The organism is Nonomuraea sp. NPDC049646 (assembly GCF_044465525.1).
Lineage (GTDB): Bacteria > Actinomycetota > Actinomycetes > Streptosporangiales > Streptosporangiaceae > Nonomuraea.
In genome coordinates this window covers 53,535-165,298 of the sequence record NZ_JBITLU010000012.1, presented here as the reverse complement: position 1 = coordinate 165,298, position 111,764 = coordinate 53,535, and the positions used below count along the sequence as shown (strand labels likewise).

Annotated in this window: 104 protein-coding genes and 1 pseudogene (2 of these 105 cut by a window edge); 51 read left to right on the top strand and 54 right to left on the bottom strand. The window is 72.6% G+C overall.

From position 1 onward, the window contains the following. The 3 genes from ACIBQ8_RS33050 to ACIBQ8_RS33040 form a co-directional block, all read left to right on the top strand. Positions 1–1,059, top strand: the 3' portion of a protein-coding gene (locus ACIBQ8_RS33050) for an isocitrate/isopropylmalate family dehydrogenase (protein WP_397178313.1). Its footprint begins 12 nt before the window's first position; the window shows 1,059 of its 1,071 coding nt (coding positions 13–1,071); its start codon lies beyond the left edge, outside the window; it ends in the stop codon at positions 1,057–1,059. Between the two features lie 92 nt (positions 1,060–1,151). Further along, positions 1,152–1,961 carry a cysteine hydrolase family protein gene (locus tag ACIBQ8_RS33045; protein WP_397193857.1) on the top strand — a complete coding sequence of 270 codons (810 nt, stop codon included), beginning with the start codon at positions 1,152–1,154 and terminating at the stop codon, positions 1,959–1,961. Next, positions 1,916–2,872, top strand: a complete 957-nt coding sequence (locus tag ACIBQ8_RS33040) for an SAM-dependent methyltransferase (protein ID WP_397178315.1) — start codon at positions 1,916–1,918, stop codon at positions 2,870–2,872. Before ACIBQ8_RS33045 ends, ACIBQ8_RS33040 begins: the two co-directional genes overlap by 46 nt. Before the next feature lie 397 nt (positions 2,873–3,269). On the opposite strand, the gene ACIBQ8_RS33035 is transcribed toward ACIBQ8_RS33040, so the two are convergent. After that, positions 3,270–4,163, bottom strand: a complete 894-nt coding sequence (locus ACIBQ8_RS33035; RefSeq protein WP_397193856.1) for a Gfo/Idh/MocA family protein — start codon at positions 4,161–4,163, stop codon at positions 3,270–3,272. Positions 4,164–4,839: 676 nt separating this feature from the next. Here ACIBQ8_RS33035 and ACIBQ8_RS33030 point away from each other — a divergent pair. The 5 genes from ACIBQ8_RS33030 (at position 4,840) to lgt (ending at position 10,335) form a co-directional block, all read left to right on the top strand. Continuing rightward, a complete protein-coding gene (locus ACIBQ8_RS33030) occupies positions 4,840–6,264 on the top strand; it encodes an amidase (protein ID WP_397193855.1) in 1,425 nt (474 codons plus the stop codon). 309 nt (positions 6,265–6,573) lie between these two features. After that, a complete protein-coding gene (locus ACIBQ8_RS33025; protein ID WP_397178318.1) occupies positions 6,574–7,152 on the top strand; it encodes an RNA polymerase sigma factor in 579 nt (192 codons plus the stop codon). After that, positions 7,149–8,108 carry a CU044_5270 family protein gene (locus tag ACIBQ8_RS33020; protein ID WP_397193854.1) on the top strand — a complete coding sequence of 320 codons (960 nt, stop codon included), beginning with the start codon at positions 7,149–7,151 and terminating at the stop codon, positions 8,106–8,108. The genes ACIBQ8_RS33025 and ACIBQ8_RS33020 overlap by 4 nt, the downstream gene beginning before the upstream one ends. A 127-nt stretch (positions 8,109–8,235) precedes the next feature. Further along, positions 8,236–9,384, top strand: a complete 1,149-nt coding sequence (locus ACIBQ8_RS33015; RefSeq protein ID WP_397178320.1) for a serine hydrolase domain-containing protein — start codon at positions 8,236–8,238, stop codon at positions 9,382–9,384. Positions 9,385–9,498: 114 nt separating this feature from the next. After that, a complete protein-coding gene (gene lgt, locus ACIBQ8_RS33010) occupies positions 9,499–10,335 on the top strand; it encodes a prolipoprotein diacylglyceryl transferase (protein ID WP_397193853.1) in 837 nt (278 codons plus the stop codon). A 15-nt stretch (positions 10,336–10,350) separates the two neighbouring features. Here lgt and ACIBQ8_RS33005 read toward each other — a convergent pair whose 3' ends face one another. From ACIBQ8_RS33005 to ACIBQ8_RS32995, 3 genes are all read right to left on the bottom strand, one after another. Next, positions 10,351–10,971: a DsbA family protein gene (locus ACIBQ8_RS33005; RefSeq protein ID WP_397193852.1), complete on the bottom strand. Its 621-nt coding sequence runs from the start codon at positions 10,969–10,971 to the stop codon at positions 10,351–10,353. 132 nt (positions 10,972–11,103) lie between these two features. Then, the gene (locus ACIBQ8_RS33000; protein ID WP_397193851.1) at positions 11,104–13,089 is read right to left on the bottom strand and encodes a right-handed parallel beta-helix repeat-containing protein; all 1,986 of its coding nucleotides are present in this window, start codon (positions 13,087–13,089) and stop codon (positions 11,104–11,106) included. Between the two features lie 47 nt (positions 13,090–13,136). After that, a complete protein-coding gene (locus ACIBQ8_RS32995) occupies positions 13,137–14,267 on the bottom strand; it encodes an ROK family protein (RefSeq protein WP_397178324.1) in 1,131 nt (376 codons plus the stop codon). Positions 14,268–14,399: 132 nt separating this feature from the next. On the opposite strand from ACIBQ8_RS32995, the gene ACIBQ8_RS32990 reads away from it, so the two are divergent. From ACIBQ8_RS32990 to ACIBQ8_RS32960, 7 genes are read left to right on the top strand one after another with little or no spacing between them, the layout of a single operon-like run. Then, positions 14,400–15,677: a Gfo/Idh/MocA family protein gene (locus ACIBQ8_RS32990; protein ID WP_397193850.1), complete on the top strand. Its 1,278-nt coding sequence runs from the start codon at positions 14,400–14,402 to the stop codon at positions 15,675–15,677. A gap of 5 nt (positions 15,678–15,682) precedes the next feature. Continuing rightward, positions 15,683–16,978: an ABC transporter substrate-binding protein gene (locus ACIBQ8_RS32985; RefSeq protein WP_397178326.1), complete on the top strand. Its 1,296-nt coding sequence runs from the start codon at positions 15,683–15,685 to the stop codon at positions 16,976–16,978. Position 16,979: 1 nt separating this feature from the next. Continuing rightward, entirely contained in the window at positions 16,980–17,930 is a 951-nt protein-coding gene (locus ACIBQ8_RS32980; protein WP_397178327.1) for a carbohydrate ABC transporter permease, read from the top strand. Then, complete coding sequence (locus ACIBQ8_RS32975) at positions 17,927–18,820, top strand: carbohydrate ABC transporter permease (protein ID WP_397178328.1); 894 nt, start codon at positions 17,927–17,929, stop codon at positions 18,818–18,820. Before ACIBQ8_RS32980 ends, ACIBQ8_RS32975 begins: the two co-directional genes overlap by 4 nt. A 20-nt stretch (positions 18,821–18,840) precedes the next feature. Next, positions 18,841–21,195 carry a discoidin domain-containing protein gene (locus ACIBQ8_RS32970; RefSeq protein ID WP_397193849.1) on the top strand — a complete coding sequence of 785 codons (2,355 nt, stop codon included), beginning with the start codon at positions 18,841–18,843 and terminating at the stop codon, positions 21,193–21,195. Positions 21,196–21,216: 21 nt separating this feature from the next. Continuing rightward, positions 21,217–22,917 (top strand): beta-galactosidase family protein, encoded by a 1,701-nt coding sequence (locus tag ACIBQ8_RS32965; protein WP_397193848.1) that lies wholly within the window; start codon positions 21,217–21,219, stop codon positions 22,915–22,917. After that, on the top strand, positions 22,910–24,316 hold the full coding sequence (locus tag ACIBQ8_RS32960) for a family 20 glycosylhydrolase (protein WP_397193847.1): 1,407 nt from the start codon (positions 22,910–22,912) through the stop codon (positions 24,314–24,316). Before ACIBQ8_RS32965 ends, ACIBQ8_RS32960 begins: the two co-directional genes overlap by 8 nt. Before the next feature lie 5 nt (positions 24,317–24,321). Here ACIBQ8_RS32960 and ACIBQ8_RS32955 read toward each other — a convergent pair whose 3' ends face one another. The 3 genes from ACIBQ8_RS32955 to ACIBQ8_RS32945 are packed head-to-tail and all read right to left on the bottom strand — an operon-like array spanning position 24,322 to position 27,137. Next, a complete protein-coding gene (locus tag ACIBQ8_RS32955; protein WP_397193846.1) occupies positions 24,322–24,810 on the bottom strand; it encodes a hypothetical protein in 489 nt (162 codons plus the stop codon). Beyond that, the gene (locus ACIBQ8_RS32950) at positions 24,807–25,652 is read right to left on the bottom strand and encodes an alpha/beta hydrolase (protein WP_397193845.1); all 846 of its coding nucleotides are present in this window, start codon (positions 25,650–25,652) and stop codon (positions 24,807–24,809) included. Before ACIBQ8_RS32950 ends, ACIBQ8_RS32955 begins: the two co-directional genes overlap by 4 nt. A 45-nt stretch (positions 25,653–25,697) precedes the next feature. After that, positions 25,698–27,137: an MFS transporter gene (locus tag ACIBQ8_RS32945; RefSeq protein ID WP_397193844.1), complete on the bottom strand. Its 1,440-nt coding sequence runs from the start codon at positions 27,135–27,137 to the stop codon at positions 25,698–25,700. Between the two features lie 143 nt (positions 27,138–27,280). On the opposite strand from ACIBQ8_RS32945, the gene ACIBQ8_RS32940 reads away from it, so the two are divergent. Beyond that, a complete protein-coding gene (locus ACIBQ8_RS32940; protein ID WP_397178335.1) occupies positions 27,281–27,883 on the top strand; it encodes a TetR/AcrR family transcriptional regulator C-terminal ligand-binding domain-containing protein in 603 nt (200 codons plus the stop codon). An 18-nt stretch (positions 27,884–27,901) separates the two neighbouring features. On the opposite strand, the gene ACIBQ8_RS32935 is transcribed toward ACIBQ8_RS32940, so the two are convergent. Further along, positions 27,902–28,912, bottom strand: coding sequence for a hypothetical protein (locus ACIBQ8_RS32935; RefSeq protein WP_397178336.1), 1,011 nt, complete (start codon positions 28,910–28,912; stop codon positions 27,902–27,904). A gap of 285 nt (positions 28,913–29,197) precedes the next feature. After that, entirely contained in the window at positions 29,198–30,757 is a 1,560-nt protein-coding gene (locus ACIBQ8_RS32930) for a polysaccharide lyase family 1 protein (protein ID WP_397193843.1), read from the bottom strand. A 906-nt stretch (positions 30,758–31,663) separates the two neighbouring features. Between ACIBQ8_RS32930 and ACIBQ8_RS32925 the strand changes: the two genes are divergently transcribed. After that, positions 31,664–31,852 carry a hypothetical protein gene (locus ACIBQ8_RS32925; protein WP_397193842.1) on the top strand — a complete coding sequence of 63 codons (189 nt, stop codon included), beginning with the start codon at positions 31,664–31,666 and terminating at the stop codon, positions 31,850–31,852. Positions 31,853–31,944: 92 nt separating this feature from the next. Here the strand turns inward: ACIBQ8_RS32925 and ACIBQ8_RS32920 are convergent, their stop codons facing one another. Both ACIBQ8_RS32920 and ACIBQ8_RS32915 read right to left on the bottom strand, forming a co-directional pair. Next, positions 31,945–33,003 (bottom strand): cobalamin-independent methionine synthase II family protein, encoded by a 1,059-nt coding sequence (locus ACIBQ8_RS32920; RefSeq protein WP_397193841.1) that lies wholly within the window; start codon positions 33,001–33,003, stop codon positions 31,945–31,947. A 352-nt stretch (positions 33,004–33,355) separates the two neighbouring features. Further along, positions 33,356–34,495 carry a right-handed parallel beta-helix repeat-containing protein gene (locus ACIBQ8_RS32915; protein ID WP_397193840.1) on the bottom strand — a complete coding sequence of 380 codons (1,140 nt, stop codon included), beginning with the start codon at positions 34,493–34,495 and terminating at the stop codon, positions 33,356–33,358. A gap of 291 nt (positions 34,496–34,786) precedes the next feature. Here ACIBQ8_RS32915 and ACIBQ8_RS32910 point away from each other — a divergent pair, with 291 nt between their 5' ends. The 3 genes from ACIBQ8_RS32910 (at position 34,787) to ACIBQ8_RS32900 (ending at position 39,471) form a co-directional block, all read left to right on the top strand. Next, positions 34,787–35,086 carry a hypothetical protein gene (locus ACIBQ8_RS32910; protein WP_397193839.1) on the top strand — a complete coding sequence of 100 codons (300 nt, stop codon included), beginning with the start codon at positions 34,787–34,789 and terminating at the stop codon, positions 35,084–35,086. A 187-nt stretch (positions 35,087–35,273) separates the two neighbouring features. Next, positions 35,274–35,795, top strand: a complete 522-nt coding sequence (locus ACIBQ8_RS32905; RefSeq protein WP_397193838.1) for a hypothetical protein — start codon at positions 35,274–35,276, stop codon at positions 35,793–35,795. A gap of 190 nt (positions 35,796–35,985) precedes the next feature. Beyond that, the gene (locus ACIBQ8_RS32900) at positions 35,986–39,471 is read left to right on the top strand and encodes a S8 family peptidase (protein WP_397193837.1); all 3,486 of its coding nucleotides are present in this window, start codon (positions 35,986–35,988) and stop codon (positions 39,469–39,471) included. 4 nt (positions 39,472–39,475) lie between these two features. Here ACIBQ8_RS32900 and ACIBQ8_RS32895 read toward each other — a convergent pair whose 3' ends face one another. Both ACIBQ8_RS32895 and ACIBQ8_RS32890 read right to left on the bottom strand, forming a co-directional pair. After that, positions 39,476–40,447: a helix-turn-helix domain-containing protein gene (locus ACIBQ8_RS32895; RefSeq protein WP_397178343.1), complete on the bottom strand. Its 972-nt coding sequence runs from the start codon at positions 40,445–40,447 to the stop codon at positions 39,476–39,478. Positions 40,448–40,528: 81 nt separating this feature from the next. Further along, entirely contained in the window at positions 40,529–41,440 is a 912-nt protein-coding gene (locus ACIBQ8_RS32890) for a hypothetical protein (protein ID WP_397193836.1), read from the bottom strand. Positions 41,441–41,674: 234 nt separating this feature from the next. Here ACIBQ8_RS32890 and ACIBQ8_RS32885 point away from each other — a divergent pair, with 234 nt between their 5' ends. After that, positions 41,675–42,364: an NUDIX domain-containing protein gene (locus ACIBQ8_RS32885; protein ID WP_397178345.1), complete on the top strand. Its 690-nt coding sequence runs from the start codon at positions 41,675–41,677 to the stop codon at positions 42,362–42,364. A 65-nt stretch (positions 42,365–42,429) separates the two neighbouring features. On the opposite strand, the gene ACIBQ8_RS32880 is transcribed toward ACIBQ8_RS32885, so the two are convergent. Beyond that, the gene (locus ACIBQ8_RS32880; RefSeq protein WP_397178469.1) at positions 42,430–43,383 is read right to left on the bottom strand and encodes a helix-turn-helix domain-containing protein; all 954 of its coding nucleotides are present in this window, start codon (positions 43,381–43,383) and stop codon (positions 42,430–42,432) included. Between the two features lie 177 nt (positions 43,384–43,560). Between ACIBQ8_RS32880 and ACIBQ8_RS32875 the strand changes: the two genes are divergently transcribed. After that, on the top strand, positions 43,561–43,782 hold the full coding sequence (locus ACIBQ8_RS32875) for a DUF3072 domain-containing protein (protein ID WP_397178346.1): 222 nt from the start codon (positions 43,561–43,563) through the stop codon (positions 43,780–43,782). 87 nt (positions 43,783–43,869) lie between these two features. Then, positions 43,870–44,628, top strand: coding sequence for a hypothetical protein (locus tag ACIBQ8_RS32870; RefSeq protein ID WP_397193835.1), 759 nt, complete (start codon positions 43,870–43,872; stop codon positions 44,626–44,628). Here ACIBQ8_RS32870 and ACIBQ8_RS32865 read toward each other — a convergent pair. Then, entirely contained in the window at positions 44,615–46,072 is a 1,458-nt protein-coding gene (locus ACIBQ8_RS32865; RefSeq protein ID WP_397178348.1) for a multicopper oxidase family protein, read from the bottom strand. The genes ACIBQ8_RS32870 and ACIBQ8_RS32865 overlap by 14 nt on opposite strands. Before the next feature lie 212 nt (positions 46,073–46,284). Here ACIBQ8_RS32865 and ACIBQ8_RS32860 point away from each other — a divergent pair, with 212 nt between their 5' ends. Continuing rightward, on the top strand, positions 46,285–47,397 hold the full coding sequence (locus ACIBQ8_RS32860; RefSeq protein WP_397178349.1) for an ABC transporter substrate-binding protein: 1,113 nt from the start codon (positions 46,285–46,287) through the stop codon (positions 47,395–47,397). 24 nt (positions 47,398–47,421) lie between these two features. Here the strand turns inward: ACIBQ8_RS32860 and ACIBQ8_RS32855 are convergent, their stop codons facing one another. The 5 genes from ACIBQ8_RS32855 to ACIBQ8_RS32835 form a co-directional block, all read right to left on the bottom strand. Continuing rightward, positions 47,422–48,291: a GNAT family N-acetyltransferase gene (locus ACIBQ8_RS32855; protein WP_397193834.1), complete on the bottom strand. Its 870-nt coding sequence runs from the start codon at positions 48,289–48,291 to the stop codon at positions 47,422–47,424. Between the two features lie 64 nt (positions 48,292–48,355). Beyond that, positions 48,356–49,276 (bottom strand): hypothetical protein, encoded by a 921-nt coding sequence (locus ACIBQ8_RS32850; protein WP_397193833.1) that lies wholly within the window; start codon positions 49,274–49,276, stop codon positions 48,356–48,358. Beyond that, the gene (locus tag ACIBQ8_RS32845) at positions 49,273–50,313 is read right to left on the bottom strand and encodes a hypothetical protein (RefSeq protein WP_397193832.1); all 1,041 of its coding nucleotides are present in this window, start codon (positions 50,311–50,313) and stop codon (positions 49,273–49,275) included. The genes ACIBQ8_RS32850 and ACIBQ8_RS32845 overlap by 4 nt, the downstream gene beginning before the upstream one ends. Further along, on the bottom strand, positions 50,306–50,935 hold the full coding sequence (locus ACIBQ8_RS32840; protein ID WP_397193831.1) for an RNA polymerase sigma factor: 630 nt from the start codon (positions 50,933–50,935) through the stop codon (positions 50,306–50,308). Before ACIBQ8_RS32840 ends, ACIBQ8_RS32845 begins: the two co-directional genes overlap by 8 nt. Positions 50,936–51,070: 135 nt before the next feature. Then, complete coding sequence (locus tag ACIBQ8_RS32835; RefSeq protein ID WP_397193830.1) at positions 51,071–53,338, bottom strand: catalase; 2,268 nt, start codon at positions 53,336–53,338, stop codon at positions 51,071–51,073. 264 nt (positions 53,339–53,602) lie between these two features. Between ACIBQ8_RS32835 and ACIBQ8_RS32830 the strand changes: the two genes are divergently transcribed. The 3 genes from ACIBQ8_RS32830 to ACIBQ8_RS32820 are packed head-to-tail and all read left to right on the top strand — an operon-like array spanning position 53,603 to position 55,331. Further along, positions 53,603–54,292 carry a hypothetical protein gene (locus ACIBQ8_RS32830; protein ID WP_397193829.1) on the top strand — a complete coding sequence of 230 codons (690 nt, stop codon included), beginning with the start codon at positions 53,603–53,605 and terminating at the stop codon, positions 54,290–54,292. After that, positions 54,289–54,681 (top strand): phage holin family protein, encoded by a 393-nt coding sequence (locus ACIBQ8_RS32825; RefSeq protein ID WP_397178356.1) that lies wholly within the window; start codon positions 54,289–54,291, stop codon positions 54,679–54,681. Before ACIBQ8_RS32830 ends, ACIBQ8_RS32825 begins: the two co-directional genes overlap by 4 nt. Beyond that, positions 54,657–55,331, top strand: coding sequence for a DUF3618 domain-containing protein (locus ACIBQ8_RS32820; RefSeq protein WP_397178357.1), 675 nt, complete (start codon positions 54,657–54,659; stop codon positions 55,329–55,331). The genes ACIBQ8_RS32825 and ACIBQ8_RS32820 overlap by 25 nt, the downstream gene beginning before the upstream one ends. A gap of 72 nt (positions 55,332–55,403) precedes the next feature. Here ACIBQ8_RS32820 and ACIBQ8_RS32815 read toward each other — a convergent pair whose 3' ends face one another. From ACIBQ8_RS32815 to ACIBQ8_RS32780, 8 genes are all read right to left on the bottom strand, one after another. Continuing rightward, positions 55,404–55,889: a nuclear transport factor 2 family protein gene (locus ACIBQ8_RS32815; RefSeq protein ID WP_397178358.1), complete on the bottom strand. Its 486-nt coding sequence runs from the start codon at positions 55,887–55,889 to the stop codon at positions 55,404–55,406. Between the two features lie 57 nt (positions 55,890–55,946). Then, positions 55,947–56,831 carry a LysR family transcriptional regulator gene (locus ACIBQ8_RS32810; RefSeq protein WP_397193828.1) on the bottom strand — a complete coding sequence of 295 codons (885 nt, stop codon included), beginning with the start codon at positions 56,829–56,831 and terminating at the stop codon, positions 55,947–55,949. 59 nt (positions 56,832–56,890) lie between these two features. Beyond that, positions 56,891–57,622, bottom strand: coding sequence for a class I SAM-dependent methyltransferase (locus ACIBQ8_RS32805; RefSeq protein WP_397193827.1), 732 nt, complete (start codon positions 57,620–57,622; stop codon positions 56,891–56,893). Between the two features lie 322 nt (positions 57,623–57,944). Continuing rightward, on the bottom strand, positions 57,945–59,204 hold the full coding sequence (locus tag ACIBQ8_RS32800; RefSeq protein WP_397178361.1) for an alpha/beta fold hydrolase: 1,260 nt from the start codon (positions 59,202–59,204) through the stop codon (positions 57,945–57,947). Positions 59,205–59,282: 78 nt separating this feature from the next. Next, a complete protein-coding gene (locus ACIBQ8_RS32795) occupies positions 59,283–59,936 on the bottom strand; it encodes a response regulator (protein ID WP_397193826.1) in 654 nt (217 codons plus the stop codon). Further along, complete coding sequence (locus ACIBQ8_RS32790) at positions 59,933–61,876, bottom strand: sensor histidine kinase (RefSeq protein ID WP_397193825.1); 1,944 nt, start codon at positions 61,874–61,876, stop codon at positions 59,933–59,935. The genes ACIBQ8_RS32795 and ACIBQ8_RS32790 overlap by 4 nt, the downstream gene beginning before the upstream one ends. 140 nt (positions 61,877–62,016) lie before the next feature. Further along, on the bottom strand, positions 62,017–62,628 hold the full coding sequence (locus tag ACIBQ8_RS32785; protein ID WP_397178364.1) for a dihydrofolate reductase family protein: 612 nt from the start codon (positions 62,626–62,628) through the stop codon (positions 62,017–62,019). A 74-nt stretch (positions 62,629–62,702) separates the two neighbouring features. Then, entirely contained in the window at positions 62,703–63,536 is an 834-nt protein-coding gene (locus ACIBQ8_RS32780; protein ID WP_397193824.1) for a helix-turn-helix domain-containing protein, read from the bottom strand. A 91-nt stretch (positions 63,537–63,627) separates the two neighbouring features. Here ACIBQ8_RS32780 and ACIBQ8_RS32775 point away from each other — a divergent pair, with 91 nt between their 5' ends. The 5 genes from ACIBQ8_RS32775 to ACIBQ8_RS32755 all read left to right on the top strand — a co-directional run bounded on the left by ACIBQ8_RS32775 (position 63,628) and on the right by ACIBQ8_RS32755 (position 68,678). After that, the gene (locus ACIBQ8_RS32775; RefSeq protein WP_397193823.1) at positions 63,628–64,065 is read left to right on the top strand and encodes a hypothetical protein; all 438 of its coding nucleotides are present in this window, start codon (positions 63,628–63,630) and stop codon (positions 64,063–64,065) included. Positions 64,066–64,119: 54 nt separating this feature from the next. Further along, entirely contained in the window at positions 64,120–66,855 is a 2,736-nt protein-coding gene (locus ACIBQ8_RS32770; RefSeq protein ID WP_397193822.1) for a LuxR C-terminal-related transcriptional regulator, read from the top strand. Positions 66,856–66,858: 3 nt separating this feature from the next. Continuing rightward, the gene (locus tag ACIBQ8_RS32765; RefSeq protein WP_397178368.1) at positions 66,859–67,746 is read left to right on the top strand and encodes an alpha/beta hydrolase; all 888 of its coding nucleotides are present in this window, start codon (positions 66,859–66,861) and stop codon (positions 67,744–67,746) included. A gap of 36 nt (positions 67,747–67,782) precedes the next feature. Beyond that, complete coding sequence (locus ACIBQ8_RS32760) at positions 67,783–68,271, top strand: hypothetical protein (protein ID WP_397178369.1); 489 nt, start codon at positions 67,783–67,785, stop codon at positions 68,269–68,271. A gap of 125 nt (positions 68,272–68,396) precedes the next feature. Next, entirely contained in the window at positions 68,397–68,678 is a 282-nt protein-coding gene (locus ACIBQ8_RS32755; RefSeq protein ID WP_397178370.1) for a hypothetical protein, read from the top strand. A 34-nt stretch (positions 68,679–68,712) separates the two neighbouring features. Here ACIBQ8_RS32755 and ACIBQ8_RS32750 read toward each other — a convergent pair. Beyond that, a pseudogene (locus ACIBQ8_RS32750) lies at positions 68,713–69,682 on the bottom strand (amidohydrolase). Between ACIBQ8_RS32750 and ACIBQ8_RS32745 the strand changes: the two are divergent. Further along, positions 69,591–69,803 (top strand): hypothetical protein, encoded by a 213-nt coding sequence (locus ACIBQ8_RS32745; RefSeq protein WP_397193955.1) that lies wholly within the window; start codon positions 69,591–69,593, stop codon positions 69,801–69,803. The pseudogene ACIBQ8_RS32750 and the gene ACIBQ8_RS32745 overlap by 92 nt on opposite strands. A 147-nt stretch (positions 69,804–69,950) precedes the next feature. Here the strand turns inward: ACIBQ8_RS32745 and ACIBQ8_RS32740 are convergent, their stop codons facing one another. The 4 genes from ACIBQ8_RS32740 to ACIBQ8_RS32725 form a co-directional block, all read right to left on the bottom strand. After that, positions 69,951–71,762: a S9 family peptidase gene (locus ACIBQ8_RS32740; RefSeq protein ID WP_397193821.1), complete on the bottom strand. Its 1,812-nt coding sequence runs from the start codon at positions 71,760–71,762 to the stop codon at positions 69,951–69,953. Then, the gene (locus ACIBQ8_RS32735) at positions 71,762–73,549 is read right to left on the bottom strand and encodes an N-acetylglutaminylglutamine amidotransferase (protein ID WP_397193820.1); all 1,788 of its coding nucleotides are present in this window, start codon (positions 73,547–73,549) and stop codon (positions 71,762–71,764) included. The genes ACIBQ8_RS32740 and ACIBQ8_RS32735 overlap by 1 nt, the downstream gene beginning before the upstream one ends. Positions 73,550–73,580: 31 nt before the next feature. Beyond that, the gene (locus ACIBQ8_RS32730) at positions 73,581–74,747 is read right to left on the bottom strand and encodes a glutamate--cysteine ligase (protein WP_397178374.1); all 1,167 of its coding nucleotides are present in this window, start codon (positions 74,745–74,747) and stop codon (positions 73,581–73,583) included. Positions 74,748–74,850: 103 nt separating this feature from the next. Further along, positions 74,851–75,441 (bottom strand): helix-turn-helix domain-containing protein, encoded by a 591-nt coding sequence (locus tag ACIBQ8_RS32725; RefSeq protein WP_397193819.1) that lies wholly within the window; start codon positions 75,439–75,441, stop codon positions 74,851–74,853. Positions 75,442–75,530: 89 nt separating this feature from the next. Here ACIBQ8_RS32725 and ACIBQ8_RS32720 point away from each other — a divergent pair, with 89 nt between their 5' ends. Together ACIBQ8_RS32720 and ACIBQ8_RS32715 are read left to right on the top strand one after the other, a co-directional pair. Next, positions 75,531–76,010, top strand: coding sequence for a DinB family protein (locus ACIBQ8_RS32720; RefSeq protein ID WP_397178376.1), 480 nt, complete (start codon positions 75,531–75,533; stop codon positions 76,008–76,010). A gap of 29 nt (positions 76,011–76,039) precedes the next feature. Further along, on the top strand, positions 76,040–77,074 hold the full coding sequence (locus tag ACIBQ8_RS32715) for an alpha/beta fold hydrolase (protein ID WP_397193818.1): 1,035 nt from the start codon (positions 76,040–76,042) through the stop codon (positions 77,072–77,074). Here the strand turns inward: ACIBQ8_RS32715 and ACIBQ8_RS32710 are convergent. Next, complete coding sequence (locus ACIBQ8_RS32710) at positions 76,958–77,857, bottom strand: MerR family transcriptional regulator (RefSeq protein WP_397193817.1); 900 nt, start codon at positions 77,855–77,857, stop codon at positions 76,958–76,960. The two genes, ACIBQ8_RS32715 and ACIBQ8_RS32710, sit on opposite strands and share 117 nt — an antisense overlap. A 22-nt stretch (positions 77,858–77,879) precedes the next feature. Continuing rightward, on the bottom strand, positions 77,880–78,689 hold the full coding sequence (locus tag ACIBQ8_RS32705; protein ID WP_397193816.1) for an alpha/beta fold hydrolase: 810 nt from the start codon (positions 78,687–78,689) through the stop codon (positions 77,880–77,882). 199 nt (positions 78,690–78,888) lie between these two features. Here ACIBQ8_RS32705 and ACIBQ8_RS32700 point away from each other — a divergent pair, with 199 nt between their 5' ends. Next, a complete protein-coding gene (locus ACIBQ8_RS32700; protein ID WP_352330818.1) occupies positions 78,889–79,206 on the top strand; it encodes a hypothetical protein in 318 nt (105 codons plus the stop codon). Positions 79,207–79,396: 190 nt separating this feature from the next. Here ACIBQ8_RS32700 and ACIBQ8_RS32695 read toward each other — a convergent pair whose 3' ends face one another. Further along, positions 79,397–79,582 carry a hypothetical protein gene (locus ACIBQ8_RS32695; protein ID WP_397193815.1) on the bottom strand — a complete coding sequence of 62 codons (186 nt, stop codon included), beginning with the start codon at positions 79,580–79,582 and terminating at the stop codon, positions 79,397–79,399. A gap of 357 nt (positions 79,583–79,939) precedes the next feature. Here ACIBQ8_RS32695 and ACIBQ8_RS32690 point away from each other — a divergent pair, with 357 nt between their 5' ends. Beyond that, a complete protein-coding gene (locus ACIBQ8_RS32690; RefSeq protein WP_397178381.1) occupies positions 79,940–80,365 on the top strand; it encodes a nuclear transport factor 2 family protein in 426 nt (141 codons plus the stop codon). Positions 80,366–80,411: 46 nt separating this feature from the next. On the opposite strand, the gene ACIBQ8_RS32685 is transcribed toward ACIBQ8_RS32690, so the two are convergent. Beyond that, a complete protein-coding gene (locus ACIBQ8_RS32685) occupies positions 80,412–81,467 on the bottom strand; it encodes a DUF2867 domain-containing protein (protein ID WP_397193814.1) in 1,056 nt (351 codons plus the stop codon). Between the two features lie 82 nt (positions 81,468–81,549). Between ACIBQ8_RS32685 and ACIBQ8_RS32680 the strand changes: the two genes are divergently transcribed. From ACIBQ8_RS32680 to ACIBQ8_RS32670, 3 genes are all read left to right on the top strand, one after another. Beyond that, on the top strand, positions 81,550–82,128 hold the full coding sequence (locus ACIBQ8_RS32680; RefSeq protein ID WP_397193813.1) for a TetR/AcrR family transcriptional regulator: 579 nt from the start codon (positions 81,550–81,552) through the stop codon (positions 82,126–82,128). A gap of 65 nt (positions 82,129–82,193) precedes the next feature. Beyond that, positions 82,194–82,919 carry a class I SAM-dependent methyltransferase gene (locus tag ACIBQ8_RS32675; protein ID WP_397193812.1) on the top strand — a complete coding sequence of 242 codons (726 nt, stop codon included), beginning with the start codon at positions 82,194–82,196 and terminating at the stop codon, positions 82,917–82,919. Positions 82,920–83,148: 229 nt separating this feature from the next. Beyond that, entirely contained in the window at positions 83,149–84,375 is a 1,227-nt protein-coding gene (locus tag ACIBQ8_RS32670) for a cytochrome P450 (protein ID WP_397193811.1), read from the top strand. Between the two features lie 75 nt (positions 84,376–84,450). Here ACIBQ8_RS32670 and ACIBQ8_RS32665 read toward each other — a convergent pair whose 3' ends face one another. Then, a complete protein-coding gene (locus ACIBQ8_RS32665; RefSeq protein WP_397193810.1) occupies positions 84,451–84,924 on the bottom strand; it encodes a hypothetical protein in 474 nt (157 codons plus the stop codon). A 184-nt stretch (positions 84,925–85,108) separates the two neighbouring features. On the opposite strand from ACIBQ8_RS32665, the gene ACIBQ8_RS32660 reads away from it, so the two are divergent. Further along, positions 85,109–85,738: a hypothetical protein gene (locus ACIBQ8_RS32660; RefSeq protein ID WP_397193809.1), complete on the top strand. Its 630-nt coding sequence runs from the start codon at positions 85,109–85,111 to the stop codon at positions 85,736–85,738. A 190-nt stretch (positions 85,739–85,928) separates the two neighbouring features. Here the strand turns inward: ACIBQ8_RS32660 and ACIBQ8_RS32655 are convergent, their stop codons facing one another. The 3 genes from ACIBQ8_RS32655 to ACIBQ8_RS32645 all read right to left on the bottom strand — a co-directional run bounded on the left by ACIBQ8_RS32655 (position 85,929) and on the right by ACIBQ8_RS32645 (position 88,183). Beyond that, on the bottom strand, positions 85,929–86,261 hold the full coding sequence (locus ACIBQ8_RS32655) for a transposase (protein ID WP_397193808.1): 333 nt from the start codon (positions 86,259–86,261) through the stop codon (positions 85,929–85,931). 95 nt (positions 86,262–86,356) lie between these two features. After that, a complete protein-coding gene (locus tag ACIBQ8_RS32650) occupies positions 86,357–87,481 on the bottom strand; it encodes a hypothetical protein (RefSeq protein WP_397193807.1) in 1,125 nt (374 codons plus the stop codon). Positions 87,482–87,739: 258 nt separating this feature from the next. Continuing rightward, the gene (locus ACIBQ8_RS32645) at positions 87,740–88,183 is read right to left on the bottom strand and encodes an SRPBCC family protein (RefSeq protein ID WP_397193806.1); all 444 of its coding nucleotides are present in this window, start codon (positions 88,181–88,183) and stop codon (positions 87,740–87,742) included. A gap of 468 nt (positions 88,184–88,651) precedes the next feature. Here ACIBQ8_RS32645 and ACIBQ8_RS32640 point away from each other — a divergent pair, with 468 nt between their 5' ends. The 6 genes from ACIBQ8_RS32640 (at position 88,652) to ACIBQ8_RS32615 (ending at position 93,735) form a co-directional block, all read left to right on the top strand. Continuing rightward, complete coding sequence (locus tag ACIBQ8_RS32640; RefSeq protein WP_397193805.1) at positions 88,652–89,281, top strand: TetR/AcrR family transcriptional regulator; 630 nt, start codon at positions 88,652–88,654, stop codon at positions 89,279–89,281. Between the two features lie 12 nt (positions 89,282–89,293). Next, complete coding sequence (locus ACIBQ8_RS32635) at positions 89,294–89,554, top strand: hypothetical protein (RefSeq protein ID WP_397193804.1); 261 nt, start codon at positions 89,294–89,296, stop codon at positions 89,552–89,554. 227 nt (positions 89,555–89,781) lie between these two features. Next, positions 89,782–90,147 carry a hypothetical protein gene (locus ACIBQ8_RS32630; RefSeq protein ID WP_397193803.1) on the top strand — a complete coding sequence of 122 codons (366 nt, stop codon included), beginning with the start codon at positions 89,782–89,784 and terminating at the stop codon, positions 90,145–90,147. Positions 90,148–90,486: 339 nt separating this feature from the next. Continuing rightward, positions 90,487–92,334, top strand: a complete 1,848-nt coding sequence (locus ACIBQ8_RS32625) for an ABC transporter ATP-binding protein (protein WP_397193802.1) — start codon at positions 90,487–90,489, stop codon at positions 92,332–92,334. Positions 92,335–92,552: 218 nt separating this feature from the next. Further along, positions 92,553–92,804 carry an NUDIX domain-containing protein gene (locus ACIBQ8_RS32620; protein WP_397193801.1) on the top strand — a complete coding sequence of 84 codons (252 nt, stop codon included), beginning with the start codon at positions 92,553–92,555 and terminating at the stop codon, positions 92,802–92,804. A 109-nt stretch (positions 92,805–92,913) separates the two neighbouring features. Then, on the top strand, positions 92,914–93,735 hold the full coding sequence (locus ACIBQ8_RS32615; RefSeq protein WP_397193800.1) for a hypothetical protein: 822 nt from the start codon (positions 92,914–92,916) through the stop codon (positions 93,733–93,735). 875 nt (positions 93,736–94,610) lie between these two features. On the opposite strand, the gene ACIBQ8_RS32610 is transcribed toward ACIBQ8_RS32615, so the two are convergent. From ACIBQ8_RS32610 to ACIBQ8_RS32580, 7 genes are all read right to left on the bottom strand, one after another. Then, positions 94,611–95,870, bottom strand: coding sequence for an MFS transporter (locus ACIBQ8_RS32610; protein WP_397193799.1), 1,260 nt, complete (start codon positions 95,868–95,870; stop codon positions 94,611–94,613). A gap of 46 nt (positions 95,871–95,916) precedes the next feature. Then, complete coding sequence (locus ACIBQ8_RS32605; RefSeq protein ID WP_397193798.1) at positions 95,917–97,044, bottom strand: hypothetical protein; 1,128 nt, start codon at positions 97,042–97,044, stop codon at positions 95,917–95,919. A 690-nt stretch (positions 97,045–97,734) separates the two neighbouring features. Continuing rightward, positions 97,735–98,181 (bottom strand): S26 family signal peptidase, encoded by a 447-nt coding sequence (locus ACIBQ8_RS32600; RefSeq protein ID WP_397193797.1) that lies wholly within the window; start codon positions 98,179–98,181, stop codon positions 97,735–97,737. Then, entirely contained in the window at positions 98,178–99,992 is a 1,815-nt protein-coding gene (locus tag ACIBQ8_RS32595; RefSeq protein WP_397193796.1) for an ABC transporter ATP-binding protein, read from the bottom strand. Before ACIBQ8_RS32595 ends, ACIBQ8_RS32600 begins: the two co-directional genes overlap by 4 nt. Before the next feature lie 4 nt (positions 99,993–99,996). Then, positions 99,997–100,491 carry a thioredoxin family protein gene (locus tag ACIBQ8_RS32590; protein WP_397193795.1) on the bottom strand — a complete coding sequence of 165 codons (495 nt, stop codon included), beginning with the start codon at positions 100,489–100,491 and terminating at the stop codon, positions 99,997–99,999. A gap of 162 nt (positions 100,492–100,653) precedes the next feature. Next, positions 100,654–100,839 carry a hypothetical protein gene (locus ACIBQ8_RS32585; protein WP_397193794.1) on the bottom strand — a complete coding sequence of 62 codons (186 nt, stop codon included), beginning with the start codon at positions 100,837–100,839 and terminating at the stop codon, positions 100,654–100,656. Positions 100,840–101,144: 305 nt separating this feature from the next. Beyond that, positions 101,145–101,987: a helix-turn-helix domain-containing protein gene (locus tag ACIBQ8_RS32580; protein WP_397193793.1), complete on the bottom strand. Its 843-nt coding sequence runs from the start codon at positions 101,985–101,987 to the stop codon at positions 101,145–101,147. Between the two features lie 525 nt (positions 101,988–102,512). Between ACIBQ8_RS32580 and ACIBQ8_RS32575 the strand changes: the two genes are divergently transcribed. Continuing rightward, complete coding sequence (locus tag ACIBQ8_RS32575; protein WP_397193792.1) at positions 102,513–103,805, top strand: SigE family RNA polymerase sigma factor; 1,293 nt, start codon at positions 102,513–102,515, stop codon at positions 103,803–103,805. A 139-nt stretch (positions 103,806–103,944) separates the two neighbouring features. On the opposite strand, the gene ACIBQ8_RS32570 is transcribed toward ACIBQ8_RS32575, so the two are convergent. From ACIBQ8_RS32570 to ACIBQ8_RS32560, 3 genes are read right to left on the bottom strand one after another with little or no spacing between them, the layout of a single operon-like run. After that, positions 103,945–104,709 carry an ABC transporter permease gene (locus ACIBQ8_RS32570; RefSeq protein ID WP_397193791.1) on the bottom strand — a complete coding sequence of 255 codons (765 nt, stop codon included), beginning with the start codon at positions 104,707–104,709 and terminating at the stop codon, positions 103,945–103,947. Then, positions 104,706–106,283, bottom strand: coding sequence for a hypothetical protein (locus tag ACIBQ8_RS32565; RefSeq protein WP_397193790.1), 1,578 nt, complete (start codon positions 106,281–106,283; stop codon positions 104,706–104,708). The genes ACIBQ8_RS32570 and ACIBQ8_RS32565 overlap by 4 nt, the downstream gene beginning before the upstream one ends. Next, positions 106,280–107,197, bottom strand: a complete 918-nt coding sequence (locus ACIBQ8_RS32560) for an ATP-binding cassette domain-containing protein (RefSeq protein ID WP_397193789.1) — start codon at positions 107,195–107,197, stop codon at positions 106,280–106,282. Before ACIBQ8_RS32560 ends, ACIBQ8_RS32565 begins: the two co-directional genes overlap by 4 nt. 777 nt (positions 107,198–107,974) lie before the next feature. On the opposite strand from ACIBQ8_RS32560, the gene ACIBQ8_RS32555 reads away from it, so the two are divergent. The 3 genes from ACIBQ8_RS32555 (at position 107,975) to ACIBQ8_RS32545 (ending at position 110,666) form a co-directional block, all read left to right on the top strand. Further along, entirely contained in the window at positions 107,975–108,121 is a 147-nt protein-coding gene (locus ACIBQ8_RS32555; protein ID WP_397193788.1) for a hypothetical protein, read from the top strand. A 54-nt stretch (positions 108,122–108,175) separates the two neighbouring features. Beyond that, positions 108,176–109,309, top strand: coding sequence for a hypothetical protein (locus tag ACIBQ8_RS32550; protein WP_397193787.1), 1,134 nt, complete (start codon positions 108,176–108,178; stop codon positions 109,307–109,309). Between the two features lie 808 nt (positions 109,310–110,117). Further along, positions 110,118–110,666, top strand: coding sequence for a hypothetical protein (locus tag ACIBQ8_RS32545; RefSeq protein WP_397193786.1), 549 nt, complete (start codon positions 110,118–110,120; stop codon positions 110,664–110,666). A 72-nt stretch (positions 110,667–110,738) separates the two neighbouring features. Here ACIBQ8_RS32545 and ACIBQ8_RS32540 read toward each other — a convergent pair whose 3' ends face one another. From ACIBQ8_RS32540 to ACIBQ8_RS32530, 3 genes are all read right to left on the bottom strand, one after another. Further along, the gene (locus ACIBQ8_RS32540; RefSeq protein ID WP_397178412.1) at positions 110,739–110,978 is read right to left on the bottom strand and encodes a hypothetical protein; all 240 of its coding nucleotides are present in this window, start codon (positions 110,976–110,978) and stop codon (positions 110,739–110,741) included. A gap of 14 nt (positions 110,979–110,992) precedes the next feature. Further along, positions 110,993–111,145, bottom strand: coding sequence for a hypothetical protein (locus tag ACIBQ8_RS32535; protein WP_397178413.1), 153 nt, complete (start codon positions 111,143–111,145; stop codon positions 110,993–110,995). 316 nt (positions 111,146–111,461) lie between these two features. Next, on the bottom strand, positions 111,462–111,764 hold the end of the coding sequence (locus ACIBQ8_RS32530; protein WP_397193785.1) for an FAD-dependent oxidoreductase. 786 nt of this gene lie beyond the right edge of the window; 303 of the gene's 1,089 nt are visible here — the last part of the coding sequence; its start codon lies off the right edge, out of view; the stop codon is at positions 111,462–111,464.

The window sequence follows — 111,764 nt, the reverse complement described above, 5'->3', positions numbered from 1 at the left end:
ATCGGACTTGCCATCGGCCGGGGAACGGGCCCCGAGCTCGCGGCCGTCTTCGAGCGGGTGCTGGCCGGGATCGCCGACGCCTGCGGCACGAAGGTGGCCCTCACCCGCTCTGAGCGGATCTATCACTCCTACGTGTCCTTGAAGGCCGGCGCGGAGGCCGAGGAGATCCGCGAGAGCACGCGGCAGGACGCCGACCACTACACGCGCTTCTGCCGCTCGCTGGCGGCCGCCGGCGTCCCTGCCGTCTTCCGTACGGCGATCAACGCCCAGTCGCTCTACCTGGTCCGCCAGCGCCTCCAGGCGGTGAAGATCGACGCCATCACCACGGCGGGGGCGTCGCTGCTGCTGGTCAGAGACCAGGCCCAGGGCTTCTACACCGGCGAGAACGTGCACCTTCCCGGCGCGCTCGTCCGCACGATGACCTTCAGCAGGGAGATCACCGAGAAGGTCATCGCGCTGGCCGTGCGCCGGGCGCGCGAGGAGTGGCCCGACGGCCGCATCGACGAGATCGTCATGGCCTACAAGTTCCACCTGCTCGACGGGGCGCTCGACGAGTGGGTGGCCGAGAGCGCCGCCCGCCACGGCGTGCAGATCGGCCTGTTCCAGCCCGACACCGTCAACCGCAACCTCATCGAACGCGGCCCCCGCCCCCGCACGGTGATCATCGCGGGCAACGAGTGGGCCGACATCATGCACGTGGTGCTGCTCGACCGCTTCGGCTCCGAGCGGCAGGAGAACCGCTGCACCGAGAACGTCTACCTCCATCCCGACGCGTGCGGCCTGGTCGAGTACCAGACCGTGCACGGCTCCGCCGACGACCTGGCGGGCACCGGGAGGGTCAACCCGGTGGCCACCGTACGGGCCGCGGCGGCCATCGCCGAGCGGCACGCGGGGTGCGCCGGAGCGGTGCGGATGGTCGAACGCGCCCTGATGGCGCTCGACCGTCACGGCGTCGCCACCCCTGACGCCGGCGGACACCACTCCACCACCGGCGTGGTCGACGCCCTCCTCGACGCCCTGGAGCCCGTGGCCCGGCCGGTACTGATGGCGGACTCATGACCGACGAGCAACCACCGCCTCACAAGGAACGTTCCATAAACGGGGAACCCCAGGAACGCGCCGTCGTCCCGGCCGCTGGGGAGCACCGGCCGGTGCAGGAACGTGCTGGCCTGGGCGGCGAGGAGCGCCCGCCCGTCGAGGATCACGGCGGCCTGGCCGCCGAGGAGCGGCCGCCCGTGCAGCAGCGTGCCGGTCTGGGCGACGACGGCCAGGACTTCGCCGAGCGTGCGGCTCTGGTCGTCGTTGACCTGCAGAACGACTTCTGTACCGGCGCGACCGCCCGTGCCCGTTATGCCGGTGACCCGGCGGCTCTGGAAACGGCCGCGGCCAACACGGCCAGAGCCCTGGCGTCGGCGCGAGCCCGCGGCATGGACGTGGTGTTCGTCCGTTTCGTCGGTGACGCCGAGCATCAGGGGCCGAGCTGGCGGCGGCGCGACCTTGCTCAAGGCAAGCCCCTCAAATGCCTCGAAGGCACCTGGGGCGCGCAGTTCCACAAGGTCGAGCCCGCGCCCGGGGAGCCGGTCTTCACCAAGTGGGCCTGCTTCGACGCCTTCCTCAGCGAGGGCTTCGAGCGGCACCTGCGCGGGCGTGGCATCGTCCGCCTGGTGTTCGCCGGTTTGTACACCGACGTCTGCGTGGACAGCACCGCCCGCACCGCGTTCCAGAAGGGCTTCCACATCACGGTGCTGACCGACTGCACCGCCAGCCGCTACCTGCCCGACTCGGAGATCCTGCGCTTCATGGCCGCCCTCTACGGCGCCCATCTCACCTCCCACGACGACCCCGGCTCGTGGATCCCGGAACAGGAGACCGCCGCGGTGTCAGCGGCCGGTCGAGCGGCCCGAGAGGAGAGCACGTGCCGGACAACCGACAGCTCGAGATCGACAGCGGCGTCGGCCTGACCGCGCTCATGGTCGCCGCCGCGCGGGCGATCGAGACCCACCGTCCCGACTCCCTGGCCGCCGACCCCTACGCCGAGCACTTCGTCCGCGCCTCCGCCGCCTCGGCCGCCTGGCCGACCCGCCCGCAGGACGTGCCCGGCGGCGACGCCAACCCTCTGTGGGGCAGGCTCGGGCGCTACTTCGGTCTGCGCACCCGGGTGCTCGACGACTTCCTGCTGCGCGCGGCCAGGGCGGGCATCTGGCAGACGGTCCTGCTCGGTGCGGGGCTCGACAGCCGGGCGCTGCGGCTCGGCTGGCCCCGAGGGCAGGTCGTGTACGAGATCGACCGGCCGGGCGTGCTGGCGTTCAAGGAGCACGTGCTCGCCTCGCTGGCCGACGAGCCGGCTGCGCCGGTCCGGGTCGTCCCGGCGGCACGGCGGCGGGTGGTCGCGGCCGACGTGGGCGACGACTGGGCCGGCGCGCTGCTGGCCGAGGGCTTCGACGCGAACGCGCCGACCGCTTGGCTGGCCGAGGGGCTTCTGCTCTACCTGGACCCGGAGGTCGAACGGCGGCTCCAGCGGACCATCGACGTGCTGAGCGGCGAGGGGAGCGTCCTGGCGTTCGAGGCGAAGCTCGGGCTGGGGTCGTCGGCGGTTCGCGCCAATCCGGTCTACGCGGCGACCAAGACACAGATCGGCGTGGATCTGCTCGCGTTGTTCGACAGGAAGCCGCGTCCCGACTCCATCGGGCTGCTGAGGGGGCGGGGCTGGTCGACCACCGTCCGTACGCCCTTCGACTTCACCCGCGAGCACGGTCGAGGCCCCCTCCCCGAACCGGACGACGCCTTGGCCACCAACCGCTGGGTGTTCGCCGACAAACCGCGACAAAGCCACGTGTTGGGCGTCTCCGTGCCCACGTTCCGCGACTGCTGACGACCGCCGGCTCCCGGGCCGGTCACGCGCAGACGGCGACGCCCGGGATCCCGCCCAACCAGACGGCGAGACCCCACTTGGCGGGCGTCCCGACAACCAAACGGCGACGCCCCCATCCCGCGGGCGTCCCAACCAACCAAGCGGTGGCCCCCTCCGCCGTGGATGTCCCGGCCAACCAAACGGTGGTACCCCCTCCCCCACGGGAGTCCCGGCCAATCAGACGCCGAGGCCCCCACTCCGCGGGGGTTCCGGACCAGTGACGACTGCGAACGGTCGGGAGCCGGGCGGTCCGGGCGCGGTTGAGGATGGCGCCATGTGTGGCCGTCGAGTGCGGGGTCGGTGCGTGGGGAGGGCTTGGTGGCCGGTGTCCGGGGGCGGGTGATGGGGGTGGTGGTTTTCAGGTGGTGGGGGCGTGTTCTCGTGCCGAGATCAGGATGTCCAGGGTTGCGAGGGTTTCGGACCAGGGCACCGGGTTGGGGGCGCCGTTCACCATGCTGAGGAAGGCCTCCATCGTCCGGACAAAGCCCAGGTTGCGTACCGGGTCGGGGCCGCTTTCGATCACGATCGACTCGCTGCCGTGCCGGCCGTGGAGGGTCAGCGTGTAGGCGTTTTCGTCAGAGACGCCCAGGATTTCGACCGTTCCGACTATCCCGTTCGCCCACTGCAGTGCCAGGACGCCGGTGTCCTCGGACCTGAGTGTCCGGTAGTGGCGTCTGGTTCCGGCTGCCCCTACCAGGCGCACGTCCGGGCCCAGCAGGGCGACCAGCGGCTCGACGCCGTGGATGCCCATGGTCACCATCGTCCCGCCGCCCTCGCCGGGCGTGTCCTGCCAGGCGTTGTAGCCGTCGGCCCACTGGCCCACGTCGTGCCGGACCGTCGCCCGTACCGACAGCACGTCCTGCACGTCGGCGAGGACCTGGGCGAAGGCGGGCGCGAAACGCAGCACCGAGCCCGACATCACCCGATCGTGCACCGGTAGCCGGCGCAGGGCGTCGAGCTGCTCCCTGGTCGCGGCGGCGGGCTTGTTCACGAAACACGCCGCGCCGGTCTCCAGGACCCGGCCGAGGGCGGCGGGCACGTGCGGGTTGGGGAGCGTCAGCACGACGCCGTCCGGGGTTCCGGCCAGCAGTTCGTCGAGGTCGCCCGCCACCTTCGCCTCGGGATGCTCGTCGGTGAAGCGCCGCAGCCGCTCGGCGTCAGGCTCCCAGACGGCCAGCTCGGCATGGTGGGCCAGGGTACGGGCGTCGGTGTACGGATGGCTGGTGGCGAGCCCGGCGAGCGCGATGCGCACAGTTCCTCCAAAGGGGCAATATTTCCGCAAATGATCCACATCATGTCAGGACCACGGGAACCACTCCGGGCCCCTCAGGGGCGAACCCATTCCTGGGACACAAGGACAACCACTGCCCTGGTCCCAGGAGCTGAGCCGGGCCGGCCGCTGGGGCTGAGCCGGGCCGGCCGCTGCGGCTGGACGCGGTGACGCAGCACTGCTTCCCGTGTTCTCGGGAAGACTGCGTGGCCCTGGTCGACACTGACCTCGGTCTCCGCTGCGGGAGGACGGCCGGCCGGGGGCGTGCGGCGGGGCCCGTAGTTTGTGGTTGCCGGTCGCAGTCCACGCAGGGCCATGGAAACAGCTCCGTGCCCATCACGGGTCAACCCAGTCCTGAGACGCAAGGGCAACCCACTCGCGGCTTCCCGAAACTGAGCCACGGCTCGGTCTCCGGTTCAGTGGTGACGGCGGGCCGGGGGCGTGCGTGTCGGTCGTGAGGGCCGTGGTCGCCGGAAACTCGGTGGACCGTACGGCTGGTCGCTGCGAGTATGGCCGGTGATGTACCGAGCGTAGGAACACGTCGATCACCGGCAGGGGGACGGCCCAGGAGCCGTCGCTCCCTTGTCGGCAGCTCTCTGACTCTTCCCTCAGACGATCGACGAACGGGCGCCCGAGCGCGCCCGGAGAAGGACATTCCATGGACATCCATGAGTACGCCAGGTACGACGCCACCGGCCTCCGCGACCTGATCAGGACGGGCAAGGCCGACGCCGGAGAGGTCGAGGCGGCAGCCCGCCAGGCGCTGGCGCAGGTCGACGAGCACGTGAACGGGCTGGCGCTGCCGGTGTTCTCGCCGGCGCTCGACCACGCCGCCGACGGACCCTTCGCGGGGGTGCCGTTCCTCATCAAGGATCACGGGCCGGTGGCCGAGGGGGTGCCGTTCACGCTGGGCAGCCGGGCCTATCCCGGCGTCCTCGCCCGGCGCGACACCGACCTGATGGCCCGGTTCCGTGCCGCCGGACTGGTCACGCTGGGCCTGACCACGGTGCCCGAGCTCTGTGTCAGTTTCACCACCGAGCCCGTGCGCTACGGGCCCGTACGCAACCCCTGGGACCTCGGCCGCACCGCGGGCGGGTCGAGCGGCGGCGCCGCGGCGCTGGTGGCGGCCGGGGCCGTGCCGGTCGCGCACGCCAGCGACGGCGCCGGCTCTACCCGGATCCCGGCCGCCTGCTGCGGGCTGGTCGGGCTCAAGCTGAGCCGTGGGCGCGGCCCCTGCGGCCCGGACGCCGGCGAGCTGGTCCTCGGCATGGCGGACGAGTTCGTCCTCACGCGTACGGTCCGCGACGCCGCGGGCCTGCTGGACGCGGTCCACGGGCCGGGGATCGGCGACAAGTACACCGCGCCTCCGCCGCGCGGGTCGTACGCGCGGGAGCTCGCGACGGATCCGGGCCGGTTGCGGGTCGCGCTGACCACCACCTCCTGGATGGGCACGGACGTGGACCCGGAGGTCGCCGCGGCGGCGGTGGCGACGGCCCGCGTGCTGGAGCAGGCGGGGCACGTCGTGGAGGAGGCGAGCCCGGCGATCGACCGGGAGGACGCCATGAGGGCCTGGATCATCGAGGCCGTCGGGGTCGCCTCCCCGTGCCTGCTCGCGCCGCGGCAGCCCGACGAGGCCAGGATGGAGGCGGTCTCGCGGGAGTTCCTGAAGGCGGCCAGGCAGGCCACCGCGCTGGACATGCTGGCCGCCTTCGACGCCCAGAACCGGATCACCCGTTCGGCGGCGGCCTTCTTCGCCGGGTACGACCTGCTCGTCACGCCCACCCTCGGCCGTCTGCCGGTGCCGCACGGCACGTTGCGGTACGACGACCCCGGCCAGACGCTGCGGGGATGGCTGGAGACGTTGTCCGGGTTCGGGCCGTTCACGCAGGTGTTCAACACCACCGGGCAGCCGGCGATCAGCCTGCCGCTGGGTCAGAGCGCGGGCGGGCTGCCCGTCGGCGTGCAGCTCGCCGCCGCGTACGGGCGCGAGGACCTGCTGATCCAGGTCGCCGCGTACCTGGAACGGGCGATGCCGTGGCGGGACCGGATTCCGCCGCTCTTCGCGGGCGACCTCTCCGGGTGATGGGCAGGCCGCCGCTCTTGGCGGGCGACCTCTCAGGGTGATGGGCAGGCCGCCGCTCTTCGCGGGCGGCCTGTCAGGGTGACGGGGAGGCCGCCGCTCTGATGCGGTGGGTGAGGGCGGCTCGGCTTCGAGCGGGGGCATGTCATCCCCGGTCGAGGCCGTGGCCGCCCTTGCGGCTGGTTCAAGGCCCGTTGCGCCGACGCTCTGCCGTGGGCCGGCACTGCGGGGTCCTGTGCTGCGTCGCGTGAACCCGATCGCCGGCTCGTGTGAAAGACGGGCGACACTACTTCCTTGCAAAGGCTCAACCACATGCCGCCCAGCACAACCCTGTCCGACGCCGCCCTGATCGAACGGTCGTGGCGAGATCCCGAGGACTTCGCCCTGCTGTTCGACCGGCACGCAGGACACATCCACCGTTACGTGGCCCGCCGGCTCGGCGACGACACGGCCGACGACGTCGTCTCCGAGACGTTCCTGGCGGCGTTCCGGCAGCGCCGGGACTACGACACGGCGCGCCCGGAGGCTCTTCCCTGGCTGTACGGCTTCGCGACCAACTTCATCCGCCGGCACCAGCGCGCCGAGATCAACCGCTACAAGGCGTACGCGAAGGTGGGCGCGCTGCCCGACGCGGACGACGCCGCCGAACAGGCGCTTGAGCGGGCGAGCGCGCAGGCCGCACGCCGGCCGCTCGCCCGGGCGCTGGCCTCGCTGAAGGCCCGCGACCGTGACGTCCTCTTACTCGTGGCCTGGGCCGACCTCACCTACGAGGAGGTGGCCGACGCCCTGTCCGTGCCGATCGGAACGGTTCGTTCCCGGCTCAATCGCGCGCGGGCCATCGTCCGCGACGTCCTCGGCAGCATCGACCCCACGATGGAGCAGACCTCATGAACGACCTGTCCGACCTGACCGAGTTGCGTGACCTGTTCGCCGGCAAGCCGTACCCGACGGCGGATCGCCTCGCCCCCGCCCGTGCCGCGCTCCTGGCCGAAGCCCGTGCCAAGCGCCGGTTCCGGCTCCGGGCGGCCGGGCTGTGGCGGCTGGCGCCGGCGGGGGGCCTGGTCGCGGCGATGGCCGCGGGGGTCATCGTCGTCCAGACGGTCAACTCCTCCGCGCCCGCGAACGCCGCCGAGGTCCTGCGGCTGGCGGCCGAGGCCGCGGCCGCCGCGCCCTGGCCGCAACCCCGCGACGACCAGTACCTCCACTACGAGCGCATCGCGGAGTCGCACAGCGAGAAGGGGGTCCGCAACGTCGTTCCGCGGCACAACACGGGCGAGGTCTGGGAGTCCGTGGACGGCTCCCGCACAGGGCTCCACTGGCACAAGCCGGCGAGGACCGTCCCCCGGGGCGGCGAGTACAAGGAGCTCCTGGTCCGGTGCCCCGAACGCGGCGCCGGGCGTCCCACCTACGCCGACCTCCGGAAGTGGCCGGTCGAGCGGGAGCAGCTCCGGCGCAAGCTGGCCGAGCTCGGCAACGAGACGGTCTCCGGCCAGGACACGGCGACCCGGACCTGGTACGGCGTCCGCAGCGTCCTCGGCAGCCCGGTCCCGCCCAGGCAGCAGGCGGCCATCTTCGAGATCGCCGCGACCCTGCCGGGCATCGAGATGGAGGAGCTCAAGGACGCCACCGGCAAGGCGGGCATCGCGGTGACCCGGGTGGACAATCTGGGGCCCGGGGGTACCGTCTCCCGGGAATCGCTCATCTTCGACAAGACCTCCTACGTGCTTCTGGGCGGGCAGGACCTCGTGCCGGGGCAGGGGCGTGAGGTGTGGTCCGTCACCCGTCCGCAGCTCATCGACGCGCTCCCGGCCTGGTCCACGTCGGTGAAGCGGAAGGGCTGCGCCTGAGCCGAGCGGACCGGTCCCGGACTACTCCCGGGGGCGTAGCCGGCCGCGCACCGGTCCCCCGGCGGTAGCGGCAGGTCACTCCGCCGGCAGGACGCCACCGGACGGCGGCGCGACCATCATGGCGGGCATGAGATCAGCAGTGAATGACCGGAACAGGTCGGAGGTCCTGAGTTCCGCCCTGGACGGCGTGCGGCGCGCCGGCGTGCCGGGCGTGTACGCCGAGGTGCGCGACGCCGGCCAGGTGTGGCGGGGCGCCGCCGGGGTCGCCGACGTGGAGACCGGCCGTCCCGTCGAGCCCGGGATGGTGCAGCGTGTGGGCAGCATCACCAAGACCTTCGTCGCGGCCGCCGTCCTGCAGCGGGCCGAGCGGGGCGACCTCCAGCTCGACGCGCCGATCGGCCGCTACCTGCCCCGGCTGGTGCCGGGCGGGCGCGGGCAGCGGATCACCGTCCGGATGCTGCTCAACCACACCAGCGGCATCGCCGAGTATCTTCCCGCCGCGTTCCCGTCGCTGCGCGGGTTCCCCTCCCTGCCGGACGTCTCGCCGGAGAGCCTGGACGGCAACCGGTTCACGTACTTCCCCCCGGCCGAGCTGATCAGGATGGGGCTCGCGGCGCCCCCGACCGGCGAGCCCGGCGCCACTCCCGGCGTCTACTCCAACACCAACTACATGATCCTCGGCCGGCTGCTGGAGCACGTGACCGGCGCCACGGCCGAGGGGTACGTCACCCGCCACGTCATCGAACGCGCCGGGCTGCGCAACACCGCCTTCCCCGGCGGGCCGCGGATCGAGGAACCGCACCCGCGGATCTACGAGTCGTTCTTCGGCATGATCGACCCGCCCCGCGACTACAGCGTGTACGACATGTCCTGGGTGCGGACGGCGGCCTCCCTGGTGTCCACCATGGAGGACCTCAACACCTTCTACGGCCTGCTGCTCTGCGGCGAGATCGTCGGCCTGTCCGTGCTGGCGGAGATGCACCGCACGGTCCCGGTCCGCGCCCACACCGGGGAGATGATCGACTACGGCCTCGGCCTGCAGAGGGTCGAGATCCCGGGCGGCGGCACCTGCTGGGGCCACGGCGGCACGGTGTGGGGAGCCACGACGATGTCGCTGACCCGCGACGACGGCAGGCGGCAACTGTCCATCACGACGAACCTCGCGCGATGGAACAGGCCGGACGCCTCGGGCAGGCCCCGCCCCCATCCGATCGACACCGCCCTGGCCGCCTTCAGCCGGCACGTCATGGGTCCTCGCGCCAGGGCACGCGGCTGACGCCTTTACAATGTAGATTCGTTACCGGCCCGGCAACTCACCGGGACTGATCGCGGCTTGCGATCAGGTCACGGGCAGGGACCCGCGAGCCGTTCGTCGGCTAGCGTCACCGGCATGCCCCTCGCCTCGATTCCCAGCCCTTCCCAAGGGGTCTGGCATCTCGGGTTCGTCCCGATCCGGGCCTACGCGTTGTGCTTCATCGTCGCCATCGGGTTCGGCATCTGGCTGAGCGAGCGCCGCTGGCGCGCCCGTGGCGGCGAGCCGGGCACGATCGGCGACATCGCGATGCCCGCGGTGATCTTCGGGCTGGTCGGCGGCCGGCTCTACCACGTCATCACCGACTGGCAGACCTACTTCGGCCCGCGCGCGATCAAGGAGCCGTACCGGGCGCTGTTCGTCTGGGAGGGCGGGCTCGGGATCTGGGGCGCGGTCGCCCTGGGCGGCGTGGGCGTGTGGCTGGCCTGCCGCCGCCGGGGGCTGCTGCTCGGGCCGGTGGCCGACACGATCGCGCCCGGCATCGCGTTCGGGCAGGCCATCGCCCGCTGGGGCAACTGGTTCAACCAGGAGCTGTACGGCAGCCCGACCACGCTGCCGTGGGGCCTGGAGATCGACCAGGCGCACGGCGGCCTGCCGGGCACGCTCTACCACCCGGCGTTCCTGTACGAGTCCCTGTGGGACGCGGCCCTCGGCTTCGCGCTGATCCTGGCCGGCCGGCGGCTGAGGCCGGACCGCGGCCGGCTGTTCGCCCTCTACGTCGCCGGTTACACCGCCGGACGGTTCTGGATCGAGGGGCTGCGGATCGACCCGGTCGGCGGCGTGGACCACGCGGTGACGCTCCTGGGCCTGCGGATCAACCAGTGGACCTCGATCGTGCTGTTCGCCGGAGCGCTGATCTTCCTGTGGGCGACTCGCCGCAAGGAGGACGAACCGGCCCTCGATCACAGTCGCTGACCGGCCGGGACGGCCTCAGCCGGTCGGGGCCCCGAGCAGCCGTCGCAGGTCGGCGACTGGCTGGACCCCGGAGACCGGCGGGCGGCCGTCGATCACCAGGCTGGGCACGCCGGTGACGCCGTGCCCGGCCGCGCGACGCCGGTCGGCGCGCACCTGCTCGGCGTACTCGTCGCCGGCCAGGACGGCGCGCGCCTCCGCGCCGTCCAGCCCGGCCTGTGCGGCCAGGTCCCGCAGGACCTCGGCGTCGGCCACGTTGAGCCCTTCGGTGTGGTACGCGTACAGCAGCGCCTCCATCATCTCCTCGGCCCGGCCGCGGACGGCGGCCAGCTTGACCAGCCGGTGGGCGTCGAAGGTGTTCACCGGCCTGGCCAGGTGCAGGTTCAGCGCCAGGCCCTCGGCCGCGCCCACCTCCCGGATGTGGGCGACGCGGGCGGGAGCCTGCTCCCCCCACCAGCCCGCCATGGCCTCGGCGGCGGTCGGGCCTGGGGTCCGGCCCTCGTCGGGCGCGAGCTCGTGGCTGCGCCAGACGACCTCGACGGCGTCGCGGGCGGGGTGCCCGGCCAGCGCGCGGGACAGGCGCCGCTTGCCGATGTAGCACCAGGGGCACAGCACGTCGGCGTAGATCTCCAGCTTCATGAACGTCCTGTCCTGATCGGGAATGCGGTCAAGGGGGCCAGGACATCGTGCAATCTCAACCGCGCTTGAGGTCAACCCGGCGGCGGGGAGGCCGCGCCGGGAGTCCCGGCGCGGCCTTGAGGGGGGACGGGCTCAGCGGGTCGTGATCTCGCTGACGGACAGGTTGCCCCAGGTGTGGTTGGCGGCCTTGACGACCAGGCGCACCTGGGTGGTCGTGACCGGCGCGGGCAGCGGCACCGACCGGCGCTCGACCGTGGCGGTGTTGCTCGCCCAGCTGATCGCCGCGCCGGCCGTCTGGGTCACCCAGGCCGAGCCGTTCCAGGTCTGGACGTCGAGGGAGGTGATGCCCTGGCCCTGGCCGAAGTGGGTGGCCAGCACGACCTCGCCGACCGTCCTGGGGCTGGGGAAGGTGAGGGTGACGGTGCCCGGATAGGTGACGCCGGAGGACGGGCTGGCCCAGGTCGTGTAGTCCCAGCCGTCGGTGAGGGCGGCGGGGGTGGTGCTCTGGCCGTTGCCGAAGGAGGTGGTCACGGTCGCGGCGGGCTCGGACAGGCCGGCGCCCGCCGTCCGCTGGAGGGCGCCGAGGTCGGGCATGCCCGAGGGCAGGGCCGTGCCGGAGACGTCGCGGCCGCCGTCGGAGGCGATCTCCAGCCCCTGCCGCAGGACGGGGGACGACGCCGTCGGGAGGTATCCGGACAGGTCGCCGAGGGTGGTGGCGCTTCCGGGCGCGGTCAGCAGCGGGTTGCCGGACAGGGCCGCCCTGTCGCCGCCGGGGATCGGGCCGGAGTGGTAGAGGTTGCGGTCGTACTGGACGGCGCCGCCGTCGTTGTAGGGCAGGTTGGCGCCGTTGTGGATGACGTTGTTGCGCAGCCGGATGTTGCTCACCGAGCTGCTCCACACCTTGACCAGGCTGAAGGCGGCCCGGTCCGGATGGTTCTGGATGAACGGCGTCAGCGGGACCCAGACGGTGTTGTTGTAGGCGTCGATGTTCCTGGAGTTGGTGGAGAAGGCGAAGACCTGGTTGGCGTCGTTCTGGCTGACGTTGTAGCGGATGGTCGCCTCGGCCGGTCCGGTGCCGGTCGAGACGGCGATGAAGAACCCGCCCTCGTTGTCGTGGCTGAAGTTGTACTGGACCAGGCTGCGGTGGACGGAGGCGTCGGCGTCGAAGGCGTTGCCGTCGCTGGCCAGGCCCCAGTACTTCGTCCCGGACACCTCGTTGAACTGGACCACGGTGTCGTCGGCCCCGGCCCACCAGATGCCGACGTTGCCGTGGTTCTGGGCGGTCCTGGCGACCCGGTTGCGTTCGATGAGCGCGCCCTGGGCCTGCATGACGGTGATGCCGCCCGCCGAGATGTCGTGCACGTCGTTGCCGCGGACGACCACGCCCGTGCTCGGCGTCCAGGGCCGGTAGTCGGCGGCGGGGATGCCCATGAGGTCGCTCCACAGGGACGTCCAGCCTTCGCGCTGCATCCACTGCGACCAGGTGACGATCCCGTACGAACGGGAGTCGGCGACCTCGTTGTCCTCGATGAGCAGGTCCTGGTAGTAGGTGGCGGTGTTCTTGCCCAGCGCGCTGACGATGATCCCGCCCGCCGACGGGTTGGACGACTGCGATCCGGAGGCTGCGCCCTGGATGGCGTGCACGTGGTTGCCGCGCACGGTGACCCGGGGGACGGCGCCGAGGTCGGTGGCGGTGACCGCGATGCCGATGCGCGGCGTGCTGCCCGACCCGGTGTTGGTCACCTCGAACCCGTCCAGGACGACGTCGTGCAGGTCGGCGAGCTTGACGGCCGCGTCCACGACGCCGCCGCCGGCGATGGACGGCCGGGCGCCGGCGCCGTAGGAGGTGAAGGTGACCGGGCTGCCGGCCGAGCCCGAGCCGCGCGGCGCGAGCCGCCCGGTCCACTGCCCGCCGGCCTTGAAGCGGACGGTGTCGCCGGGCTGGAACGTCTGGGCGTTGACCTTGTCGAGGGTCCGCCACGCGGTGGACGGGGAGTGCCCGTCGGCCGCGTCGTTGCCCGCGGGGTCGACGTAGTAGGAGGTGGCGGCATAGGCCGGGGCGGGCGCGGCCACGAAGGTCAGGACCAGCGCGGCGCACGGTAAGAGAACTCGGAACACGGCAACTCCTTGGGAGGTGACGGTCGGGCGCCCGAGTTACTAATTAATCAAGCTTTAATATCTTGCCTGAAGAGGGTCAGGTCAAGAGGGAGATCCACGTCGTAGAGAAGCTCGTCCACGTGGTTGAGCGCGTGCCGGACGGCGCCGAGCACGACGGCCTGGTCGGCGAGGGTGGAGATCTCCAGCGCGGGCGGTTCGAGGCAGAGCGGGTCCAGGTGCCGGCGCAGCGGCTCCATGAGCACGTCGCCCGAGCGCGAGACGCCGCCGCCGACCACCACCAGGTCGGGGTCCACGGTGAGCACGATGGCGGCGATGCCCTCGGCCAGGTCGTGCGCGTACTGCTCGACCGCCCACCGGGCGGCGGGGTCGCCCTCCCTGGCCGCGGCGAAGACCAGCCCGGCCACCTCCTCCGGCGCGGCGCCGGGGGCGAAGCGCGCCAGGTGGTCGGGGGCGCGGTGCCAGCCGACCAGGTGCAGCGCGCCGATCTCGCCCGCCATGCCGCGCCCGCCGCGGTGCAGCTCGCCGCGTACGAGGATGCCGGCGCCGGTGCGCACGCCCGACAGCACGAACACCACGTCGTCCACCTCGCGGGCCACTCCGGCCCACCGTTCGGCCAGGGCGGCCAGGTTGCAGTCGTTCTCCACCAGGACCCGGCAGGGGTAGTCGCGGCCCACCTCGGCCGCCAGGTCCAGGCCCGTCCACTCGGGCAGCCCCACGCACAGGCGGACCGTCCCGGACGGGCTCACCACGCCGGTGGTGCCCACGGCCACCGACAGCACCTGGTCGGCGGTGACGCCGGCCTCCGCCAGCGCGGCCGCCATCGTCGCGCGGACGGCCGCCAGCCGCTCGGCCCGGCCGTAGTCGGCCTGCACGCGGGTGAAGCCGAGGCCGACGGGGTCGCCCTCCAGGTCGGTCACCTGGGCGCGGACGCTGGATGAGCCGATGTCGACGCCGACGACGTAGCCGGTGGTGGCCCGGAACCGGTAGAGGCGGGCCGGCCTGCCCATCTGGCCGGCCTCGGGGGCGACCTCCTCCAGCCATCCGTGCCCGTGCAGCTCCTCGACCAGGCCCTCCACGGTCGGCCTGGACAGCCCGGCACGGCGGGCCAGGTCGGTGAGCGGGACGACGCCCGCCGCGCGGATCGCCCGCAGCGTCGCGATCATGTTGATCCGCCGCAAGCGATGTGCGTCGCTTCCTTGGAGCGCGACCTTCCGCATGGACCCCCCTTGACAGTGCTGCCTGGCGACCAATACAAACAGGGACTAATAAAAACAGCTTTAATTACTAAGTGGCAAACCGGAAGGACATCGATGTCGGAACCCGTCGTCACGCTCGCCGTCGCGGGCGCGGGGCTGCGGAGCACGCTGTACGCCCGCCGGGCCCTGACGACCGGCCGCGCGAGGGTCGTGGCGGTCGCCGAGCCTGATCCGCGACGCCGCGCCGCCTTCGCCGCCGAGCACGGCATCGCGCCGGGCAACGTCTTCGCCGACTGGGCCGACCTCGTCGCGGCCGGCAGGCTGGCCGACGCCATGATCATCGGCACCCAGGACCGGATGCACGCCGAGCCCGCGGTCGCCGCGGCCGACCTCGGCTACCACATCCTGCTGGAGAAGCCGATGGCCCCGACCGAGGAGGAGGCCGCGCGCATCGCCGAGGCCGCCGAGCGCAACGGGGTCATGCTGGCCGTCTGCCACGTCATGCGGTACACCGACTACACGCGGGCCCTCAAGTCGCTCCTCGACCGGGGCGCCGTCGGCCAGATCATGAACATCCAGCACCTGGAGCAGGTCGGCTGGTGGCACCAGGCGCACTCCTTCGTCCGCGGGAACTGGCGCAACGAGGCGGAGTCGGCTCCGCTGCTGCTGGCCAAGGCCTGCCACGACCTCGACTGGATGGCCTACGTCAAGGGCAGTCTGCCGCACCGGGTGTCCTCCTTCGGCGATCTCGTCTATTTCCGCGAGGAGCAGGCCCCGGCCGGCGCCACGGCCAACTGCCTCGACTGCCCGGTGGAGGCCACCTGCCCGTACTCGGCCAAGCGGCTCTACCTCGGCTGCCTGGGCGACCCGGACAAGGAGTGGTGGCCGCTGTCGGCGGTCACCGCCGACCACACGGAGCAGGGCGTGCTGACCGCGCTGCGCGAGGGCCCGTACGGCAGGTGCGTGTTCGCCTGCGACAACGACGTGGTCGACAGCCAGGTGGTGAACCTGGAGTTCGCCGACGGCGCCACCGCCTCGCTCACCGTCACCGCCTTCGCCGCCCTGGAGCACCGCAAGACCCGGATCTTCGGCACGCACGGCTCCATCGACGGCGACGGCGTGCGCCTGCGCCTGCACGACTTCCTCACCGACCGGATCACCGAGATCGACACCAGGACCGGCGCCGGGGCCTCGATGGCCGGCGGCCACGGAGGCGGCGACGACGGCCTGATGGACGCCTTCCTCGACGCCGTGACCAGCGGCGACCCGGCGCTGATCCGGTCCAGCGGCCACGAGAGCCTGGCCACGCACCGCGTGGTCTGGGCGGCCGAGCGCGCCCGCCTGTCCGGCACGGTGATCACTCTCGCCGAGCCCTCCCCCCTTGAAAGGTGACAACCATGACCAACGTCCTCTCCCGGACGGCCGCACTGGTGGCGGTCGGCGCGCTCGCGTTCGGTGTGACCGCGTGCGGCAACAAGAACAGCGGCGCCCCGGCCGGGCAGGCCGAGCAGAAGTCCCTCGTCTACCGCTCCTCCTGGGGCGAGCAGGAGCCGCAGGCCAAGATCTTCAAGGCGATTCTGGACGACTTCGCCAAGCAGAACAACGTCAAGGTGGACGCGAAGTTCGTCGGCCGCAAGGGCACCGAGAACCTGCCCACCGAGATGGCCGCCGGCCAGGGCCCCGACCTGTTCGACGCCGCGACCGACAACCTGCCCGGCTGGCGGGCCCAGAACCTGGCCGCCCCGCTGGACGACCTGCTCACCAAGCAGGTGCCCGGCGAGGGCAAGACCGTCGGCGACGTGCTGCCCGACTCGGTCAGGCAGGCCGCCTCCGACGACAAGGGGATGGGCCTCCTCCCGCACACCGTGATCTCCACCGCCGTCTGGTACGACGCCGCCAAGCGCCCCGAGCTGGCCGCCAACCCGCCGCGCAGCTGGGCGGACCTGATCGCCTTCCTCGACAAGGAGAAGGCCGCCGGCCGGACCGGCATCGGCCAGGACGGCACGATCCCCTTCTACAACGTCTACTGGTTCTACTCGGCCCTGGTCCGCGCCAACGGCGCCGGCAGCCTGCTGGCGCTGTCGAAGGACGCCGCCGCCTGGGACAGGCCCGAGGTGCTGGCCGCCGCCAAGCAGGTCGAGCAGCTCACCAAGGGCGGCTACTTCCAGAAGGACCACATGGCCACGAAGTACCCGGCCGCGCAGGACGACTGGGCGCAGGGCAACTCCGCCCTCAACATCAACGGCACCTGGCTGGCCAGCGAGGTCAAGGCGAAGACCCCGCCCGGCGCCAAGATCCGCTCCTTCCAGCTCCCGGTCGGCGGCAAGGACTCCGTCGAGGTCGGCGCGCTCGGCTGGGGCGTCAACGCCAAGGGCAAGAACGTCGAGACGGCCAAGGAGTTCCTGGCCTTCGCGCTGCAGAGCAAGTACCTGAGCCGCATCTCCACCGAGGCGCTCAACATCCCCTCGCGGCCCGACATCCCCGCCCCCGACTTCCTCGCCGACGTGCAGAAGGCGATCGCCGAGGCGCCCGCCGTGCACAAGACCTACGACACCCTGGCCGCCGACAAGGCGTACTGGGTCGACCTCCTGCTGCCCCTGGACGACCAGCTCCTGGCGGGCAAGATCGACGCCGCCGAGTTCGTCGCGCAGGGCAAGAAGAAGACCGCCGACCACCTCGCGAACAAGGGCTGACATGGCATACGGCTCCCTCGTTGCGGAGACGGCGCTCCCGTCGCGGGATCCGTACCGCGGCAAGATCCTGCGGCCGGCGCGGGAACGGGCCTTCTGGCCCTTCCTGCTGCCCGCGCTCGCGCTCTACACGCTGCTGTTCGTGCTGCCCTCCTTCTACGGCGTGTGGGTCAGCCTGTACCGCTGGGCCGGGCCGGGCGCCGAGATGGAGTGGCGCGGCCTGCGCAACTACCAGGCGCTGCTGCGCAACGACGCGTTCCTGCAGTCGTTCGGCAACACGTTCCTCCTGGCGATCGCGGGCGGCGCGCTGGTCTTCGGGATCACGTTCCTGTCGATGATGGCGCTGCGCCACCTGAAGGGACGGGCCTTCATCCGGTCCGTCGTCTTCCTCCCGATGATCATCTCGGCGATCGCGGTGGGCGCCGCGGTCGGGTTCCTGCTCAACCCCGGCGGCGTCGTCAACCAGGTGCTGGGCTGGGCGGGCATCGACGGGCTGCCCTGGCTCGGCCCCGACCTGGTCTTCCGGTGCGTCATCGGCGGGCTGGTCTGGTCCTCCACCGGCTTCTACATCGCCCTGATGATGTCGGCCGTGGACGGCATCCCGCCCCACCTGTACGAGGACGCGGTGCTCGGCGGCGCGACCAAGTGGGAGCAGTTCCGCCACATCACGCTGCCGCTCACCTGGGACGTGTTCGCGGTCGCCGCCGTGTTGTGGGTGGTCAACAGCCTCAAGGTGTTCGAGATCGTGATCGCCTTCACCACCGGCGGCACGCCCGGCGCCCCGCCGTTGCAGGCCAGGACCGTGGCCGTGCAGCAGTACACGGTGATCACCGGGGGCGGCGTGCCCGAGCTGGGGTCGGGCGCCGCGATGGGCGTCGTGGTGACCCTGATCACCATCGTGCTGATCGTCCTGGTGCGCCGCATCACCCGCCGAGAGAGCGTGGAGCTGTCATGACGACCGTCCCGGTGAGGCGTCCGCTGGCCCGGCTGCTGGGCGATCTGCTGCTGCCCCGGCTGACCGCCGTCGCCCTGTGGGCGTGGGTGGCCTTCAACCTGGCCCTGGTCGCCTGGGTCGGCCTGCAGTCGCTGAAGTCCTCCGGCGAGGTGTGGCTGCACCCGTTCGCGCTGCCCGACTCCCCCGCCTGGGAGAACTACGACTCGGCCTGGCAGGCCGGCCAGTTCTCGATCGCCGCGCTCAACAGCGTCGTGCTGACCGCGCTCGGCTCGTTCCTCATCGTCGCGATCGCGGCGCCCGCCGCCTACGCGCTGTCGCGGTCGTCGCGGCGGATCGCCGGGCCGATCACCGGGTTCTTCGCCGTCGGGCTGAGCATCCCGCTGCAGACCATGGCGATCCCGATCGTGGTGGCCAAGCTGTCGGTCTACACGTTCATGGAGGACTGGGTCACCGGCTGGTGGGACAACCGCATCACGCTGCTGGTGTTCGAGGTCGTCCTGTCGCTGCCGTTCGCGGTGTTCGTCCTGACCGGCTACTTCCGGTCGCTGCCCAGGGAGGTCGAGGAGGCCGCCGAGCTCGACGGCGCCGGGCCGCTGACGGCGTTCGTCCGCGTGATCGCGCCGCTGGCCCGGCCGGGCCTGACCACCGTGCTCGTGCTCAACGTGATCGGCCTGTGGAACTCCACCCTGCTGGTCCTGATCATCACCCCGCTGCCCGAGGAGCGCACGCTGCCGGCGGCCCTGCTCAACCTGTACTCGACCATGCAGTACAGCTCCGACTGGGGCGGCCTGTTCGCCGGGATCGTGATCCTCATCTATCCGATGGTCATCCTCTACATCTGGCTCGGCCGGCGGGTCGTCGAAGGCATGACGGCCGGTATCGGCAAATGACCTGGAAAGGACGCCCGCTCTTGCGCGTCATCGTCACCGCTTTAACGCTGTTCGCCGGACTTCTGGCCGCCACCCCCGCGCAGGCCGCGACCGGCACCACCTACTACGTCGACGCCTCGGCCGGCGACGACGCCGCCGACGGCTCGACCCCGGCCACCGCCTGGCGCAGCCTGGACAAGGCCGGCGAGCTGAGGCTCGGCCCCGGCGACCGGCTGCTGTTCCGGGCCGGGCAGCGCTGGACCGGCAGGCTCACCCTGAGGGGCGCCGGCGCGCCCGGCGCCCCGGCGACGGTCGGCTCCTACGGCCAGGGCGCCAAGCCGCTGATCGAGGGCGGCGGGCTGGACGGCGCCGCCGTCACGATCGCCGACGTGCACGACTTCGTCGTGGACGGCCTCCAGGTGACCAACGGCGACGGCCGGGCCGTCTACCGCACCGGCGTCAACCTGTACGCCAAGGACTCCGGCAGGCTGGCGAACGTCACCCTGCGCAACCTCGACATCCACGACGTGGACGGCGCCGGCGGCCACAGCGTCGCCACCGCCGGGCTGCTGATCTCGATCAGGGGCAACCGGACGCCGACCTGGTTCGACCGGCTGGTCATCGAGGACAACGAGATCTCGAAGATCGGCTCCTACGGGATCATCATGTGGTCCACCTGGTCCCGCCGCAACGGCATGACCAGCCTCTACCCGGTCGAGACCGGCATCCCCGACAGCGAGGTGGTCGCCTGGACGCCCAGCACGGGCGTCGCCATCCGCGGCAACCACGTCCATGACGTGACCGGCGGCGGCATCACCCCGATGCACACCAAGGGCGCGCTGGTCGAGGGCAACAAGGTCGAGCGGGCGGTGACCGGCCGGACCAAGCCGACCGGCGGCAACGTCGGCATCTGGTGGCAGGGCAACGACGACCTCGTCGTCCAGCGCAACGAGGTCAGCGGCACCGGGTTCAACGGGCCGGGCTCCGACGGGCACGGCTTCGACTCCGACGCCGACAACAACCGCAGCATCGTGCAGTACAACTACAGCCACCACAACGACGGCGGGTTCTTCATCGCGGTGTCCTTCGCCGGCGCGCCCACCCGCGACACCGTGGTCCGCTACAACGTCAGCGAGAGCGACGGCTATGAGGTGTTCGGGCTGTCCACCGCCACCCACGGCACCGACATCCACAACAACACCGTCTACGCCGACGGCCGGGTGGTGGAGGTCAAGCCGCCGCTGGCCGGGGCCGGCAGGTACCCGCTGGGCAAGGTCGTGCGGATCTACAACGACGCCGCGGGCGTCACGGTGCGCGACAACGTGTTCCTCAACGCGGCCGGCGCCGGGTTCGACGGCAAGAACGGCGCGATCTACGACCACAACCTGTACTGGGGCACGCCGCAGCCGCCGACGGGGCCCGACCACGAGGCGATCGTGGCCGACCCCCGGCTGGCCTCGCCCGGCTCCGGCGGCCTGGACGGCTACCGCCCGCTCGACGGCTCGCCGGTGTTCGACGCGGGCGTGACCCTGCCCGCCCACGGACAGGTGACCGACCTGGCCGGCACGCCCGTCCCGGACGCGGCGCCCGACCTCGGGGCCTACCAGCGGGCCGTCCCGCTCCCCCGGGTGAGCAGCACGTTCACGCCCAAGGGCCATCTGGAGCGGCTGGCCGACCGTGACCCGGACACCTTCTGGCAGAGCGTGCCCAGGCCGCGCTTCCCCGGCGCCGTCGACCTGACCTACGCCGTGCCCCGCACCTTCGGCCGGGTCGAGGTGAGCGGGTCGCCGGACTTCGCGTTCGACGTCCAGACCTCCGAGGACGGCCGCACCTGGCGGACCAGGGCGAGCGGCGCGAAGCAGGCGGTGACGCTGCCCGAGCAGGTCACCACACGCCGGATGCGGCTGGTCGTCACCGGCGAGGGCCGCTTCCGGATCGGCGAGGTGCGGCTGAGCGTGCCCGCCGCCGCGGAGCCGTACCTGCCGCCCGGCGGCGTGCCGGTGGCCACCTCGTCGTTCGTGTCGGCGTCCGCGCTGGAGAACCTGATCGACGGCGACCCCGGCACGCCGTGGGCCTCGGCCTCGACCGGGGTGACCTTCCCCGGCGACATCACCGTCGACTACCGCGCGCCGCGGACCGTCGCCGAGGTCACCCTGCACACCGCCTGGGCCAAGGGCCAGGGCGTCACGGACGTCTCGCTCCAGACCTGGGACGGCGACTCCTGGGTCACCCGGGTCGACCACCACCTCATCGACTGGCCCTCCAGCAGCGCCACCGTCGAGACCAGCACGATGCGGCTGCCCGCGCCGGTGTCCACCCAGAAGATCCGGCTGATCGTCCACAAGGCGAACCTCGACTGGGGCAACCTCGCCCTCTACGAGATCGTCACCCGCTGACCAGATCAGGAGAATGAAGGCATGACTCAGGTGCTGTCGGGAGCGATGCATTACTTCCGGGTCCTTCCGGAGCAGTGGCGGCAGCGCCTGGCCATGCTGCGGGCCATGGGCCTGGACACCGTCGAGACGTACGTGGCCTGGAACCTGCACGAGCCGCGGCCCGGCCGCTTCGACTTCACCGGCCGGGCCGACCTGGGCCGCTTCCTGGACCTGGCGGCCGAGGAGGGGCTGCGGGCGATCGTGCGGCCCGGGCCCTACATCTGCGCGGAGTGGGACAACGGCGGCCTGCCCTGGTGGCTGCTGGCCGACCGGGACGCCCGGCTGCGCTGCCACGACGAGACCTTCCTCGGCCACGTCGGTCGCTTCTTCGACGAGGTGATCCCGATCGTCGCCGCCCGGCAGGTCACCCGCGGCGGCAACGTGAGCATGGTCCAGGTCGAGAACGAGTACGGCTCCTACGGCTCCGACCGGCGCTACCTGGCCTGGCTGGCCGACGGGCTGCGGGAGCGCGGCCTGGACGTCCCGCTGTTCACCTCCGACGGCGCGATCGACCACATGCTCTCCGGCGGCACCCTGCCGGGCGTGCGGGCGACGGTGAACTTCGGCTCCGACCCCGAAGGCTCCTTCGCCGAGCTGGCCCGCTTCCGGCCCGAGGACCCGCCGGCGTGCATGGAGTTCTGGAACGGCTGGTTCGACCACTGGGGCGACACCCACACCACCCGGGACGCCGCCGAGGTGGCCGGCATCCTGGAACGCATGCTCGCCGCGGGCGCGTCGGTCAACCTCTACATGGCCCACGGCGGCACCAACTTCGGCACCTGGGCCGGCGCCAACCTGGGCGGCGACCTGCAGGACGGGGAGTACCAGCCGACCGTCACCTCCTACGACTACGACGCCCCGATCGACGAGCGGGGCGCCCCGACCGAGAAGTTCTGGGCCTTCAGGAAGGTGCTGGCCGCCCACCGGGAGGGCCAGGTGCCCGAGCCGGAGCCGCTGCCGCCGACGCTGCCGCCCGGCGCCGTCGAGCTGACGCAGTCGTTGCGGCTGTTCGACGCGCTGCCGCCGGTCGCGGGCCGCTCGGCGCGCCCGCCGACGTTCGAGGAGCTCGGGCTGGCCCACGGCCTGGTGCTGTACCGGGCCACCGTGCACGGGCCGCGGGGTCCGTACGAGCTGCACGTCGACGGCCTGGCCGACCGGGCCCACCTGTTCGTGGACGGAGAGCCGGTGGCGGTGCTCGAACGCGACCGGCTGACCGGCGTGCCCGTCGCGGTGCCCGGCCCGTCGGCGGTGGTGGAGCTGCTGGTCGAGTCGATGGGCCGGGTCAACTACGGCCCCCGGCTGGGCGACCGCAAGGGCATCGTCGGCGGCGTGCGGCACGAGCGGCAGTACGTGCACGACTGGGAGGCCGTGCCCATCCCGCTGGACGACGTGTCCGGGCTGCCGTGGGGCCGTACGGGCGCGACGACCGGGCCGGTCTTCCACCGCGGCACGCTCACCGTGGCCGAGCCGCGCGACGCCTACCTGGCCCTGCCCGGCTGGACCAAGGGGTACGTCTGGGTCAACGGGTTCTGCCTGGGCCGCTACTGGGACCGGGGCCCCCAGCGCACCCTCTACCTGCCCTGGCCGCTGCTGCGCGCGGGCGGCAACGAGCTCGTCGTCCTCGAACTGGACGGCTGCCATGAGCCGGTCGTGGAGATCCGGGAGGAGGCCGGCCTTGGGTAACCCGTGCCCGGTCGTCGTGCCGCGCCTGCAGCAGTGGGACGGCGGCGCCGGCGTGCTCCCCCGGGCCGCGCTGGCCAGGGTCGTGAGCGACGAGGCCGCCCTGCGTGACCGGCTCGTCCGGGAGATCGGGCAGGTCGCCGGCCTGACCCTGACCGCGGCCCGCGGGCCGGCGGGCGCCGGTGACGTCGTCCTGACCCTCGACCCGGCGCTCACGTGCGAGGCGGGCGGCGCCCGCTTCGCCGAGGAGGGCTACCTGCTCGCCGTCACCGGCGAGCAGGTGCGGATCTCCGCGCCCACGCCCACCGGCCTGTTCTACGGCACGCGCAGCCTGCTGCAGATCCTGCGCACCACCGCCGGCCTGCCGGTGGGCGCCGCCGCCGACTGGCCCGACTACCCGGTGCGCGGCTTCATGCTGGACGTGGGCCGCCGCTTCTTCACGCCGGGCTTCATCCGCGAGCAGCTGGCCGTCATGGGCTGGTTCAAGCTCAACGAGCTGCAGCTGCACCTCAACGACAACGGCTTCCTGGCCCCGGACGGAACCTGGTCGCAGGTGCAGGCGGGCTTCCGCCTGGTGCCGGAGGATCCCGCGCTGGCCGGGCTGGCCTCGGCCGACGGCGCCTACGACCGGGCCGACTGGGACTCCTTCGAGGAGGCGGCGGCGGCCGAAGGCGTCACCCTCGTGCCCGAGATCGACGCGCCCGCCCACTCGCTGGCGTTCGTCCGGTTCCGTCCCTCGCTGGGGCTGGGGGACGACCATCTGGACCTGTCGAAGCCGGAGTCCACGCAGTTCGTCAAGGACGTGTTCACCGAGTTCGTCCCCTGGTTCCGCGGCCCGCACGCGCACTTCGGGGCCGACGAGTACCTGGCCGACGAGCCGCGCTACCGGGAGTTCTTCAACGCGATGGCGGCCCACCTGCGGGCGCTGGGCAAACGTCCGCGCGCGTGGGGCAGCCTGACCAGGATGGCGGGCGGCGTCCCCGAGGGCTACGACCGGGACGTGGTGATCAACTGCTGGGCCACCGTCTGGTACGGCCCGCACGAGGCCGCGCGGGACGGCTACTCCTTCGTCAACACCAGCGACTCCCTGCTCTACATCGTCCCGGCCGCCACCTACTACCACCCCGACGGCCTGGACGGCGAGTACCTGTACGACCACTGGGCGCCGCACGTCTTCCCCGACGGCCAGAGCGTGGCCCCCGGCGATCCGCAGCTGCTGGGCGCCATGTCGGCGGTGTGGAACGACATCACCGCGGCTCCCTACACCGAGGACGACGTGCGCGACCTGGTCGAGCCCACCTTCGCCGTGCTGGCCCAGAAGATGTGGAGCGGCGCGGGCGGCCTGCCGTACCGCGCCTTCATGGACGCCGTGCGGGAGGCCGGCGGGCCGGTGGGCGCGTAGTTCCGTCATTGGCGGAGGGCGGGCACGATGCGCCAGTCGCGCTGGAAGACCAGGTTGTGCAGGTCGGCGGCGGCGATGGCGCGCAGGACGGGGACGAGCTCCGCGGCCTGCTCGGCGTCCGTGACGTTGAGCGGCCACTCCCCCACGGTGGCGCCCCGCAGGTGCGGATGGTGGAACCCGGCGCCGTAGTGGGCGGTCAGGGCGATCGGCGCGAGGCCCGCCGCCCGCTGCGCCGGCCACGACAGCGTCCAGGCGGCGAAGCTGCCGCCAGCGGCGTCGGCCCGCGTGCCGGTGGCCTCGACGGCGCCGGTGCCCAGCAGGAGGTGCCGGTCGAACTCGGCCAGCACCCGGCGGGCCGGCGCGTCGAGGAGTTCGACGGCCCGCCGGAAGGCGTCCTGCTTGCCCCGGCGGGTGACGTGCCCGGCGTGGGTGCCGTCGCGCAGGTCGGCGAAGTGGCGGACGAGCGCCTCAAGGGGGGCGGGGGGAACGTTCATCGGTGGTCCTCTCGATGGTGGGACGGGCCCGGCCCGCGCAGGGCCCGCGCGAGCAGCCGGAGAAGGGGACGGCCGGGACGCAGCACGTCGCCGTGCACGGCGCCCGGGGGGCGCAGCAGCCGTGCCGGGACGCCGTCGGCGCGCAGCCGTCGCGCGTAGGACTCGACGTCGTCGTGCACGGGGTCGTCGCGGCCGACGGCGAGGACGGCGGGGGCCACCCCGGCCAGGGTGGGCGCCTCCCAGTGCGTGGTGTACAGGCGGGTGCCGTCGGCGTCGCGGACGGCGGCCGGCCGGTCGCCGCGCCAGGCACGCCAGGCCCGGCGCAGCGGCTCGGCCTGCGGGAACGCCGGCGGCGAGCGGTGGTAGGACGCGCCGGCGCAGGCGGGGTCGAACGGCGGGTAGGCCAGCACCTGGGCGGCCAGCGGCAGTCCGCGGTCCCGGGCGGCCAGGGCGGCGACGGCGGCGAGCGTGCCGCCCGCGCTGTCGCCGCCCACCGCGAGCGGGATCCCGGCCGCCCGGCCGTGGGCCCAGCCGAGGGCGGCGAGGACGTCCTGCACGGCGGCGGGGTGGCGGTGGCGCGGCGCGAGCCGGTAGTCGACGCTGATCACCGTCCAGCCGGACCAGTCGGCCAGGGCCGCGGTGGCGTCGTGCCAGCCGGCGGCCGAGCCGCGCTGCCAGCTCCCGCCGTGCGCCCAGACCAGCAGCCCGGCGGGCGGCGGGCCGTGCGGCCGGTGGATGCGGACCGGCACGGGAGGCGAGCCGGGAAGGACGAGAGGTGACCACGACGGCTCCCGGCGTCCGCCGGTCACGGCGATCACCGCGCCACTGGGCTGAGGATCCATGATGTGCTCCGCGACGAGAGAGGGCGGGCGGGTCAGGCGGGCGGGTCAGGCGTGCGCGCGGTCGCGCCGGCCGCGCAGGAAGATCGCCGCGACCAGGACGCCGAGCAGGACGAGTGCCGCGTTGACCGCGATCGCGACGGTGACGCCGTGCAGGACGGCCGCGCCGGTCACGGCCCCGGCCGTGGCGGCGGTGACGATGGCGGACATGATGGGCGTGCCCATGGTGATGCCGATCTGCTGGGACATCGAGGCCAGCCCGGTGGCCAGGCCCTGCTCACGGTCGGGCAGGCCGGTGGTGGCGGTGACCATGAAGCCGACGATGACCAGCATGTTCCCCACGCCGCCCAGGAAGGTGGCGGGCAGCAGCAGCCCCATCGAGCCCGAGGTGCCGCCGAGGAGCAGCAGCGCGCCGGTGCTGACCGCCTGCAGCAGCCCGCCGCCGACCAGGACGGCCACGGTCGAGGTGCGGGCGATCGCCTTCGGGGCGAGCAGGCCGCCGGCCACGGTGCCGAGGCCCAGCACGCCGAACGACAGCCCGGCGGCCAGGGCGGTGAAGCCGAGGGTCTTCTGCAGGTAGAGGGTGAGCAGGTACACCAGGGACGTCTCGGTGACGAAGGCCAGCAGGCCGAGCAGGTTGCCCCAGGCCACGGTCGGCTTGCGCAGGACGTGCAGCGGCACGAGCGGCGCGGCGGCCCGCCGTTCGACCAGGAAGAACAGGCCGAGCAGGACGACGCCGGCCAGCAGCCCGGCCAGGGCGAGCGGGTGGGTCCAGCCGTGCTCGCCGGCCTGCGTCAGGCCGTAGACGACGCCGAGCAGCCCGAGGGTCACGCTGAGCGCGCCGGGCAGGTCGAGCTGGGGACGGCCGGCGGGCCGCGACTCGGCGATGACGGCGGGCGCGACGAGGAGCACGGCGAGGGCGACGGGCACGTTGACGAAGAACGCCCAGCGCCAGGAGAGCAGGTCGGTCAGGACGCCGCCGAGCACGGCCCCCGCGGTGAACCCGGCGGACATGAGGGCTCCGTTGAGGCCGAGCGCCTTCTGCCGCAGCGGCCCTTCGGGGAAGGACGTGGTGAGCAGCGCGAGCCCGGCCGGGGTGGCGGCGGCCGTCGCCAGCCCCTGGGCGATGCGGGCCACGATGAGGACGTCGGGGGTGGGGGCGAGCCCGCCGGCGAGCGAGGCCGCGCCGAGCAGCGCCAGGCTGCCGAGGAAGATGCGCTTGCGGCCGACCAGGTCGCCGATGCGGCCGAAGAAGAGGGTGAAGCCGGCCGCGCACAGGGCGAAGGCGGTGGCGATCCATTGGAGGCCGGACAGGGAGAAGCCGAGGTCGTCGCCGATGGCGGGCAGGGCCACGTTCAGGATCGAGAAGTCGACGGCCAGCATGAACTGGGCGACCAGGAGCACCGCGAGGACGAGGCGCAGGCGGCCGGTCAGGCGCCGGGGCGGAGCCTGGGCGGCGGAGGCGGGCAGGGGTGTGGTGGTGGTCATGGCAGGGCTTTCTCTCGGGCGTGCCGGTCGGCATGCCGCCGCAAACGGGTCTTTAGTTCCGTTAAGATGAGAGAACAGTAGCACCAGGATCGACGTTAAGGGAACTAAGGTTCCGATAAGGGTTCGAACGAGGAGGAGTCCGTATGGCCGCCGTCCCACCGCCGGGTGCCGTCCGTCCTGGTGGGCGTACCGCCCGCGTTCGCGAGGCCGTGCTGCGGGCCGCCGGCGACACCCTGGCCGAGAAGGGCTTCGCCGGGCTCGACCTGGCTGACATCGCCCGCCTCGCGGAGGTCGGCAAGACCACCGTCTACCGCCGCTGGGGCACGCCCGGCGCGCTCGCCGCCGACCTCCTCAAGGACATGGCGGAGACCTCGCTGCCCCGCGCCCGCAACGGCGACGTGCAGGCGGACCTGCGCGACAACGCCCGCCTGGTGGTGAGGACCCTCACCGACCCCCGCCAGGGACGCCTGTTCAAGGCGCTGATCGCCGCCTCGCTCTGCGACGGGGAGGCCGCCCGGGCGCTGCACCGCTTCTACGCCGTCCGCATCGAGGAGTGGGCCGGCTGCGTCACCGACGCGATCGGGCGCGGCGAGCTGCCGCCCGGCACCGACCCGCGCCGGGTGATCGCCGCCGTGTCCGCGCCCCTGTACTACGCCCTGCTCAACACCGGGGAGCCCCTCGACGAGGCCGCCGCCGACCGGGCCGCCGCGGCGGCGCTGGCCGCGGCCCGCGCCGGAGCCCTGTGACGGCGTCCCGGGGGCCCCTCAGATCTTGAGCTCGGCGTAGACGGTGTCGAGGTAGCCGGCGAAGTCCGCGGTGTACTCCCGATACCGCCGCCGCCAGCGCTCCAGGTCGGCGGCCGACACCGAGGAGCCGAGCACGTCCGTCAGGTGGGCGATGAGGAAGGCGTCGTCCTGGCCCGCCTCGAACCGCACCCGGCTCTCGACGATCTCGAACCTGCGCATGAGGTCGAGGCGGAGCAACTGGTAGAGGAAGGACTCGGCGGCGAACCTGAGTGACTCCGGCATCTCCTTGGAGATCGACTGCGGGCCGTGGTACCAGGAGAGGTAGATGGCGTCGTCGAAGATCTCGAACCGGTAGGTCGCGGTGTCCTCGATGTAGGCCAGGTCCACCGGGCAGATGTGGCGGTAGTCGAACAGCGCGACCGTGCTCATGATGAGCTCCTCGCGCAGCTCCTCCGACAGGGTGGAGTTGTCCTTGCCCGCCAGCCTGGTCCAGTTGGTCCGGTCGGTGGCGCGGCGCGAGATGGCCAGCTTGTCGCCGGGGTTGAGCATCGCGACCCGGACCTGCTGGGGGAAGTGGCGGGACCGGGTCAGCCGGGCCGAGACGTAGCGGGCGCTCGGGCCGCAGAAGGCGTAGAACCCGGTGGCCTCCAGGCTCGCCGTCATGTCCTTGTTGAAGGCGTCCCCGTACGTGCCGTCCACCGGGTCGAAGGACGGGTAGACGGCCGTCGGCATGAAGCCCTTGTGCATCGAGGCCACCTCGGTGCGCAGGCCCGTGGCCAGGTCGTCCAGGTGCTGGCCGATGTTCTCCTCCATGCTGCGCTGCTGCACCTGCGAGCTCAGGACGGAGAACACCACGGCGAAGGCCACGGACGCGATCAGGTTGAGACCGATCGAGGAGAGCACCGCCGCCGTGGTGAGTTTCGGGTCGAACCACACCATGAGCACCGCGACCAGCAGCGTCACCGCGCAGGAGAGGCCGAACGCGTACCAGGTCAGGGTGTTGCGAAGCTTGCGCGGGGGCGTAGGCATGCAGAGATCTCGCTTCGTCGCCGAGTGTCGCCACGATCCCCGATCGCCTCCCATGCTAACCGCGCCGACAGCGCGGCGCGGGGCACCCGGAAGGCGCGACGGCCGAATATGATCATCCGCATCGGCCGCGTGCAGAACCCTCGGGGCCGAATGTGCAGATCGTGCTCCTGACGCAGGGGGCGGGCGCCTGTGCGATCCGGGAGTCAGCACGCCGGTTCGCGGTAGCGGGAGCAGTGCAGTTCGAAGCGGCGCCCGTGAGCCCGGCGGACCCACGGGCGGAGGGGGTCAGGCGGCGTACGTCTCGAACTCGGCGACCTTCGGGACGCCGGTCGCGCCGGTGATCCTGAAGGTGATCTTGCTCAGCGAGACCGGGGAGAACGTGATCGCGCCCGCCCCGGTGCCGGACTTCAGCACCGCGCCGGTGCCGCCGTTGACGACCTGCCAGGACCCGATGGTCCCCGCCGAGCCGGACGCCTCGCGGATGACGATCGCGGACACCGTCCTGGCGGAGCTCCACTTGATCGAGATGTCACCGGTCGTGCCGTTCGGCGACCAGTACGTGCTCAGGTCGCCGTCGCGGACGTTGCCGTAGCTCGTGCCGTCGGCCTTGCTGGAGCCGTCGGAGCCGGCGCCGATGCTGAGGTTCGTCCCGCCGGGGGTGGGGCCGGTCGTCGGGGTGGTCGTCGGCGTCGCGGACGGCGTGGGGCCGGTGGGGGTGGCCGTGGGGGTCGTCGGCGTGCAGCTGCCGTCCGACACTTGCAGGCCCTTGCCCGCGCCCGCGGTCCGGCGGACGACGTCCGGCACGCAGTTCGCCGGATCGAGGCTGTAGGAGTAGGGGATGGAGACGGTGGTGGTGGAGCGCGGGTCGGGGCCTGCCGGGTGGTTCTCGGCGCCGGGCGCGGACCAGGTCACGTTGTCGAAGACGTTGCCGGCGACCTGCCAGTAGCCCATCTCGTCGGTGTAGAAGGTGCCGAGGACGTCCTTGGAGTCCTCGAAGTAGTTGTTCTCCACCTTGGCGCGCGCCCCGGCCCGGGAGTTGATGCCGGACTTGTTCAGGCTCGCGTAGTGGTTGTCGAACATGTGCGCGACGCCGCCACGCAGCAGTGGCGCACGGGAGTCGATGTTCTCGTACAGGTTGTGGTGGAAGGTGATGTAGCTGTTCGACAGGTCGCTCTCGCTCGACCCGATCAGCCCGCCGCGCCCCGAGTTGCGCAGGACGCTGTAGGACAGGGTGACGTACTGGGTGTTGTCCTTCATGTCGAACAGGCCGTCGAAGCCCTCGTCCTCGCCGCCCGAGGCCTCCAGGGTGACGTGGTCGACCCAGACGTTGCGCACGTCGCTCTCCATGGAGATGGCGTCGCCGCCGTTGGAGGTGGGGGAGCCCGACTTCTTGACGTTCCGGACGGTCACGTTCTGGACGATGATGTTGCTGGACTCGCGGATGTGGATGCCGAGCTGGTCGAAGACGGCGCCGCCGCCGACCCCGACGATCGTGACGTTGCTGATCTGCTTGAGCTCGATCAGGCCGCTGTTGGTGTTGCAGCTCGGGCCCGACACCTTGGTCGTGTTCCCGTGGTTGATGGTGCCCTCGACCTGGATGACGATCGGGGTGGAGCTGCTGGCCCTGCTGCACAGGGCCTGGTGGATCGCGGTGCCCGTGGTGGCGCGTACCGTGGACCCGCCGGCGCCGCCGGTGGTGCCGCCGTTGCCGGTCGCGAAGCCGGTGGCGCCGCCCGCGGCCGCCGACGCCTGGAACGCCGGTAGCGCCACGCCGACCAGGCCCAGGCCCACGACGGCCGCTGTGGCCAGCGCCGTGTTGAGCCGCCATGCGATCGCTCGTCTCATCGTCATCTCTCCTTCAGGTGCTCGAAGCGGTTGAACGGGCGGGCAAGCGCTTTCCGGAGAGTTGGGCCGAGTCAAGCACGCGCCGCCATGCCTGTAAAGAGGCGACCGCGCGAGCCCGCAGCCGTGAAAGTTACATCAGACAAATCCGACATCCTGGCAAGGGCCTGAAGCCCGGGAAAACGTCCGGACCTGCGCCTCATGTCCGCGCGCCACGTCACACTGCATGCTCTTCTGCGAGATCGCTGCATGCGTTTGCAGCCTTCGAGGTCTCGCGCCTTTTCTCCCCGTCGAAGCGTGTGCTTGACTCGCGGCAAACGGACGGAAAGCGCTTACCGGAGAATTCGCGCCAACCTCCCGAACGGAATTCGACGTGCCCAACGACAACAACCATCTCGGCCGCAGACGGCGGTCGTCCTGGCCGTGCTGACCGTCGGCGGCCTGATGGCCGGGTTCAACACCCCCGGCCGTGGCGGCCCCGTCCACGGGCGACGGCCGCTGGCCCTCCCGCTCCTGAGCGCCTCGCCTCGGAGCCGGCGAAGGTGGCCCCGCTCAAGCACCGTCAGGCTCCCTGCGGCCCGTGCCCCTTCCGGCGCGACGCACCGCCCGGAGCCTTCACAACGGAGCAGTTCGACACCATGCCATGCGTGCCATCTGCCATGGACACGCTGAACTGGACGACCCGCTGCGAGCCGTGGCCCGGGCAGGCATGTCCGCCTGGCGAGCGCCCGCCTCCCCGCCGGCCTGCACCCCTGCACGGGGCGGCCCTGGTACCCGAGGTGCCGGGGGCGGGGATCTCCGACGACGTCGACCGGGCACCCCACCGGGATCGCGGCCAGTGGTGATCGGCTCTCCGAGAGTTTCGGGAGTCGCCCACGCGGCTGCCCGCGGGTGCGTACCTTCAGGGCCGTGACCAGCCTGCCCGCACCCCAGCACGCCCCCGTCAACTCACCGGTCGACCCGGTCGACCCGGTCGCTGACGTCGGTGACGACGTCGACCGGATCGAGCGGCGGTCGACGTCAGCGACCGGGAGAGCGGGCAGGCTGGTCACGGCCAGGATGGCGGTCGGCGCGGTTCAGCACTTGGTAGGCGGGTAACGCTGCGGTCCGTGCGCCGCACCCCGCCCAACTCCTTGCGGGTGACCTGCTCGTCCTTGGGCACCGTTCTCACGGACGGGCAGGCGCAACGATCAGATGCCGAGCTCGGCCGAGGCCAGCTCTGTGCCCTCAAGCCGGGCCCGGATCTTGGCGAACGCCGTCTCCCGGGAGGTGGAGGTGTCGTCGGCGAACGGCGCGAACCCGCAGTCATCACAGGTGCCCAGCCGGTCGGCGGGCAGGTGGCGGGCGGCCCTCAGGACGCGGTCGCGGACCTCCTCGGCGGTCTCGACACGCGGGTCCACCGGGTCGATCACCCCAACGAAGATCCGCGCACCGGCGGGCAGGTGTTCGGCGGCGACCGCCAGGACCTTGTCCGGGTCGGCCTCGCTGGCCAGTTGGAGGTAGAAGTTACCCGCCTTGAGCCGGAACAGCTTGGGCAGCAGGGCCGCGTAGTCGACGTCGAGGCTGTGGGTGGAGTCCTGGTCGCCGCCGGGGCAGGTGTGCACCCCGATGCGCGCGCGTTCTGCGTCGGTGAAGCGCTCCAGCACGCTGTTGTTGAACGCGACGAACTCGTCCAGCACCCCGCCGCTCGGGTCGAGCTTGAGCGAGAGCCGGCCTTCGGTGAAGTCGAGTTGCACCACGTGCGCCCCGGCCTCCAGGCAGCCGCGGATGTCGGCCTCGGCCTGGTCGGCCAGGTCGGCCAGGAACGCCTCGCGCGGGTAGCCGTCGATGCCCTCGGCCGGGTAGAGCAGGCTCAGCGCCGACGGCGCGATGACGGCCTGCTTGACCGGCACGCTCGCGTGGCGCTGGGCGGCGCGCAGGTAGCGCTCGGCGTGGACCTGGTAGCGGAACGGTCCGGCCGTCAGCCGGGGCAACTGCCGCTGGTGCCCGTCGGCGAAGGGGATCACCACGCCGTCCGGGACGAGCCCGTCGAGCCCGGCGATCGGGTAGGTGGCGAAGCTGGGCTTGGCCTGCTCGCCGTCGGTGACCACCGGCGAACCCAGCTCCTGGAGACGGTGGACGGTATCACGGACGGCCTGGTCCTGGGCCTCGGCCAGCGCGGACGCTCCCTCGGCCGGTTGGGAGGCTGCGATGGCCAGCAGGGCAGGCGGGCGGGGGATGCTGCCGATAGGCTCGGTGGGGAGTGACATGACGACAGCGTAGATAACGATGCGTATCTGATCAATCGCTTCCCGTGCGCGTGGTCGCCCGCTCCGCGGCCCGCGGGTTGAGACTGGTAGGAGTCGTTGATCAAGTGGTCTGTATTCGGACCCGTCGGGCTGAGGGTGCCGGATCCAGTTACGACGAACCAGCCCCTCTCTTCCCCGGCTTGGGCTGGGGGGCCAGTTCGGCACGCTGGGTGCTCGCCCGTCGACGACCGGCGCCGCTACGTCGAAGTGCAGGCAGGGCCGGCACAACGACGGTCCACCTGGCCCCGGTCACGACCGTCGACGGCTGGCGACTGGAGCACACCACTTGGCGGCAGGGTCGGCGCCGACTGCCTCACCAGCAGGTCAGAGCAGGGTTGGGAGTGGGTCCGCAGGGTCCTTGGTTGCCGCCGCCGTCGGCGACCGTGCCCGGGGGCGCCCAGATCAGATAACCGGCGTTGCCGGTGCCGACGTTGTTCTTCAAGGTGACCGGCGGGGTGACGGCCAGGCGCGACGTCAGGTGGATGCCGCCCTGGACCACCTGCCCCTGCCGGTCGACGAGACCACTGGGGTTGTGGCCGTTGCCGACGAACACGTTGTCGGAGACGGGATCAGGACCGGCCTTGTTGCTCCCGTACGAGTTCTCCGCGAGGAGGCCGATGGTTTTGTTGCCGTTGAACACGTTCTTGCGAACGATGAGGTGCTTCAGCATGGAGCTGGAGTACAGGCCGATGTCGTTGCCCATGAACACGTTGTACTCGATGGTGTTCGCGTTCTGCGGCAGGAAGGTCTCGTCCGTGCTGAGGCCGGCGGTGGGCGAGTTCTTGAGGACGTTCCCCTGCACGAGGTTGCGGCGGCTGTCGTTGGACAGGCCCATGGGGAAGGCGTCGAAGACGTTGCCGGTGAAGACGCCCCGGTCGGTGGCGCTGACGGTGAGGCTTCCGCCGGTCAGGGCGCTGTTGCGGATCGTCGAGCCGGAGCTGCGCACCAGGACGGTCTGCCCGGTCAACGTGCACCGGTCGACCGTGAGCAGCCCGTCGACCAGCCGCAGACCGGACATCAGGCAGGCGTCCTTGCGGGTGCCGGTGAAGGTGACCGTGCCCGGCCAGGCGTCGACGGGGGCGAGCAGCCGTACGTCGGTGGCGGTGAGGGCGGAGCCGCCGTAGTCGGCGTAGATCCCGTAGGTGAAGCCGGTGATCGTGCCGTTGCGGACGGTGGTACCCCGCCGGCCGGTGACCGACAGCCCCTTGCCGGTGCCCGAGCCGGTGATCGTGTGGCCGTCGAGGTCGAGGTCGACGTTGTCGGCCCCGATGGTCAGGGCGCCGCCCGGACAGGTCAGGTCGGCGGTGAGCGTGGCGTTGGTGGTCAGGACGTCACCGCAGGCCACCGCAGAGGTGGTCGCCTCCGCGGGGTTCGCCGACAGCAGGGTGGCCGATAAGAGGAGCAGGCACGCGGCCGCCCCGCGCGCGATCGCCACCTTGGGTGCTCCGGGCATGATGATCTCCTGTCAGTCCATGGAACAGGGAGTCGTGATCAGAAGCATGCGCGAGATGATCCATGCGGAGGAGTCACTCGATCGCGACCGGCGAGTGGGAAAAGTGTGACCGCCGCAGATGTAACGAAGGGGCGCTGTGCGCCGTGAGCCGTCGCAAGACAACAGTTCCGTCGCCCTCAGCTGACGGCCGCCCAGTCCGTTGACCGCGACCTGGCGTCCCCGAGCTCTCCAGGCCTGGAGCTGCCCGAGCCGCCGGCCCCGACGCCCTCGCCGCACCTGCTCGGGCACCTGGTGGCCCAGGCCGCCCACCAGGCCCAGCAGCTCCTGGCCGAGGACATTCCGCTTGAGCTGGACCCGGTCGCCGACACCATACGCCTGGCCGCTTCCCTGCCAACCGCCGACCGCGCCGAAATCGTTGCCCACCGGCTCGACATGGAACCACAAGCCTTCCGCCGCCTGCTGAACACCTACACGCTGGCCGGCGCCGAGGGGGTGGACGTCACCCTGCATCCGCACCCCGGCGCCCCGAGGTCCTCCAGCAGGCCACCGCAGCGATCACGTCGCTGCGCCCCGACTCGGGCGCTGCGCTGACCGTCGCCGACAACCGCGTCACCGACCCCGCGGCCGACATCGAGATCCGCCGCGGGAGCAACGGCCGCTGGTACCCCTTCGCTTCGTCCGGGCACGAACGACAGCTCACCGCTCTCCACGCCCGCGCCCGTCCACGACGATGACGGCCCCGGCCGGCCGGGCCTGCACATCCAGCCTGCCGGCCATCGTGTACCTCAGCCACTCCGGACTCGGTCCCGACCTGGAGCAAGGCATCGCCGCGTACATGTTGTTCGAGGGCGGCGGCTACGCCGTCTTCGACGACCGCGACGAGAGCGCGAGCGAGGAGGCCGACGTCCTCGGCGCCGTCGAGGACGGGTTCATCGACGCCGCGGGCAGCGGCGCCGCCATCGTGACCGCCGAGAAGAACGCGCCGATGTGCCTGACGGTCAAGGCGTTCGACCGTGCCCCGCCGCTGCGGCTCGCCGGCTGGGACCGGGTGGTCGAGGTGGGCATCGTCAGCCGCAGCGGCCGCCTGGTGGTGCCGGCCTGTCCCAAGGGCGGCGACAGCGGGGCGACCGGGCCGCTGCCGAACCTGGCCGTCGCCGGTCCTGGCCGCTACCGCCTGCGCGTCCACGCCCGCACGGCGTCCTGGGACGAGGACGATCCCGACACGTCGCTGGAGGAGCACCTGATCGTGGTCTGTCCCGGCCGCTCGACGGAGAAGGTCGTCCACCGCCCGCGCGGCTGAACCCGGGACGTCTACGCCCCCGTCACTGTGTCGCAATCGCGACATGGCAGACAAACGGCACGGGTGACACCTGGCGCGCCGTGTGTCCGATCACCCACTCTCGTACGCACTAGTTGTTGCTACGAGAGGTTTCACCCCCATGCACTGGTCCGCCCATGTGACGGTGGCAGGAGTCACCACCGCCGCCCTGTTGAGCTCCCCGTTATCGTCGGCCTCGGCCGCGGCCGAGCCCGCCGGCGGGAGCGTCCACCGCGTCACGCTGATCACCGGGGACGTGGTGACCGTCAGGCAGGCCGAGCCGGGCAGGCAGGCGGTGGAGGTGAAGCCGGGGCCGGGCCGGGCGCGGATGGCGTTCAGCACCACCGAGGAGAACGGCGAGCTGCGCGTCCTGCCCAAGGACGTCGTGCCCCTCCTGGCGGCCAAGCGGCTGGACCCGGCCCTGTTCTCGGTCACCCGGCTGATCGCCCAGGGGTACGACGACGCCAGGACGGACAAGCTGCCGCTGCTGTTCCTCTACGACGGCGCCGCGCCGAAGAGCGCGTCCGCGCCCGAGCTGGAGAGCGTCAACGGCCGGGTGGTCGCCGCCGACAAACGCACGATCGGCGGGTTGTGGAAGTCGCTCGACGGGCAGCGGGCCACGCTGTCGCAGGGCGTGTCGAAGATCTGGCTGGACGCCAAGGTCAAGGCCACCCTCGACCACAGCGTGCCGCAGGTGGGCGCGCCGGAGGCGTGGCAGGCCGGGTTCGACGGCAAGGGCGTCAAGGTCGCCGTGCTGGACACCGGCGTCGACGCCACCCACCCCGACCTGGCCGGACGCGTCAAGCAGAGCAAGGTGTTCACCGGCGAGCCGAGCGTCCGGGACGGCAACGGGCACGGCACCCACGTCGCCGCCACCATCGCCGGCGGCGACGGCAGGAAGGGCGTGGCCCCCGGCGCCGAGCTGCTGGTCGGCAAGGTGCTCGGCGACGACGGCTCGGGCACCCTGTCCGGCGTCATCGAGGGCATGGAGTGGGCCGCCGCCGAAGGCGCGTCGGTGATCAGCATGAGCCTCGGCGGCGGCGCGACCGACGGCACCGACCCGCTCAGCGAGGCCGTGAACACCCTCACCGAGCGCACCGGCGCCCTGTTCGTGGTCGCGGCGGGCAACGACGGCGGGACGTACTCGATCAACACGCCCGGCGCGGCGACCTCGGCGCTGACCGTCGGCGCGGTCGACGGCAAGGACGCGCTCGCGGAGTTCTCCAGCCGCGGCCCGCGCCTGGACGACGCCCCCAAGCCCGACCTGACCGCCCCCGGCGTGGCCATCGTCGCGGCCCGCGCGGCGGGCACCAGCATGGGCGAGCCGGTGGACGAGCGCTACACGGCCGCGTCCGGCACCTCGATGGCCACGCCGCACGTGGCCGGGGCCGCCGCGATCGTCAAGCAGCGCCACCCCTCCTGGACGGCCAGGCAGATCAAGGACGCGCTGATCGGCTCGGCCAAGCCCATCCCCGGCCAGCAGATCGACGACGCCGGCGCCGGCCGCCTGGACGTGGCCCGCGCGGTGCGCCAGGGCGTGACCGCGACCGGCGTGGTCGACCTCGGCAAGCACCAGCAGGACCAGGGCCAGACCACGGCCGAGGGGACCATCACCTACGCCAACGGCACGGCCGCCCCCGTCACGCTGGAGCTGGCCGCCACCCTCGACAAGGCCGAGCTCAGCGCCCGGTCCGTGACGGTCCCGGCGGGCGGCACCGCCGACGTCAAGGTCACGGTGGACCTGGCGGGGCTCTCCTTCGGCCGGTACGGCGGGCTGGTCACCGCCACCGCGGGCACGGAGCAGGTGCACACCACGCTGGCGCTGACCTGGAAGGGACCGCAGCACAAGGTCCACTTCACCGCCGTGGACGCCGCGGGCCGGCCGACCGGCGCCGACACGCTGTCGATGTTCGGCGCGTCGCAGCAGGACGACCTGTTCACCTGGCTGCCCCCGGAAGGGCTGACCGTGGAGGTGTCCGAGGGCACCTACATGACGCAGTCGCTCAACCTGGGCGGCGGCTGGGGCCGCATGCACCCGCGGGACGGCATGGTCGTCATCCCCGAGCTCAAGGTCGACCGCGACCTGGACGTGGTGCTCGACTTCCGCAGGACCACCCCGGTGACCATCAGGACCAGGGAACCCGCCGAGCAGGTGGGCATCTACACCTACTTCACCCATCGCGCGTTCGGCTCGCGCAAGATCTCCCAGGGCGTCATGAACTTCGACGTCATCGAGGGGCTCAACGTCTCGCCGACCGAGCCCGTGCGGGACGGCTCGTTCGAGTTCGCCTCGCGCTGGCAGCTCGTCGCGCCGAAGCTCACCGTCCGCGTGCCGGGCTCGGGCGAGCCGTACCGGATGGGGTTCCTGGGCGGGTCGCCGGGCGTGGACGGGCGGCACCTGTGGCGGCTCGCCGAAGGCGCGGCCGGGGCCAAGGGCAAGGCCGCGGTCATCCGCAGCGAGGACGTCGACTGGTCCGACCCGTCCGGGGCGGCGATCAAGGCGGGCGCGGTCGCCGTGATCCTGGTGCTGGCCCCCGACGAGGCGTTCGACCACGGCTGGCGGCCGGTCGGCGCCAACCTGCCGATCCCGGCGCTGGTGGTCGCCGGCGACGACGGGCAGCGGATGCTGGAGCGCATGCGGAAGGGCAACGCCAAACTGGAGGTCACGGGCCAGATGGACTCGCCCTACCTCTACGACGTCATGCAGGTCTCCGACGGCCGGGTGCCGGACAAGATCGTGCACGAGGTGACCGACGGCAACACCGCCCGGGTCACCACGTCCTATGCCGACAACGGCGGCTTCGGCTGGGCCAAGGAGCAGCGCTTCGGCTGGCGTCCCTGGCAGTCGTACGCGCTGGGCCAGCAGATGGAGACCCAGCGGATCGTCAGGACCCCGCTGCGCCGCACCGAGTACGTCAGCGCCAACGGCTCCTACTGGCAGCACCTCGTCAACCACCAGTACGTCTGGGACGAGATGGGCCGGCTGCTCGACGGTATGACCGAGCTGCCGCGCACCTACCAGCCCGGCACGCGGATCAGCGAGAGCTGGCACGCCCCGGTGGTCCGTCCGGCGATCCCCGGCTGGCTCAAGCCGTCCACCCGGGAGGGCGACACGATGGAGATCCGCGTCCCGGAGTTCGTGGACTCCTCCGGGCACGTCTCCCGCGCGGGCGTCGACAACGACGCCGTTTCGGCCCGGTTCTTCCGCGACGGCACGCTGGTGGCCGAGCGCGACGCCGCCTGGGGCGCGTTCCCCGCGGCGCCGCAGGAGGCCGCCTACCGGCTGGAGCTGTCCACCAGGCGCACCTCGGAGGAGTGGACCACGGCCACCGCGACCGAGACGGCCTGGACGTTCCGCTCCAAGCCGGGCGACCGGGTGCTGCCGCTGTTGCAGGTCGACTATGACGTACGCCCGGAGCGTCCCGGTCTGGTGGGCTTCGCCGTACGGCATCAGGAGGGCGTGACCGGGGCCCGCGCGAAGGACCTGAAGCTGGAGCTGTCCTACGACGACGGCGCGACGTGGCGGCGGCAGCCGGTGATCCCGCTCGGCGGCGGCCGCTACGACGCGATCGTCCTGCGCCCGCACCCGTCGCTGCGGGTCACCGCCACCGACTCGGCCGGCAACGCCGTCCAGCAGACGGTGATCAGGGCCTACTGACCGGTCAGAGCCAGTTCTCGCGGGCGGCGTGCCAGGCCAGCTGCATCCGGGTCTGCGCACCCGCCCGCTCCATCAGGTAGGCGATCCTGCGCTGCACCGTCCGCTGGGAGATCCTGAGCTGGGTGGCGATCGACTTGTCCGGGACGCCGGCGACCAGCAGCGACAGCAGGTAGAGGTGGTCGGCGTCGAGCGGGCTGCCCGGGTTGGTGAGGCTGACCGGGGTGGCCCGCTCCCACAGGCTCTCGAACAGGGCCTTGAGGGCGTCGAGCAGGCTGCTGGGGCGGATCAGCGCGGCGGTGAGCTGGGTCAGGCCGTCGGTGTGCTGGATGAGCGGGAGCACCCCGAGCTCGCCGTCCGCGATGATCATCCGTACCGGCAGGACGGGCAGCGCGCGGGCCTGCTCCCCCAGCGTGATGCCGTCGGCGAGGTTGACCAGCATGCCGGGTTCCTCCAGCAACGCCCCTTCGTAGATGACGCGGTAGCCGACGCCGCGCCGCAGCGCCGCGAGCTCCTCGCTGTTCTCCTGCGAGCTCATCGCCACGTGCCCGGCCCGGCACAGGCTGAGCACCTCGTGCCGGGCGCCGTCCTGGAGCAGCCGGAGCTGCTCGCGCAGCGCCGCCCGGCTGGTGATCACCTCGATGAGCTGCGCGGCCTCGCGCCGCCTGGCGTGCGCCAGGTACTCCCCCGTGAGCTGCTCCATGGCATGCCGCGCCCGGTCGACCTCGGCCTGCCGCCGGTGCAGCCGGGCCGCGAGCGCGACGTCGGGGGCGACCGCCGTGAACCGGCCGGGCTCGCCCGGGACGGCTCGCGCCAGGCCCTTGGCCAGCAGCGAGCCGAGCGCCTGCCGCGCCACCTCGGCCGGCACGCCCAGCTCCTCGGCCAGCGCGCCGGGCTCCACCTCGGTGGTCCTGACCAGCAGCCGGTAGGCGGCCTCCTCCTCCGCGCCCAGCCCCGCCGCGCTCAGCACGTGCCGCACACGGCCCGATCCAGATTCACCCGGCCATTGTAGAGAGCGGCCGCCGGGGCGACGGCCGGGCCAGCAACGGGGCCGGCCCTGTCACGTCACCAGTTCCGTGCGCAGTTCGTGGCTGTCGTCGGGGAGCCGGGCCTCGTAGAAGATCCGGTGGGTGCCGTCGGGGAGCGGGAGCACGTCGAGGTAGCGGACGTCGGCCACCGGCGGCCCGTCCACCGGCGCCAGCAGCGGCGCGCCGCCGGACCCGGTCGCGCCGGTCTCGCCGGCCGGCGTGGCGAGGCCGGTGCGTTCACGCCAGTTCTCCGCCGCCGAGGCCCGGCCGTCATAGCTGGCCCGGCCGTCGGGCAGGACGCTGGTCAGCCGGGCGCCGCGGGCGTCCCACGAGCCGGGGCGGCCGGTGAGGACGGTGCCGTGCCACCGCCAGCTCAGTCCGTCGCGGCTGGTGGCGTACGCGGTGCTCATCCGGTCCTCCGCGCCGGGCGTCTCCAGCGGGTGGCAGCAGATCCAGGCCCGCCATCCGGCCTCGTCGTGGCGGATGACCGGGTCCTTGACGCCGGTCCGGGCGTCGCCGGTGAGCACCGGCCGGACCTCCGCCTCGGCCAGCCCTTCGGGGGACGCGGCCTCCGCGACGCCGATCCACCAGTGCCTGGTCCCCGGCGTGGCGCAGCTGACGTACAACCGCCACAGTCCGGAGGGCAGGCGTACCAGGGCGGGGCGCTCCACCATCGCGGCGCCGCCGCGCGGCAGGACGGCGACCGTGGTGAACCGCTCGCCGTCCGTGGAGCGGGCCACCGCGTTGTGGTCCTCGCCGCCGGCGCGTACGCGGTAGGCCAGGACGTACGTGCCGTCGGCGTCGAGCGCGGCGCTCGGCGCGCCGGCCCACTGCTGCGGCCCGCGGCCGGGCGCCGCGACGGCGACGGCGTGACGCTCCTTCCCCGGGTCGGGCAGCGGGAAGGAGGGGACGAGCGGGGAACGGGGGTACGCGCTTGCGGTCATGGCCCGAGTCTGCGCGGGAGCGGGACCGCGAGGCAGTGGCAGAACTGCTCATATACGGGAATTTCCTGCCATACTCGATGACCGGGCTCCGGCCCCACGACGAAAGGGCGACATGACGGCACGATCGGCGCGACAGCCCGCCCCCGCCCGCGCGGGCGCAGCGGCGGAGAGGCCGGTCCCGCCCGGCCGCCCCATCCCTGCGGCGGGCGCGTCCGCCGGGCGTGGACGGTCGTGGTGACCGCGGGCCTCGACGTGCCCGACCGGCGCGGCCGTACTGGCCTGGACCAGGCGGGACGCGACCTGACCGGCAACCCGCGGGTGCGCGTGCGCGACGTGCGGCTGCTGGCCTGCAACTGGTACGTGCTGCGCACCACCACCTTCGACTACCAGCACGCCGACGGCCGCTGGAGCACCCAGCAGCGGGAGACCTACGACCGCGGCAACGGCGCCACCGTGCTGCTGTACGACCCCGCCCGCCGCACCGTCCTGCTGACCCGGCAGTTCCGCTACCCCGCCTACGTCAACGGGCACCCCGACGGGATGCTCCTGGAGACCGCTGCCGGGCTGCTGGACGACGACGCGCCGGAGGAGGCGATCCGGCGCGAGGCCGCCGAGGAGACCGGCCACACCGTCGGCGAGGTCGAGCGGGTCTTCTCCGTCTACATGAGCCCGGGGTCGGTGACCGAACGCCTGCACTTCTACGCCGCGCCGTACAGCGCCGCGACCCGCACCTCGGCGGGCGGCGGCGTCGCGGAGGAGGGCGAGGACATCGAGGTCGTGGAGCTCGGCTTCGACCACGCACTCGACCTGATCGAGCAGGGTGAGATCGCCGACGCCAAAACGATCATGCTGCTCCAGTGGGCGGCGTTGAGCGGCCCCTTCTCCCCCGCCCGCACGCCGGACCGGCCCGCGACGCGGCCGTAGGGGCCGTCGCCGAGGCGCGCGGCCCGGCCATCACGGAAGACGGCGGAAGGCTCGCGGCCCGGCCATCACGGAAGGCGGCGGAAGGCGCGGCGGTAGGCGGCCGGGGCCACGCCGCGCCGGGCGGCGAAGTGGTGGCGCAGGGTGTCGGCGCCGCCGAACCCGGCCCGGACGGCCACGGCGTCCACGCTCAGCTCGGTGGTCTCCAGCAGCTCCTCGGCGAGCTGAAGGCGGCGTTCGAGCAGCCAGCGGTGCGGGGTGGTGCCCGTCAGGTCCTTGAACCGGCGGGCGAACGTGCGCGGCGACATGGCCGCGCGCGCCGCGAGCGCCGCCACCGTCAGTGGCCGGTCGAGGTGCTGCTGGATCCAGTCGAGCAGCTCCGCCAGCTCGTACGGGGTGCGCTGCGGCGGCATGGGCGCCTCGACGTACTGGGCTTGCCCGCCGGCGCGGTGGGCCGGTACGACCAGCCGCCGGGCCAGGGCGTTGGCCGTGGCGGCCCCGTACTCCAGCCGGATGAGGTGCAGGCAGGCGTCGATCCCGGCCGCGGCCCCGGCGCTGCTGAGCACGGGGCCGTCCTCGACGTACAGGACGCCGGGCTCGACCGTGATCCTGGGATGACGGCGGGCCAGCAGGCCGGCGAACTGCCAGTGGGTGGTGGCGCGCCGGCCGTCGAGCAGCCCGGCGGCGGCCGGCAGGAACGCGCCGGTGCAGACGGTCAGCACCCGGGCGCCGCGCCCGACCGCGTCCCGCAGCGCCGCCAGCAGCGCGGCGGGGACGGGCGCGTCGAGCCGCGGCCAGGCCGGGACGGCCACCAGATCCGCCTCGGCGAGCCGGTCGAGCCCGTGCTCGACGTGGACGGCGAACCCCGAGGTCGTGGGGATGGCGCCGGGCTCGGCCGCGCAGACCGCGAAGTCGTGGACGGGCAGCCCGTCGTCGGTGCGGTCCAGCCCGAACACCTGGCAGACGATCCCGAGCTCGAACGCGGCGACCAGGTCCCCGACCACGGCCGCGACCCTGCGCATCACGCCCGCCAGTATGGCAGGAACTTCCCGTACCGGGGCGTTCCCGCCGCAGCCGGTACATCCTCCAGGCATCGACCCGCGGGGGCGGCGGCGGGAAACCGCTGACCGGCGTTTGCGGCGCGCCTGTCCGGGCATGGCGTGCTGACCCAGGAGAACGTGAGTTCGAGGAGAGTCAGCATGAGTCACGGACCGGTGGAGAAGGACCCCGAGGAGTGGACGACCGGCGACGAGCCCATGACCGGCCCGCAGGAGTCCTACCTGCACACCCTGGCCAGGGAGGCGGGCAGGGAGGTGCCCGGCGGGCTGAGCAAGGCCGAGGCGTCCCGGTTGATCGACGAGCTCCAGGAGGACAGCGAGCGCCTGCGCGCCTCCGGCCCCCCGCCGGAGGGCACCGGCTGATCCACCGGGCGCCGCCCCGCGAGGGGGAGGCGTCTCCCCCTCGGGAGGGACCTCGCGGGCGGGCCGCCCGGAATACCGTGGGCGGCCATGAGATCACTCACCCGGCCCGCGCTGCTGGCCGCAGGCTGGGCGGCGGCGGCCGTCCTCGTTCTGGTGGCGCCGGGCAACCTGGTCATGCGGCTGGCGTTCGGCAAGCTCGACGACCCCGCGCTGGCCCGGCAGTCGCTGCTCGCCGCGCTCGGGGTGCTGCTGGCGCTGGCGGCCGTCCGCTTCGGGACGCGTACCGCCGCGCGGCCGCACCGGCGGCGGGCCGACGGGACGGTCCGGCCCGCCCGCTGGGCCAGGGCGGCGACCTGGACGGCGGCCGTCCTGCCGGTGCTGGGCTTCTCGGCGCCGCACCTGCTGTGGGGGCTGGGCCTGCCGCTGGGCGTGGCGGAGGGCTCCCGCGCGGGCCTGGCCGAGCTGGGCGGCTCGGCGGTGTTCTGGGTGCTGCTCGTCGCCGGGCCGGTGGGCGGGGGCCTGCTCACCCTGGGGCTGATCGCCCGATGGGGACAGGTCGTCCCGCGGTGGGTGCCCCTGGCGGGGGGACGGCGGGTGCCGCGCGCGCTCGCGGCGGTCCCGGCGGCGGCCGTGGGCATGCTGGTCGGCCAGTACGGCGCGATGATGACGAGCTGCCTCGCGTTCGGCGTCACCCGCAGGTGCGCGCCCGGCGGCGGCGCCGGCGTCCTGGACGGGAGCTGGGGCTTCGCCGGGACCTACCCGGTCTTCCTGCTCTGGGGGACGTCGCTGCTGGCCGCCGCCGGTTACCTGGACACGACCGCGCGGGCGCAGGTCAGTGGGTCATGACGTGCCGGCGCTTCGGGGGCTTGCCGTAGCCGAGCAGGCCCATCATGCCCTGCTCCTGGTGGTAGAGGTTGTGGCAGTGGAACATCCACTCGCCGGGGTTGTCGGCGTGCACGTCGATGCTGATCCGCTTGTACGGCATGACGTTCACGGTGTCCTTCCTCGGCCCGCCGCGCTCGGTCGTCCGGACCTGGAAGGTGTGGCCGTGCAGGTGCATCGGGTGCCACATGTGCGTGTCGTTGTGCATGACGATCCTGATCGTCTCGCCCCGGTCGACCCGCAGGCGCAGCGGGTCGTCGGCGAGGTGCCCGTTGAGCGGCCACTCGCTGCCTGAGGTGCCCTGGCGCCAGCCGAGCGTGACGGTGACGGTCCTGGACGGCGGGCGCAACTGGTCGCGGCGGCGCGCCTGGAGGTCCTGGTAGGCGAGCTGCCGCCGCTGGAGCTCCGGCACCGCGCCGTCCGGTGACGGCGTGCGGGCGCCGGGCGTGGTGCGCACCACCGCGAACGCCCGCCCGGCCTTGCCCTCCGCCATCGCGATCAGCGGGAACGCCCCCGCGTCGAGCGTGACGACGAAGTCGTAGCGCTCCCCCATGCCGATCACGACCGTGTCCACGGTGACCGGCTTGCACGGGAAACCGTCGGTGTGGGTGATGGTCAGGCGGTGGCCGCCGAGCGCCATCCGGAAGGCGGTGTCGGCGGCCGCGTTGATCACCCGGAACCTGGCGCGCACCCGGGGACGGCTCATGAAGATGGTGGGCTCGTCGGCGGTGCGGCCGTTGACCAGGTAGTACGGGTAGCGCGCGTGCCCGGACGTGCCGCCGAGGACGTGGCTGCTCAGGGTGTCGTCGTGCGGGGTGGTGCTCAGGGCGCGCAGCGTGTCGTCGGGCGTGCCGTTGACGCCGTCCTGCCAGTCGTCGAGGACGACCGTGAACTCCTGGTCGTACCCGAGCGGCTCGTACGGGTCCTCCACGATCAGCGGGCCGTACAGGCCGCGGTCGCTCTGCATCCCCACGTGGGAGTGGTAGAAGTAGGTGCCCGGGTCGGGGACGGTGAACACGTAGTCGAACGTCCCGCCGGGCCTGGTCGGCCGCTGCGAGAGGCCGGGCGCGCCGTCCATGTCGGCGGCGATCCTGATGCCGTGCCAGTGCACGGTGGTCGGCGCGGGCAGGTCGTTGACGAGCCTGGCCCGTACCGTGCCGCCGGCGGTGGCCCGGATGGTCGGGCCGGGCAGCAGGCCGTCGTAGGCCCAGGTGGACACGGTCCGCCCGCCGAGGGACACGGTGGCGGGCGCGGCCCGCAGCACCCTCCTACCGGCCGTCTCGGCGGCCCTCCCCGCCGACGCTCCGGCGAACGGCCCGGCGAACGGCCCGGCGGACGCTCCGGCGGCTGCCGACGGAACGGCGCCCAGGGCGGCGAACATGCCGCTGACGAACAACCTGCGGGACACGGTCCCACGCGAATCAGTCACTACGGATCCCCCTCATCCATCTCGCAAAATAACGGAGAGTCACCGCGGGACGACGACGCCACGCGCGTCGGGCGGTTCAAGATCGCCGTACTCCGGCGGGGGACGGCTAGCGCCCCGGCCCCGGCGCCGTCGCGACGCCGCGATCCCGGCATACTGGGCCACCGGATCATCGTCTGAGGGAGATCATGCGCATGAGCACGCCGTCGTCGCAGCCGGGGGCCGAGCGGGGCGGCGGGCCGTCCGTCCGGATCGGCGCGCTCGTCCCGCTCACCCCGCCCGGCTGGGTCGAGGCGGGCCGCCACCTGCTCGCCGGGCTGGAGCTGGCCGTGCGGGACGTCAACGACGCCGGCGGCATCGGCGGGCGGCCGCTGGAGCTGGTGGTCCGCGACACCGCGGCCGACCCGCGCCAGGCCGAGGCGGCCGTGGACGAGCTGGCCGGGCTCGGGGTGACCGCGCTGGCCGGCGAGTACCACAGCGTGGTCGCCCGCGCCGCCGCCGCCCGCGCCGAGGCCGCCGGCCTGCCGTTCCTGTGCTCCTCGGCGGTCCTCGACGCGCTCACCGACGAGCCCGCGAAGTGGGTCGCGCGCCTGGCCCCTGCACAGTCGCGCGGCTGGCGGATCTTCGCGGACTTCCTGCTCGGCGCGGGCCACGACCGCGTCGCGGTGGCCACGCAGCCGAGCCTCTACTGGGCGTCGGGGCTCGGCGTCCTGCGCGGCCACCTCGCCGCCCGCGGCGGCACGGTCACCGAGCTCGACATGACCGCGCTCACCCCCGCGGCCGTGTGCGACGAACTCGCCCGCGGCGGCGCGACGGCGCTGCTGCTCCTGGTCGGCCAGCCGGAGCCGGCGGTGCCGATCGTGCGGGCCGTGCGCCGCGACCGGCGCCTGGCCGGAACCCTGATCGGCGCGCCGGCCGGCCAGCCGGAGCTCCCCGGCTGGGCCGAGGCTCTGGGCGACGACGGCGCCGCGATCCCGTTCCTGCGCTACCTGCCCGAGAGCCTGAGCCCGCTCGGCGTCCGGGTGGCGACGGCTCTTCGCGAGCGGCTGGCCGCGACGCCGTCGTTCGTCGCCTTCGAGGGCTACGACACGGTCACCGTGGTGGCCGAGGCGCTGCGTTCGCACGGCGTGGACCGGGCGGCCGTCGCCGGGGCCTGGCCGCACGTCGCGGTCGAGGGCACCCGGGGGCCGATCCGGTTCTCCCGCGCGCCGGGCATCGGTGTCTGGCAGTGGGCCTGGCCTCCGATCCAGGTCGCCGACCGCGACCCGGCGGACCCGGAGCGCTTCCGCACCCTGCGCACCGGCTGACCGCCGTCCGGCGCGCGGGACGCCTCAGGCGGGATGGCGGGACACGTCGTGTCTTTCCGTCAGCCGTTCGAGGCCGGCCGACCGGTAGGTGGCCACGCCGCCGGTGTTGGCGCTCGGGCAGCACACGAGCACGCTGGACGAGCCGGCCTCCCGCAGCGCGCGGGCCGCGGCGACCGTGATCGCCCGGCCGTGCCCGCGCCCCCGGTGGGCCCGGTGCACCCCCATCGGCTCGATCAGCCCCGGCCTGCCCGCGCCGGCCGACCACACCGCCACGGCCGCCACCGCCGTGCCCCGGTCGTCGCGGGCCAGCAGGCACCGCGCGCCGGTGTACGGGACGCCCGCCGCCATCGCGTGCCAGCGCTCCTCGGTGAAGGTCGAGCCGTCGAACGACGCCCGGACGACGGCGGCCCACTCGTGCGCCTGCTCCGGCCCGACCGTCTCGACGGGCACGCCGGGATCGGGGACGGGCGCGCCGAGGTCGCGCGCGAGCACCGTCCACGGCTCGCCGGTCGCCCAGCCGTCCTTGAGCAGCAGCTCCCGGACCAGCGCGCCCGGCGGGGCCTCGACGTGCGCCTGGCCCTCGGGCAGCACGCCGCGTGCGGGCGCCGACACGTCGCGGGCCACCCGGCCGGCCAGCTCCTCGTCCTGCGACGCCCCCGGCGCGAACGCCAGCCGCAGCAGGTCGGCGCCGTCGAGCAGCCCGGCCGCGACGATCTCCCCGGACCGGCTCCAGGTCAGGGTGGCCGCCGCGGTGCGCCGCGCGCCGAACCGCCAGAACCATCCCACGTCGCCCGGATGCAGTTGCACGGGCTCCCCGTCGCGCTGCCACTCCCCCAGCAGCCGCACCACGTCGCCGAGCCCGTCGATCCCCGGCCTGCCCGTCTCGATCGTCATCCCCCGATCACACACCACCCCGCCCGCCGCCCGCACCTGGATTTCCCGCGGGCCGGGAGGGCGGTCAGGGCACCCGCGGGGGCGCGAGCCGGTCGTCGGTCCAGGCGGCCGTGATCGTCGTGACGCCGGACCTGCCGAGCGCGGGCTTGCCGCCGTCCTCCAGGTCGGTGTACTCGGCCAGGACCGTCATGGCCGTGGTGTCCACGACGTACTGCTGCCGCAGCACCGCGCCCTTGCGCGCGAAGACCGGCAGCGCCAGCTTCCGGCCGGGGCGGCCGAGCGGGTCCTTGGCGTCGCCGAGGTCGTTCACCCCCTTGGTGGTCCTGAGCACCTGGTAGGCGGCGGCCCTGACCTTGTCCGGCGCGGGGACCGCGTACAGCAGGGTGACGGCCTCGGCGGCGACGTACCGGTCGCGGTGGTCCAGCCAGTCCTGCTTGCGCGCCTTGGGGTCGGTGGTCTCGGCCTCCTGCGACGCCTTGTCGATCCAGGCGTCGACGTCGGCGGTGAGGTACGTCCGCAGCCCTTCGGCGTCCGCGGGCAGGGACCGGAGCTGCTGGGGGGTCAGGTACTTCTCGTCACCCAGCCGGAAGCCGGGCGGACGCTTCTCGGCCCTCAGCGTGCCCTTGCCGGGGCGGGTGGACAGGCGGATCTTCATGCCCTCCGTCCGGTACGCCCAGCTCGACGGCGAGCCGTCGGCGCGCCAGGCCGCCTCGTCCTTCGCGGTGGCGGGCCTGGCCCCCAGGTCGCGGGAGCCGTTCCAGCTCTTGCCCTCGGGCGACGTCCACTGGGTGGTGACGTTGCGCTGGGTCACGTGATAGCCGCTGCCGACCGGGCGCGGATGGACGCTGGTGCGGATCGCCTCGACCCGCCAGTACGCCCCCTCGGGCGCGTCCGCCGAGGCGGGGACGGCGGCGACGGCGGCGACGGCGACGCCGCCGGCGGCCAGCGCCAGAGCGGCGGCGGCGAGGGCATGGGTGGATCTCATCGGTTCTCCTCCAAGGGGTTGACGTCCGCCCAGCGGCTGTCCTTGATCGCGACGTACGTCAGGAGCAGGCCGTCGGCGGCGGAACGGGTTTCGACGGAAAGCGGGCTGCCGGAGACCGGGTCGATCACCAGCCGGGTTCTGGCAGCGCCCGGGAGGGCGTTCGGGGCGAACTCGCCGGCGTCGTACTCGACCGCCTGACCGGCGCGGCCCAGCACGTCGGTCACCGGCCCGACGGCGGCGACGCCGGGCAGGGAGGCCAGCAGCCGGTACGCCGCGGCCCTGGTCCGGCTCGTCACCGGCGCGAACACCAGCAGCCGCGCCGCCGCGTCGACGGTCGCGCGGTCGTCGGAGCCGAGGTACGCCCTCAGCCCCTCCGGCGTGTCGGGCACCTCGCCGGCCTTGGTCAGCGGCTTGCCCGCGGTCAGCACGCGGAAGTCCCAGTCCTCGGTGGACCAGGTGCGCGGCGGGCCGGGCCGGGCCCGCACGACCCCGGTCCGGCCGTCGGCCGCCGGCTGGTCGAAGGTCCAGGACGTGGGCGAGCCGTCGGCGGCCCAGGCGGCCCGGTCCTGCGGTGTCGCCGGCACGATCCCCTGCGGGACCGTCCGGTGCCAGGTCAGGCCCTCGGGGTCGGCCGGGATCCAGGTCTCGACCGACTCGCTCTCGCGCAGGACGTACCGGCCGCCGGGCTCGCGGAACTGCCGGCCGCGCACCTCCGTGCCGCCCCACCAGGCGCCCGCGTCCGGCAGCGCGGCCACCGAGTCCGCCGCGACCAGCAGGAACCGTTTGGCGTCCGCCTGGGCGAGCGCTGCCGGGCGGGCGGCCCCGTCCGGCGGGGGCATGAGCCGCGGGACGGCGATCGCGGCGGCGGCGGCCGCGGCCAGGAGCACCGCCCACGCGCGCCGCCTCGCGGTCCGGCCGGCCGGCCGGCGGCGTTCCCGGGCGACGGCGGCCTCCAGCCGGGCGCGGCCGGCCCGCTCGATCTCGGGTCGCAGCGGCGGTGCGGGCAGCAGGTCCCGGACCGCCTTGTAGTCATCCATCCGAGCCTCCGTGCAAGGGGTTGACGCCGCCGAGGGCGGTCCGAAGTCTCTTGCGGACCCGCGACAGGCGCGAGCCGACGGTTCCGTACGGGATGTCGAGGGCCTGGGCGACCTCCTCATGGCTCAGCTCGGCCAGCGCGCTGAGCAGCAGCACGTCCCGGTCGCCGTCGGGCAGCGCGCGCAGCTCGGCGGCGAGCCGCCCCTGCTCGCTCTGGGCGTCCACGCGGATGACGACGCGCTCCTCGTGGCCGTGCTCGGGCTGCTCGTGCCCGCCGGCGCTGCGTTGCAACGCGGCCAGCCGCCGGGCCTCGCTGCGCCGGTGCAGGGCGATCAGGTTGCCGGCGAAGCCGTACAGCCAGGGGCGGACCGTGCCGCGCCGGGGGTCGAACGTCGCGCGTTTGCTGAAGGCGGCCAGGAAGACCTCGGCGGTCAGGTCGTCGGCGGCCTGCTGGTCGAGCCGGCGGCCCAGGTAGGCGTGGATCTCGCCGGCGTACCGGTCGTAGAGCTCGCCGAACCGCTCGGGGCGGCGGCGCGAGAGCTCCAGCAGAGCCTCGTCGCTGATCGCCGCCGGCGGGCCGGTGCGGTTCCGGACCGTCGGACGGGCCGTCGAATGGGCAGTCACACCCCTTACTCCACCGGTGGGGTGATCTCCTTTCACGGCCGGGGTGGGGGCAGCCGCGCCCGGAGAGGGCCGGGACACGCGTCGCGCGCCGCGACAGGGCGTCGCGGCGCGCGGAGGAAGGGCGTGCTTCTCGGCTCAGGCCACGTCGGGGTGGACGCGGAAGCGGTCCCAGACCCGGTGCAGGGGCAGCAGGGCGAGCACGTCGCGCAGCACCCCCTCGCCGTCCTGGCCGGTGACGACGCCGGGCGCCTGCGCGGGGATCCCGGCGGCCTGCAGCGCCTGCGCGGCCGTGCCCCAGCCGCCCACCGCCTTGGCGTGCCGGTACGCCTCGCCGACCAGGAGCAGCACGCGCGGATCGACCGGGGTGCCGCCGTCGCCGGCCTTGGCGTCGCGGGCGCCGTACGCGTCGTCGCCCGGGGCCGGCGCCCCGGCCAGCAGCACCGCGTCGAACTCGACGGAGCGGGCCGTGGCGAAGGTGCGCTGGACGGCCAGCGTGCCGCCCAGCATGCCGCCCTTGGGCGCGACGACGAGCGGCGTCATCCCGCCGTCGAGCACGGCCTGGCGGACGGCGCCCACGACGCCGAGGTCGCTGGTCTCGTCCGCGACGATGCCGATGATCCGGCCGTCCAGCGGCCACTCCCGGCCGACCTGCGACAGCGCCGGGCTCGGCGCCGGGTCGGCGAGCGCCACGGTGGGCTCGGGGACGGGCAGCCCGAGGCCGTCGGCGACCTCCCTGCACAGGACCGGGTCGATGTTGGCCAGCACCCGGAGCTGGCGTTCCTTGACCGCCTGCTCGTAGCACTTGCCCAGCTCGAAGGTGTAGGCGCTGATGAGGTGCTCGCGCTCGACCGGCGACAGGCTCAGCCAGAACAGCCGCGGCTGGCTGTAGTGGTCGGAGAAGGTCGCGGGCGCCTCGCGCACCTTGCGCCCGGCGACCTCCAGCGGCACCTCGACGTAGGCGCCCTGCTCGGCGCCGGCCTGGAAGGGGCAGCCGCCGTCCAGGGAGTTCGGCCGGTACGGGGCCACCCCGCGGTGGACGGCCGTCTGGTGGAAGCCGTCGCGCAGCATGTCGTTGACCGGCGCGTGCGGCCGGTTGATGGGGATCTGCGCGAAGTTGGGGCCGCCCAGGCGGGTGATCTGCGTGTCGAGGTAGGAGAACAGCCGCGCCGCCAGCAGCGGGTCGTCGGTGATGTCGATGCCCGGCACGAGGTGCCCGACGTGGAAGGCGACCTGCTCGGTCTCGGCGAAGAAGTTCGACGGGTTGGCGTTGAGCGTCATCAGGCCGACCGGGTGGACGGGGGCCAGCTCCTCGGGCACGATCTTCGTCGGGTCCAGCAGGTCGATGCCCTCGAACATCTGCTCGGGCGTGTCCGGGAAGACCTGGATGCCCAGCTCCCACTGCGGGTGCGCGCCGGCCTCGATGGCGTCGGCGAGGTCGCGCCGGTGGAAGTCGGGGTCGACGCCGCCGGCGATCTGGGCCTCCTCCCAGGTCAGGGAGTGCACGCCGAGCTTGGGCTTCCAGTGCCACTTGACCAGCGTCGTCTCCCCCGCCGCGTTGACCAGGCGGAAGGTGTGCACGCCGAAGCCCTCCATCATGCGGAACGAGCGCGGGATGCCGCGGTCGGACATGTTCCACATCGTGTGGAAGGTGGCCTCGGTGTGCAGGGAGACGAAGTCCCAGAACGTGTCGTGCGCGCTCTGGGCCTGCGGGATCTCCCGGTCGGGATGCGGCTTGCCGGCGTGGATGACGTCGGGGAACTTGATGCCGTCCTGGATGAAGAAGACCGGGATGTTGTTGCCGACCAGGTCGAACACGCCCTCGGCGGTGTAGAACTTGGTGGCGAAGCCGCGGGTGTCGCGGACGGTGTCGGCCGAGCCGCGCGAGCCCAGCACGGTGGAGAAGCGGACGAAGACCGGGGTCTCGGCGCCCTCGGCCAGGAAGGCCGCCTTGGTGATGTTCGAGGCGGTGCCGTACGCCTGGAACACGCCGTGGGCGGCGGCGCCGCGGGCGTGCACCACCCGCTCGGGGATGCGCTCGTGGTCGAAGTGCATGACCTTCTCGCGCAGGTGGTGGTCCTGCAGCAGCACCGGGCCGCGCGGGCCGGCCTTCAGCGAGTGGTCGGTGTCGCGCAGCCGCACCCCCTGGGCGGTGGTCAGGTACTCGCCGCCCTGCGCCATCTGGTCCTGCGAGGCGCCGGTGGGCTGCCCGGTGGGCGAGACGGTGTCGGGCCCGGTCTGGTCCGGCTTGGGCGGCAGCGGTTCCCGCGGCTCGGTCGGCTCCTCAAGCTCGGGCGGCAGGCTGTTGGGCACGCCGGGGATCTCGGCCGGTTTCACCGCGTCGTGATCGGTGACGGCGCCGACGACCTTGTCCACGGCGGACTTGAGCGGGTGCGACTCGTTCATGCTTGTTTCCTTAGGAAGGGCCACAACGGTTTGACCAGGTCTGGCGCCTCCCTACCCATGCTCAGCCGTATAACGCGAATAGTCGCACTTCAGGGCGGTTGGCGACCTCGCACGGCCTCGCACGACCACGCTCGGAGCGCTTCCGGAGCAGCGCGTGAAACCGAACCCCTTTTCGCGTTCTTTGCCCTGCGTTGGGGTGTTTTTGGTTTGGCGGGGGCCGTCCGGGTAGCCACAGGCGGCATCAATCCCACGAGGAGGGCACCCATGAGTGAATACCCGACCGGGACCGGACAGCCGGCCCCCGGCCAGGAGGGAACGCTCCATCAGGGCAAGGCCGCCGCGCAGCAGGTCGCCGGGACCGCCAAGGAGGCCGGCGTCCAGGTGGCCGGCGAGGCCAGGGCCCAGGCCAGGAACGCCGTCGACGAGCTGCGCGACCGGGTGCGCGCCCAGTCCGAGCAGCAGAGCCGGCGGGCCGCGCAGAGCCTGCGCGAGTGGTCGGAGGACCTGTCGGCCATGCACGAGCAGGCCAAGCCCGACTCGCCGGTGACCAACGTCGTACGCCAGGCCGCCGACCAGGGCCGGCGCGCGGCCGACTACCTCGACAGGCACGGCCTGGCCGGGGTGGTCGGCGAGGTGCAGAGCTTCGCCCGCCGCCGCCCGGCCGCGTTCCTGGCCGGCGCCCTGGCCGCGGGCTTCCTGGTGGGCCGCGTCATCAAGGCCTCCGGCGACAGCTCCGGGACGGCGTCCCAGCCCGCGACCCCGCCGCCGCCCGCCGACCCCACCCTGCCCAGCGCCGCCCGGCCCGGCACGGCGCCGCCGCAGCCGCTCCACCGGCCGCTCGGCGACCCCCTCGGGCAGGACGACACCCGCCCGGTGCCGCCGCTCACCACGCCGCCGGCCGCCCCCGCCGCTCCCGCGGCGCCCGGCTACGGCGCCGGGAGTGACCTGCCGTGACCGCGCAGCCCGAGGAACCGACGCTCGGCCAGCTGGTCGGCGAGATCGGCGAGGACATCTCCAAACTGTTCCGCCAGGAGGTGGAGCTGGCCAAGATCGAGCTCCGCCAGGAGGCCGTCAAGGCGGGCAAGGCGGCCGGGATGCTCGGCGGCGCCGGCTTCGCCGGCTACATGATCGCGCTGCTGGTGACGCTGGCCGTCATGTTCGGCCTGGGCGAGGTGATGGGCCTCGGCTGGGCCGCGCTCGTCCTCGCGGTCGTCTGGGCGGTCATCGGCGGAGTGCTGTACGTCAACGGCCGCAACCGGCTGCGCGAGATCAACCCCAGACCCGAGCAGACCATCGAGACGCTCAAGGAGGACGCGCAATGGGCACGCGACCTGAGGAAGTGAGACACGAGATCGCCGTCACGAGGGCCGAACTCGCGGCCGACGTGGACCGGCTGGCCGACCGGACGAGCCCGGCGCGGATCGCGCGCCGCCGTACCGAACGGGTGCGGGAGGCGGCGCGGTCGTTGCGGGAGCGGGTGATGGGAACCCCCTCCCATGGCGTCCCCCATGCCGCCGGCCGGGCGCGGCACGGCGTCGCCGCCACCGCCGGCTCAGTGGGCGAGGGGGCGCACCAGGCCGGCCAGGCCGTGCGGGAGGGCGCCCACCAGGCGGCCGACAGCGTGCGGCACGGCGCCCACGTGGCGGCCGAGACCGTACGGGCCGCGCCGGAGCAGGCCAGGCGGGGCACCCAGGGCAACCCGCTGGCGGCCGGTCTGATCGCCTTCGGCGCCGGTCTGCTGGCCGCCACGCTCATCCCCGCCACCGAGGCGGAGGAGCAGGCCGTCGGGCAGCTCCGCGAGCAGGTCGGCGACGTGCTGGAGCCGGTCGTGGAAGCCGGCCGCGAGTCGGTGCAGCAGCTCGGCCAGGACGCCAGGGAGCTGGCGGGGCAGGCCGTCCAGCAGGTCAAGGACAGCGCGTCGGAGGCGGCCGCCGCCACCGCCGACCAGGCCCGCGAGCAGGCCCGCCAGGTGGGCGGTCACCGCTCCGGCTGACGCCCGCCCGCACGTGCGCAGGCCCGCACGGCCGCATCGGGCCGTGCGGGCCTGCGCACGTCGTCCGGCGAGTCACCCGGCGACCCCGGCGGCCCCCGTGTGCCCGGGGTCCGGGGGCTCGAAGGACAGGGGCAGGCACAGGCCGATCTGCGCGTAGATCTCCAGCTGGTCGTAGTAGAGGCGCTGGCTGGCGACGAGCCCGTCGCGCAGGTCCCAGAACCAGCAGGCCCGCACGGTGATCTGGCGGCCGGTCGCGGCCAGCACCTCGCCCCCGACCGTCAGGTAGGGGCCGGAGTGCGTCCCGGTCGCCGTCAGCTCGGTGGCGAGCGTGCCCCCCAGCATGACGGTCTCCCACAGCGTGAAGTGCAGGTCAGGAAAACCGTCCCAGATCTGGGTGAAATAGGAGGCGATCTCCCCGGGACCGCCCGCCTCCATCTCGGGGCTCACCACGACGGCGTCCGGCGCGTAGCACCGCAACATCGCCTCGACGTCGTGCGCGTTGGCCGCGCCGAGCAGCCGGCGCACGATGTCGTTCGTGGGCGGCGGCACCTGTTCCATGCCGGGGACCGTACCCGGAGCAGGGCAGGGCACCGCCAAACGGTCGTCAGCAGCGGCTCATGGATGGGCAGCGCCCGCCGTGGGCGCGCGGAGGGTGCGCAGCTCGCCGAGCAGGTCGCGGATCAGCGCGGAGCCGGCCAGTTCGCGGGTGGTGACGTAGCCGACCCGGCGGCGGGGGGCGCCCTCGCCGAGTTCGGCCGTGGCGACCTTGGCCGGGGCGTCCACCGTGGACAGGCGGGGCACGATCGCCGCGCCGAGCCCGTGCCCGACCATCGACATGACGACGCCGTCGTCCTCGACCGTGATGTCGCCGGGCGGGATCCACTCCTGCGCGGCCAGCCAGCGCCGGGTCTCGCCCGAGCAGTTCTCGTGCCAGTCGATCATGGGGAGCGACCGCGGCTCCGGATGCCCCAGCGGATGGGCCAGCACGTACGGCTCCTCGTACAGCTCCTCGCAGACCAGGCCGTCCACGTGCATCGGCAGGGTCAGGACGCCCACGTCGGCCCGGCCGTCGGCCACCTCGCCGGCGATGCCCCTGCCCAGGTCCGGCACGATGCGCACGTCCACGGTGACCTTGGGATGGCGCCGGCCGAACCGGACCAGCACGCGCGGCAGCAGGTGGAAGGCGGCGCTGCGGAAGGCGGCCAGCCGGATGGTCCCGGTGGCCTCGCCGCGCGCGGCGGCGCGCGTGTCGGCCCGCATGACCTCCAAGAGCCGCAGGATGTGCCGGGCGTGCCCGACCGCGGCCCGCCCCGCCGCGGTGGCCCGCGCGCCGGCGCGGCCCCGCTGGAACAGCACGGCTCCCGTCTTCCGCTCGGCCGCGCGCAGGGCGTGGGAGACGGCCGACTGGGTCAGCCCCAGCCGTACGCCGGCCGCCGTGACGCTGCCCTCGCCGTCGACGGCGACCAGGACGCGGAGTTCCGCGGGGGTGAGATCGTCCACGCGGCGACAACGCATGAAGACCTCTCATGCATTCCGTGCCGGCCTGCCGCCGCCCCGGGCTACGCGATCAGCAGGCGGAGGCCGAGCTCGGCCTCGTCCAGGTCGAGCAGGTCCCGGTTGCACGCGGCCCACCGGCCGGAGGCGAGGTCGTCACGCAGGTCGCGCACCGCGCGCCGCTCGACGTCCGGCCCGAGCCTGGCCCAGACCGACATCCCGCGGCGGACGTCCTCCTCCAGATACGCCTCCGGCCGCCGCCAGAAGGCCTCGAAGAGGCCGTCGGCGCAGTCCCACGGGATGGGCACGGGTTCCAGCCGGGCCCCGATCGCCTCCGCCAGCTCGGTCACCGAGGGCCGGCCGGCCACGAGCCCGGCGACCTCGGGCAGGTAGTCGCGGGACAGCCAGAACCGGTCGCGCCAGCCGGCCGCGCCGGTGTCATGGGTGAACACCACCACGCGCCGGGCGACCCGCCGCAGCTCGCGCAGGCCGCCGAGCACGTCCGGCCAGTGGTGGACGGACGAGACGGCCATCGCGGCGTCGAAGGACCCGTCGTCGAACGGCAGCCGCTCGGCGGACCCCGCCAGGCACGGCGCCGCCCCCGCCGGGCGCTGCGAGCGCATGAGCGCCGACGGCTCCACCGCCAGGACGTAGCGGCCGGGCGGCTCGTAGGACCCGGTGCCCGCGCCGACATTCAGCACGGTCCCGGCGTCGCCGAGCGCGGCCCAGATGCGCGCGGCGAGGCGCGGATCGGTGCGCCGCGTCGTGGTGTAGGCCGCTCCGATGGTGTCGTACAACGGCGCTCCGGACATTCGGCACCGCCTTCCCGGCCGTCACCGTCCGACGGGAGGCCGCTTGATCGTTGTTTTCGGATCGATCGCCAGGTGAAACCCCTTCACGGCCCGGCGCGACCGTGCCCTCACAGCCGCCGGGCATGACCGGCATGCCCGCCCTGTCGCGAGCGTCTCGGCGAGTGAGTCGCCGCCGCGGCTCCGAATGACGAGCTGTGACGCAGCCGTTCGTCCCGCTCCACGCGATCTCCCCTCCCGCCCCGGCCGCCCGGCGGAGCCCGGGTCACCCGCATCCTAAGATCACCGGTCCCGGGACGCGCGGCGGCGTCTAGGACCGGGCGGGATCGGTGCTGCCGGTGTAGGCGGGGACGGGCAGCGGACGGTCGAGGAGGAAGGCGCGGATCAGGTCGCGGTAGAGGTCGGGACGGCCGTTGGCGATCGAGTGGCCGGCGCCCGGGACGTACACCAGGGTCGAGTCCGGCAGGGTGCGCCGGTAGTCGTAGGTGACCTCCCACTTCAGGTAGTCGCACTGCCCGCGCATGATGAGCACCGGCACCCGTACCCCGCGCAACCTGGGCCGCGGGTCGGGGACGGCGGCGGCGTCCTCGGCGGTGACCTGGTTGCTGTAGAAGCCGGGCAGGTTCCCGTGCACGGGGGCGGGTTTCGCGTCCGCGCAGCCCGTGGCGTCCTTGGCCACCAGCAGCAGCGCGCGCATCCGGGCGTCGGCCTCGGCGTCGGGCACCAGCGCCCGTGCCGCGGCCGGGTTCACGCCCAGGAGCAACGACTGGACCAGCATGCGCGGGGAGCTCGTCAGCGCGTCGGCCCTGGCCTGGAGGGGGGCGGGCAGGCCGTCCCACGGGCTGCCGACGCCGCCGGGGAAGGCGGGCTCCCAGATCGCGCCCGGCGAGGTGAGCACGGCCTTGGCCACCCGGTCGGGGTGGGCGGCGAGGTAGGCCGCCGACAGGGTGCCGCCCCACGACCGGCCCACCAGGACGATCTTCGGGGCGCCGATGGCCCGGCGGACGGCCTCCAGGTCGGCGACGTGCCGGGCCACCGTGTACCCGGCCGGGTCGGCCAGCCGGGTCGAGCGGCCTGCGCCGACCTGGTCGTAGGCGTAGACGTCGAACCCGGCGGCGGCCAGCTCCTGGCTGCCCTCCGGCAGCCCCTCCCCCGGCGTGCCCGGCCCGCCGTGCAGGAAGATCACGGGTGGACGGCCGGCCGTGCCGGATCCGGCGAGCTTGACGTAGGCCAGCCGGGAGCCCGTCGGGAGCTGCCAGTACGCGACCCCGGCGGGCGTGGCGGCCGGCGGCGGGACGGGGAAGGGCCGGAAGGCCGCCAGCCCGGCGAGGGCGGCGACCGCCACGGTGTTCACCACCACGTAGGGCGGCACCAGCCGGGGCAGCCCCAGCAGCCGCAGCGCGGGACGCCCGAGCAGCCAGGTGACGGCCGCCACGGCGAGCACCCCCGCCCCCGCGAACAGCGGCACGGCGGCCGTCACGGCCGCCACGAGCAGGAAGACCACAGCCCCGGCGGCGACCGCGGCGATCTCGGCGCCCGCCAGCAGCAGCGCGCCTGACACACGTTTCATGTGCCACAACGTTAGGAACGCGCGCGCCGCGTCTCCTCCTGCCGGCGACCGAACCGGGACCCCGCCACGCGGCGGGGGTCAGCCGGCCCCGGGACGGATCAGGCCGGACTCGTAGGCGTGGATGGTCGCGTGCAGCCGGTCGCGCACGCCCAGCTTGGCCAGGATCGCCGCCACGTGATCCTTGACCGTGGCGGGGCTGAGCGCCAGGACGGCGGCGATCTCGGCGTTGGACAGCCCGCGGGCGACGTGCCCGAGCACCTGGCGCTCGCGGGCGGTGAGCCCGTCGGGCCGGGCGGGCGGGCCGGGGTCGGCGGCGGCGGCGAAGCGTTCGAGCAGCCGCCGGGTGATCACCGGGTCGAGCAGCGCGTCGCCGCGCGCGATCACCCGTACCGCGTCCACGACCCGCGCCGGCTCGGCGTCCTTGAGCAGGAACCCGGACGCGCCCGCGCGCAGCGCGCCGAACACGTACTCCTCCAGGCCGAACGTGGTCAGCACGACGATCCGCGTGCCCGGCGTGCCGGCGGTGATCCGGGCGGTGGCGGCGAGCCCGTCCAGGCCGGGCATCCGGACGTCCATGAGCGCCACGTCCGGGCGCAGCCCGGCGGCCAGCGCCACGGCGGACTCCCCGTCGGCGGCCTGCCCGACCACCTCGAGGTCGGGTTCGGCGGCCAGCACCGCGGCGATCCCGGCCCGGACCACCGCCTGGTCGTCGACGACGATCACCCTGATCATCCGGGCAACCATACCCGCACGTCGTCCGGGCCGCCGGTGCCGAGCGTCCCGCCGTACCCGTCGGCCAGGGCGTGCAGCCGGCGGCGGGCGCGCCGGGCCGCCGTGCCCTCGACGAGCACGCCGTCGGGCAGGTAGGACACGGTGATCCGGTCTCCGGCCAGCTCCTCGACGGCCCTGAACAGGCCCACCTCCAGCTCGGGGGGCAGGCCGTCCGGGTCGCCGACGTGACGCACGCCCGCCTGCCGCCGCGCGGCCAGCAGCTCCAGCCCGGCTAGCGTCGGCGGCGGGCCGTCGGCTCCGGCGGGGCGGCGCAGCTCGTCCAGCAGCCGCCGGAGCGTGTCGATCGCGGCGCGGGCGGCGTCGCGCACCGCCGCCAGGTCGCCCTGCCCGGCCGCCGCGACGACCTCGTCCGCGTGCCGGGCCGCCGTGCCGCGCAGGCCCTCGACGATCCGCTCGCGTTCGCCGCGCGCGACGTCCGCCAGCCGGCCGGCCAGCAGGTCGCGTTCGGCCGTCGCGGCCGCCCGCCGCCGTGCCCGCGCCCGGGCGACCAGGACGCCCGCCGCCCACGCCGGGGCCGACAGCAGCGCCACGGCCGTGGCGAGCACCGCCCAGGCGGCCGTCCGGTCGCCGGTGATGCCCGGTCCGAGGGCCAGCGCGAGGCCGCCCGCCAGGCCGACGGCGAGGATCGCCGGCACGCCCCGGCGCCTGGGGTGGTGGGCGCCGAAGGCGTAGAGCTGGGCCAGCTCCACCCACCAGCCCCAGAGGAACAGGTCGCCCGCGGGGGTCGGGGTCAGGCCCGCCATCGCCACCGGGTGGATCGACAACATCGCGGCGAGGCTCCACGCGGGCCGCCGCGCCCGCCACCACAGAGGCAGGGCGTGCAGGACGAAGAGGGGGCCGAGCACGAGGAACTCGCGCGGCGCCGGAGCGCCTCCGGGCAGCAGGCTCGCCCCCATCGTCCACGCGATGGCGAGCCCGGCCAGCGCCGCGTCCCACGCCCGCCGCCCGCGCCACCACGCCCGTCGGAACGGGGGCGGCCCGGCGGGGGCGGGGAAGGCGGCCCGGACCGTCCAGCCGCCGGCGTCCGGGCCCGCCGTGAACGTGCCGCCGCAGGCCGCCACGGTCGTGGCCAGCCCGGACAGGCCGTGGCCGGTGCCCAGGTCGTCGTGCTCGCGCGCGCCTCCGGTGTCGCGCACCTCGACGGTCAGCCGGCCGGGCTCGCCGAGGACGGCGACGTCCAGCCGGGCTCCGCCCGCGTACCGCGCGGCGTTGGTGAGGCCCTCCCTGACCACCCGGTAGGCGGCCGCCGCGACCTCGGGCGGGGCGGCGGCGGCCGTCCTGCGGTAACCGATCAGGCCGGGGTCGGCGCCGGGCGCGGGCCAGCCGGCGACCAGGGCGTCGATCGCCCGCAGGTCACGGCCGGCGACCAGGGCGTCTGTCGTCGGCAGGTCACGCGCGGCGTCCCGGACGCCTGCGAGTTCGGCGCGGGCCAGCCGGGCGGCGTCCCCGGCGTGGCGCAGGGCGGACTCCCGCATCGCCGGGTCGGCCACGTGCAGCGCGGACGCCGCGGCCACCGCGATGCCGGTGAGCCGGTGGGCGGCGGTGTCGTGCAGCTCGGCGGCCATCCGCAGGCGCACGGCGTCCGCCACGGCCGCGGCCGCCCTCGATCGCGCCGCCCGGTGCGCGGCCAGGGCCGCCCGCCGCGTCCGGCGCCGCCGGTGCGCCCGCCCGAACGCCCAGACGACCGCGCCCACGCCGCCCGCCACCAGCGCCACGCCCGCCAGCGCCTGCGGCGGCCAGCCACGGGCCGCCGCGACGGCCGTCGCCGCCGCCGCCAGGGCCGCCGCGACCGCGATCGTGGTCCCGGCCGTGCCGCGGACGGCCGCGCCGTACAGGAGGACGACGCCGGCGAGCGCGCACCACGGCAGAACGGAGCTCACGGCGTCAGGCTAGCTCCCGCGGATCGGCCGCGCCCATGCCCGCCTTCGTCGACCACCGTCAGGACCTCCCGCGCATCGGCCGCGCCCATGCCCGCGTTCGTCGACCACCGTCGGGTCCTCCCGCGGATCATCGGCCGCGACTAGCGGCGCACCTCGTACCGCAGGTGCAGCACCCCCTCGCCCTGGACGACCACGTGGGGGCCCGCCAGGAGGTGCTGCGCGGCGACGCGGCCGAAGAAGGGCTTGCCCGCGCCGAACACCACCGGCACGACGTCCATCGCCACCTCGTCCACCAGGCCGGCCGCGAGCGCCTGGCCGCCGACGTCGCCGGCGTTCACGCTGACGACCCGGTCCCCGGCCAGCTCCTGGGCCCGGGCGACGGCGGACGGCACGTCGGCGGCGAAATGGTAGGACGCCTCGGGGTGCCAGCCCTCGGGCTTGGGCCGGTGGGACACCACGACCACGTGCTCCCCGGCGGGCGGCCGCCCTTCCCACCCGTTCACCAGGTCGAACAGGGTACGGCCCATGATGATCACGCCGACCGACTCCCAGATCGGCCGGACGTACTCCGCCGACGCCTTGGACAGCTTGAAGCCGCCGCCGGCGCCGGAGTGGTCGTAGTCCTGCTCGTCGCCCGGCGTGAGCGGGGTGTCGCCGTTCCGGTACCAGTCGTGCAGGGGGCCGACGTCGTCGTTGCCGTCGGCGATGAAGCCGTCCACCGACATCGAGCTGTTCATGATCACTGCGCCCACGGGGTCTCCTCGGTCCTCGTCAGAAGTTCGCCTGCGATCCTGCCGTCCCGGAGGGGCGCCGGGCTTGTAGAAAATCAATCGGCGGGCATCGGGCCGTCGAAGTTCGGCTCGGCGGGGAACCGGCGTCGCAGGGCCAGGTACCCGGTCGGGGTATGGCCGGTGAAGTCCTTGAACTCCCTGCTGAAGTGGGCCTGGTCGAAATATCCGGCCGTGTGGGCGAGCGCCGGCCAGTCGACCGGGCGCGACGGGTCCACGGACAGGATCAGCCGGGCGAAGCGGTAGATCCGGGCCACCCGCTTCGGGGTGACGCCGACATGGGACTTGAACTGCGCGGCCAGGTGGTTGCCGCTCACCCCGGCGTCGTCGGCCAGCGCGCCGACCGGGACCGCGCCGTACGTGGCCGCCAGGCGGCCGCCCGCGTGCCGGACCAGGTCGAGGTTGCGCGACGCCGTCCCCGCGAACCGCGCCAGCAGTTCCTCCTCCACCACCCGCAGGACGGCGGCGGCCGAGGCGAGGTCGCCGGCCCGGTCGCGGATCCGGTCCAGGGACCGCTGCCAGAGGGCGTCGGCCGGCACCCACCGGTCGCGCAGCTCGCCCGCCGGAACGCCGACGAACGGCGACATCCCCCACGGCTTGAAGTGCACCCCGACCAGCCGCACCCGCGCGGGGTACTCGTAGCGGAACCGTCTGGTCCACATCCCCATGAACCAGCCGTCGGCGAACACCGCCGGCGGCACGGAAGGGTCGGAGTCCCACAGGCGGGCGGGGTCGCCCAGGTTGACGAACAGGTGTCCCGACGGCATCGGCGGGACGGTCATCAGCCGGTGCCGCGGCGCCCCGGTCAGGCAGTAGATGTCGTCGATGAACCGGTCGAGCGGCGGCGCGGGCGCCCGTCCGACGTATTCCATGGGACCAGTGTGGCCGAGATGATCGCGTCCCTGCACCGAATCTTCACTTCGGGTGCGCATCGGCCGCAAACCGGTCTGCTTCGATGTCGGCGTGATCGATCGGAGCAGACCCGCGGCCGGGGCCGGGGACGTTCGCTGGGCCTTCGGCTGCGCGTTCCCGGCCGTCTCCGCGACGGGATGCGCGACCGCGGGCACCTGGTACGAGATCACCTTGGTGGCGCACGCGCACGTCCACTGCGCGGGCGACCTGAGCGCGGGTGAGGGCTTCGCCGGGGCCGTCTGGGCGTTGAGCAGGTTCGTCCTCTTCCCGGTCGTGTCGGCCGGGTCGGCGCTGATCTCCCTGCCGGTCCAGTTGCTCGCCCGGCTGCCGTGGGCGGCCGGGCGGCTGTGGCCGCAGCTTTTCCTGATGGTGCTCGCCCTCGCCGTCACCCTCGCCGGGCCGGTCGCGCTGACCCTGTACGACCTGGCCACCCAGGGCACCCCCGGCGACTGCGTCCTGCCCTGGTGGCCGGCGTGGCTGCCCTCGTAGGGGCGGTCTCCCCGGGGCTCGGCGGGCCGGGCCGCGCGCCTACAGTAGGGGCTTGTGCTCTACGGCAGATCTGCGGAAATCAGCGTTCTCGACGAGGTGATCGCGCGCGCCCGCGGCGGCGCCGGCGGCGCGGTGGTGCTGCGCGGCGAGGCGGGGGCGGGCAAGACGGCCCTGCTCGACGCGGCGGCCGCGCGCGGCGGCGCGATGCGGGTGTTGCGGCTCACCGGCGTCGAGTCGGAGTCCGACCTGGCGTTCGCGGCGCTGCACCAGCTTCTGTGGCCGGTGGCCGGTTCGCCCGGCGCGCTCGACGCGCTGCCCGAGCCGCAGCGTCTCGCCGTCCGCGCGGCCCTGGGGCTGGCGGCGGGGGGCGCCGGTGACCGGTTCCTGCTGGCGGCCGGCGTGCTCTCGCTGCTGGTGGAGGCCGCCGCGCCGGACGGGCTGGTCTGCGTGGTGGACGACTTCCAGTGGATCGACCGGTCCTCGGCCGACGCGCTGCTGTTCGCCGCCAGGCGGCTGGCGACCGAACGCATCGCGATGCTGCTCGCGGTGCGCGGGGACGCCGCGGTCAAGGGCGTGCCGCTGACGGTGGAGGTGCGCGGCCTGGCCGAGACCGCCGCGGACGAGCTGCTGGCCTCCCGTCACGGGGCGCTGCCCGTCCAGGTGCGGCGCGAGCTCGTCACGCTGACCGGGGCGAACCCGCTCGCCCTGCGCGAGATCGCCGCCCGGCTGACGCCCGCCCAGCTCGCCGGACGCGAGCCGCTGCCCGACCCGCTGCCCGGCGGCGCCCGGCTGTTCGGCGACCGGGTGGCCGCGCTGTCCGCCGCCGCCCGGCTGGCCGCCCTGGTCGCCGCCGTGGAGGGCGACCTCGGCGCGGTCCTGCGCGCCACCGGCCGGCTCCTCACCGACCACGCGGACCAGCCCGGCACGCGAAACGCCCCCTCGACGCCGGCCCCCATGGAGGCGGAGGCCGGGCGGGGGGCGCTGGCCGAGCTGGAGGAGGGCGGGCTGGTGGAGGTGTCGGGCACCGGCGTGCGGTTCCGCCATCCGCTGATCCGTTCGGCGGTGCACGAGGCGGCCTCCGCGGCCGAGGTGCGCCGGGTGCACGCCGTCCTGGCGGAGCTGACCGAAGGCGACCGCCGCGCCTGGCACCTGGCCGGAGCCGCCCTGGGCCAGGACGAGGAGGTGGCCGCCGCGCTGGTGACCGCCGCCGGCCGGGCCCGCGACCGCGGCGGGTACGGCGCCGCCGCCACCGCCCTGGCCAGGGCCGCCGAGCTGACCCCCGAGCCGCGCGAGCGGGCCGTCCGGCTGAAGGACGCCGCCGTCGCGTCCTGGCTCGGCGGCCGTCCGGGCCAGGCGGAGTCGCTGCTGGCCGAGGCGCGCGAACGGGCCGGCGGCGACGTCGCCGTGACCATGGAGATCGCCCAGCTCCGGGGCCGGTTCGAGCTGAACTCCGGCAACGCCGCGGAGGCCGTGCGGATCCTGGCGGCGGGCGACAGCCTGGACATGCTGGCCGACGCCTCGGAGGCGGCCGCGTACGTCGGCGACACCGCGATGATCGTCGAGCTCGGCCGGCGGGCCGCCGCGCACCCGGAGGGTTTCCTGCGCGACACGGTGGCCGGCATCGGCCTGACCATGGGCGGCGACCCCGCCGGGCCCGGCCTGCTGCGCCGGGCGCTGGCGCGGGCCGGCGAGCTGGAGGACCCGGCGGGTCACCTGTGGGCGGCGGCCGCGGCCAGCCAGCTCGGCGAGACGGACCTGGCCGCCGAGCTGAGCGACCGGGCCGGGCAGGTGGCCAGGGTGTCGGGCATGGCGGGGCAGTTGCCGGTCGTGCTGGAGTTCGCGGCGACCGCCGAACGGCTGGCCGGGCGGCTGGCGCGCAGCCAGGCCCTCTCGGAGGAGGGCCTGGAGCTGGCCCGCGAGGCCGGTTACGAGAACACGGTGGCCGCGCACCTGGCCAACCTGGCGGTGGTGGCGGCGCTGCGCGGCGAGGAGGAGGACTGCGAGCGGCTGGCCCGCGCGGCGCTGGCCATCGCCGTCCCCCATCGGGTGGGGCTGCGGGCCGGGGTGGCGGCGTACGCGCGGGCGATGCTCGACCTGTGCCTGGGCCGGCACGCGGCGGCGCGCGACCGGTTCGCGGCCATCGCCGCGGCCGGTCCGGGCACCGGGCATCCGGCGGTCGTCTGGCGGACGATTCCCGACCGCGTCGAGGCCGCCGTCGGGGCGGGCGACGAGGAGGGCGCGCGGGCGGCGCTGGAGGCGTACGAGCGGGGGGCGCGGCACGCGGCGACGCCGGAGTCCCGCGCGCTGCTGGCGCGCTGCCGGGGCCTGGCCGAATCGCGCGAGGACGCCTTCGACGAGGCGCTGCGGCTGCACACCAACCCCTTCGAGGCGGCCAGGACGGCCCTGCTGCTGGGCGAGCGGTTGCGCCGCGGGCAACGTCCGGGCGAGGCGCGGGCGCATCTGCGGATGGCGTGGGAGACGTTCGAGCGGGCGGGCGCGCGGCCGTGGGCGCGGCGGGCGCAGGAGGAGCTGCGGGCGGCGGGCGAGAGCGGGCAGGCGCCGGCCGCGGCCGTGCTCGACGCGCTGACCCCGCAGGAGCTGCGCATCGCGGGCCTGGTCGCCGACGGGTTGTCGAGCAAGCAGATCGCCGCCCGGCTCTTCCTGAGCCCGCGGACGGTCGAGTACCACCTGTACAAGATCTATCCGAAGCTGGGCATCGGCTCCCGTACTGATCTGGCGCGGCTAGTAGTTCTACAGAAGGCGCCCGTAGCGGAGCCGGGCAGGCTGTGAGGCATGCAAAACGTGAACATCTGGAGTGAAGAGTTCGGCGCCGCCACCGACGAGCCGATCCTGCTGATCATGGGTTCGATGTCGCAGGGCGTCCTGTGGCCGGACGAGTTCGTCGGGCTGCTGACCGCGGGCGGCCGCCGGGTGATCCGCTACGACCACCGTGACACCGGCATGTCGGACACGGTCGACTTCGCGGCGCACCCGTACACGTGGGACGACATCAAGGACGACGTCTACCGGGTGATGGACGCGCACGGCCTGGACAGCGCGCACCTGGTCTGCCACTCGGCGGGCGGGCTGCTGGGGCAGTACGTCGCGGTGGAGCGGCCGGAGCGGGTGCGGTCGCTGACGGTCATCGGCTCCTCGCCGCTGGGCGGCGGCGAGGGGAAGGTCATCATGCGGGCGCTGCTGGGGCAGCCGCAGCAGGAGGGCTGCCTGCCGGTGCCGCTGCCGGAGTTCGTGTCCTTCTACCAGGCCGTGATCGCGGCGCCGCCGCCGCAGGACCGGCGGGCGGCGATCGAGGGCATGATCGCCGAGCAGCGGCTGCTGCACGGGACCGGGCTGCCGTTCGACGAGGACGCGGCGCGCCGGTTGCAGGAGCGCATCTACGACCGGGCGCGCGACCTGTCGGCGACGGTCAACCATCGGCTGGCGGCCGGCGCCAACCCCGATTTCGAGCCGGTGGGCGTGCTGCACCAGGTCAAGGCGCCGACGCTGGTCATCGAGGGCACGCACGAGCCGGCCAAGCCGGGTCATGGCGCGCTCATCGCCGAGCAGGTGCCGGGGGCGCGGTTGATGATGGTGGAGGGCCTGGGGCACACGCTGCCGCCGGAGGTGCACGACGAGCTGGCCGCCGCCGTCCTCGCGCACACGGCTCCCCGCGATCGCTGATTGGCCGGCTCGCCGATCATGCCCGATGCTGGGTCGATGATCAGCATCCCGCCGCGTACGGCCACCGACGCCTACTTCGCCGAGAGGAACGGGTCGAGGCGTCTCGACATCGTCTTCGACATCGACCTCGGGGAGCTGCTGGAGGGCCACCACGTGGTGGCCCGCGGGCTGGAGCTGTCGGAGACCGGCGGGGTGCTGCACTACGAGTTCGTCCCGGGGGTCCGGGACGAGGAGACGGACAGCAAGGGGTCGTTCTTCTGGTACTGGATGCTGTCCGCCGAGGACGACCTCGGCACCGACTACTCCAACGAGAACAACGGCGGCTTCGACGGGAAGGGCGGCAGGGCCGCGCACGGGAGCCGCATGCTCGGCGGGGTGGTCCCGGGCTCGGCCCGCCGGCTGAGGATCGGTTTCCAACCCGCCTGGGAGTGGACGCCGCCGGGTCCGTGGTGCCGGCGGCTGGACGTCGAGCTGCCGGACGGCCCGGTCACCGAGGTGTGGACGGGCCCGCGCGAGACCGGCTGACGCCGAGGCTCGTCGAGAGGAAGGCGGAGTCGCGTTGCACGGTACCCGGCAGCTCCTCGATGGGCGGCACGTCTACGGCTGGGTGCTGCCGCCGGAGGCCGACGGCTGATGGGAAGGACGAACAGGTGTCGCTGAAGGACCAGCCCGAGTTCCGGACCGTCTACGCCCCGGACGCCTACCCCCGCACGACGGCGTCCGCGGTCCGCTACGTCCCGGTGCTCAAGGACGGCGCCGTGGCCTGGACCGGGCGGCTGCGCTGGGCCAAGGCCAACGGCGTCACCCCGCTGCGGGCGCTGCGGCACTGGGCGGGCGAGGCCGAGGACGCCCGCGCCGGGCAGGTTCCGGTGCGGCAGCCGTTCGAGCTGCCTTCCCTGAGCGCGCTGGAGGAGCTGGCCGCGGCCGCGTGACGTCCCGCCGCACGGCCCGTCCGCGGGCCGGGCCTCACCGGGCGGGCGCCGCCCCGGGGGCGCCGGCGGCCAGGACGCGGCGCGCCAGCGTGACGTAGAAGTCCGTCCCCGTCCGCAGGACGGCGTCGTTGAAGTCGTACTCCCTGCTGTGCAGCGGGTCGCCGCCCCGGCCGGGTTCGGTGCCGTTGCCGAGGAAGGCGAAGCAGGCCGGCACGGCCCCGGCCAGGACGCCGAAGTCCTCGCTCGGCATGACGGGCGCGCAGCCGGGGTCGACGCGGTCCTCGCCGGCGACCGCGACGGCCGCCTCGACCGCCGCTGCGACGCAGGCGGGGTCGTTGACGGTGGGCGCGAACTCGTGGGTGTAGGTGACGGCGCACGTCGCGCCGTGGGCGGCGGCGATGCCCTCGCAGAGCCGCCGGACGCGGTCCTCCAGGAGCGCGGCGACGGCGGGGTCGAAGCTGCGGGTGTCGCCTCTGATGACGACCTCGCCGGGGATGGCGTTGCGCGCGCCGTCGGTGCTGATGTCGGTGCAGGACACCACGGCGGGCTGCGCGGGGTCGACGTTGCGGGCGACGACCGTCTGCAGGGCCAGGACGATCTCCGCGGCCACCACGACGGGGTCGACGACCATGTGCGGGCGGGCGGCGTGCCCGCCGCGGCCCCGGATGCGGATCTCGAAGTTGTCCTCGCCGGCCATGATGCTCCCGGCCCGGGTCAGGAAGTGGCCGGCGGGGGCGCCGGGCCAGTTGTGCAGGCCGTACATGGCCTGGACGGGGAAGCGGGCGAGCAGGCCGTCGTCGAGCATGGCCCGCGCCACGGCCGGGCTCCTCGGCGGGCTGGAAGACGAACCGGACGGTCCCGTCGAAGCCGCCCTCGGCTGCCAGGACGGCGGCGGCCCCGAGCAGCATCGCCATGTGCCCGTCGTGGCCGCAGGCGTGCATGAAGCCGGGGTTGCGGGAGACGTGGGCGTGCGTGCCCGGCTCGTCGAGCGGCAGGCAGTCCATGTCGGCCCGCAGCCCGACGGCCCGGCCGCTGCCGCCCCTGGTCAGGGAGGCGACGACGCCGGTGCCGCCGACGCCGGTCACGACGTCGAGGCCCGCCGCCTCCAGCGCCTCGGCCAGGTAGGCGCTCGTCGCGTGCTCGGCGAAGGCCGGCTCGGGCCGCCGGTGCAGGTCGTGCCGCCAGGCGCGCAGCCGGGAGTCGAGGTCGGTCACGAGCGGGTCCCTTCCGTGCCGGTGGGAGGCACCATGATGGACGCGTCCGGCCGCCGGATCAATGGGGAGAGCCCCGCAGGTGCTCGTCGAGCCAGTTCAGGACCTTGGAGACGAGGCTGATGCGGTTGGCGCGGTTGCGGATCTCGTGGCCTTCGTCCTCGAAGAGCAGCAGGTCGCAGGGCACCCCGCGGGCGCGGGCCGCCCCGAACGCCTGCCGGGCCTCGTGCACCGGCACGTTGGTGTCCTGCGTCCCGTGCACGACCAGGAGCGGGGCGGCCAGCCGGTCGAAGGAGCGCAGCGGGGACAGGGCGTGCAGCAGGTCGCGGTCCGTCTCCGGGTGCCCGTACTCGGAGACCGCCGCGGCGGCGATCCAGGGTTCGGTACGGGCGTAGAAGGTGGCGAAATCGGCGATGCCGCTCATGTTCACCCCCGCGCGGAACAGGTGCGGATGGGTGACGAGGGCGGCCAGGGTCAGGTAGCCGCCGTACGACCAGCCCATGCAGGCGAGCCTGGACGGGTCCGCCGCGCCGGTCCGCACCAGCGCGGCGGCGCAGTCGGCGACGTCCTCGACCGCGCGGAAGCGCAGCGCCAGGTCGTCGGCCTGGCGGAAGGCCCGCCCGTACCCGCCCGAACCGCGCACGTTGGGCGCCAGCACCCCGATCCCGGCGGCCAGGAGGTTCTGGTAGAGCGGGTTGAAGGTGGGGCGTTCCTGGTCCTCCGGCCCGCCGTGCAGCGACACCACGAACGGCGCGGGCCCGTGGACGTGCGCGGGACGGTAGAGCCAGGCGGCCAGCTCCAGCCCGTCGCGGGCCGGGAAGCGCAGCAGCTCGGCGCCGGTCGCGACGGGGAGCCGCCCGGCCCCGGCGGCGTACCGGTACGTCCCGGAGGTCAGGTCGCACAGCAGCACGTGCGAGGGCTCCTCGGGGCTCTCGGCGGCGAGCACCGCCGTGCCGCCGTCCCAGGCGACGCGGACCGAGGTGATCACGTCGGCCGGTGGCGGCGGAAGCGTCCGGACGTGCGCGGCGGGGAGCTCCACGACGTCCAGGGCCGAGCGGCCGTGCTCGTTCCACAGCAGGACGCCGCGGCGGCCGTCGGCGCTGAGCGCGAACCGGTCCAGCTCGGCGTCCGGCCGCTCGGCCAGCACGACGGGATAGGCGTTGCGCCGCACCGCCAGCAGCGCGGCCCGGTCGCGGCCCGCGTCCGACACCAGGTAGGCGATCTCGCCGTCGGGCGACAGTGCCCCTTGGTCGGTCGAGCCGGGCAGGCCGGGCAGCAGGTCGCGCTCGCCGCCCGGCGGATGGCCGGGGACGGCGTCGGCCGCGTACATCCGGCGCAGGCCGCGCGGCCCGCGGCGGAGCAGCATGCGCGCGTGGTCGCGGCTGACCGCGGCCGGCCACAGCAGCTCGCCCACGGCGATGACCTGGCGCGCGCCGGTGACGGCGTCGGCCAGCTCGGCCCGGGTCAGGCCGGCGGCGGAGGTCTCGGCCACCAGGACCGACTCGCCCCGGCCGGTCCAGCGGACGAGCGCGGCCGACCCGTGCGGCGGGACGGCGAGCGGCCGCAGCTCGCCGCCGTGCGGGCCCACGGTCCACACCTGCGTGTGCTCGCCGCCGCCCGGCGCCACCAGGACCGCCAGATGCTCCCCCGTGGGGCCCCAGCTCACGTCCACGACCGGGTGGTGGCCGGTGTCGACCGGCCACGCGTCCAGATCCTCGCCGAGCGGCTGGACCCACACCCGGGGCACGCCGTCCTGGTCGCTGACGAACGCCACGGCGCTGTTGTCGGGCGCCAGCGCGGGCCGGCGGCAGCTCCAGGCGCGCAGGGCGGCCGCCGACGGCAGGTGCGACAGGTCGCCGAGGATGTCCGGCATCACATCTGGTGGGCCTGGAGCCACAGTTCGAGCAGGCCGATCTGCCAGAGCGTGTTGACGCCGGTCGTCGCCCTGTCGGACTCGGGGTCGGCCAGCAGCCGCCGGACGAACTCCGGCCGGAACAGGCCGCGCGCGCGGGCGGCCCCGCTGGTGAGGGCGTCCCGGACGAGGTCGAGCAGGGCCCCTTCGACGTGCCGGACGGCGGGCACCGGGAAGTAGCCCTTCGGCCGGTCGACGATCTGCGCGGGCAGCAGCCGGCGGGCGGCGTCCTTGAGCACGCCCTTGCCGCCGTGGGCCAGTTTGAGCCCGTCGGGGCAGGCGGCGGCCAGCTCGACCAGGTCGTGGTCGAGGAACGGCGTGCGGGCCTCCAGCCCGTGGGCCATGGTCATGTTGTCGACGCGCTTGACCGGGTCGTCGATCAGCATGGCCGTGGTCTCCAGGCGCAGCACGGCGTCGAGCGCGGTGTCGGCGCCCGGCCGCGCCACGTGCTCCCGGACGAAGTCGCCGCTGACGTCCCGCTCCAGCAGGTAGCCGGGCGACAGGACGCCGGCCAGCTCCTGGTGCGGGCGGTCGGCGAACTCCCTGCGGTAGACCTCGGCCGCCCGCTCGCGCGGCACGCCCGCCAGCGGCGGGAACCAGCTGTAACCGGCGAACACCTCGTCGGCGCCCTGGCCCGACTGAACGACCTTCACGTGCCGGGCGACCTCCTGCGACAGCAGGTAGAAGGCGACGCAGTCGTGGCTGGCCATCGGCTCGCTCATGGCGCCCACCGCCCGTTCCAGCCCGTCGAGCAGGCGCTCGTCGGGGATGCGGATGCGGTGGTGGTCGGTGCCGAAGCGGCCGGCGACCAGGTCGGAGTAGGCGAACTCGTCCCCCTGCTCGCCGCCGGCCGGCTCGAAGCCGATGCTGAACGTGGTCAGGCCGCTCTGCCCCTCCTCGGCCAGCAGCGCCACGATGAGGCTGGAGTCCAGGCCGCCGGACAGCAGCACGCCGACCGGCACGTCGGCGACCATCCGGCGGCGCACCGCCGTGCGCAGGGCGTCCAGGGTGGCCCGGCGCCACTCCTCCTCGCTCAGCCCGGCGTGCTCGGGCAGGGCGGAGCGGGTGTAGGGCGGGTCCCAGTAGCGGTGGTCGGTGCTCGTGCCGTCCGCCTCGACGACCCGGACGGTGGCCGCCGGGAGCTTGCGCACGCCCGCGAGGATCGTGCGCTCGCCGGGCACGAGCGAGTGGAAGGTCATGTAGTGGTGCAGCGCCACCCGGTCGATGCCGGTGTCCAGGCCGCCGCCCGCGGCCAGCGCGGGCAGCGTCGAGGCGAAGCGCAGGCGGCGGGCGTCGTGGCTGACGTACATCGGTTTGACGCCGAGCCGGTCGCGGCCGAGCACCAGCCGGCCGCTGTCCCGCTCGTGGATCACGAAGGCGAACATGCCCTTGAAGTGGCCGACGCAGCCGGCGCCCCACCGGTGGTACGCCTTGAGCAGCACCTCGGTGTCGCTGGTGGAGTAGAACCGGTATCCCGCGCCGCGCAGCTCCTCGCGCAGCTCGCGGTAGTTGTACAGGCAGCCGTTGAACACCACCGCCAGGCCGAGCCCGGCGTCCACCATCGGCTGGGCCGCCTTCTCCGACAGGTCGATGATCTTGAGCCGCCGGTGGCCCATCGCGACGGGCCCCTGCGCCCACAGGCCGGAGCCGTCCGGCCCGCGGTCGTGCATCGCGTCGGTCATCCGGCCCACCGCGCCGATGTCGGCCTCCGCGCCGTCGAACCTGAACTCGCCGCTCAGCCCGCACATGCCGCCACCCCCGTCGCGCAACCGCCGGCCATCAGGCCGCCGGCCGGTACGAAGGGAGGTCGTGGTCCCCCGTCGGCCGGTCCCACTCGCACGTGCGGGTCTCGCTGAGCACCAGGTCGGCCACGTCCGCCAGGCTGCCGCGCTCGGCGTACGCCGCCCGCTGGCGGGCCGCCGACGTGCCCGTCTGCAGGACCTGCCGGGTCAGCCTGGTCACCAGCTCCCAGTCGCCGGCCGCCTCAAGTTGCGGGCGCAGGCCCGCCACCAGGTCCTCGACCACCTCCTTGGCCGGGCGCGGCACGCCCTCCACCGGATCGACCAGGTCGCCCTCCAGCCCCCACCGGGCCGCCTGCCAGGTCGCCGCGCGCGCGGCCTCCACCTGCACGTCCGGCCCAGGGCCGCGGCGCGCCGCCGCCACCTCCCTGGCCACCAGCGCCCGGAACAGCCCGGCGATCAGCACGACGTCCTCCACCCGGGGGCAGGCGTCGCAGATGCGCAGCTCCACCGTCGGCACATGTTGCGAGGGCCGGACGTCGAAATAGAGCATCCCCGCGTCGCTGATCACCCCGGACCTGATCAATCCCTGCACCATCTCCTGGTACTCGGCCGCCGAGCCGAACTTGCCGATCGGGCCCGTGGTCGGCCACCGCTGCCACACCAGCGTGCGATAGCTGGCGTAGCCGGTGTCGGCGCCGTCCCAGAACGGCGAGCTGGCGCTGAGTGCCAGCAGCGGCGCCAGCCAGGGCGTCAGCCGGTGCGCCACCGCGACCGCCAGGTCGGGGTCGGGCACCTCCGCGTGCACGTGCGTGCCGCAGATGAGCTGCTCGCGGGTCAGCACCTGGAAGTCGCTGAGCATCTTCTCGTATCGCTGGTCGGGGAAGACCTTCACCTCGTCGAGGTCGGCCAGCTGCGGCGTGCCGACCGCCGCGATCCCCAGGCCCAGCTCGTCGGCGGCGGCGATCAGCTTGCGCCGCAGGCGGCACACGTCGCGGGCCAGGTCGTCCAGGGCCAGGAACGGCGCGCTGTTGGCCTCGACCATCGACCGCTGCAGCTCGTGCGTGAAGCTCTCCTCGGGCAGCGCGCTCAGCAGCGCCCCCGCCCGCGCGGTCACCCGGCGTGTGGTCGCGTCGAGGATGTGGTACTCCTCCTCCACACCGACCCGGATCGCTCCCCCGGACCCCTCCACGGTCACCACTCCCATCACTAGGCACTCGAAGCCACCCCCTTCTCCCCCGAAAACGGGCTTCAGCACCTCTTGACCTCCACAAATGAAGGTCAGGCCGCAAAAACGGCCCGTCGGATGCTCAGTGAGAGTGCCGGTGGGGGTCGGCGTGGATGTGGGTGCGCATGCCCTGGGGGTCGAACAGGATGAGCAGCTCGACCGTGCCGCCGTCGGCGCTGCCCAGCCAGTGGGGCATGGACGTGTCGAACTCGGCCGCCTCGCCGACCGGCAGGGTCAGGTCGCGGTCGCCGAGGACGAGCCGCAGGCGCCCGGTGAGGACGTAGAGCCATTCGAAGCCGTCGTGGGTCTGCGGGGCCGGTTCGAGCGGTTCCGGTCGCGCGGGAATGATCATCTTGAACGCGTGGACCCCGCCCGGCCGCCGGGACAGCGGCACGAACGTCATCCCGAACCGGTTGATCGGCTTGAGGTGGATCCGGGGGTCGCCGGTGCGCGGGGCGCCGACCAGGTCGTCGAGCGGGACGTCGTAGACGCGGGCCAGCGGCAGCAGCAGCTCCAGCGTGGCCCGGCGCTGCCCGCTCTCCAGCCGCGACAGCGTGCTCTCCGAGACGCCGGTCGTGGTGGCGAGCTCGGCGAGGGTGATGCCGCGGTGACGACGCAGGGCTCGAAGACGCGGCCCGACCGCGCCCAGCACCTCGTCGATGTCGTCCTGCATGAGGGCCATCTTGCCATAACCGCAAGTTTTCGTGCCAGATCGGCGAGCTGCTGGTCGGATTGATCCCACACCCACGGAAGGAGACGCCCGTGCGCCGCCGCGACACCCCGCCGCCCCGCACCGGAGGCAGCGAGATCGAGACCCTGCGCGGCTTCCTCGACTACCTGCGCTCCTCGATCGCCGCGAAGGTCGAGGACGCCCCCGAACCGCAGGTGCGGACCGCCGCCGTGCCCTCGGGCACGAACCTGCTGGGCCTGCTGAACCACGTCACCCACGTCGAGCGCGCGACCTTCCTCGGCGCGCAGGTCGCCGCCTGGCCCGCGACCTTCCACGCGGACCCGGCGGACGGCGTGGCCGAGGTCGTCGCCCGCTACCGGGACGCCGTCGAGCAGGCGAACGCCGTGCTCGACACCTGCTCCGACCCCGGCGCGCCGCTCCCCCGCCGGCGGCCGGGACGGCCCGCCCCCAGCGTGCGCTGGGCGCTCACCCACATGATCGAGGAGACCGGCCGGCACGCGGGCCACGCCGACATCCTCCGCGAACTGATCGACGGCAGCACCGGCCGTTGACCCCGTCACTCTTCTCAGGACAGGACCACATGACCACCGCTCCACGGCCGTCGTCCGGCCGCCGCCTGGCCCGATCCGCGCGCACGGCGGCGTCCGTCGCGCTCGCCCTCCTGCTCGCGCTCGGCGTCACGGCCTGTTCGACGCCGGCCGCCGCTCCCCCGCCCGCCTCCCACACCACCGCCACCCGGGACGACCCGCGCTTCGGCAGGACGTTCCGGCACGAGTTCGCCGACGTGGACGGCGTGCGCATGCACTACGTGAAGGGCGGGACCGGCACGCCGGTGGTGCTGATCCACGGCTGGCCCCAGACCTGGTACGGCTGGTGGCCGATCATGCCGGACCTGGCCCGGCACCACACCGTCTACGCCGTGGACCTGCCGGGGCTGGGCGACAGCGAAGGCTCGCCCACCGGCTACGACAAGGCCACGCTGGCGGGGTACGTGCACAAGCTGATCGCCGGACGGCTCGGCGTCCGGGACGCCGCCGTCGTCGGGCACGACTTCGGCGCCGCGGTGGCGTTCCAGTACGCGAGCCGGTTCCCCGCCGACACCGCCCGCCTGGGCTACCTGGACCTGCCGCTGCCCGGCCCGGCGGTCGACGCGGCCACGTACCGGTCGCTGAGCTGGCACATCGCCTTCCACTCCCAGCGCCGGGTGCCCGAGGCGGTGGTGGGCGACGACGTCCGCGAGTACCTGGCGCTGTTCTACCCCCAGGTCTCCTACGGCGGGCCGGCGTTCGGCGGCACCTCGGAGCGGTCCCCGTTCACCGACGCCGAGATCACCGAGTACGCCCGGACCTACCGCCGGCCGCAGGCCCTGTCGGGCGGCTTCGAGCTCTACCGCGCCCTGGACCAGGACGTGCGCGACGCGACGGCGGCGGCGCCGGTCCGCGTCCCGGCGCTGCTCATGACCGCCCAGGGGCAGCTCGACGCGATCCGGGCCACGGTGTCACCGCGCCTGACCAGGATCGTGCGCGCGGTGGACGTCCCGCGCGCCGGGCACTGGCTCGTCGAGGAGAACCCGGGGTTCGTCACCGCGGAGCTGGAGCGGTTCCTCGACGGCTGACCCGGCCCAGGACGGCGGGTCCACGCGCTCCAGCTTGCTCCAGCCGCTCCAGCCCCGCCGGCGCAGCAGCTCGATCAGGCGGCGGGCGGGCGGGACGGCGTCGAAGGCCAGGGCGTCCATCAACCGGACGAACTGCGGCTCCACGTCGAGGTCGTCGACGTAGCCCGCGGCCCGCTCGCCGGTCAGCCGGGTCAGGCAGGCGGCCAGCTCACCGGCCAGCTCCGCCAGCCGGGGGTCGTCGGCGGACCGCGTGAGGGCCTGGCCCAGGATGCGGAAGAAGCCGACGAAGTCCGGGTCGTCGAGCTGCGCCCGCTTGCGGGCCATCCACTCCGGCACGCGTCCGGGCGAGTGGGCGGCCAGCAGGATCCAGCCGTCGCGTTCGGCCTGGACGATCCGCTCGTCCACGCCGAGGGCCCGCAGCCGGTCGAGGTAGCCGACCACCTCCGGCGGCAGCGCCAGGCCGTCCCCGGCGGCCAGCCGGGCGATCCGCTCCCGGTGGCGCTGCCGCCGCCGGATCTCCTCGCGCAGCCGCCGGTCGACGTCGGCGAGCGCGGCGGCGAACTCCTCCCCGCCGGCCCGCAGCAGCTCCCGCACCCGCGCGAGCGGCACCCCGGCCTCGGCGAGGGTCCGGATCCTGATCAGCTCGACCGCGGCGGCGGCGTCGTACCTGCGGTAGCCGTGGCGGTCGCGCTCGGGCTCGGGCAGCAGGCCCTTGGCGTGGTAGTGCCGCACCGCCCGCACGGTCACCCCCGCGTACGAGGCCAGTTCGCCGATGGTCAGCATGGGACCACCCTTCCAGAGGTCGTCAAGAAGCCGCCTTCCGGATGATCCGGGCGATCTCGGCGGCGTGCGTGAAGACCAGCCCGTGGTCGGCGTCGAGCCAGGTCGTGGCGATGCGCGGCTGTCGCCGGACGAGCCGGTCGATCCCGGCCCGCCAGTTCCGGTTGAACCGCTCGGCGGGCCCGCCGCCCGCTCCCGCCATCGAGGTCGACATGATCATGCTGATCGGCCGGTCGATCAGCGGGTATCGGGACAGGATCCCGGAGCGGACCACGTCGATCTCGACGTTCAGGTCGAGGATCTGCCGGGCGGTGAGCAGCACCTGGCGCGGGGTGCCGCGCCGGCTCCGCTGCTGCGCGGCCAGCTCCTCCCACATCGCGCGGAACTGCGGCAGGACGTCCTCGGTGAGGAACGGCTCGGGCACCGGGTTCGCCCCGTCGATCAGGACGAGCCCGGCGACGCTGCCGGGATGCCGGGCGGCGTGGTGCACGGCCAGGTCGGCCCCCAGCGAGTAGCCGACGAGCACGGGGGCCTCGCCGAGACCGAGGCGGCCCACCCGGTCCATCACGGCGTCCAGGTCGCCGAGGAACGCCTCGAACGAGTACCGGTCGGCGGCCGGGGTGCGGCCGTGGCCGCGCAGGTCGAAGGTCACCACGTCGTGGTCGCGCCGCAGCAGCTCGATCAGCTCGCCGAGGTCGGCCTGGGTCGCGTTCAGCCCGGGGCACAGCACCAGCGGGCGGCCCCGTCCGCCGCGGGACAGCGGGATGGCGAGGCCGTCGTGGTGGGCCGTCAGGTCACCGGACGGCGGGGGGTTCGTACTGGTCGTAGCGGTCATGCCACCATGCTTCGGCATTGACCCTGCGTCAGGGGAAGAGCGCCGGACGCGGCCCGGGGGCGTGCGTTCTCCCGGTTCGGCATGATCCTGCTAGCCTGATCGCCGTTTCTGCCGGAGGGCGGGAGCCGAGACGATCGTGTGCCCCGGCGGCCCCGAGCCGCTCGGCCCGCGCCGCCACGACGTCTGGGGCCGAGTGACGATGAGCGCGGAAGAGGATTTCCTGCAGGTCGGCGCCGAGCTGGCCGACCTGGGGGTGCGGATCTCCAGGATGATGGGCCGCCCGGCGCTGAAGGATCAGGCGGGCAAGGTGTTCGCCAGCCTGCAGCGTGACGGCGCGATGGTGTTCCGGCTGGTCAGGGACACCCCTGAGCACGCGGCCGCGCTGGAGCTGGCCGGGGCGCGCCTGTTCGATCCCTCGGGCGAGGGCAGGGTGGTCAAGGACTGGGTGGTCGTCCCGCACTCCTCGGCCGGGCAGTGGACGGATCTGGCCGAGGCCGCCCTCAGCCGCCCCCGCTGACCGGCCGGCGGGGGCCGCTCGACGGAAGTGATCACGATCAACGGGATCACCTAGTCCGGTCGCCCCGCTCGACGTCGGCCATGGCAGCGCAGGACGGCGACACCGTCGAAGGCGAGCACCACGACGCCGATCCCGGAGAGGAACCCGGTAGCGCCCCCGGCGACCGCGACGGTCGTACCGGTGACCGGCGTCAGAAATCGGGCGCCCCGGCCGCGCAGCAAGGTGGCTCCGCCTGTAGGACGGCGGTCAGCGTCGCCTGCTGGGTGTCGCGGCGGAGCGGCGAGACGCCCTCGACGGCCTGGTAGAGGGTCGCGCCCAGGGAGAACAGGTCACTGGCCGGGAGCCTGAGGGTTCCGCGCAGTCGTTCGGCGGCCATGTACTCGGGTGAGCCGCGGCCCCCCGCGTATCGAGGCGCTCCTTCAGGAACCGGCCGCCGGCCAGCGTCATCACGATCCAGGGCAGGCCGCCGGGGACGACGTCGTGGACCGCGACGACGTTCTCATGCGCCCGCAGCCGGACGGCGTTGCGCGCCTCGCGTGCGCCGCGCTCCAGTTGCTCGGCTGCGGCAGACCGACCGGCAGCCGCAGTTCCTTGCTCGCCACATCGACGTCCAGCAGCTGCTCGTGAGCGCGCCCGCCCTGCCCGAACCCGCCGTCGCCCAGCCCGGCGTCCCGTGGCGCGCGACGCTTCCCGTATGCTGTACGGTACGTTGTACGCCTTGAGGAGGAGCAGCATGTACCAGCCGAGCGCCGAGGAACTGAAGAACATCGATGATTGGTTCGCCGCCTACGACGCCCTGGCCGAGGAGGGCGCGATCGAGCAGCTCGCCGACCTGGCGGTCTTCCCGATGAACGTGGCCACCGACGTGCCCGGCGGCCACGCGAGCGTGCGCCAGTGGACGCGGGCCGAGTACGTCGAGGCCATGAAGCAGTCCATGGGCGGCGGCACCGCCGGGCTCGACCTGCGCTCGACGCGCACCCCGCGCTTCGTCAGCCCGAACCTGGTGGTCGTGGAGACCGAGGCGACGATGACGATCGAGGGCGAGGAGCACCGCATGCACTACGCCGACCTGCTGGTGCGCACCGAGGACGGGTGGGCGTTCCAGACCATGGTCCAGGGCGGCTGGGGGCACGGCTGGCCGGCCGCCAGGCGCGGCTGACCGACGTCGCAGGTCAGGGTGCGCCGCTGGCAGCCCTGCCCTGGCGCTACCGGGCGCCGCCGCGGGCCATCCTCGCGGCGGCGTCCCGGAGCAGCCCGGGAGCCAGCCGGCGATGGATCGCCGACAGCGGCGGCCACACGACGCGCCCGAGCCCTCGGTCATAGCGCAGGAGGGTGGTCAGCGACACCCGCCCGTCCGCCACACGTACGACGAGGTTGGCGGTCAGGAACCAGGACGCGGTCTCCAGCCGGATCCAGCCGTCGCCACGTGCGGTGATCCGCCATCCGGCCACGGTGGCGGGCGATCGGCCGCGGGCCAGCCGGAGCCCCAGGAGACCCCGCCAGATCAGCCGTTCCGCCGCGCTGGGCACGTCGCCGAACATCGCCCGCGCCCACTCCTCCGCCGTCCCCCCGTCGTGGTCGTTCGTGGTGAGGGCGAAGTGGTCGGCGTAGTCGATGACGGGCAAGGAGCTCAGCGCGCGGACGGACGGCGGGATGCCGTCCGTCCCGACGGCCGACTCCAGGGCGCCCGCCTCGCGCTCCAGCCAGGCGCGCTCCAGCCGCCGGACGAAGCCCGGCAGGACGAGGGTCCGGCGGAACGGCGTGATGGCGGCCATGTAGCAACGTCCCAGCAGGCCGTCGGGGCGTACGAGGACGGCCATGCGGAGCTCGTGCCCGCCGCCGGCGGCCGGCGCCCACGCCAGGTGCATCACCGCGTGGACGGTGCGGTTCGCCAGCTCCAGCGCGCATTCGTCGTCCAGCGCGTAGACCGGGGAGAAGGGCGCCAGGCCGGCGTCGGAGCCGCGCGGGGCGCGGCGCAGGTCGGCGGGCAGGCGGTCGCACAACGACGGGACGCGCCTTCCGACGCCCGCCGACGCCCTGTCCCAGCCGAACAGGGCGCCCAGCTTCCAGCGCGCCGCGAGCAGCACCCGCAGCGGCAGGGGGCCGCCGCTGGAGTCGCGCATCGCGGCGAGCGCGGCGGGGAAGTCGTGCGGTCCGGCGCCGGGGGTGCGGATCGCCCAGACGTCCTCCAGCTCGAAACCTTCGGCGATGTCATGGATGCGCCAGGGGCGGCCGGTATGGGCGGCGTTCGCCAGCCTCATGATCCCTCCCTATCTATACGCTGCCGTATATACTGAGGTTAACCACGGTTATACGGTGGCGTATACATATCGTCGGAGTGAGGTGGCACACACTGTGGGCGCGGTCCGTACGACCCGGGAGGGGTGGATCGAGGAGGGGTTGCGGGCGCTGGCCGCCGGCGGCCCGGACGCGGTGCGCGTGGAAGCGCTGGCCAAGCGGCTCGGCGTCACCAAGGGCGGCTTCTACGGCTACTTCGCCGACCGGGAGGCGCTGCTGGAGGCGATGCTGGACACCTGGGAGCGGGAGAGCACCGACGAGGTGATCGAGCGCGTCGAGCGCGAGGGCGGCGACCCGCGGACCAAGATCAGGCGCGCCGGCGTGCTCACCTTCTCCGGTGACCGCCTGCTGCCCATCGACCTCGCCGTCCGCGACTGGGCCAGGCGCGACGAGGCGGTCGCCGAACGCCTGCGGCGGGTGGACAACCGGCGCATGGCGCTGCTGCGCGAGATGATCGGCAGCTTCTGCGCCGACCCCGAGGAGGTCGAGGCCCGCAGCCTCCTCGCCTTCTGCGTGGCGATCGGCGAACACTTCCTGGCCGCCGACCACGGCGGCCGCACCCGGGCGCAGGTGCTCACCCGGGCGGCCGCCCTGCTGCTCGACCTCGACAAGGCGGAGGGCTGACCGGGCCTGGGCGCGCCCGGCCGCCTCTCGGCGCACCTCGTGACGCGGGGGCCAGAATGACCCCTATGACGACGATGCCCGGGAGCAACGCCTACGACGCGATCGCCGAAGGTTACGCGGCCGAGAACGAGACCAGCCTCATGAACGCGTACTACGAGCGGCCCGCGATGCTGGAGCTCGCCGGTGACGTGACCGGCCGGCGCGTCCTCGACGCCGGCTGCGGATCGGGCCCGCTGTTCGCCGAGCTGCGCGCTCGGGGCGCCGTCGTGACCGGGGTCGACGCGAGCGCCGGGATGCTGGAGGTGGCCCGGCGGAGGCTGGGCACCGACGCCGACCTGCGGGTCGCCGACCTGGCCGGCCCGCTGCCCTTCCCCGACGACACCTTCGACGACGTCATCGCGTCGCTGGTGCTGCACTACCTGGAGGACTGGGGGCCGGCGCTGGCCGAGCTGCGACGCGTGCTGCGGCCCGGCGGCCGGCTGCTCGTCTCGGTCGAGCACCCCTTGGCCATCACCCTCATGCAGCACAAGGCCGGGGAGAGGCCCGCCTACTTCGGGACGCGCAACCGGGTCGAGGAGTGGACCATGGGCGGGCAGACCAGCCGGCTCAGTTTCTGGGACCGGCCGCTGCACGCGATGACCGAAGCCTTCACCACGGCGGGCTTCCGCATCGGCGTCATCAGCGAACCGCCGTACGCGCCGGAGGCCCGCGAGCTGTTCCCCGAGGAGCTCCGCGAGATCTCCGGGCCGAGGTTCCTGGGCCTCCTGTTCTTCGTCCTGGAGGCCGGCTGAAGCGCCGGACGCCAGGACGTCACGCGGACGGCGACCAGGTGGGTGGCGCGCGCCGGCTCCACGACCGAGTCGGCGGCGCAGGTCCTGCGGCCCCTCGGGGCCGTCAAAGCAGGCGCTTGACTTAATGGGGTGCGCGGCGGTTACTGGACATGACAAAGGAGCGTGCTGGTGCGTCAGGCGGGGAGTCGATGAGCGCCGTCCGGGGCCGACGAGCGGAAGGAAGACCGTCATGACGGCGATCCCAGATCAGGACATGTCCGGCACGTTGCCCGAGTTTCCCGGTGTCAGGGCCGCGGCGTGCCCGTTCGACCCGCCGCCGGCCCTGCAGGCGCTCCGGCAGGACGCGCCGCTCACCCGGGCACGGCTGCGCGACGGCGGCACCGTATGGCTGGTCACCGGCTACGCCGAGCAGAAGGCGGTGCTGAGCCATCCGCAGGTCAGCTCCGACGTCACCCGGCCCGGCTACCCGCTGCCGATCCTGGCGCCCAACCGGCCCGACAGCGCGATCAGCTTCATCCTCATGGACGACCCCGAGCACCACCGGCTGCGCCGCATGGTGCAAGGGGCGTTCACCGTCAAGCGGGTCGAGACCATGCGCCCGGCCGTCCAGCGCATCGTCGACCGCCTCATCGACGACCTGCTGGCCGGGCCGAGGCCGGTGGACCTGGTGGAGGCGTTCGCGCTGCCGGTGCCGTCGCTGGTGATCTGCGAGCTGCTCGGCGTCCCGTACGCCGACCACGGCTTCTTCCAGGAGAACAGCCAGATCATCGTCAAGCGGGACGTGTCGGTCGAGGACCGGACGGCCGCGGGCGGGCGTCTGCGGCAGTACCTGGACGAGCTCGTCGGCGACAAGCTCGTCCACCCCGGCGACGACCTGCTGTCCCAGGTGGCCGCCCGCGTCACGGCGGGTGAGCTGACCAGGCAGGAGGCCGCCCAGATGGGCGTGCTGCTGCTCGTGGCCGGCCACGAGACCACCGCCAACATGATCGCCCTCGGCACCCTCGCGCTGCTGCGCCATCCCGGCCAGCTCGCCCTGCTGCGCGAGAGCGACGACCCCGCGCTGATCGCGGGCGCGGTGGAGGAGCTGCTGCGCTACCTGAACATCACCCACGGCGGACGCCGCCGGGTGGCCAAGGAGGACATCGAGATCGGCGGCCAGGTCATCCGCGCGGGCGAGGGCATCATCGTGGCCAACGACATCGGCAACCGCGACCCCGCGATCTTCCCCGCCCCGGACGAACTGGACGTGCGCCGCGACGCCCGCCGGCACGTGGCCTTCGGCTTCGGCGTCCACCAGTGCCTGGGCCAGCCCCTGGCCCGGCTGGAGCTGCAGGTCGCCTACGGCACCCTCTACAGGCGCGTCCCCACCCTGGCCCTGGCCACCGAGTTCGAGAAGATCCCCTTCAAGCACGACGGCCAGGTGTACGGGGTGTACGAACTCCCCGTGACCTGGTGACCGCACCGGCCGCTGCACGCCCGCGGCCGCCGGAGGGCCGATGAGGGCGAAGGTCGCGATCAGTTCGGCTGGTCCTCATCGAGTCGGTGCTCGGCTGGTGACGGCCTCCTCGATCCGCTCCACCGCGGTGATGCCGCCGAAGCCGGGCAGGTGCACCAGATCGGTGGCGGAGGTCGTGGTGCGCCATGCGGTGACGTCCGTTTCGGTGATGTCGTGTGGGCTGCGGGCGGCCAGCAGCGCGAGTCCGGCGGCGGGCCGATCGGCTTCGGGAAGCCGGGCCAGCCGTTGCGTCAGCCACGCGCCCTGCGGGAAAGGGCCGGATTCGGCGACCGCGGCCCGGAGAACGTTCCGGCTCGGCTCGCTCAGGAGCGAGGCCAGCACTGCACGACGTGCGGCTACCACCGGGATGAAGCCCCCTTGGACGCGCCGCCCACCGACCACGCCGCCGACGCCCACGAGCGCCAGGCCGACGAAGCAGGGTGCCCTGATGGCCGTTCCTGACGCCCCGGCCGATGCCCTTGAAGTGGCGCGGGCCTGGCTGGAGAACATGGCCCAGCGGCACGCCACCGGCGGAGCCGCCGACCTGGCGCCGCCCCGCGTCCGTGCACTGGGTGAGTATCCGGGGTCGGGGCCCCGGCCAGACACCCCCCAACCGCACACTGCCCCGGCAACGGACTGGTCGCAGCGGGCATTCTCCCGATTGCGAATTCTTCGATCACGCTACGATGACCCCATGGCATTGCTCTACCAGGCAACGCTTTCGCCTACGAAGCTTGAGCTGCTGACCGACTGGTTGCCGGGACGCCCCTGGTACACCGGGCCGGTCGGCGAGATGCGGCAGATGGCCTCCTACCGGTTCGACGACCCGGCCGGCGCGGTCGGGATGGAGACGATACTGGTCCGGGTCGGCGACGGCCCGGTTCATCAGATGCCGCTCACCTACCGCGAGGCGCCATTGCCCGGTGGCGAAGCGTGGCTGCTGGGCACTGCCGAGCACTCGGTGCTGGGTATGCGCTGGGTTTATGACGCGGTCGGCGATCCTGTCTATGCCGCGGCACTGGCGGCTGCGATCATCGGCGGCACGGGCCAGGCCGAGAAGCTGGTGCAGGTCAATGGCCGTTTGGTGCGTCGCGAGCCTGATATGAGCGTCGTCGGCGGTGGAGATGAGGCAGTGGTGCTGCCAGCGGTGGGAGGCATCGAGCGCGTCACCGAGGACGACCCGACGGTGATCGTGACAGACACGATCGAGCTGGTCGTCGCCCGCCGACTCGACGGCGGCGTCGAGCTCGCGGACGTGGTGCTACGCGGTGCCTGGCCAGGTCAAGAGACGCTGGTGCCACTGGCGTCCGCGAGACTTCGCTGACGCCTACGAGACCGCGGCTCGGGTCGCGATGCGAGCTCCGCTGAGCGGACAGGACGTTGAGAAGCTGATTCGGAATGCTGCAACGGGGACACCGCCCCTGGCGTCCGGACACGACGCCTACCATGACCGCATACGCCACGCCTTCGACGAGCCCTATGCGCTCGTTCATGCCTTTACCGGCACGTCGTCATTACAGGAAGCGGCCCCGGTCAGCTTCATGATGTTCGGGTAGGTGCGCACCAGGCGGGGACAGCGGATCCGCCCAGGTGGCCAGCCGTCCGGCGTAGCCGTGGTCGGCCCGGACCAGGCCGATGGTGGAGAGCTTCTCGCGCAGCAGCGCCAGGAGCGGGTGCGCGCCATCGCGGTCCCGCACCGACGCGGCGTTGACGATCGCGCGCAGCGGCAGCCCGAGGGTGTCCACCACGAAGTGCCGCTTCTGCGCCTTGAGCTTCTTGCCCGCGTCGTTCCCGCAGGCCGCCGCGCCAACGGGCTCGGCCGCAAGGGCCGTCTGGGAGTCGTGCACCCCGCCGCCGGCAACTCCGCCCGGCCGGCCGGCAGGCGCAACCGACCACGCAGCCTTCCGGCCGGCCGTTCGGGCGGACCACACCACTATCCACGTCATCCAAGCCGACGCCGCCGTAGATCGGGTAGTTGCTTGGACGTCACCCGGGCAGGTGAAGGCGTGCTGCCACGGTCTCCAGAAACCAGGCTGAACGTTCGTCGGTTGGGTCGAGGTCTGCGCGTGCTGCGGCCGACCAAGCGTCGCAGGATGGTCAGGTACTGGTCGAGCAGGTGTGCTTGGTGGTCGGGTGGCAGGTTCGGGAGGTCGGGGTCGGCTTTGAGGAGGCGGTCGGCGATGTAGGCCGCGGTGTAGTAGCGGCGGGCGGTCGGCTGCTGGTGGGCCAGGTGGGTGACGTGGGCGTCCAGGACCCGGCGGATCGCGTGATAGCCCTTCCAGGTCTGGCCCATACCGTTGTTGTCCGCCATGAGGCTGAGCAGGCGGCCGGTGTGGTCGATGAGGTCATCGTCCGGGTCAGGTGCGGTGATGGCCTCATGGACGTCGGCGGCTTTGGCGACGGCGCCAACGTAGTAGCCGTTGAGGATGTCGCCGTCGATGGCCTCGCGCAACAGCCAGGGCCGGGCGGCGAGTCCGCCGACCTCGCACAGAGCCTCGACGATGTAGACCCGGCCCCACCTCGCGGTGCGCCGGGCGAGCCACAGGAGCGCTCCGGCGCCGCCCATCCGCCGTTTCAGGGCGTGTGCCGCCAGGGGGCCGAAAGTCCCTGACAGCAGGCCGATGTGCTTGATCAGGTCGATGTCCTGCTCGTCCCAGTCGGACGCGAGCACGGCGAGGCCGATGACCGTCGAGCATTCGTCAGCGCTGTTGCGGACCAGCCGGCGACCGGTCTCCTGGACTCGTTCGAGGTCGGCGCGCAGCGCGGCTGCGGTGATGTGCTCGTTGAAATGGATGGGCACGTCGACGTCGTGAAAGGCCCAGGTCAAGTCCCGTGGGGCGGCGCCGGGGCGGGTGAAGAACGCATCCAGGATCGCGGCCGCTCCGGCGCCCTGGCGTCGTCTGTCGTCTTGTGACTCACGGATCCGCCTGCGAGGGGCATCGCTGACCGGGTACGGCCTACCGTCATTCGGGAGCGCGGCATCGGGATACAAGCGGTGGAGCCGTAGAGCGTGGTCGTACAGGCTCGTCTGGTTGCCGAGCGGTCCAGGCTCGGGCGTCTCGCTCACAGGCGGACGGAGGACTCGATTCTCTTGATCATGCGCCCAGCATAGGCCCACGCGACGAGAGAATGTTCAGGAGCCGATCCCCAGGGGGCGGGGACGTCATGCGGTGAGATCAAGAAGGGCAGCCCCGCGCACGCGGGCCTTGCGATGCGCCTCGCCGAAGATCACGTCCAAGGCCAACCAGCATCGGCTCGCCGCACTGTTGGCTACCGACGAGGAACCCCGTGTAGTCCTTCTACGCCGACGCCCTGGACGGCGTCCTCAAGCGGCCCGGCGGCTTAACCCCACGGCCAGCCGGCGGACGTCCGCACGGATCGAGCGCCGCAGCAACCACCTGAGCACCGGCTCCAGGGCCCGCTCGGAGCCGGTGCGCGGCGTGACGCGCACGTGGAAGGTGAACCGGCACCGTTCCTCGCCGAGCGGTTCGACGAACCTGCCGCCCTCGGCGACGATTCCCGAGGTGGTCCGCCAGGCGAACGACCGGCCCGACTCCACGGCCACGACCTCACCGCCGTTGCGATAGGTCCTGCCCGCGAACCGCATGATCTCGGCGGTGGTCGTCCCCACCCGCACGAGTCCCTCGGACGACGGCGCCATCGTCTCGACGCCCTTCCGCCACCGCGGGTCCTGCCCGTAGTCGGCGACCACCGCCCACACCCGCGCGGCGGAGCAGTCGATCACGCCGCCCTCTCGAAGCTCGATCATCCCGCCACGATACTGCCGGCGGTTCTGTCACGGTTCGCGGCGTTCCAGCAGGTCGGCGGAGTGGGCGGGTGGCGCGATCCGGGATGTCGGCAAGACGTGTGTCATCACGTACACGCATTCGCGTTTCGCCTGGTGAGAGTGCACCGGAGTACGGCCGGAACGGACCCGCGTGTGACGATCCGGGCTCGGACATCGTGGGACACTCGTGGACGTCGCGACGGTCGTCCAGGCGGGCCGCCTACGGCGCGTGCCGGTCGTCAGGCCGTCCCGGCTGGTCAGGGTTCTCGCGCCGCGCGTGCAACTCCGCCCGCCGGTGGTGGGGCACGCCGCCCACGTCCACCGCGTAAGGACGACCTCGGGCCCGCCCAGGAGGCTGTTGGGGGCTGACGAACTGCCACGTCGGCCTCTCGCTCTGCTCGCCGATCTTGCGACTGGTTCGCGCAGGGGCCCTTCCACAGAACGAAACGCTTGCGTTCACTTCGCGAATGTGAACGGTACCGTTTCGATGAGGATCGGCCATGCCGACGGGGTGAGATCAGAGAAGAAGCCATCCTGCTCGCAGCCATGAGCCTGCTGAGCGAAGTCGGCTATGACCAGCTGACCATAGAGGCCATCGCGGAACGGGCCCGCGCCAGCAAGGCCACGATCTATCGGCGATGGCCGGGCAAGGCCGACCTGGTGGCGACGGCCATACGGAGGTATGCGGGGACACCGGTGACCGCTCCCCCCGACACGGAAAGCCTGCGTGACGACCTGGTGGCAGTCCTGCTGAGCCTGCGTGCCAGCCTCACCGGTCAAGACAGCGCGCTCATTCTTGGGCTGCTCGTCGCGATGCGCCGTGACCCCGATCTCGCGCAGACCGTACGCCGACACGTTCTCGACCACAAACGCGATGTGTTCGCAGTCGTCATGGGCCGGGCCATCGAACGAGGCGAGATCCCCGCGACGACGGACCACGCGCTCCTCGCCGAGATCAGCTCGGCCGGGCTGCTGTCTCGTCTCCTGGTCACCGGCGAGCCCCTCGACGACCTGTTCCTGCACACGCTCGTAGACGCGGTGCTGCTCCCCATGCTCAGCCATCAACTCGGACGACGATAAGGACCTCTTGCAATGTGGCAGACGATTCTTCTCAGCTTCTCCGGCAGCCTTGTCGCCGGCAATGGACTGCCCCATTTCATCCGCGGCATCACCAGAAGGCGCTACCCGTCTGCCCTGGGTAATGGGCCCGTTCCTAACCTCGTCGCAGGATGGGCCGGGCTCGTGGTGCGATACCCTGCGCTGTCCTTTGCCTCCATCGGTGTGGGCGTCCTGCTCATCGGTCTGTTTCATGCGGGCCCGGGCGCCTTCGGACGCGAGGAGACATCGCAATGAGCGCCCCCATGCTGTGCCCTGCCAAGCGCTCCATACGACGGGTTGCCGTCGCAGACGGGACCGCCGGGCAGGCGAGTTCCGTCAGCCCGCAGCGCGGCATCGCGCCTGAGGCGCGGTCCTCCGCTCCGCCGCCCAGCCGCCGGCGCCGCTCTCGCGCGAAAAGTGTGCCCGCGAGGTTCCGTCACCATCGCCTTCCGCCTGTGGCGCGTGCGTGCTGAGGTGATCGCATGACCCCCATCCACCGGACAGCCGTCGCAGGAATGATCATGCTGACGCTGGCCCTGCCCTGGACCAGCATCGACATGCAGCGCATCGCGACAGACGGGGCCGCACCGCGGACCCGCGAGTGGATCACCGGCCGGCTGACCGGACTCGCGGTATCACTGCTCGTCCTGGCCGTGCTCGGCACCCGCGTCCACCTGTTCGCGCGTGGTCGGCCGACCGGCTCGCCGAAGATCGTCTGGGTCGAGCGGGGATTCCTCGCCGCCATGGTCGTGGTGTGCGGCTGGCCCTACCTCCCCGTTGCCGCCGCCTCTTTCAGCTTCGGGGACCTGGGCTCAACGAAAGCGGCGCGGCCTGACGTACGGCCATGACGCTCTTGGGGGCTGTTCCGGGCCCGCCCGAATGCGCATCTGCCCGCCGGCCCTCGGCCATGAGCCAGCGAACGCGTCTCTCTGCGAGATCCTCCAGCAGCCGGGTCCAGGACAACGGTTGCCCGCGTCAAAGGTCCTGCTCACGATCACGTCACCACGTCGCCACCCGGGCGAGAGAGGACGCCGACGGCAAGCGGAAGAAGCACCCCCAGAGAGAACGGAGCCCTATCCGTGACGGTAAGGACCGAACCTGACCCACCACCTGCCGACCCCCCAGGGCAGGCCGCCGCGCAAGAGCCCATCACGGATCCGATCTTCGGAGCAGGCTTCCAATACAGCATGGGATGGGCGCGGCACGAGACCGACATGGCGGTCGGCTTCGGCGTGATCATGCGCAGGCTGCCCTCGCTGATCGGCATCTGCCTGCGGCTGTCCTGGCGGGCCGACCCCGCCGCGCTCCTGATCGTCGTGGTGTGCCAGCTCATCGTCGGCGCCGCGACCGCGTTCGGCCTGCTGGCCACCAACCGGGTCCTGCAGCAGATCCTCACGGCGGGCCCCACCCCCGACCGCGTCGAGGCCGCCGTGCCGGCCCTGGCCCTGGTGGCGGCCGCCGGCATCAGCGTCGCCGTGTTGACCGCCTGGTCCGGCGCCGCCTCCGGCCGGCTCCAGCCGAAGGTCGAGCACCTCGCCTACGACGAGCTTCTCAGCCGCGCCGCGAACGTCGAACTGCTGCACTTCCAGGGCGCCCAGTTCCATGATCTTCTGGAGGCCGCGCAGTACGGAGCCGGGTGGATCGACATCGTCATCGACCAGGTCATCCGCATGCTGAAGGCGCTGATGGGCATGACCGCCGCCGCCGGCGTCCTGGGGGTCTTGCACCCCCTGCTGCTTCCGCTGCTGCCGCTCATCATCCTGCCGCGCGCCTGGGCTCTGGTGCGCTCCACCCTGCGCCGCAAAGCCTCCCGCCTGCGATGGCTGACTCCCCTACGGCAGCAGCGCAGCCTCGCCCAACTCCTGATCGGAGCCGACCCCGCCGAGGAGATCCGCGCACACGCCGCCGGGGACTTCCTGCTGCGCCACCACGACCGGATGGCCCTGCGCTCGGCGCGGGAGCAAGCCCGCCTGGCCCGCGCCGACGCCGGGGGCGAACTACTGGCCGGGGCGCTGAGCGGCCTGACGACGGGCGCCACCTACGTGCTGCTCGGCTGGCTCCTGATCACCGGGCGCATGCAGCTGGCCGCCGCCGGCACCGCCGTCCTGGCCATCCAGACCGGCACCAGCCAACTGAGCAACCTGATCTACTCGATCAACAACGTGTTCGAACACGGCCTCTACACCGAGGACTGGGCCGCCGCCTGCCGCCAGGCCGAGCACCTGGCCATCCCCCGCGACGGCACCGCCCTGCGACGGGCCGACGGTCCCGACCTGATCGAGGCACGCGACCTGCGCTTCAGCTACCCCAACGCCGACGAGCCCGCCATCGACGGCGTCGACCTGACCATCGGACGCGGCCAGATCGTGGCCCTGGTCGGGCACAACGGATCCGGGAAGACGACCCTCGCGAAGCTGCTCACCGGCCTCTACCTCCCCGAATCCGGATCGGTCGCCTGGGATGGCACACCCACCGCCGACCTGGACCGTGCCCGGCTCTTCGACCAGGTGGCCCTGCTGTCCCAGGGCTACGAACGATGGCCCTTCACCGTCTCCGCCAATGTCGCCATCGGCCGTCACACCACTGCCCCCACCCCTGAAACGCTCGCCTGTGCTGCCGCGGCCTCCGGCGCCACCGATCTCATCGCCTCCCTGCGGGACGGCTGGAACACACTGCTCGCCCCCGAGTACCAAGGCGGGGTCGACCTGTCGGGCGGGCAGTGGCAGCGCATCGCGGTCACCCGCGCGTACTTCCGGGACGCACCCGTGCTGGTCCTGGACGAGCCGACCGCCGCCCTCGACCCCCGCGCCGAAGCAGAGACGTTCGCCGGGGTACGTTCACTCGCCGGCGGGCGCACGGTCATCCTCATCACTCATCGCCTGCACTCCGTCCAGCACGCCGACCGCATCTTCGTCCTGCAGGACGGCCGGATCACCGAGAGCGGAAGCCACCAGGAACTGCTGGCTCTCGGCGGCGAGTACGCGGAGCTGTGGTCGTTGCAGGCGGCTCAGTACGGCATGGGCGCCACCCCGTGAACAATGATCACCCGCGTGAAGCACGCACGGCGCGCCCTGTCCTCTGCCGACGCCCGCCGGGCGGCACGATGATCATGTCGACCGTGGCCGACGACCTGCCGCTCTGCATGGCGCCGGGCGGCCGCTGGCGGCTGCTCGGTCCGGAGCCCGGATGGAAGGGTTGAGGGCCCGCCGGGGTTCGTCAGGGGTTGCGGGCAACGGCAGGTCACACTGGCCCCGTGACGTACCCGGACCTGCCCTTCTCCCACGTCAAGATCCGAGTCGGTGGCCTGGTGTTCTGCGGGCGCGAGATCGCGCTGATCCACCGTGACCGGCCGTCCGGGGCGCTGTACCCCCCACCGGGCGGCAACGTGCATCCCGGAGAGGACCTGGCGAAGGCCTTGAGCCCGGAACTCGCCGAGGAACCGCGACTCGACCCCGGCGATGCGCCGGTGCCACAGCTGTACGCCGAGCTCGCCACGGTCGAGTAGGCATGGTCACGTTCCGTTCAGCGCCGTGACGGGAGATGTCGTGTCGCGGGCACAAGGGGTGAACCGGTGGGGCGGCGGTCACGTCCATACAGGTATGAACCGGCGAACGATGGCCTTGGCGCTCGGAACTGCTCTGGCGATCGTCTCCTGTGGCGCTGAACAGGCGAGCCCGGCCACCCGCTACGCCGCGAGCCTTACCGTGCTGGAAGGCGGCGGTCACGGCCCGCAGCTGTGCTCCATGGTGGCCGAGTCGATGCCGCCACAGTGCGGAGGCCCGGACGTGATCGGCTGGGACTGGTCCCGGGTAGCGCACGAGTCAGCGAACGGCGTGCGCTGGGGCCGCTACCGGGTGGTCGGCACCTGGGACGGCAGCCGGCTCACCCTCACCGCCCCGCCCGGCGCACCCGAGCAGTCGAGCCGGCCGGATCGAACCCCACCGTCCACACCATGCTCCGCCCCCGCGGGCGGCTGGAGCCCGGTGGAGCCGGCCAAGGCGACACGTCAGGCCTTGGAGAACGCACTGCGACGGGCGCGGGAGGCGGAGGATTTCGCCGGGGCATGGATCGACCAGAACTACAGCGGCCCGCCGCCGACCACAGTCGCCGACTTCGAGGCGCGGGGCGACGATCCACGGCGGCTGATCCTCGATGTCACCTTCACCGGCGATCCGGCAAGGCGCGAGAGATGGCTGCGCGAGGTGTGGGGCGGCGCGCTGTGCGTGGGCCGTGCCCGGCACACCTACGACCAACTGCGATCGATTCAGGGAGAACTAGAGCGCGAGGCAGGGTTCGTCTCGGTGGCGGTGGACGAGAGCGCAAACCGCGTCACCGCCGGCGTCTGGGTGGCCGGTGATGACCTGCGTGACCGGCTCGACGAGCGCTACGGCGAGCAGACGGTCGCGGCCGAGGCCATCTTGCGGCCCGTCGATTGATGCGGCAGGCCACAACCAAGGCATCGATCCGGACACCCCTCGATTCGCCAAGAAGAGCAGCGTGCGCTTCATCAGCCGATGATCTCCTTCTCAGCACGACAGTCCCTCCCCGCAAGCCCGACCAACGTGCTGCAACGCTCCCCCTTGCTCGCCGGTGCGTCACCGCGCTCGCATGCCTGCCACCCGTCAGTCGGGCCTTCAACCTCACAGCGACGAACAACGCGGCGCCAGTCGCGTACCGCCAAGGCTGCAACGGTTGTCTCGGCCGCGGCGAAGAAGACGTACTCTCCGACGCTTATCGACATTGCCGGGGAGATCATCGCGAGCAGAATTCGCGCCACGATGCAGGCCGTTCCGAAAAGAGCCAGGCCTTTGTAGGACCACGTCTTTCGGTTGTGTTCACCTTGTGCCACGTGCAACTTCCCAGCGATCCTCGTTCCGCTGCTGCACAGCACAGCCAGCCGACCGGTCAGGTAGGAGATCAGAGCGGTCGCTCTTCCCGCTTGCGAGCCGATCGCCGCACAGTACCTCACCGAACACGCACCGCTTCGCCGACGCCCCCCTCAGCCACGGACGCGCAACTACCCACAGCCACCACGTTCCTGAACCGCAACGCCGGCTGGCTCGACACTGAACACGAATCCAGAGGGTGGCGGCCTGTTGAGGCGGGCAGTTGTGATCGCGTCCAGGCTGGGGAGCTCCCGCACCTGTTCGGCGTCGCGTTCGGCGCCGGCCTGGAGCAGCTCGTCCTCGGTCACCATGGCCGGGACTGGCCTCCAAGGCACAGCCCTGCCACGCCGAGGACGTCCCGGCCAGGGGTCACCCTCGTGGCGCGAGCAGATCTCGGCCGGGACGACCCCAGTGCCCTGGCGTCCTCAGGAACGGGACCTCATGGCCGACAGGCCACCTCGCAGGGCCACGGCCAGGAGCGCGGTGGCGGCGACGGACAGGCAGAGCTCCACGGTCGGACGGATGCCGGCGGCCGTTCCCATGACTCCACCGGCTGCGGCTCCGATCGCCGTGCCGAGCTCAAGAACGAGAGCGCCGACGGCCATGGATCGCGCGACCGCGTCCGACGGGACGGATGCGGGTATCGACGACATCATGAGGACGACGAAGACGCTGCCGCCGGCGCTGCCGACCAGTTCGTAGGCGCCGCAGCCCAGCGCCCCTGACAGGCCCTTGTCCACGAACACGAGGAATCCCGTCGCCCCGGTGGCCACAGCGCCCGCCACGAACGCCGCCCGGTTCCTGCCGAGCCTGGTCTCCCAGAAGGAGGCGGTGGCGGATCCGATGAGGCCGCCCGCCGCGCCGGTGACCAGGATGACCGCGTACGCGTCGGCCGACAGGCCGAGATCATGTGTCGCGTACAAGGGGAGCAGGGCGATGACAGCACCGTTGATCAGGCAGATGAGCGCGGCACCCGCCATGTAGATCCGGATGTCCCCACGGAACGCGTGCCGGAAGCCGCGAAGGCCCCGGTCCGGCACTCTCGCCTGTGCGCGTGGCAGGGCCCGCCGGCGGAGCGGCAGGATCAGAAGGGCCGACGCGAAATAGCTGATCGCGTCCACGACCAGCACCATGGGCATCGCCAGGAACTGGAGGAGCAGCCCGAAGATCCCGGGCCCGGCGATGGTGGAGAGGTGCGCGGCCCCGGCCATCGCCCCGTTGGCCTTGGTCAGCCGGCCCGGATCGACGAGATCCAGGACAACAGGCGCGGAGAAGGATCCGAACGCCCCGGTCAGCCCGGCGATGATCGAGACCAGGGCGATGAGCCCCGGAATCGACAGGTCGTGGGAGACGGCCAGGAGAGTGACGGCGACGACGCACAGGCCGGACGTCACCTCAATGGCCGCCAGGGCAGTGACACGCGAGCGTGAGCGCTCGACCAGGACGGCCGCCACGAGCCGTCCCGCGACCCGCGAGACGAACGGGACGGCGACCAGCAGCCCCATCTGCGCGGCGCTCGCACCCAGCCACGTCGCGGCGATGAGCGGGATGGCCGTCGCCGTGATGGACGAACCGATCTGCGATTGCGCCCGGGCGGCGAGATAACCGAGGAATGGCAGGTTCCTGGTAAGTGGTGCGGAGCCTTGGGACCTTTCGCCTTGAGCTGTGTCATCGGGGAGGGTCATGCCGGCTTCGATTCTCTTTCACGGCTCGTGGTCACGGCCAGGCGGATTACCGGCTCTGGACCGGCAGGCTGAGAACTCTGCATTGATCGAAGCTCAGCACGCAGCAGTCACCGTCGATGTCCTCGTCGTTGACACCGTCGGGATGCGGTGTCCCGTCATCCGCCGGTTTCGACAGATCGATCTCACTTCCGTCGTCCAGAGTGATGATGCCGCCCGTCGCGATGAGATCGAAATGAACGTCGCAGCGGTAGTCGACGATCTGGAACGGCTGATTGTGTTCTCCGAAGCCGACATGAACGCCAGGAAAACGTTCGTTGATGTGGGAGTTGAGCGGAACGAGCCGGTCGATGCCGGCGTTGGTGCCGAAGCCCAGCTCCCCCACGCGACGCGCGTGCGGAACGGCCCAGCACATCTCGATCAGTTCGGCGACCTGGGCATCGTCGCACGAAAAGTCCACGGCCTGCCCTTCCACGATGTCGACGGTCACGGGACGGGCACCGAGGCGGGCATCCAGCGTCGTGTAAATGTTGGCGTTGAAGGCGGCGTCGGCGACCAGACGTCCATTGATGCGGGCCGGATAGGTCGCGAGCTCGCCGGCGGGCAGCACCAGAAAGGCGCCCTTCCTGAGGGTGCCCCGATTACTGGTCCAGGTGAAACGCTCCTGATCGAGTTCGATTTCCAGGTGCGTGCCACGCGAGGTCCGGATGGTGACCTTTCTCGACTTCCGCAGCCGCCCGTACAGCGAGGCGTTGTACGCGCTCAGCTCCGCGGGCGTGGCGTTGAAGGCATGGGAGAAGAGCTCGGGACCGGCGTTGGTGACGCGTACGACATCGCAACGGTCATCGCCGAGCAGGTTCTGGGCTTCCTGCAGAACGGCGAAGTGGGACACGCTGTTCTGCTCCAGCGTGAGAATCACCACCCGGTTGGACCGGCGCATCGAGGGAAGCAGCACCTCGCGCAGGCGGGTGGCCAGAGAAGTGTCCTCCATGGGCCGCATGGCGAGCGCGACAGGCGACAGCCCCCGTTCCTCCGCCGCGACCAGGATCCAGGCCGCGGGCGGTCGGCATTCGGCCGTGTAGAGAATCACCAGCTGATCGGCAGCCGAGATTCGCAGATAGGAATCCAGCAGGGCCGACACGCCGGCCCATGCCTCCGCAGTGACTACCGCAGCCACCGATGCCACCTCCGTAATCAGTGAATTGCACTTGTTGACGGTCGGCCGAGCAGGCAGGGCACCTCTCGGGCCGGTCGGTGGACCGGCCCGAGAGAGCTACCTCGGCTAGAGAGCGGAAACTCCTGCCTCACTCACTGGTTACGCGGCGGAATGGCGATGTTGTACGTGGCGACGGGGAAGCCGGCGCCACCCGAGAAAACAGCGTGCTCAGAGCTCTCCGGCTCTTCGAGCCGCAGAAGAGCATCCTGGATCTGGACTGTACGGCTGGTCATCATGTGAAATCTTTCTCTTCCATGGAGAGGAGTCCGGAAGCGCCGGCACGCCGGCCCGCGCCCCCGCAGTGACTACCGCAGCCACCGATGCCACCTCCGTAGTTGATGAACTGCATTTGTTGACGTTCGGCCGAGCAGGCAGGGCACCTCTCGGGCCGGTCGATGGACCGGCCCGAGAGAGCTACCTCGACGAGAGAGCGGAAACTCCCGCCTCACTCACTGGTTACGCGGCGGAATGGCGATGTTGTACGTGGCGACGGGGAAGCCGGCGCCACCCGAGAAAACAGCGTGCTCAGAGCTCTCCGGCTCTTCGAGCCGCAGAAGAGCATCCCGGATCTGGACCGTACGGCTGGACATCATGTGGAACCTCTCTCTTCATTCGGTTGGGGTTGTTCGGTCATCGGGGAAAGGGACGCTGTCAGCGGTTCAACCGCCTGATCACCGTCGCCCTTATGCTTTCCAGTGGTATGAAGCCGAGCTGCCGCGAATCCATGCTGTGCGCGGGATTGTCGCCCAATATGAGCGTGTGCCCTTCAGGCACGATCTCGCCCGGCAGAATGACCTGGTTCTTCGGTATGACGTCACAGCGGATTCCGTCGGGCACGACGTCCCCCGCCACGGCGACGACGCGCTTGACCAGCCAGCCCGCGTCCCCCTCCGGGCGCGGATGCCGCAGGACGACGACCTGGCCCGCCTGGAGTGCGTCCTGCGGACGCCGGCGACGTGCGAGCAGCCGGTCTCCCGGCCGGTAGCTCGGCAACATGCTGACCCCGGACACGACCGCGATCATTCGATGCCGCCGTAACAGCACGTAGCCGAGAACGAGGGCCAGCCCCGCCGGGACCGCCACAGCGAGGACGATCATCCGGGTACCGTCTCTTGGTAACCCGAGGCCTGCAGGTTGAACAGGCGGGCGTAGATGCCGTCCAGGCTGATCAGCTCGCTGTGCGTCCCGCACTCGGCGATGCCGCCATCGGCCAGCACCGCGAGCATGTCCGCGTCGCGAACCGTGCTCAGGCGATGCGAGATCAGGATGCTGGTGGATCCCTTGCGGTACTCCCGGAGGCCGGCGTGGATGTCGTGTTCCGCCGCCGCGTCGAGGCCCGAGCTGGGTTCGTCGAGAATGAGCAGGTCCCGGCCCTCTCGCAGCAGCGACCGGGCGACCGCCACCCGTTGCGCCTGGCCACCGGAGAGACGTACGCCCTCCGAGTCGTCGGAGGCGAGGAAGAACCGGGTGAGCAGGTTGTCGTAACCCTTCGGCAGGGCGGCCAGCGTCTGGTGGACGCCCGCTCGCCTGGCCGACTCCTCGATCAGCGCACGGTCGTCGATCTTCTCGATGTCCCCGACGCCGATGTTCTCGGCAGCCGAGAGGTCATATTCCATGAAGTCCTGGAAGACGGCCGAGATTCTGGAACGCAGGATCTTCACGTCGATCTCGCGGGTGTCGACGCCGTTCCACAGAATCGTGCCTTCGGTGGGCTCGTAGAACCTGCACAGCAGCTTGACCAAGGTGCTCTTTCCTGAGCCGTTCTCGCCCACCAGCCCGAGGCTGCTGCCGAAGGGAATGGTCAGGTTGATGCCGCGAAGCACCCATGGATGGTCGGGGCCGTACCGGAACCACACGTCCTTGAATTCGATGCAGTCGAAGGCGGCCGGCAAGTTCCTGATTTCCGCCCGGGATTCCGCCGGAAGGGAGACGATCTCCTGGTAGTGCCCGAAGAGGGTCAACTGCTGGTACGCGGAGGCGATCAGCGACACCAGGGCGGAAAGGCCGGCCTGCACGCCGGCGATGGAGGCGACGTACATGGTGATGTCGCCGAGGGTGAGCCGTCCGTTCAGTGCTTGCGCGGCCGTCCACACCAGCCCCGCGCCGGCGATCACCGCCCCCAGGACTCCGAGCCCGAACTGGACTCGAAGGGTCGCCCTGTCCATCAGCCTTTTCTCTTCGTCGATCGCCCGCCGCTCGTCGAGCATCCTCGTGTGGAAGAAGTCACCCAGGCCGAACAGGCGGACCTCCTTCGCCGCCGCGGTGGTGGAGATCAACTGGCTGTACGCGATCTCCCGCCTCTCGGTGGGGCTCATCCGCCAGATCCGGACGGCATGCCGCTTGGCCAGCGAGATCTCCGCCAGCAACATGGGCACGGCTCCGACAATCGTCGCCGCGGCCATCATCGGGCTGATCAGCAGCAGGGACACGGCGAACCCGCCGATGGTGAGCGATCCGGCGAACAGTCCGAGCGCCGCCTGGAACACCTGGCTCGGCGTGTTCCCGCCGGCCTGCGCCGCGAGCCGGAGCTGATCGAGGAACTTGGGGTCCTCGAACTTGGCGAGCCCGGAGATGTTGTTCACCGCACGATAGATGGTGTCCTGCGCGTACAGGTTGACCCTTCTGTCGTGCTCAGCGTCGCAGTACCGGCGCAGCGCCGCGGATCCGGATATCAGCAGACCGAGGAACGCGAGGAACCCGGCGAGAAGGAGCACCGTCGACAACTGAGCCCCGTTGGTCAGCCGGTCGAGCAGCAGCTTGGTCAGCCAGGCCATCGAAATGGGGATGAGGGCTGAGAGTAGGGCGAGAACGGTGATCGAGGTCGCCCAGGGCGCTCCCGCCCGCCAGGCGAGGGAAATGGCGGGCAGGACGTTCCGTACGGGCGTTCCGCTGCTCATCTTCTTCCACATATGCCTAACCCAGAGCGCCTTCCGCGACTTGGGGAAGGCCGAAGTCGGCGATCTTCCCCTTGACCACAGTGATGAAAGTGGGCGTGCTGGTGACCCCGAAAGCGGTGGAGATCGCCCCTTGAACGGGCTCGACGGCCACGTCGCCGACGGACTCGAGCCGGCCCAAATTCTCGACGGCGCCTGCGTCCGTCGTCAGCATGACGGTCAGCGTCGGGGTCGCCGAGGAACTCGCGAACTCCATATAGGCCGGCAGAATTTCTTTACAGGGTTCACAGGTCGGCGACATGAAGGCGACCATTGTGCCGTCCTGGAGGGAGCCGGCGGTCACCACCTTGTTCCGGGTGGTCACCGCGGAGAAATCGTCGATCGTGTCGCCCACCGCGAGACGCGCCGGCTGCTGCGCGGACTCGGAAAGCTGCCGCAGGCGCCGAATCACCCCGAAGACAAGAAGGAGGTTGAAGAGACAAAGAGCACTCAGGAGGCCAATGGCCACGGTCATATAAAGCAAGTTCCAGCTCTCCTGTGAAGTACGGCCGCCGGGGCGGCCTGCGCAATCCGGGCCTGAGGTCGGATCCGCCGGGAAAGGCGGCCCCGTTGGCCCTGACGGATGTTCCGGCAGAGCCGACGGAGCTCACCGATCGTGCCGGCGGCTATCGGATCCTCAGCAGTCCCAGCCGCACTGGCGACCGCCCACGCTGATCATGCAGCAGGTCCGGTACCCGCAGTTGTTGCCTTCGCCGCAGATGGGGACCTGCTCGCAGATCCGCGGACATCCCGCCTGGACAGTGGTCCCAGGAACGAACAGCACAAGCAGCTTGTCGCTCAGCTTCTGTATGACTTTGGTCATGACATTCCTCCCAGATCGAGATGCGACTCATGCGCCGGACTTTTGTCCGGCACATATGACCGGCCGGCGATCGCCTGGTCTGTTCACCTCGCCGCATGGCAATTCATCAGCCCATACGGCTGAGGCTTCTGCCAGATGTCGGCGATCGTTTTGAGTCCGAGCGGATATGCGCTGCGGAAGCGGCCCTATGGAGTGGCTTGACGCTTATCACCATGCCGCACGCACGAAGTGCGGGTCATTGGCCGCGCCTGCAGACATCCTTGGCAAATCCTGCGGCAGCCTCGACTTTCCCAGGTCGGGCGGGATCAGTTCTCCCTGTGCGACAGCCGTCGAAAGTAGCCGGGCGGCACGCCGTAGGCGGCACGGAAGGCGCGGCTGAAGGTGGTCGGATCGGTGAAGCCCCAGCGTGCGGCGATGGCATGGACGGGATAGCCGCGCAGCCTCGGGTCGGCCAGGTCCCGGCGGCAGCGTTCCAGGCGAAGGTGCCGGATCCAGGCCGCCGGGGTCCGGTCGTACTCGGCGAACAGCTCGTACAACTGCCGTACCGAGATCTGCGCGGCGGCGGCGACGGCCTCGGCGCCGAGCGCCGGATCGGCGAGATTCCGCTGGATGAAGTCGTCGATCTGGAACCTGAGCCGCCGTCGGCGGACCTCGGAACTGTCATGCACAGCGCTGTTCAGGTGCGGGGCCAGTGCGGCGGCCAGCAGTGTGGCGGTGACCGAGGACAAGGTGGAGACGTCGTCGCGGGTGAAGTAGCCGGGATCCCGTACGAGTCCGGTCACCCAGCGGGCGAAGACCGCGCCCATGCCGTGCCGCGTGTCGAAGGGGACCGCGGTCAGCCGGTCGGCCACGTTCGACGGGAGGGGCATCATGAGGCGGGGGATCTGGAGCGTGAGCGTCGAGTGCGGTGCGCTCGCCCGATCGCACCTGCGCCAGCCCTCGTAGGGGCGTGAGGTGTCGAGCACCACGAACTGCCCGGCGGTCAGGCGGGCCTGCCGTCCCCCCTGGGACAACCCCCCGTCACCGGCGAGGAAGAGGTTGATGTTGTACGCCTCCGGATCGAACTGCCTGATCAGCGACGTCGGCCGGCGTACTTCGATGGGGCCGTGGTTCAGCATGGCCACCTGCACGCCCTGCAGTTCCAGCACCCGTCCGGGTAGAACGGGTTCACCGGGTTCGTCGCTGTGGATGAGTGAAGGCGCGAGGTCCAGGACCCCTTGCTGCTGCCAGCGCGCCTGCGCGGCATTCGCGGGGCGGTTTTCTGCGGACCTTTCCGCGCCGAAATCATCAATGTGCACGCCGTTCCCTTCCGGTTAATCGGTCATGGCATTCACGAAATCGCACACGTAGAAGCTGCTGGACCCAGCGGGCGCCAGTCAAACAAATATGTGCGCGAAAAGGCGTGGCGCTGCGTGATCGGCTACCTCCGTTTACCGTCCGAAGCACGACGCCCCCACCGGCCGCGGCCACGGACCCGATTCCATGCCGGAGCGACGAGATCCCCAGCTACCCCACCAAGTCGGACCGCCACCCCAACCGCGACCAGCTAGTCGAGATACTGCTCAAAAACAGGCGGACACGCGCAAGGAGCCGGCCGTCGCGTTCGAGGCGCAGCAGGCCGGCGCTGCTCGCACCACGGGCGACAAGATCGGGCACGGATGCGGCGGTGGCGCGTGACGCCCTCCATGTGCGGCGTGCAGCCGCGTCAGCCAGTTGACGTGACGCCCGGGGATTGCGTCCCGTCGCTTCTTGCCGTCGTGCGACTGACCGGCAGCGCCGACGACGCGGCCGACCTGGTTCAGGAGGCACTGCTCAGGCTGAACTCCTCATGGCGACGCGTACGCAGCAAAGACGACCCCGAGGGGTACGTTCGGACGATCATGGCCCGGCAGCATGTGAGCTGGTGGCGCAGACGACGGCTGGAGCACCTCACAGCGGAGGTTCCCTCCCCGGTCCACGAGGACGAACCCGAACTCGGCGAGATCTGGCAACGCCTGCGGGCCTTACCCGCCAAACAGCGCGCGGTGCTGGTCATGCGCCACTACGAGGACCTCGCTGATGAGGAGATCGCGGCGAGGCTCGGCATCTCGCAGGCGACCGTCCGCAGCCAGGCATCACGCGCGCTGGCCACACTCCGCGTCCGCGTGGACGCACGGGTGTGGCCGCAGGCCGTGTTCACCATGCCCGGGAGCGCCAGGCCGCTGGCGGCGATCAGCGCCACCGCGGTGCTGGCCTGGGATGAGCGAGGGACGCTCGAGGTCTACGACGCCGCCTTGAGGCGTTCGCGTACCGTCGCCGTTCTCCGGCAGGCGCCGCAGCAACTGGCCGTTGACCGTGAGCGGGTGGTCTGGCGCGCGGACGGGCAGGTCTGGGTCGCTTCCTTGCGCGCCGGCGGGCGGGCGAGGAAGGTCGGGCCGATTCTGGGGAAGAACATCGACCGCATGGCGCTCGCCGGTCAGGAGGTCATCTGGTCGGCACCGCTCGAGGGCCTGTGGCGGATGAGGATCGACGGTGGAGTCCCCGAACGGGTGCCTGGATCCAGGGGCCTGCAGCTGGTGGAGTGGCCGTGGGTGACGGACGAGCCTCTGGACGTGCGCACGAATCCGACCAAGGTCGTCAACGTGCAGACGGGAGTCACTCTCAAGGTTCGCCCCGCATCTGGTGTTGAGGGCCTGCGCTGCGGGCCGACCTGGTGTACGGGCACCCGTGGAGACGACACCGTCGTCCAGCGCCGCGACGGCAGTTGGAGCGGCGTCCGTCAAGGGCTGCGTGGCTACCCGTTTCAGGATCGGTTCTTCACCGGCTTCGGCGACATCTACGACGCCCGCACGGAGACGGCCGTGATCTTCAAGGGCGCCGAGCTGCCGTCGGGTGGCAGGCAGTGGTCGGCAGGTAGCGGTGTCATCTTCTGGACGCAGGGCGCGGGCGTCCGCGTGGTGAACCTGGCCGCCGTTGCTCAGCCGTAGCGCATCCGTACAAAGAGATCACTGTCACCGACGTGGGTGCGCCGCTGGATGGAGCTCTGACCCCAGCGGCGCCACTCCCGTCAGCCCTGGTGGCGGCTGGGTGGCGTACCTGGCCACCCGAGGCGTCGGCCATCTGCCCCTATGCGTCGCGCATCCGTAGGAGCAGCCCGCCGCCCAGGAGCGCCGCGGTGGCCCATGCGGTGAGTACGCACAGCCCGGCCCATGGGCTGAGGGGGAGGGTGGACAGGTGGGTGGTGGCCTGGACGGCGAGCCCGGCGTTCATCGGGGAGATCTGCCAGAGCAGCCGCTGCCAGTCATCGTCAGCGATCACCAGGATGAGGGCGGGGAAGAGATAGAGCAGGCCGAGCACAACCCCGATGGCGGTGGCGGAGTCTCGTACGGCGGCGCCGACCCCCAGGCTGAACAGCGCGATCAGCGCCAGGTAGAGGACCGAGCCGACGGCGGCGCGCAGCATGGGACCGCTGGTGAGAAGGAGCACGTCGGCGGGAAAGCCGTTGTCGAGCAGGACGCGCCGCGCGGCCAGAGCGGAGAGGAGCACGGCGACGCTCCCGACGATCAGGGTCAAGCCGACCAGAATGATCGCCTTCGCGGCCAGGACGCCTGTCCGGCCCGGCATGGCGGTCAGGGTCAGGCGGATCATGCCGGTGCCGTACTCGCCGGTGATCGCCAGGACGGCCAAGACGGCGACGACCGCCTGGCTCACCTGGACCCCGAAGAGGCCGATCTTGGCGGGGTCGTAGCCACAGCCTTCCGAGGCGCAGGACACGACGGCGGAGGCCGCGACGCTGACTGCGACGGTCAGCACCACGATCGTGAGCAGCAGCCAGCCGGTGCCGGCCAGGGTGCGCAGTTTCGTCCACTCCGCATGCAGATGCTCTTTCATGCGTCCCTCCGGCGGAGTCGGAGGACGGCCAAGCCGAGGACGAGCGCGGCATGGCCGGCCAGCACGGCCAGGCCGGCCCACGGCGGCAGCGGGTAGAACCCGGCGATGGGCGCGTAGTGGCCGAGCACGTGCGCGTATTGCGGGATGCTCTGCTGGATGGCGAAGCCGGCCGCCGGGGTGAGACGCAGCAGCCATTGCGCGGCGCCGTCGGGCAGGACCGAGGTGGTGGCGAGAACGTGCGGGACCACGATCACCGCGATGGCGGTGATGACCGCGGCGACGCTGCGCCGCAGCAGCGCGCCGAGGGCGAGGGCGAGCACGGCGGCCAGTGCGAACAGCGCCGCCATGCCGACCACGATGCGCACCTCGGTGAGCCCGGAGACCGGGAGGACGGCGTTGCCGTTGTCGAGCAGGATCCGCCGGCCGGCCGTGAACGTGATCGCGGTGGCGGGCAGCGCGGCGGCGAAGGTGACCAGGCCGAGCGCCAGCGCCTTGGCCGCCAGCGTCCGGCCGCGGCGCGGGCCGGCCAGCAGGGTGATGCGGATCAGGCCGTGGCGGTACTCGGCGGTGATGAACATGACCGCCACCACGATCACCAGGGTCAGGCCGGTCAGCGCGCTGCTGAGGGGACGTTCGGGGGTCTGGCCCTCGATGGCCGGCGCGATGTCGCCGACGCCGGTGACGGAGAAGGTGCCGCCGGCCCGGCCGGCGCGGCCCGGGTGGTGCTCGGTCCCGTCGGGCGCGACGCTGACGCCTATGTCGTCGTCGCGCCACGCGCCAGGCGCGCTGCCCTGCAGCCTGACCTGGTCGAACTCGCCGGTGGCCTCCGCGAAGCGGGCCGCCGCGACGGACCCGCCGAGATCCCCCTGCGTGACCGTCACATCGCCTGGGGAGGTCGCGAACAGCCCGACCTGGACGGTCGCCGGTAGCCCGGCCAGGGCCGCGGTGCCGATCTGGGTCCAGTTGGTGCCGTCGGCGGACTCGTACCCGGTGAGAGTGTCGCCGGCGCGGGTCAGCCGCAGCCAGCGCGGCGATTGCGGGGAGACGCCGCCCGGCCTGCCGGCCACGTCGTGGGTGAAGTCGTGCTGCATCCGGACCCCGTGCGCGCCGGTCATCATCACCGCCGCGTAGGCAGAGCCCTGCTTGGTGCTTTCCTTGATCATGACTCCGGCTTTCGCCCACGGCACGAGCCCGGCGATCTCGTTCCGCACCCCTGGGGTGACGTCGGGCTTACGGATCTTGCCGGTCATGGAGGTGAGGCGGGCGGTGATGCTGCCGTCCCCGGCCAGCGTCCGATGAACGAAAAAGAACTTGTCGTCCACCGCTTCGCCATCCGGCCCGGTCAGAGGCTGTGGACAGGCGACCTCGACCGTACCGGCGCCGCACGAGGCGTGGTTGCTGGACGCCGACAGCAACCCGAGCAGCACGGTGACCAGCGCCGCTGCCGTCAGGGCGATCACCCAGCCGCGCACCGTCCTGAACTTGGTCCACTCGGCGCGCAGCAACCGCCCGAACTCCCCGCGCCCGGCCTGCGGTTCCGAGGGGTGTGAGGAGCGGTGTGAAAGGGCGCTCATCGTGCCGCTCCCCGGTATTCGACCGCATCGGCGGTGAGGTCCATGTAGGCCTGCTCCAGCGTCACCCGGTGCGTCGCCACCTCGGAGAACGGCACTCCGCCGGCGTTGAGTACCGCCACGATGCGCTCCGACGGCAGCCCCGAGACGACGATCGTGTCGCGATCGGTCACGGCCATCGTGGCGCCGGCGTGACCCAGCACCGACATCGCCTCCGCGCGCGCCGCCGTCCGCAGGGTGACCCGGCCGCGGGAGGCGGTCGTGATGAGATCGGCCACGCTGGTGTCGGCGATGACGCGGCCCTTGCCCACCACCACGAGATGGTCGGCGGTGTCCTCCAGTTCGCTCATCAGATGGCTGGACACCAGCACGGCCCGCCCCTCGTCGGCCAGCGACCGCAGGAAGCCGCGCATCCACACGATGCCCTCGGGATCAAGACCGTTGACCGGCTCGTCCAGCATGAGCACCGGCGGGTCCCCGAGCAGCGCGGCCGCGATGCCGAGCCGCTGGCGCATGCCCAGCGAGAAGCCGCCCGCCTTGCGCCGGGCGGCGGACTGCATCCCCACCTGATGGAGCACCTCATCGACCCGCCTGCCGTCCAGGCCCTGGGAGTGGGCGAGCCACAGCAGGTGGTTGCGCGCGGTGCGGCCCGGCTGCAGCGCGCCGGCGTCCAGCAGCGCGCCGACGTGGGTGAGGGGGTTGCGCAGGCTGGTGTACGGTCGTCCGCCGATCAGCGCGTGGCCCTCCTCGGCCGCGTCCAGGCCGAGGATCACCCGCATCGTGGTGGATTTGCCCGCGCCGTTGGGGCCGACGAACCCGGTGACCCGGCCGGGCAGCACGGTGAACGACATGCCGTCCAGCGCCAGGGTCGGGCCGAACCTTTTGCGCAGCCCGCTGACGTCGATGGTTGCTTGCATGCGATCGGTTGTACGGACCTGGCCCTAACACGGGTCGAACAGAGGCCGTCACCTCGCTGTTAGGTCCGGCCCGACCTCCTGGAACCCGCGCGAAAGCGGCGAGGATCGGCGCGCGCCGTACGGCTGCGCTTCACCGTCTTGTACGGCGCCATGCTCATGCTGTCCGCCGTCGGACCGCTGGCCATCACCACCCTCGTGGGCCCTGGAGGGACGCGGGTCAGCCCCGATCCGCAGCCCCTGGGGCCCGCTGGTCGAGTCGTCCGCCCTCGCCGCTGCCATTGAGCGCATCGCATGGCTCCGGCTCAGTTGCCGGAGCACGCCTACGGCCGGCCAGAAGAGCGTGAGCGCCAGGTGGGTCACGCAGACGACCAGGACCGCTCGCATAAGTGAGCCGGTGCGGACTGCCGTTCTCCTCCAGTGTTCCTGCGCGGTCTCATGGTCGCCCGCCTCGGCGGCCAGAGCGCCGAGCCGGAGGTTCGCCACCGAGCGTGCCGATTCGGGTGGAGATCGAATCCGATCGAGATCACACGCGCCGAACAGGACAAGGTCCGCAACGATGGCAACATCGTCGTCCCTGGTCATCCCGTGCCGGACTGACAGCCAGGACATCAGCAGGAACCGTCTAGAACCCGGAGAACAGCGATCGCCGAGTACCGATGGTGGTCGCTCGCCGACCTGGTCGCCGCACAGATCACCCACCCCCTCCGGCCTCCAGGGCTGCCGTTTCTCCTCCCTGACCGTCCTGAGCGGGAAGATCCTGCCGACGAACCGCTCGCCTTGGCGGTGGGCAGCGGCCTTGGCGCGGGCTTGATCGAGCCGCCGCCACATCTGCTGGTGTCGGCCGATCTCGTCGATGCTGTGCCGCAGGGATTCCGCCTGGCGGCTCAGCGCGAGGGCGACGGCATTGTCAGCCGCGGCGGCTAGGGTCTCGGTCCATCAGTACATGATCACTTTGGACGGAGGCGGACATTGGCCGCGTTGCTTCGACGTGTCGAGGACGAGGTGCCGATCTCGTACGGGCGCTTCGACCTCTTTGACGGTTCCGGGCTCGGCCGGGAACCGGAGGAGGAGGTCGCCGCCGGATCGTTGCTGGCCGAGCCGGGCGCGATCGCCCTCGGGCAGCTCGGGATCAGCAGCCAGGCATGGGCGTTCGCGGCGCGCGTCCGTATGGAGGCCTGGGACGCCGAGCCCCCGGCGCCCGGTGCGCCCTGGGCCGAGGCCGGGCAGGTCGTCTACCTCAGCCCGGGCGGCGTGGTGCACCTGTGCGGTCTCATGCGCTCCCCTTCCGGGCAGGCCCTGCTGCTGGGCCCGCCGCTCTTCGCCTACGCCCTGCGCGCCTACACCGGACCCGTCCGCACCCAGCCGGCCGACTACGACGCGAGCGTGACCGAGGCCGTCGAGGAGGCGTGGCTGCTGAGGTTCTGGCCGCTGGCGGACGCCGCCGGACCGGTTCTGCGGGCGGAGCCGGAGGCGATCGGTTGGGACACCGACAGGATGCGTGACATCCTCCCGCTCGACCTCGGCTCCCCCGTGGCCCGGCCGGCGCAATGGCCCGCGCTGCATCCCTCCGACGTGCCCGAACCGCAGGTCCGCCCCTTGTTCCCGTACGCCCCCTCCACCGCGGACGAGCCGAGCCGCCTCCGTGGCCTCGTTCCCCAGGAGACGATCGAAGCAGGGCGGCGGATCGAGGAGACCCTGGGCACCCTGCGCATCGACATGCTCGGCAACCTGCCCGCGAACATCGGATCCTGGTCGCAGAAGGAGCTCGACCGGTACGCCAGGCAGTTGCGCGTGAGCATGCGCATCGGCAAGGAGCTGAACCCGCACGCCGTGCCCACCTACCGGCTGGCGCCCTCCGACGTCCGCACGGTCCTGCTGCGTCCAGGCCCGGGAGTCAGCGGCCGCGCCTGGACCTGGGGCAGTGACGACAACGCCCATGCCGCCGTGTTCTCCGTCGACCGGCAGGTCGTCGCCCGGGACCGCATCCGCCGGCTCACGCTGCTGACCGGGATCGTCACCATCCTGCGCCACGAGAACGATCTCGTCGAAGTGCGCGCGGCGACCGAAGCTGAGGCGGCCCGGGTGCTCACGGTAGAGGGGATGCGAAGCTGACCGTGCCGCGTAGGAGCTCCGTGGCCAGGCGGAGTTCCAGCCGCGCCACCGGCGCCTGGTGAGAGCCGCAGGCGACCATGACACCAAGGCCCCCGGGGAGCCGCAGTCGGCCGCCTGCAGGAACTGCTTGCTTACGGAACCCCGCCAGGCGAGAAGCCTAAGGGGGCTTTCCGCTTGGGCGGCCCGCTGTCGCCGGCCCGATGGTCGAGCGTCATCCTCCGGGACGACGCCGTCGCGACCTCCGGGCGAGCCGGCCGAGACCTGGTGACGAGGTGCGCGGCCTCCCCGCGGCATCCCCACGGCAGGGAGTGGGCCCGGTGAACACCTCTCCCCCGCCAAACCGTCCCACAACCGTGCCGCCCCCGCTCAACTGGCTGCACCAACTCCATCGCGTCAGTGGCTGACGGAGACCACGGTGAAGGCGCACGTCAGCCGGGTGCTGAGCAAGCCGGCCGCCCTCGCCTGAGCCGGGCCGCATCGCACCTGGATCCACCCGATCTCCGGCGCGCGGACGCTCGCCCAGCTCACCGGCAACCTCGCCGCCTGCGACCTGCGGTTGCCGCCGGAGGTGGTCGAGCGGCTCGACCGGGCCAGCGCCTTCCCGCCCGGGTTCCCGCAGGACCGCGACCGCAATCCTGGCCGGACGGCGACACCTTGAGCACCCGCCGATGGCAAATGCTGTTCGCGCGGACGCTGGGCGGACGACGCGGAGCGGTTCACTATACGTAAGCGCCCGATGGCAGCCGGTTCCCGGCAAGGTACGCCAGCCGGCCCAGCCTGCCCGTCCACCTTCACGGAAGGGACCTCCATGTCGCCGCGACGTACCGCCCGAGGCTCGGGACGATCCGCGCCCAGTGTGTTCCTGGCCCTGACCATGCTGGTCACGGTGGGGTTGAGTCTGCTGCCCGCGTCCGTCGCGCGCGCGGTGTCCCTCCAGGTCTGCACCCTCCAGGAGGACATCGTCTACCAGCCGCCGCTGACGAACACGCCCCAGACAGTGGCGTACGCCGTCCACGGCCGGCTCACCGCCTGCACGGACGGTTCCGTCCCCACCGGCTGGTACGAGGAGTCCGGGACGGCGACGGGCGCCACCTGCACCAGCCTGCTCACCTCGGCCGGCGGGACCCGGACCTACCATTGGAGCTCCGGGGAGCACAGCACGTTCGCCTACACCCGGGTCGTGAACCGGCTCGCCGGCTACATCCAGGTCATCGCCACCGGCTCGATCCAGGACGGCAGGTACGAGGGCCTGCCCGCCATCTCGCAGGGCCTCGGGCTGCAGCCCGACCCGCTCGCCTGCGCCGCCGGTGGCGTCGCGCGGCTCACCGCGCCCGGAACCCTCACGATCGGCCTCTGACCGGCCGGGGGCTGCTTCCGCGCACGTCCTTGCGCGCGTGGAAGCAGCCCCCGGGACGGTTGCGCGGAGAGGTCAGTCGGTCGGGTGGTCCGAAGCGGGGTTCTCCTTGAGCCGCATGCACTCGTCGTAGTAGAGGAGCGCCTCGTTGGCGGCCTTCTCGGGGCTCCACCCCCGAGAGACGAGGGCCTGGTAGTTGTGGTTATAGATCTGGTAGCAGTCGGTCCGGCTGTCGGCCTGGGCGGGAACGGTGGCGGGGACCACCCAGGCGGCGGCCAGGAGCGCGGCGACGACGAGGCGGCGTGCGTGACGCATGGCGTTCCTTCCTGTCACTTGGTTCCCCAGCCCGGCGAGTGGCAGGCGGGTCCGTTCGGTCCGGTGTTGCACGACTGGCCTTCGGTCGCCTGGGCCGGCAGGGACAGCGCCCCCACGGTGGCCACGGCCAGCAGCGCGACGGTGAATACGGAACGAAGACGGGTCACATGAGCTCCTGTGGTGAGGTCGCGACGTACGCGAGGTGCGTCCGTGACGGCCACCGGATGCCCCGATGATCTCCGGGGCCGCACTGCGATTGTCGGTCGGCGGCGGCGGCCGTTGCTCCTCCCCCAGGCCGGTCCCTCCGGCCACAAGAAGGACGACAGCCGCGGCCGTCCGGCGCGTCAGGAGCCGGTGTGGAGCGGGCACATGCCCTGGACCGTCCCGGAAACGCACGAAGTGCCGACACCAGTTGGGGGCGCGCCGGTGTCGCCCTCACCAAGGGCGGACGCGGCCCGTCCGGCGCCGAAGGGTGACGCGCCGTCAACTGGAGGGCAGGGGGTCTTGGCCGAGAAGGCGGGCGCCGTTGGCGGCGGACATGCGGACCGCGGCGAACCCGGAGTCGATCATCTCCTGCTCGTAGGAGCGCAGAGCGGGGATGAGCGGGCCGCCGCGGGCGAGCACCGGGGCCAGCGCCTGGGTGAGCGCCTGGGTGAGCGCCGCCGCGTCGCGCAGGGCGAGGTTGGCCCCGGCCCCGGCCGCCGGGCTCATGGCGTGGGCGGCGTCGCCGAGCAGCGTGACGCGGGTGGTCTGCCAGGGCGGGATCGGGACGCTGGTGCGCAGCTT

What these genes read in the sequence shown, in the direction of transcription:
- ACIBQ8_RS33030 (WP_397193855.1), top strand. Translation starts at nt 4,840, where the DNA reads ATGGACATCCATGAGTACGCCAGGTACGACGCCACCGGCCTCCGCGAC.
- ACIBQ8_RS33025 (WP_397178318.1), top strand. Translation starts at nt 6,574, where the DNA reads ATGCCGCCCAGCACAACCCTGTCCGACGCCGCCCTGATCGAACGGTCG.
- ACIBQ8_RS33020 (WP_397193854.1), top strand. Translation starts at nt 7,149, where the DNA reads ATGAACGACCTGTCCGACCTGACCGAGTTGCGTGACCTGTTCGCCGGC.
- ACIBQ8_RS33015 (WP_397178320.1), top strand. Translation starts at nt 8,236, where the DNA reads ATGAGATCAGCAGTGAATGACCGGAACAGGTCGGAGGTCCTGAGTTCC.
- lgt (WP_397193853.1), top strand. Translation starts at nt 9,499, where the DNA reads ATGCCCCTCGCCTCGATTCCCAGCCCTTCCCAAGGGGTCTGGCATCTC.
- ACIBQ8_RS33005 (WP_397193852.1), bottom strand. Translation starts at nt 10,971, where the DNA reads ATGAAGCTGGAGATCTACGCCGACGTGCTGTGCCCCTGGTGCTACATC.
- ACIBQ8_RS32990 (WP_397193850.1), top strand. Translation starts at nt 14,400, where the DNA reads ATGTCGGAACCCGTCGTCACGCTCGCCGTCGCGGGCGCGGGGCTGCGG.
- ACIBQ8_RS32985 (WP_397178326.1), top strand. Translation starts at nt 15,683, where the DNA reads ATGACCAACGTCCTCTCCCGGACGGCCGCACTGGTGGCGGTCGGCGCG.
- ACIBQ8_RS32980 (WP_397178327.1), top strand. Translation starts at nt 16,980, where the DNA reads ATGGCATACGGCTCCCTCGTTGCGGAGACGGCGCTCCCGTCGCGGGAT.
- ACIBQ8_RS32975 (WP_397178328.1), top strand. Translation starts at nt 17,927, where the DNA reads ATGACGACCGTCCCGGTGAGGCGTCCGCTGGCCCGGCTGCTGGGCGAT.
- ACIBQ8_RS32965 (WP_397193848.1), top strand. Translation starts at nt 21,217, where the DNA reads ATGACTCAGGTGCTGTCGGGAGCGATGCATTACTTCCGGGTCCTTCCG.
- ACIBQ8_RS32955 (WP_397193846.1), bottom strand. Translation starts at nt 24,810, where the DNA reads ATGAACGTTCCCCCCGCCCCCCTTGAGGCGCTCGTCCGCCACTTCGCC.
- ACIBQ8_RS32950 (WP_397193845.1), bottom strand. Translation starts at nt 25,652, where the DNA reads ATGGATCCTCAGCCCAGTGGCGCGGTGATCGCCGTGACCGGCGGACGC.
- ACIBQ8_RS32945 (WP_397193844.1), bottom strand. Translation starts at nt 27,137, where the DNA reads ATGACCACCACCACACCCCTGCCCGCCTCCGCCGCCCAGGCTCCGCCC.
- ACIBQ8_RS32940 (WP_397178335.1), top strand. Translation starts at nt 27,281, where the DNA reads ATGGCCGCCGTCCCACCGCCGGGTGCCGTCCGTCCTGGTGGGCGTACC.
- ACIBQ8_RS32935 (WP_397178336.1), bottom strand. Translation starts at nt 28,912, where the DNA reads ATGCCTACGCCCCCGCGCAAGCTTCGCAACACCCTGACCTGGTACGCG.
- ACIBQ8_RS32930 (WP_397193843.1), bottom strand. Translation starts at nt 30,757, where the DNA reads ATGAGACGAGCGATCGCATGGCGGCTCAACACGGCGCTGGCCACAGCG.
- ACIBQ8_RS32920 (WP_397193841.1), bottom strand. Translation starts at nt 33,003, where the DNA reads ATGTCACTCCCCACCGAGCCTATCGGCAGCATCCCCCGCCCGCCTGCC.
- ACIBQ8_RS32915 (WP_397193840.1), bottom strand. Translation starts at nt 34,495, where the DNA reads ATGCCCGGAGCACCCAAGGTGGCGATCGCGCGCGGGGCGGCCGCGTGC.
- ACIBQ8_RS32890 (WP_397193836.1), bottom strand. Translation starts at nt 41,440, where the DNA reads ATGACCGCAAGCGCGTACCCCCGTTCCCCGCTCGTCCCCTCCTTCCCG.
- ACIBQ8_RS32880 (WP_397178469.1), bottom strand. Translation starts at nt 43,383, where the DNA reads ATGCGCAGGGTCGCGGCCGTGGTCGGGGACCTGGTCGCCGCGTTCGAG.
- ACIBQ8_RS32875 (WP_397178346.1), top strand. Translation starts at nt 43,561, where the DNA reads ATGAGTCACGGACCGGTGGAGAAGGACCCCGAGGAGTGGACGACCGGC.
- ACIBQ8_RS32870 (WP_397193835.1), top strand. Translation starts at nt 43,870, where the DNA reads ATGAGATCACTCACCCGGCCCGCGCTGCTGGCCGCAGGCTGGGCGGCG.
- ACIBQ8_RS32860 (WP_397178349.1), top strand. Translation starts at nt 46,285, where the DNA reads ATGAGCACGCCGTCGTCGCAGCCGGGGGCCGAGCGGGGCGGCGGGCCG.
- ACIBQ8_RS32855 (WP_397193834.1), bottom strand. Translation starts at nt 48,291, where the DNA reads ATGACGATCGAGACGGGCAGGCCGGGGATCGACGGGCTCGGCGACGTG.
- ACIBQ8_RS32850 (WP_397193833.1), bottom strand. Translation starts at nt 49,276, where the DNA reads ATGAGATCCACCCATGCCCTCGCCGCCGCCGCTCTGGCGCTGGCCGCC.
- ACIBQ8_RS32845 (WP_397193832.1), bottom strand. Translation starts at nt 50,313, where the DNA reads ATGGATGACTACAAGGCGGTCCGGGACCTGCTGCCCGCACCGCCGCTG.
- ACIBQ8_RS32835 (WP_397193830.1), bottom strand. Translation starts at nt 53,338, where the DNA reads ATGAACGAGTCGCACCCGCTCAAGTCCGCCGTGGACAAGGTCGTCGGC.
- ACIBQ8_RS32830 (WP_397193829.1), top strand. Translation starts at nt 53,603, where the DNA reads ATGAGTGAATACCCGACCGGGACCGGACAGCCGGCCCCCGGCCAGGAG.
- ACIBQ8_RS32820 (WP_397178357.1), top strand. Translation starts at nt 54,657, where the DNA reads ATGGGCACGCGACCTGAGGAAGTGAGACACGAGATCGCCGTCACGAGG.
- ACIBQ8_RS32815 (WP_397178358.1), bottom strand. Translation starts at nt 55,889, where the DNA reads ATGGAACAGGTGCCGCCGCCCACGAACGACATCGTGCGCCGGCTGCTC.
- ACIBQ8_RS32800 (WP_397178361.1), bottom strand. Translation starts at nt 59,204, where the DNA reads ATGAAACGTGTGTCAGGCGCGCTGCTGCTGGCGGGCGCCGAGATCGCC.
- ACIBQ8_RS32795 (WP_397193826.1), bottom strand. Translation starts at nt 59,936, where the DNA reads ATGATCAGGGTGATCGTCGTCGACGACCAGGCGGTGGTCCGGGCCGGG.
- ACIBQ8_RS32780 (WP_397193824.1), bottom strand. Translation starts at nt 63,536, where the DNA reads ATGGAATACGTCGGACGGGCGCCCGCGCCGCCGCTCGACCGGTTCATC.
- ACIBQ8_RS32765 (WP_397178368.1), top strand. Translation starts at nt 66,859, where the DNA reads ATGCAAAACGTGAACATCTGGAGTGAAGAGTTCGGCGCCGCCACCGAC.
- ACIBQ8_RS32760 (WP_397178369.1), top strand. Translation starts at nt 67,783, where the DNA reads ATGATCAGCATCCCGCCGCGTACGGCCACCGACGCCTACTTCGCCGAG.
- ACIBQ8_RS32745 (WP_397193955.1), top strand. Translation starts at nt 69,591, where the DNA reads ATGTGCCCGTCGTGGCCGCAGGCGTGCATGAAGCCGGGGTTGCGGGAG.
- ACIBQ8_RS32740 (WP_397193821.1), bottom strand. Translation starts at nt 71,762, where the DNA reads ATGCCGGACATCCTCGGCGACCTGTCGCACCTGCCGTCGGCGGCCGCC.
- ACIBQ8_RS32735 (WP_397193820.1), bottom strand. Translation starts at nt 73,549, where the DNA reads ATGTGCGGGCTGAGCGGCGAGTTCAGGTTCGACGGCGCGGAGGCCGAC.
- ACIBQ8_RS32730 (WP_397178374.1), bottom strand. Translation starts at nt 74,747, where the DNA reads ATGGGAGTGGTGACCGTGGAGGGGTCCGGGGGAGCGATCCGGGTCGGT.
- ACIBQ8_RS32725 (WP_397193819.1), bottom strand. Translation starts at nt 75,441, where the DNA reads ATGCAGGACGACATCGACGAGGTGCTGGGCGCGGTCGGGCCGCGTCTT.
- ACIBQ8_RS32715 (WP_397193818.1), top strand. Translation starts at nt 76,040, where the DNA reads ATGACCACCGCTCCACGGCCGTCGTCCGGCCGCCGCCTGGCCCGATCC.
- ACIBQ8_RS32710 (WP_397193817.1), bottom strand. Translation starts at nt 77,857, where the DNA reads ATGCTGACCATCGGCGAACTGGCCTCGTACGCGGGGGTGACCGTGCGG.
- ACIBQ8_RS32705 (WP_397193816.1), bottom strand. Translation starts at nt 78,689, where the DNA reads ATGACCGCTACGACCAGTACGAACCCCCCGCCGTCCGGTGACCTGACG.
- ACIBQ8_RS32700 (WP_352330818.1), top strand. Translation starts at nt 78,889, where the DNA reads ATGAGCGCGGAAGAGGATTTCCTGCAGGTCGGCGCCGAGCTGGCCGAC.
- ACIBQ8_RS32695 (WP_397193815.1), bottom strand. Translation starts at nt 79,582, where the DNA reads ATGGCCGCCGAACGACTGCGCGGAACCCTCAGGCTCCCGGCCAGTGAC.
- ACIBQ8_RS32690 (WP_397178381.1), top strand. Translation starts at nt 79,940, where the DNA reads ATGTACCAGCCGAGCGCCGAGGAACTGAAGAACATCGATGATTGGTTC.
- ACIBQ8_RS32685 (WP_397193814.1), bottom strand. Translation starts at nt 81,467, where the DNA reads ATGAGGCTGGCGAACGCCGCCCATACCGGCCGCCCCTGGCGCATCCAT.
- ACIBQ8_RS32675 (WP_397193812.1), top strand. Translation starts at nt 82,194, where the DNA reads ATGACGACGATGCCCGGGAGCAACGCCTACGACGCGATCGCCGAAGGT.
- ACIBQ8_RS32670 (WP_397193811.1), top strand. Translation starts at nt 83,149, where the DNA reads ATGACGGCGATCCCAGATCAGGACATGTCCGGCACGTTGCCCGAGTTT.
- ACIBQ8_RS32665 (WP_397193810.1), bottom strand. Translation starts at nt 84,924, where the DNA reads ATGTTCTCCAGCCAGGCCCGCGCCACTTCAAGGGCATCGGCCGGGGCG.
- ACIBQ8_RS32660 (WP_397193809.1), top strand. Translation starts at nt 85,109, where the DNA reads ATGGCATTGCTCTACCAGGCAACGCTTTCGCCTACGAAGCTTGAGCTG.
- ACIBQ8_RS32645 (WP_397193806.1), bottom strand. Translation starts at nt 88,183, where the DNA reads ATGATCGAGCTTCGAGAGGGCGGCGTGATCGACTGCTCCGCCGCGCGG.
- ACIBQ8_RS32635 (WP_397193804.1), top strand. Translation starts at nt 89,294, where the DNA reads ATGTGGCAGACGATTCTTCTCAGCTTCTCCGGCAGCCTTGTCGCCGGC.
- ACIBQ8_RS32630 (WP_397193803.1), top strand. Translation starts at nt 89,782, where the DNA reads ATGACCCCCATCCACCGGACAGCCGTCGCAGGAATGATCATGCTGACG.
- ACIBQ8_RS32625 (WP_397193802.1), top strand. Translation starts at nt 90,487, where the DNA reads ATGGGATGGGCGCGGCACGAGACCGACATGGCGGTCGGCTTCGGCGTG.
- ACIBQ8_RS32615 (WP_397193800.1), top strand. Translation starts at nt 92,914, where the DNA reads ATGGCCTTGGCGCTCGGAACTGCTCTGGCGATCGTCTCCTGTGGCGCT.
- ACIBQ8_RS32610 (WP_397193799.1), bottom strand. Translation starts at nt 95,870, where the DNA reads ATGACCCTCCCCGATGACACAGCTCAAGGCGAAAGGTCCCAAGGCTCC.
- ACIBQ8_RS32600 (WP_397193797.1), bottom strand. Translation starts at nt 98,181, where the DNA reads ATGATCGTCCTCGCTGTGGCGGTCCCGGCGGGGCTGGCCCTCGTTCTC.
- ACIBQ8_RS32595 (WP_397193796.1), bottom strand. Translation starts at nt 99,992, where the DNA reads ATGTGGAAGAAGATGAGCAGCGGAACGCCCGTACGGAACGTCCTGCCC.
- ACIBQ8_RS32590 (WP_397193795.1), bottom strand. Translation starts at nt 100,491, where the DNA reads ATGACCGTGGCCATTGGCCTCCTGAGTGCTCTTTGTCTCTTCAACCTC.
- ACIBQ8_RS32585 (WP_397193794.1), bottom strand. Translation starts at nt 100,839, where the DNA reads ATGACCAAAGTCATACAGAAGCTGAGCGACAAGCTGCTTGTGCTGTTC.
- ACIBQ8_RS32570 (WP_397193791.1), bottom strand. Translation starts at nt 104,709, where the DNA reads ATGAAAGAGCATCTGCATGCGGAGTGGACGAAACTGCGCACCCTGGCC.
- ACIBQ8_RS32565 (WP_397193790.1), bottom strand. Translation starts at nt 106,283, where the DNA reads ATGAGCGCCCTTTCACACCGCTCCTCACACCCCTCGGAACCGCAGGCC.
- ACIBQ8_RS32560 (WP_397193789.1), bottom strand. Translation starts at nt 107,197, where the DNA reads ATGCAAGCAACCATCGACGTCAGCGGGCTGCGCAAAAGGTTCGGCCCG.
- ACIBQ8_RS32545 (WP_397193786.1), top strand. Translation starts at nt 110,118, where the DNA reads ATGTCGCCGCGACGTACCGCCCGAGGCTCGGGACGATCCGCGCCCAGT.
- ACIBQ8_RS32540 (WP_397178412.1), bottom strand. Translation starts at nt 110,978, where the DNA reads ATGCGTCACGCACGCCGCCTCGTCGTCGCCGCGCTCCTGGCCGCCGCC.